At 67.2% G+C, this 113,664-nt stretch carries 100 protein-coding genes, 3 tRNA genes and 1 pseudogene; 58 read left to right on the top strand and 46 right to left on the bottom strand.

Annotated elements, in window-relative coordinates; genetic code table 11:
• Positions 1–146 precede the first annotated feature (146 nt).
• The 9 genes from FJU31_RS03795 (at position 147) to truD (ending at position 7,418) form a co-directional block, all read left to right on the top strand.
• The gene (locus tag FJU31_RS03795; protein ID WP_150453547.1) at positions 147–1,811 is read left to right on the top strand and encodes a CTP synthase; all 1,665 of its coding nucleotides are present in this window, start codon (positions 147–149) and stop codon (positions 1,809–1,811) included.
• Between the two features lie 88 nt (positions 1,812–1,899).
• A complete protein-coding gene (gene kdsA / locus FJU31_RS03790; protein WP_079221430.1) occupies positions 1,900–2,730 on the top strand; it encodes a 3-deoxy-8-phosphooctulonate synthase in 831 nt (276 codons plus the stop codon).
• Positions 2,727–3,071, top strand: a complete 345-nt coding sequence (locus FJU31_RS03785; protein WP_150453546.1) for a hypothetical protein — start codon at positions 2,727–2,729, stop codon at positions 3,069–3,071. The genes kdsA and FJU31_RS03785 overlap by 4 nt, the downstream gene beginning before the upstream one ends.
• Complete coding sequence (locus FJU31_RS03780; protein ID WP_150453545.1) at positions 3,071–3,457, top strand: hypothetical protein; 387 nt, start codon at positions 3,071–3,073, stop codon at positions 3,455–3,457. The genes FJU31_RS03785 and FJU31_RS03780 overlap by 1 nt, the downstream gene beginning before the upstream one ends.
• Positions 3,458–3,515: 58 nt before the next feature.
• Entirely contained in the window at positions 3,516–4,808 is a 1,293-nt protein-coding gene (gene eno / locus FJU31_RS03775) for a phosphopyruvate hydratase (protein WP_079221433.1), read from the top strand.
• Positions 4,809–4,812: 4 nt separating this feature from the next.
• Positions 4,813–5,163: a cell division protein FtsB gene (gene ftsB / locus FJU31_RS03770; protein WP_079221434.1), complete on the top strand. Its 351-nt coding sequence runs from the start codon at positions 4,813–4,815 to the stop codon at positions 5,161–5,163.
• Positions 5,160–5,858 carry a 2-C-methyl-D-erythritol 4-phosphate cytidylyltransferase gene (ispD, locus tag FJU31_RS03765; RefSeq protein WP_150453544.1) on the top strand — a complete coding sequence of 233 codons (699 nt, stop codon included), beginning with the start codon at positions 5,160–5,162 and terminating at the stop codon, positions 5,856–5,858. Before ftsB ends, ispD begins: the two co-directional genes overlap by 4 nt.
• A gap of 34 nt (positions 5,859–5,892) precedes the next feature.
• On the top strand, positions 5,893–6,390 hold the full coding sequence (gene ispF, locus FJU31_RS03760; RefSeq protein ID WP_079221436.1) for a 2-C-methyl-D-erythritol 2,4-cyclodiphosphate synthase: 498 nt from the start codon (positions 5,893–5,895) through the stop codon (positions 6,388–6,390).
• Complete coding sequence (truD, locus tag FJU31_RS03755) at positions 6,387–7,418, top strand: tRNA pseudouridine(13) synthase TruD (RefSeq protein ID WP_150453543.1); 1,032 nt, start codon at positions 6,387–6,389, stop codon at positions 7,416–7,418. The genes ispF and truD overlap by 4 nt, the downstream gene beginning before the upstream one ends.
• A gap of 166 nt (positions 7,419–7,584) precedes the next feature.
• Here the strand turns inward: truD and FJU31_RS03750 are convergent, their stop codons facing one another.
• A complete protein-coding gene (locus FJU31_RS03750) occupies positions 7,585–8,124 on the bottom strand; it encodes a Smr/MutS family protein (RefSeq protein ID WP_108768465.1) in 540 nt (179 codons plus the stop codon).
• A gap of 209 nt (positions 8,125–8,333) precedes the next feature.
• Here FJU31_RS03750 and surE point away from each other — a divergent pair, with 209 nt between their 5' ends.
• The 4 genes from surE to FJU31_RS03730 are packed head-to-tail and all read left to right on the top strand — an operon-like array spanning position 8,334 to position 11,209.
• Positions 8,334–9,113, top strand: a complete 780-nt coding sequence (gene surE / locus FJU31_RS03745; RefSeq protein WP_150453542.1) for a 5'/3'-nucleotidase SurE — start codon at positions 8,334–8,336, stop codon at positions 9,111–9,113.
• On the top strand, positions 9,110–9,787 hold the full coding sequence (locus FJU31_RS03740; RefSeq protein ID WP_150453541.1) for a protein-L-isoaspartate(D-aspartate) O-methyltransferase: 678 nt from the start codon (positions 9,110–9,112) through the stop codon (positions 9,785–9,787). The genes surE and FJU31_RS03740 overlap by 4 nt, the downstream gene beginning before the upstream one ends.
• Positions 9,788–9,806: 19 nt before the next feature.
• Positions 9,807–10,421 carry a YqaA family protein gene (locus FJU31_RS03735; RefSeq protein ID WP_108768468.1) on the top strand — a complete coding sequence of 205 codons (615 nt, stop codon included), beginning with the start codon at positions 9,807–9,809 and terminating at the stop codon, positions 10,419–10,421.
• Positions 10,418–11,209, top strand: a complete 792-nt coding sequence (locus FJU31_RS03730) for a peptidoglycan DD-metalloendopeptidase family protein (protein ID WP_150453540.1) — start codon at positions 10,418–10,420, stop codon at positions 11,207–11,209. The genes FJU31_RS03735 and FJU31_RS03730 overlap by 4 nt, the downstream gene beginning before the upstream one ends.
• A gap of 237 nt (positions 11,210–11,446) precedes the next feature.
• Here FJU31_RS03730 and FJU31_RS03725 read toward each other — a convergent pair whose 3' ends face one another.
• Together FJU31_RS03725 and yhbY are read right to left on the bottom strand one after the other, a co-directional pair.
• Entirely contained in the window at positions 11,447–11,821 is a 375-nt protein-coding gene (locus tag FJU31_RS03725) for an Mth938-like domain-containing protein (protein ID WP_108768470.1), read from the bottom strand.
• A 13-nt stretch (positions 11,822–11,834) separates the two neighbouring features.
• Positions 11,835–12,140 carry a ribosome assembly RNA-binding protein YhbY gene (yhbY, locus tag FJU31_RS03720; protein ID WP_150453539.1) on the bottom strand — a complete coding sequence of 102 codons (306 nt, stop codon included), beginning with the start codon at positions 12,138–12,140 and terminating at the stop codon, positions 11,835–11,837.
• A gap of 65 nt (positions 12,141–12,205) precedes the next feature.
• Between yhbY and rlmE the strand changes: the two genes are divergently transcribed.
• From rlmE to FJU31_RS03630, 17 genes are all read left to right on the top strand, one after another.
• On the top strand, positions 12,206–12,838 hold the full coding sequence (gene rlmE, locus FJU31_RS03715; RefSeq protein WP_150453538.1) for a 23S rRNA (uridine(2552)-2'-O)-methyltransferase RlmE: 633 nt from the start codon (positions 12,206–12,208) through the stop codon (positions 12,836–12,838).
• A 65-nt stretch (positions 12,839–12,903) separates the two neighbouring features.
• The gene (gene ftsH / locus FJU31_RS03710) at positions 12,904–14,841 is read left to right on the top strand and encodes an ATP-dependent zinc metalloprotease FtsH (protein WP_174213498.1); all 1,938 of its coding nucleotides are present in this window, start codon (positions 12,904–12,906) and stop codon (positions 14,839–14,841) included.
• A gap of 102 nt (positions 14,842–14,943) precedes the next feature.
• Positions 14,944–15,132: a hypothetical protein gene (locus tag FJU31_RS03705; RefSeq protein ID WP_150453537.1), complete on the top strand. Its 189-nt coding sequence runs from the start codon at positions 14,944–14,946 to the stop codon at positions 15,130–15,132.
• Between the two features lie 222 nt (positions 15,133–15,354).
• Positions 15,355–15,858 (top strand): hypothetical protein, encoded by a 504-nt coding sequence (locus FJU31_RS03700; protein ID WP_150453536.1) that lies wholly within the window; start codon positions 15,355–15,357, stop codon positions 15,856–15,858.
• A gap of 115 nt (positions 15,859–15,973) precedes the next feature.
• A complete protein-coding gene (gene folP, locus FJU31_RS03695) occupies positions 15,974–16,870 on the top strand; it encodes a dihydropteroate synthase (protein WP_150453535.1) in 897 nt (298 codons plus the stop codon).
• Complete coding sequence (gene miaA, locus FJU31_RS03690) at positions 16,870–17,823, top strand: tRNA (adenosine(37)-N6)-dimethylallyltransferase MiaA (RefSeq protein WP_150453534.1); 954 nt, start codon at positions 16,870–16,872, stop codon at positions 17,821–17,823. Before folP ends, miaA begins: the two co-directional genes overlap by 1 nt.
• A gap of 96 nt (positions 17,824–17,919) precedes the next feature.
• Entirely contained in the window at positions 17,920–18,198 is a 279-nt protein-coding gene (gene hfq, locus FJU31_RS03685) for an RNA chaperone Hfq (protein ID WP_150453533.1), read from the top strand.
• Positions 18,199–18,212: 14 nt separating this feature from the next.
• Positions 18,213–19,523: a ribosome rescue GTPase HflX gene (gene hflX, locus FJU31_RS03680; protein ID WP_150453532.1), complete on the top strand. Its 1,311-nt coding sequence runs from the start codon at positions 18,213–18,215 to the stop codon at positions 19,521–19,523.
• 430 nt (positions 19,524–19,953) lie between these two features.
• The gene (locus tag FJU31_RS03670) at positions 19,954–21,261 is read left to right on the top strand and encodes an MFS family transporter (protein WP_108746439.1); all 1,308 of its coding nucleotides are present in this window, start codon (positions 19,954–19,956) and stop codon (positions 21,259–21,261) included.
• A gap of 67 nt (positions 21,262–21,328) precedes the next feature.
• A complete protein-coding gene (locus tag FJU31_RS03665) occupies positions 21,329–21,823 on the top strand; it encodes a CinA family protein (RefSeq protein WP_150453530.1) in 495 nt (164 codons plus the stop codon).
• Between the two features lie 35 nt (positions 21,824–21,858).
• Positions 21,859–23,541: a 2-polyprenylphenol 6-hydroxylase gene (gene ubiB, locus FJU31_RS03660; RefSeq protein ID WP_150453529.1), complete on the top strand. Its 1,683-nt coding sequence runs from the start codon at positions 21,859–21,861 to the stop codon at positions 23,539–23,541.
• A 283-nt stretch (positions 23,542–23,824) separates the two neighbouring features.
• A complete protein-coding gene (lexA, locus tag FJU31_RS03655) occupies positions 23,825–24,460 on the top strand; it encodes a transcriptional repressor LexA (protein ID WP_079221455.1) in 636 nt (211 codons plus the stop codon).
• Between the two features lie 218 nt (positions 24,461–24,678).
• Positions 24,679–25,716 (top strand): recombinase RecA, encoded by a 1,038-nt coding sequence (gene recA, locus FJU31_RS03650; RefSeq protein ID WP_108768480.1) that lies wholly within the window; start codon positions 24,679–24,681, stop codon positions 25,714–25,716.
• Positions 25,717–25,827: 111 nt separating this feature from the next.
• Positions 25,828–26,316, top strand: a complete 489-nt coding sequence (recX, locus tag FJU31_RS03645) for a recombination regulator RecX (protein WP_150453528.1) — start codon at positions 25,828–25,830, stop codon at positions 26,314–26,316.
• A 112-nt stretch (positions 26,317–26,428) separates the two neighbouring features.
• The gene (alaS, locus tag FJU31_RS03640; protein WP_150453527.1) at positions 26,429–29,077 is read left to right on the top strand and encodes an alanine--tRNA ligase; all 2,649 of its coding nucleotides are present in this window, start codon (positions 26,429–26,431) and stop codon (positions 29,075–29,077) included.
• A gap of 151 nt (positions 29,078–29,228) precedes the next feature.
• Positions 29,229–29,432, top strand: a complete 204-nt coding sequence (gene csrA, locus FJU31_RS03635) for a carbon storage regulator CsrA (RefSeq protein WP_079221459.1) — start codon at positions 29,229–29,231, stop codon at positions 29,430–29,432.
• Between the two features lie 79 nt (positions 29,433–29,511).
• Positions 29,512–29,604, top strand: a tRNA-Ser gene (locus FJU31_RS03630).
• An 80-nt stretch (positions 29,605–29,684) separates the two neighbouring features.
• Here the strand turns inward: FJU31_RS03630 and FJU31_RS03625 are convergent.
• The 4 genes from FJU31_RS03625 to FJU31_RS03610 form a co-directional block, all read right to left on the bottom strand.
• Positions 29,685–30,653, bottom strand: a complete 969-nt coding sequence (locus FJU31_RS03625; protein ID WP_150453526.1) for a DUF1684 domain-containing protein — start codon at positions 30,651–30,653, stop codon at positions 29,685–29,687.
• A 5-nt stretch (positions 30,654–30,658) separates the two neighbouring features.
• Positions 30,659–33,673: a TonB-dependent receptor domain-containing protein gene (locus FJU31_RS03620; RefSeq protein WP_150453525.1), complete on the bottom strand. Its 3,015-nt coding sequence runs from the start codon at positions 33,671–33,673 to the stop codon at positions 30,659–30,661.
• Between the two features lie 108 nt (positions 33,674–33,781).
• Positions 33,782–34,972 (bottom strand): OsmC family protein, encoded by a 1,191-nt coding sequence (locus tag FJU31_RS03615; protein WP_188115443.1) that lies wholly within the window; start codon positions 34,970–34,972, stop codon positions 33,782–33,784.
• Between the two features lie 113 nt (positions 34,973–35,085).
• Positions 35,086–37,431, bottom strand: coding sequence for a TonB-dependent receptor (locus FJU31_RS03610; protein ID WP_150453523.1), 2,346 nt, complete (start codon positions 37,429–37,431; stop codon positions 35,086–35,088).
• A 91-nt stretch (positions 37,432–37,522) separates the two neighbouring features.
• On the opposite strand from FJU31_RS03610, the gene FJU31_RS03605 reads away from it, so the two are divergent.
• Complete coding sequence (locus tag FJU31_RS03605; RefSeq protein WP_150453522.1) at positions 37,523–42,208, top strand: ATP-dependent helicase; 4,686 nt, start codon at positions 37,523–37,525, stop codon at positions 42,206–42,208.
• A 342-nt stretch (positions 42,209–42,550) separates the two neighbouring features.
• Here FJU31_RS03605 and FJU31_RS19395 read toward each other — a convergent pair.
• Positions 42,551–42,865, bottom strand: a pseudogene (locus FJU31_RS19395) (alcohol dehydrogenase); the annotation flags it as partial.
• A 183-nt stretch (positions 42,866–43,048) separates the two neighbouring features.
• Here FJU31_RS19395 and FJU31_RS03590 point away from each other — a divergent pair.
• Positions 43,049–44,194, top strand: a complete 1,146-nt coding sequence (locus FJU31_RS03590; protein ID WP_150453521.1) for an alpha/beta fold hydrolase — start codon at positions 43,049–43,051, stop codon at positions 44,192–44,194.
• Positions 44,195–44,209: 15 nt separating this feature from the next.
• Here FJU31_RS03590 and FJU31_RS03585 read toward each other — a convergent pair whose 3' ends face one another.
• Positions 44,210–45,349: an MFS transporter gene (locus tag FJU31_RS03585; protein ID WP_150453520.1), complete on the bottom strand. Its 1,140-nt coding sequence runs from the start codon at positions 45,347–45,349 to the stop codon at positions 44,210–44,212.
• Between the two features lie 173 nt (positions 45,350–45,522).
• The gene (locus FJU31_RS03580) at positions 45,523–46,224 is read right to left on the bottom strand and encodes a pirin family protein (RefSeq protein ID WP_150453519.1); all 702 of its coding nucleotides are present in this window, start codon (positions 46,222–46,224) and stop codon (positions 45,523–45,525) included.
• Positions 46,225–46,363: 139 nt separating this feature from the next.
• Between FJU31_RS03580 and FJU31_RS03575 the strand changes: the two genes are divergently transcribed.
• A complete protein-coding gene (locus tag FJU31_RS03575; protein WP_150453518.1) occupies positions 46,364–47,278 on the top strand; it encodes a LysR substrate-binding domain-containing protein in 915 nt (304 codons plus the stop codon).
• Between the two features lie 536 nt (positions 47,279–47,814).
• Here the strand turns inward: FJU31_RS03575 and pgaD are convergent.
• The 10 genes from pgaD to FJU31_RS03525 form a co-directional block, all read right to left on the bottom strand.
• Positions 47,815–48,303 (bottom strand): poly-beta-1,6-N-acetyl-D-glucosamine biosynthesis protein PgaD, encoded by a 489-nt coding sequence (gene pgaD, locus FJU31_RS03570; protein ID WP_150453517.1) that lies wholly within the window; start codon positions 48,301–48,303, stop codon positions 47,815–47,817.
• Complete coding sequence (gene pgaC / locus FJU31_RS03565) at positions 48,300–49,553, bottom strand: poly-beta-1,6-N-acetyl-D-glucosamine synthase (protein ID WP_150453516.1); 1,254 nt, start codon at positions 49,551–49,553, stop codon at positions 48,300–48,302. The genes pgaD and pgaC overlap by 4 nt, the downstream gene beginning before the upstream one ends.
• A 1-nt stretch (position 49,554) precedes the next feature.
• Entirely contained in the window at positions 49,555–51,441 is a 1,887-nt protein-coding gene (gene pgaB / locus FJU31_RS03560; RefSeq protein WP_425473624.1) for a poly-beta-1,6-N-acetyl-D-glucosamine N-deacetylase PgaB, read from the bottom strand.
• Between the two features lie 10 nt (positions 51,442–51,451).
• Entirely contained in the window at positions 51,452–53,491 is a 2,040-nt protein-coding gene (gene pgaA / locus FJU31_RS03555) for a poly-beta-1,6 N-acetyl-D-glucosamine export porin PgaA (protein ID WP_150453514.1), read from the bottom strand.
• Positions 53,492–53,863: 372 nt separating this feature from the next.
• Positions 53,864–55,069: an MFS transporter gene (locus FJU31_RS03550; protein WP_150453513.1), complete on the bottom strand. Its 1,206-nt coding sequence runs from the start codon at positions 55,067–55,069 to the stop codon at positions 53,864–53,866.
• Positions 55,070–55,260: 191 nt separating this feature from the next.
• Positions 55,261–55,337 (bottom strand) — tRNA-Pro (locus FJU31_RS03545).
• A 141-nt stretch (positions 55,338–55,478) separates the two neighbouring features.
• Positions 55,479–55,555: transfer RNA gene (locus tag FJU31_RS03540), tRNA-Pro, on the bottom strand.
• 56 nt (positions 55,556–55,611) lie between these two features.
• A complete protein-coding gene (gene cydX / locus FJU31_RS03535) occupies positions 55,612–55,728 on the bottom strand; it encodes a cytochrome bd-I oxidase subunit CydX (protein WP_150453512.1) in 117 nt (38 codons plus the stop codon).
• 96 nt (positions 55,729–55,824) lie between these two features.
• Positions 55,825–56,979 (bottom strand): cytochrome d ubiquinol oxidase subunit II, encoded by a 1,155-nt coding sequence (gene cydB, locus FJU31_RS03530; RefSeq protein WP_150453511.1) that lies wholly within the window; start codon positions 56,977–56,979, stop codon positions 55,825–55,827.
• 15 nt (positions 56,980–56,994) lie between these two features.
• Entirely contained in the window at positions 56,995–58,578 is a 1,584-nt protein-coding gene (locus FJU31_RS03525; protein WP_150453510.1) for a cytochrome ubiquinol oxidase subunit I, read from the bottom strand.
• Between the two features lie 223 nt (positions 58,579–58,801).
• Between FJU31_RS03525 and cydD the strand changes: the two genes are divergently transcribed.
• Entirely contained in the window at positions 58,802–60,550 is a 1,749-nt protein-coding gene (cydD, locus tag FJU31_RS03520) for a thiol reductant ABC exporter subunit CydD (protein WP_150453509.1), read from the top strand.
• Positions 60,547–62,220 (top strand): thiol reductant ABC exporter subunit CydC, encoded by a 1,674-nt coding sequence (gene cydC / locus FJU31_RS03515; RefSeq protein WP_150453508.1) that lies wholly within the window; start codon positions 60,547–60,549, stop codon positions 62,218–62,220. The genes cydD and cydC overlap by 4 nt, the downstream gene beginning before the upstream one ends.
• A gap of 139 nt (positions 62,221–62,359) precedes the next feature.
• On the opposite strand, the gene FJU31_RS03510 is transcribed toward cydC, so the two are convergent.
• The 11 genes from FJU31_RS03510 to ccmA form a co-directional block, all read right to left on the bottom strand.
• The gene (locus FJU31_RS03510) at positions 62,360–62,704 is read right to left on the bottom strand and encodes a DUF1294 domain-containing protein (protein WP_150453507.1); all 345 of its coding nucleotides are present in this window, start codon (positions 62,702–62,704) and stop codon (positions 62,360–62,362) included.
• On the bottom strand, positions 62,705–63,817 hold the full coding sequence (gene metX / locus FJU31_RS03505; protein ID WP_150453506.1) for a homoserine O-acetyltransferase MetX: 1,113 nt from the start codon (positions 63,815–63,817) through the stop codon (positions 62,705–62,707).
• A 115-nt stretch (positions 63,818–63,932) separates the two neighbouring features.
• Positions 63,933–64,925, bottom strand: a complete 993-nt coding sequence (locus FJU31_RS03500) for a tetratricopeptide repeat protein (protein ID WP_150453505.1) — start codon at positions 64,923–64,925, stop codon at positions 63,933–63,935.
• Positions 64,919–65,404 carry a cytochrome c-type biogenesis protein gene (locus FJU31_RS03495; RefSeq protein ID WP_425473617.1) on the bottom strand — a complete coding sequence of 162 codons (486 nt, stop codon included), beginning with the start codon at positions 65,402–65,404 and terminating at the stop codon, positions 64,919–64,921. The genes FJU31_RS03500 and FJU31_RS03495 overlap by 7 nt, the downstream gene beginning before the upstream one ends.
• A complete protein-coding gene (locus FJU31_RS03490; RefSeq protein WP_079222496.1) occupies positions 65,373–65,990 on the bottom strand; it encodes a DsbE family thiol:disulfide interchange protein in 618 nt (205 codons plus the stop codon). Before FJU31_RS03490 ends, FJU31_RS03495 begins: the two co-directional genes overlap by 32 nt.
• Positions 65,991–65,998: 8 nt before the next feature.
• Complete coding sequence (locus tag FJU31_RS03485) at positions 65,999–67,918, bottom strand: heme lyase CcmF/NrfE family subunit (protein ID WP_150453503.1); 1,920 nt, start codon at positions 67,916–67,918, stop codon at positions 65,999–66,001.
• Positions 67,919–68,380, bottom strand: a complete 462-nt coding sequence (gene ccmE, locus FJU31_RS03480) for a cytochrome c maturation protein CcmE (RefSeq protein ID WP_150453502.1) — start codon at positions 68,378–68,380, stop codon at positions 67,919–67,921.
• Positions 68,377–68,565 carry a heme exporter protein CcmD gene (gene ccmD, locus FJU31_RS03475; RefSeq protein WP_108758223.1) on the bottom strand — a complete coding sequence of 63 codons (189 nt, stop codon included), beginning with the start codon at positions 68,563–68,565 and terminating at the stop codon, positions 68,377–68,379. Before ccmD ends, ccmE begins: the two co-directional genes overlap by 4 nt.
• Positions 68,562–69,314, bottom strand: coding sequence for a heme ABC transporter permease CcmC (gene ccmC, locus FJU31_RS03470; RefSeq protein ID WP_150453501.1), 753 nt, complete (start codon positions 69,312–69,314; stop codon positions 68,562–68,564). Before ccmC ends, ccmD begins: the two co-directional genes overlap by 4 nt.
• Positions 69,315–69,357: 43 nt before the next feature.
• A complete protein-coding gene (gene ccmB, locus FJU31_RS03465) occupies positions 69,358–70,053 on the bottom strand; it encodes a heme exporter protein CcmB (protein WP_079222491.1) in 696 nt (231 codons plus the stop codon).
• Positions 70,050–70,697 carry a heme ABC exporter ATP-binding protein CcmA gene (gene ccmA, locus FJU31_RS03460; RefSeq protein ID WP_425473623.1) on the bottom strand — a complete coding sequence of 216 codons (648 nt, stop codon included), beginning with the start codon at positions 70,695–70,697 and terminating at the stop codon, positions 70,050–70,052. The genes ccmB and ccmA overlap by 4 nt, the downstream gene beginning before the upstream one ends.
• Positions 70,698–70,908: 211 nt before the next feature.
• Here ccmA and FJU31_RS03455 point away from each other — a divergent pair, with 211 nt between their 5' ends.
• The 3 genes from FJU31_RS03455 to FJU31_RS03445 all read left to right on the top strand — a co-directional run bounded on the left by FJU31_RS03455 (position 70,909) and on the right by FJU31_RS03445 (position 73,430).
• Positions 70,909–72,057: a pyridoxal phosphate-dependent aminotransferase gene (locus tag FJU31_RS03455; RefSeq protein ID WP_150453499.1), complete on the top strand. Its 1,149-nt coding sequence runs from the start codon at positions 70,909–70,911 to the stop codon at positions 72,055–72,057.
• A gap of 13 nt (positions 72,058–72,070) precedes the next feature.
• Positions 72,071–72,877, top strand: coding sequence for an amidohydrolase (locus tag FJU31_RS03450; protein WP_150453498.1), 807 nt, complete (start codon positions 72,071–72,073; stop codon positions 72,875–72,877).
• Between the two features lie 118 nt (positions 72,878–72,995).
• Positions 72,996–73,430: a hypothetical protein gene (locus FJU31_RS03445; RefSeq protein ID WP_150453497.1), complete on the top strand. Its 435-nt coding sequence runs from the start codon at positions 72,996–72,998 to the stop codon at positions 73,428–73,430.
• 77 nt (positions 73,431–73,507) lie between these two features.
• Here the strand turns inward: FJU31_RS03445 and FJU31_RS03440 are convergent, their stop codons facing one another.
• The 6 genes from FJU31_RS03440 to FJU31_RS03415 form a co-directional block, all read right to left on the bottom strand.
• Positions 73,508–73,753, bottom strand: coding sequence for a protein L (locus FJU31_RS03440; RefSeq protein ID WP_150453496.1), 246 nt, complete (start codon positions 73,751–73,753; stop codon positions 73,508–73,510).
• Positions 73,754–74,047: 294 nt separating this feature from the next.
• Positions 74,048–74,329 carry a hypothetical protein gene (locus FJU31_RS03435; RefSeq protein ID WP_150453495.1) on the bottom strand — a complete coding sequence of 94 codons (282 nt, stop codon included), beginning with the start codon at positions 74,327–74,329 and terminating at the stop codon, positions 74,048–74,050.
• A 1-nt stretch (position 74,330) separates the two neighbouring features.
• Positions 74,331–74,696, bottom strand: coding sequence for a hypothetical protein (locus tag FJU31_RS03430; RefSeq protein WP_188115441.1), 366 nt, complete (start codon positions 74,694–74,696; stop codon positions 74,331–74,333).
• Positions 74,697–75,074: 378 nt separating this feature from the next.
• Entirely contained in the window at positions 75,075–76,727 is a 1,653-nt protein-coding gene (locus FJU31_RS03425; protein WP_150453493.1) for a pseudouridine synthase, read from the bottom strand.
• The gene (gene scpB / locus FJU31_RS03420; protein WP_150453492.1) at positions 76,720–77,601 is read right to left on the bottom strand and encodes an SMC-Scp complex subunit ScpB; all 882 of its coding nucleotides are present in this window, start codon (positions 77,599–77,601) and stop codon (positions 76,720–76,722) included. The genes FJU31_RS03425 and scpB overlap by 8 nt, the downstream gene beginning before the upstream one ends.
• Positions 77,602–77,614: 13 nt before the next feature.
• Positions 77,615–78,520, bottom strand: coding sequence for a segregation and condensation protein A (locus FJU31_RS03415; RefSeq protein ID WP_079222484.1), 906 nt, complete (start codon positions 78,518–78,520; stop codon positions 77,615–77,617).
• 372 nt (positions 78,521–78,892) lie between these two features.
• Between FJU31_RS03415 and FJU31_RS03410 the strand changes: the two genes are divergently transcribed.
• From FJU31_RS03410 to FJU31_RS03365, 10 genes are all read left to right on the top strand, one after another.
• A complete protein-coding gene (locus FJU31_RS03410) occupies positions 78,893–79,192 on the top strand; it encodes a YciI family protein (protein WP_150453660.1) in 300 nt (99 codons plus the stop codon).
• Entirely contained in the window at positions 79,189–79,464 is a 276-nt protein-coding gene (locus tag FJU31_RS03405) for a BolA family protein (protein ID WP_150453491.1), read from the top strand. The genes FJU31_RS03410 and FJU31_RS03405 overlap by 4 nt, the downstream gene beginning before the upstream one ends.
• A 148-nt stretch (positions 79,465–79,612) precedes the next feature.
• Positions 79,613–80,650: a LacI family DNA-binding transcriptional regulator gene (locus FJU31_RS03400; protein ID WP_150453490.1), complete on the top strand. Its 1,038-nt coding sequence runs from the start codon at positions 79,613–79,615 to the stop codon at positions 80,648–80,650.
• Positions 80,651–80,724: 74 nt separating this feature from the next.
• A complete protein-coding gene (locus tag FJU31_RS03395; protein ID WP_150453489.1) occupies positions 80,725–83,784 on the top strand; it encodes a TonB-dependent receptor in 3,060 nt (1,019 codons plus the stop codon).
• Positions 83,785–84,032: 248 nt separating this feature from the next.
• The gene (locus FJU31_RS03390; RefSeq protein WP_150453488.1) at positions 84,033–85,637 is read left to right on the top strand and encodes a glucoamylase family protein; all 1,605 of its coding nucleotides are present in this window, start codon (positions 84,033–84,035) and stop codon (positions 85,635–85,637) included.
• Positions 85,638–85,686: 49 nt separating this feature from the next.
• On the top strand, positions 85,687–86,982 hold the full coding sequence (locus FJU31_RS03385; RefSeq protein ID WP_484378221.1) for a sugar ABC transporter substrate-binding protein: 1,296 nt from the start codon (positions 85,687–85,689) through the stop codon (positions 86,980–86,982).
• Positions 86,979–87,860, top strand: a complete 882-nt coding sequence (locus FJU31_RS03380) for a carbohydrate ABC transporter permease (protein WP_108769339.1) — start codon at positions 86,979–86,981, stop codon at positions 87,858–87,860. The genes FJU31_RS03385 and FJU31_RS03380 overlap by 4 nt, the downstream gene beginning before the upstream one ends.
• Positions 87,857–88,693 (top strand): carbohydrate ABC transporter permease, encoded by an 837-nt coding sequence (locus FJU31_RS03375; protein WP_079222477.1) that lies wholly within the window; start codon positions 87,857–87,859, stop codon positions 88,691–88,693. Before FJU31_RS03380 ends, FJU31_RS03375 begins: the two co-directional genes overlap by 4 nt.
• Positions 88,690–91,857 carry a discoidin domain-containing protein gene (locus FJU31_RS03370; protein ID WP_150453486.1) on the top strand — a complete coding sequence of 1,056 codons (3,168 nt, stop codon included), beginning with the start codon at positions 88,690–88,692 and terminating at the stop codon, positions 91,855–91,857. Before FJU31_RS03375 ends, FJU31_RS03370 begins: the two co-directional genes overlap by 4 nt.
• Positions 91,858–91,859: 2 nt before the next feature.
• Positions 91,860–92,750 (top strand): endonuclease/exonuclease/phosphatase family protein, encoded by an 891-nt coding sequence (locus FJU31_RS03365; protein WP_150453485.1) that lies wholly within the window; start codon positions 91,860–91,862, stop codon positions 92,748–92,750.
• Between the two features lie 779 nt (positions 92,751–93,529).
• Here the strand turns inward: FJU31_RS03365 and FJU31_RS03360 are convergent.
• Positions 93,530–96,700, bottom strand: a complete 3,171-nt coding sequence (locus tag FJU31_RS03360; RefSeq protein WP_150453484.1) for an Rne/Rng family ribonuclease — start codon at positions 96,698–96,700, stop codon at positions 93,530–93,532.
• Positions 96,701–97,108: 408 nt separating this feature from the next.
• Here FJU31_RS03360 and FJU31_RS03355 point away from each other — a divergent pair, with 408 nt between their 5' ends.
• Positions 97,109–98,083, top strand: a complete 975-nt coding sequence (locus tag FJU31_RS03355; protein ID WP_150453483.1) for an RluA family pseudouridine synthase — start codon at positions 97,109–97,111, stop codon at positions 98,081–98,083.
• Positions 98,084–98,230: 147 nt separating this feature from the next.
• On the opposite strand, the gene zupT is transcribed toward FJU31_RS03355, so the two are convergent.
• The 3 genes from zupT to FJU31_RS03340 all read right to left on the bottom strand — a co-directional run bounded on the left by zupT (position 98,231) and on the right by FJU31_RS03340 (position 99,903).
• Positions 98,231–99,040 carry a zinc transporter ZupT gene (zupT, locus tag FJU31_RS03350; RefSeq protein WP_150453482.1) on the bottom strand — a complete coding sequence of 270 codons (810 nt, stop codon included), beginning with the start codon at positions 99,038–99,040 and terminating at the stop codon, positions 98,231–98,233.
• A 99-nt stretch (positions 99,041–99,139) separates the two neighbouring features.
• A complete protein-coding gene (locus FJU31_RS03345) occupies positions 99,140–99,556 on the bottom strand; it encodes an energy transducer TonB (protein ID WP_150453481.1) in 417 nt (138 codons plus the stop codon).
• Positions 99,553–99,903 (bottom strand): 4a-hydroxytetrahydrobiopterin dehydratase, encoded by a 351-nt coding sequence (locus tag FJU31_RS03340; RefSeq protein ID WP_150453480.1) that lies wholly within the window; start codon positions 99,901–99,903, stop codon positions 99,553–99,555. Before FJU31_RS03340 ends, FJU31_RS03345 begins: the two co-directional genes overlap by 4 nt.
• Positions 99,904–99,993: 90 nt before the next feature.
• On the opposite strand from FJU31_RS03340, the gene FJU31_RS03335 reads away from it, so the two are divergent.
• The gene (locus FJU31_RS03335; protein WP_116864319.1) at positions 99,994–100,593 is read left to right on the top strand and encodes an NfuA family Fe-S biogenesis protein; all 600 of its coding nucleotides are present in this window, start codon (positions 99,994–99,996) and stop codon (positions 100,591–100,593) included.
• Between the two features lie 10 nt (positions 100,594–100,603).
• A complete protein-coding gene (locus FJU31_RS03330; RefSeq protein WP_150453479.1) occupies positions 100,604–102,364 on the top strand; it encodes a hypothetical protein in 1,761 nt (586 codons plus the stop codon).
• 122 nt (positions 102,365–102,486) lie between these two features.
• Here FJU31_RS03330 and FJU31_RS03325 read toward each other — a convergent pair whose 3' ends face one another.
• Positions 102,487–102,900 (bottom strand): barstar family protein, encoded by a 414-nt coding sequence (locus FJU31_RS03325; protein WP_150453478.1) that lies wholly within the window; start codon positions 102,898–102,900, stop codon positions 102,487–102,489.
• Positions 102,897–103,358, bottom strand: a complete 462-nt coding sequence (locus tag FJU31_RS03320) for a guanyl-specific ribonuclease (protein WP_150453477.1) — start codon at positions 103,356–103,358, stop codon at positions 102,897–102,899. Before FJU31_RS03320 ends, FJU31_RS03325 begins: the two co-directional genes overlap by 4 nt.
• A gap of 224 nt (positions 103,359–103,582) precedes the next feature.
• On the opposite strand from FJU31_RS03320, the gene FJU31_RS03315 reads away from it, so the two are divergent.
• Positions 103,583–104,194, top strand: coding sequence for a superoxide dismutase (locus FJU31_RS03315; protein ID WP_079222465.1), 612 nt, complete (start codon positions 103,583–103,585; stop codon positions 104,192–104,194).
• Between the two features lie 159 nt (positions 104,195–104,353).
• Here FJU31_RS03315 and FJU31_RS03310 read toward each other — a convergent pair whose 3' ends face one another.
• Positions 104,354–105,205 (bottom strand): endonuclease/exonuclease/phosphatase family protein, encoded by an 852-nt coding sequence (locus FJU31_RS03310; RefSeq protein ID WP_150453476.1) that lies wholly within the window; start codon positions 105,203–105,205, stop codon positions 104,354–104,356.
• A 160-nt stretch (positions 105,206–105,365) separates the two neighbouring features.
• On the opposite strand from FJU31_RS03310, the gene FJU31_RS03305 reads away from it, so the two are divergent.
• Positions 105,366–106,931, top strand: a complete 1,566-nt coding sequence (locus FJU31_RS03305) for a POT-type proton-dependent oligopeptide transporter (protein WP_150453475.1) — start codon at positions 105,366–105,368, stop codon at positions 106,929–106,931.
• Positions 106,932–106,943: 12 nt separating this feature from the next.
• A complete protein-coding gene (locus FJU31_RS03300; RefSeq protein ID WP_150453474.1) occupies positions 106,944–107,567 on the top strand; it encodes a rhomboid family intramembrane serine protease in 624 nt (207 codons plus the stop codon).
• Between the two features lie 43 nt (positions 107,568–107,610).
• On the opposite strand, the gene FJU31_RS19235 is transcribed toward FJU31_RS03300, so the two are convergent.
• On the bottom strand, positions 107,611–107,775 hold the full coding sequence (locus tag FJU31_RS19235; protein ID WP_188115440.1) for a hypothetical protein: 165 nt from the start codon (positions 107,773–107,775) through the stop codon (positions 107,611–107,613).
• A 210-nt stretch (positions 107,776–107,985) separates the two neighbouring features.
• On the opposite strand from FJU31_RS19235, the gene FJU31_RS03295 reads away from it, so the two are divergent.
• The 3 genes from FJU31_RS03295 to cfa are packed head-to-tail and all read left to right on the top strand — an operon-like array spanning position 107,986 to position 110,339.
• Positions 107,986–108,288: a GNAT family N-acetyltransferase gene (locus FJU31_RS03295; protein WP_079222461.1), complete on the top strand. Its 303-nt coding sequence runs from the start codon at positions 107,986–107,988 to the stop codon at positions 108,286–108,288.
• Positions 108,289–108,324: 36 nt separating this feature from the next.
• Positions 108,325–109,206: a DUF3298 and DUF4163 domain-containing protein gene (locus FJU31_RS03290; protein ID WP_108760620.1), complete on the top strand. Its 882-nt coding sequence runs from the start codon at positions 108,325–108,327 to the stop codon at positions 109,204–109,206.
• Between the two features lie 17 nt (positions 109,207–109,223).
• Complete coding sequence (gene cfa / locus FJU31_RS03285; RefSeq protein WP_150453473.1) at positions 109,224–110,339, top strand: cyclopropane fatty acyl phospholipid synthase; 1,116 nt, start codon at positions 109,224–109,226, stop codon at positions 110,337–110,339.
• Positions 110,340–110,447: 108 nt separating this feature from the next.
• Here cfa and FJU31_RS03280 read toward each other — a convergent pair whose 3' ends face one another.
• Positions 110,448–112,616 (bottom strand): M3 family metallopeptidase, encoded by a 2,169-nt coding sequence (locus tag FJU31_RS03280; RefSeq protein WP_150453472.1) that lies wholly within the window; start codon positions 112,614–112,616, stop codon positions 110,448–110,450.
• Positions 112,617–112,756: 140 nt separating this feature from the next.
• On the opposite strand from FJU31_RS03280, the gene FJU31_RS03275 reads away from it, so the two are divergent.
• Positions 112,757–113,236, top strand: coding sequence for a glutathione peroxidase (locus tag FJU31_RS03275; RefSeq protein ID WP_150453471.1), 480 nt, complete (start codon positions 112,757–112,759; stop codon positions 113,234–113,236).
• Positions 113,237–113,664: the final 428 nt, after the last annotated feature.

Below are 113,664 nucleotides of genomic sequence, written 5' to 3'. Positions count from 1 at the left end.
GGTCCCCGTCCGGCGCCTGCCGCCGACCGGTCCCGCGCCTCCCTCGCTGCCCCAGCGAACCGGAAAACCCCCTTTCTGCTCCACGCCCGCCCCTCGGGCAGGCGTGGCGCTGCCGTTTTCCATTTCCAGACAGGATGCTTGCAGCCATGACTCCCTTGATTTTCGTAACCGGCGGCGTGGTGTCCTCGCTCGGCAAAGGTATTGCCGCTGCGTCACTGGCCGCCATCCTCGAAGCGCGTGGCCTGAAGGTCACGATGATGAAGCTCGACCCGTACATCAACGTCGACCCGGGCACCATGAGCCCGTTCCAGCACGGTGAGGTCTACGTCACCGACGACGGCGCCGAGACCGACCTCGACCTGGGCCACTACGAGCGCTTCGTGCGTACCCGGCTGAGCCGCAAGAACTCGGTCACCACCGGCCGCATCTACGAGAACGTCATCCGCAAGGAGCGCCGCGGCGACTACCTGGGCGCGACCGTGCAGGTCATCCCGCACATCACCGACGAGATCCGCCGCTGCATCGACGAAGCCACCGAAGGCTACGACGTGGCCCTGGTCGAGATCGGCGGCACCGTGGGTGACATCGAGTCGCTGCCGTTCCTGGAAGCGATCCGCCAGGTGCGCACCGAGCGCGGCCCGGAGAAGGCGCTGTTCATGCACCTTACCTTGGTGCCATACATCGGCGCCGCCGGTGAGCTGAAGACCAAGCCGACCCAGCACTCGGTGAAGGAACTGCGCTCGATCGGCATCCAGCCGGACGTGCTGCTGTGCCGTTCCGAGCAGGCCGTGCCGGATTCGGAGCGCCGCAAGATCGCCCAGTTCACCAACGTCTCCGAGCGCGCCGTCATCAGCGTGCCGGACGTGGACGTGCTGTACCGCATTCCGTCGGGCCTGCATGCGCAGGGCCTGGACGAGATCGTGGTCAACCAGCTGAAGCTGGCCGACAAGGTCGGTCCGGTCGACCTGTCGATGTGGGAGGACGCGGTCGACGCGACCCTGCACCCGCTGGATGAAGTGACCATCGCCGTGGTCGGCAAGTACGTCGACCACCAGGACGCCTACAAGTCGGTCGGCGAAGCCCTCAAGCACGGCGGCCTGCGCCAGCGCACCAAGGTCAACCTGAAGTGGCTGGAAGCGCAGGACCTGGAAGGCACCGACATGGCCGCGCTGGCCGATGTCGACGGCATCCTGGTGCCGGGCGGCTTCGGTGACCGTGGTTTCGAAGGCAAGGTGCTGACCTCGCAGTTCGCCCGCCAGACCAGCGTGCCGTACTTCGGCATCTGCTACGGCATGCAGGCGGCCGTGGTCGACTACGCGCGCCACGTGCTGGGCCTGGAAAACGCCAACAGCACCGAGAACGACCGCCAGTCGCCGGACCCGGTGATCGGCCTGATCACCGAATGGCGCACCTCCACCGGCGATGTCGAGAAGCGTGACGACAAGAGCGACCTCGGCGGCACCATGCGCCTGGGCCTGCAGGAACAGCGCCTGAAGCCGGGCACCCTGGCCCGCGAGCTGTACGGCAAGGACGTGGTTTCCGAGCGTCACCGCCACCGCTACGAGTTCAACAACCGCTACCGCACCCAGCTGGAAGATGCCGGCCTGGTGATCTCGGGCAAGTCGATGGACGACACCCTGGTGGAAGTGGTCGAGCTGCCGCGTGACGCGCACCCGTGGTTCCTGGCCTGCCAGGCGCATCCGGAGTTCCTGTCCACGCCGCGCGATGGACACCCGCTGTTCATTGGTTTCATCCGTGCCGCGCGCGAGCGCAAGGCCGGCGGCGCGCTGCTGGCCGAAGCCCGCGCCTGACTTGTGAAGGGGGGCTTCGGCCCCCATCCTGGATGCTTCAACCCCAGCACGCCGGTCCTGCCGGCGTAGCGGACAACAAGGAAACGCCATGAAACTGTGTGGATTCGAGGTCGGGCTGGACCAGCCCCTGTTCCTGATCGCCGGCCCCTGCGTGATCGAGTCGATGCAGCTGCAGCTCGATACCGCCGGCAAGCTGAAGGAGATCACCGATCGCCTCGGCGTCAACTTCATCTTCAAGTCGAGCTTCGACAAGGCCAACCGTACTTCGGGCACCGCCTTCCGCGGCCCGGGCATGGAAGAAGGCCTCAAGGTGCTGGCCGAAGTGAAGAAGCAGATCGGCGTGCCGGTGCTGACCGACGTGCACGAATACACCCCGATGGACGAAGTGGCCTCGGTGGTGGACGTGCTGCAGACCCCGGCGTTCCTGGTCCGCCAGACCGACTTCATCCGCAAGGTGTGTGCGGCCGGCAAGCCGGTCAACATCAAGAAGGGCCAGTTCCTGGCGCCGTGGGACATGAAGCCGGTCGTCGAGAAGGCCAAGTCCACCGGCAACGAGCAGATCATGGTCTGCGAGCGTGGTGCCAGCTTCGGCTACAACAACCTGGTCAGCGACATGCGTTCGCTGGCGGTGATGCGTGACACCGGCTGCCCGGTAGTGTTCGACGCCACCCATTCGGTGCAGCTGCCGGGCGGGCAGGGCACCAGTTCCGGCGGCCAGCGCGAACACGTGCCGGTGCTGGCGCGTGCCGCAGTGGCGGTGGGCATCTCCGGCCTGTTCGCCGAGACCCACCCGGATCCGTCCAAGGCGCTGTCCGATGGCCCCAACGCGTGGCCGCTGGACCAGATGGAAGCCCTGCTCGAGACCCTGATGGAGCTCGACGCGGTGACCAAGAAGCACGGTTTCTCGCGCTTCGCGTGAGTCTTGACCCGTGGGCGGCGCTGGAAGCCCAGCGTCGCCGGCGCTCCTGGCGGCAGTGGCCGTGGGGGCCGATCGCGCTCGGCATGGCGTTGCTGTCGCTGTCCGGCGCCTTCTTCATCTTCATGCTGGTGGGTGCAGCCATGCGTCCGCCCGGCGATGGTGAGCACCTCGATCTGAAGCCCTATGTGATCGCGCTGGCGCTTGCCGAACTGGTCACGGTCAGTGCGGGTGTCATCGCATCGGTACTGGCCTGGCGCTTGAACCGTGGCAAGGTCACCGCTGCGCTGGCACTGGTGCTGCTGTCGCTGTGGGTCGGCACGCTGTTGCACGACCTGTTCTGATGGATACGGGCGAAGCGCGCCCCGGTGGCTGGCCCTGGGGGCTGATCGCACTGTTGCTGGCGCTGCTCGTCTGGGCCGGGCTGCTCGGGGCTGGACTGGCGTTCTCCGCCAGCATGGGCTCGCCCGGTGATGGCAACCACGGCATGCAGGCCATGCAGTACTGGATTCTGGCCGCTCTGCTTGTGCTCGGTGGCTCCCTGATCGGTTCAGTCGCTGCCATCGTGCTGGCCTGGCGTCTACGGCGCGGACCGGTCTGCGCGACCGTCGCAATGGTGCTGCTGACACTGCTGGTCTCGCTGCTGCTGATCGTGGCGGGGGCTACCCAGGGGCCAGCGCTGGCCGCTGCCGAACACACCATTTGGCAAGCGGCGGGCAGCCGGGGATAATCACGCGGCATTTCACATTTGTCGCATTCCCTCCTCCAGACAGGTTACCGGTCCGCTCATGAGTACGATCCGCAGCATCCACGCCCGTGAAATCCTCGACAGCCGTGGCAACCCCACGCTGGAAGCCGAAGTCATCCTGGAGGACGGTTCGTTCGGTCGCGCCGCGGTTCCCTCCGGCGCCTCGACCGGCACCAAGGAAGCGGTCGAGCTGCGTGACGGCGACAAGACCCGTTACCTGGGCAAGGGCGTGCGCAAGGCCGTCGAGAACGTCAATGGCGCCATCGCCAATGCGCTGAAGGGCTTCGAAGCCGTCGACCAGGCTGGCCTGGACCGTCGCCTGATCGACCTGGACGGCACCGAGAACAAGGGCCGCCTGGGCGCCAACGCGCTGCTGGCCGTGTCGATGGCGGCCGCGCATGCCGCCGCTGCGTCCAGCAAGCAGGCCTTGTGGCAGTACCTGGCCACCAAGACCGGTGCGACCCCGTCGCTGCCGGTGCCGATGATGAACATCATCAACGGCGGCGCACACGCCGACAACAACGTCGACTTCCAGGAATTCATGGTGCTGCCGGTGGGCTTCACCTCGTTCTCCGAAGCGCTGCGCGCCGGTACCGAAATCTTCCATTCGCTGAAGTCCGTGCTGAAGAGCCACGGCCTGAGCACCGCCGTGGGCGACGAAGGCGGCTTCGCGCCGGACTTCCGCAGCAACGTCGAAGCGCTGGACACCATCCTCGAAGCCATCGGCAAGGCCGGCTACACCGCCGGTGAAGACGTGCTGCTGGGCCTGGACGTGGCCTCCAGCGAGTTCTTCGAGAACGGCAAGTACAACCTGGTGGGCGAGAACAAGCGCCTGACCTCCGAGCAGTTCGTCGACTTTCTGGCCGACTGGGCCGCGCAGTACCCGATCATCACGATCGAAGACGGCCTGGCCGAGAACGACTGGGCCGGCTGGAAGCTGCTGACCGACCGCATCGGCAAGAAGGTGCAGCTGGTGGGCGACGACCTGTTCGTCACCAACCCGAAGATCTTCCAGGAAGGGATCGACTCGGGCACCGCCAACGCGATCCTGATCAAGGTCAACCAGATCGGCACCCTGAGCGAAACCCTGGAAGCGATCGCCATGGCCGACCGTGCCGGCTACGCCGCCGTGGTCTCGCACCGGTCGGGCGAAACCGAAGACACCACCATCGCCGACATCTCGGTGGCCACCACCGCCACCCAGATCAAGACCGGCTCGCTGTGCCGCAGCGATCGCGTGGCCAAGTACAACCAGCTGCTGCGCATCGAGGAAGCCCTCGGTGCCAGCGCGCGTTACGCCGGTCGTGACGCGTTCGTGTCGCTGAAGCGCTGAGCCCATGCGCGACTGGCGCTGGCTGCTGTTGCTGCTGGCCCTGCTGCTGGCATGGCTGCAGTACCGTTTCTGGTTCGGCCCGGGCAATTCGGGTGAAGTGATGATGCTCGAAGCCCAGGTCGCCAACCAGGAGCGGGACAATGAAGGTCTGCAGCAGCGCAACGATGCGCTGGCTGCTGAAGTGAAGGACCTGAAGGAAGGCCAGGCCGCCATCGAAGAACGCGCGCGCAGCGAGCTGGGCATGATCAAGCCCGGCGAGAAGTTCTACCGCGTGGTGGAGGATGCGCCGGTCCGTCCGGCGCAGGCTGCACCGGTCGCGGCGCAGGTTGGCGACCACCCGGCGGACGTGCCGTGAGCGCGGCCATCTGGGCGGTCGTCCCGGCTGCTGGGCGCGGCACCCGTTTCGGCGCGCCGCTGCCCAAGCAGTACCTGCAGGCGGGCGGGCAGATCCTGCTTGCCCACGCCCTGGATGCGCTGCTGGCGCACCCGACGGTGGCCGGGGCGATGGTGGTCATCGGCGAGGACGATGCGGATTGGCCGGGCTGGACCGAGTGGTCCGGCAAGCCGGTGCTGACCTGCATCGGCGGTGCGACCCGCGCCGCCTCGGTGCTGGCCGGTCTGCAGGCCCTGCCGGACAGCGTGCGTGCCGACGAGTTCGTGCTGGTGCACGATGCCGCGCGGCCCAACCTGTCGCTGGCCGATCTGGGCCGCCTGCTGGAAGTGGGGCGTGCCGACCCGGTCGGCGCGATTCTCGCTGCGCCCGTGCGCGACACCCTCAAGCGAGCCGGTGACGATGGTGGCATTGATGGCACCGAGCCGCGCGAGCGCCTCTGGCGTGCGTTGACCCCTCAGCTGTTCCGCCGCCACCAGCTGGTCCGCGCGCTGGCCGCTGCGGCCGCCAGCGGTGTCGAGGTCACCGACGAAGCCATGGCCATGGAGCGCCAGGGCCAGCGACCGCTGCTGGTGGAAGGCAGCGAGGACAATTTCAAGGTCACCACCCCGGCCGACCTCGACCGTTTCGAATTCGTACTTTCCCGCCGCGCCGGCTGATCGCCCGCGCGGCCCTGCTGCAAGGGTTGCATCCATGAGCACAGCTCCGTTCCCGCCCGTCCGTATCGGCCAGGGCTACGACGTCCATGCCTTCGGTGAAGGCGACCACATCATGCTCGGCGGCATCCGCGTGGCGCACAGCTGCGGCGTGCTTGCGCACAGCGATGGCGACGTCATACTGCACGCACTGTGCGATGCCATGCTCGGTGCGATCGCACTGGGCGACATCGGCCAGCATTTCCCGCCCAGCGACGACCGCTGGAAGGGCGCGGACAGCAGTGATTTCGTCCGCCATTGCGACAGCCTGCTGCGCGAGCGTGGCTGGCGCGTCGGCAATACCGACATCACGGTCATCTGCGAGCGGCCCAAGGTCGGCCCACATGCACTGGCGATGCGCGAGCGCATCGGCGGCCTGCTGCAGCTGCCGCTGGACGCGGTCAGCGTCAAGGCTACCACCTCGGAGAAGCTCGGCTTCACCGGCCGTGGCGAAGGCATTGCCGCGCAGGCCGTGGTCCTGCTGGTGGCGGCATGATTCCGTTGCCGCTGGCCTTTGGTGCGCCGCTGCTGAGCGCGCGCATCCGCGCCACCCCGGAGGATTTCCAGGTCGACGAACTGCCGTCCTTCGAAGCTACTGGTGAAGGCGAGCACCTGCTGCTGCACATCCGCAAGCGCGGCGCCAATACGGTGCACGTGGCCAAGGTGCTGGCGAAGTGGGCCGGCCTGCCGGAAATGGGCGTCAGCTACGCCGGCATGAAGGACCGCAACGCGGTCACCACCCAGCGTTTCAGCGTGCACCTGCCCAAGCGCATCGCCCCGGACCTGGCCACGCTGGCCAGCGACGAGATCGAAGTGCTCGAGGCCACCTGGCACAACCGCAAGCTGCAGCGCGGTGCGCTGGCCGGCAACCGCTTCAAGCTGGTGCTGCGCGACGTGCAGGGCGATGCCGCGGCCATCGATGAGCGCCTGCAGCAGATCGCCACGCGCGGCCTGCCGAACTGGTTCGGCGAACAGCGTTTCGGTCGCGACGGTGGCAACGTGCCGGCGGCGTTGGCGATGTTCGGTGGCCGGCGCATGCGCCAGGACCAGCGTTCGCTGCTGCTGTCGGCTGCCCGCTCGGAGCTGTTCAACCGCGTGCTGGCCGCGCGGGTGGAGCAGGGCAGCTGGGACCAGCCGCTGGACGGCGAGGTGTGGATGCTCGATGGCAGCCGCAGCGTGTTCGGTCCCGAGCCGTACACCGATGTTCTGGCCGAGCGCCTGGCCCGCTTCGACATCCACCCCAGCGCGCCGCTGTGGGGCGAGGGCGAGCTGCGCAGCACCGACGCCGCCCGCGCGCTGGAACTGGCCGCGCTGGACGATGAGGAATCGCACGCGCTGCGCACCGGCCTGGAGGGCGCGCGCCTGAAGCAGGAACGCCGCGCCCTGCGCCTGCGTCCGGCCCTGCTGCAGCACCAGTGGCTGGCCACGGACGTGCTGGAGCTGTCGTTCGCTCTGCCACCGGGCTGCTACGCCACCGCCGTGCTGCACGAACTCGGCCCTGTCGAAGACGCCTCGCAGGCCTGACGGGACAGGTTCGGGGCGGGGGGGGGTAGAGTCGACTGTCAGTCGACTATCGCGCGCAACGCGGGCTTTTCGCGCGCTGCCGCTAGAAGCAGTCGACTAACAGTCGACTCTACCGGGCCGGTCGCCGCCGGGTTGGTCAACGCCGGGTTGGTCGCCGCCGGGTTCGTCAACGCCGTGCCAGCAGCACCAGCACTGCGCCGGTGCCGCCCTGGCCGGTCGGTGCCGAGTGGAACGCGAGCACGTCGTTACGCAGCCGCAGCAGTCGGTCGACCAGGTTCTTCAACACCGGTGCGCCGCCATCGGACTGCAGGCCCTTGCCGTGGATGATGCGCACGCAGCCGTACTCGTGCGCGTGTGCTTCCAGCAGGAACTGGCGCAGCAGCGTTTCGGCCTGCGCGGCGGTGGCGCCGTGCAGGTCCAGCTCGTCCTGTACCGAATACTGGCCGCGCTTCAGGCGCTGGAACATCCGCGGCGGCAGGTTGTCGCGGCGGTAGCTGGCGGTGTCGCCGGCCTCCAGCGGGCTGCTGTCGCGCAGCAGGCGGGCGAACTCGCCCGCGGCCTCGGCTTCGTCGCGTTCGGCCATGCGCGCGCGCGGCTTCGGTTTCGGCGCGGACGGTGCCGGCTCGACCTCCTTGCGCAGCGGCTTCACTTCGCCGATGGCCGAGCGGAACAGGGCGGCCGGATCTTCATCTTCAGGGTGCGACATGCGCACAGGGTAAACCGCCCGCGCGGGTCTGCCTATGTCGATTCGATGACGCGCATCACCACGGGCAGGGTAGGACCGGCGGCCCGCTTGCGGCACAATACCCGACGCACTTGCGCGATCGCCGGTTCCCGAGAGGGGCGCGGCCGGTCCCGCCCACGCGACAAGGTGACGGAATCGAATTCTTGGAAAATCAAGCGGTTAAATCGAAGATGCGCATCCTGGTCAGTAACGATGATGGCGTCGACGCCGCAGGCATCCGGATGCTTGCCGCTGTGCTGCGCGAGGCCGGCCATGAAGTGACGGTGGTCGCCCCCGACCGCGATCGTTCCGGTGCCAGCAATTCATTGACGCTGGACCTGCCGATCCGGCTCAAGCGCATCGACCACTACACCGTCTCGGTGGCCGGTACACCGACCGACTGCGTGCACCTGGCACTGACCGGCCTGCTCGAATTCGAGCCCGACATTGTCGTTTCCGGCATCAACAACGCCGCCAACCTTGGCGATGACGTCATCTATTCGGGCACCGTCTCGGCGGCGATGGAAGGTCGCTTCCTTGGCCTGCCGGCGGTGGCCGTGTCGCTGGTCACCCGCAACCACGACCCGAAGCACTTTGAGACCGCCGCGCGTGCCGCGGTGGAGATCGTCGCCCGGCTGAAGGCCGATCCGCTGCCGGCCGACACCATCCTCAACGTCAACGTGCCCGACCTGCCGTGGAGTGAGGTCAAGGGCTTCGAAGTGACCCGCCTGGGCAACCGCCATCGCGCCGAAGGCTGCATCGCGCAGAAGGACCCGCGCGGCAACGAGGTGTACTGGATCGGCCCGGCTGGCCGCGAGCAGGATTCCGGCCCCGGCACCGATTTCCATGCGGTCCGCACCGGCCATATCTCGATCACCCCCATCCAGGTCGACCTTACCCGCTACCAGGCCCTGGAGAAGGTGGCCAGCTGGGTCGGTGGCCTCAGCGCCGCGCTGGACCAGCCGGCATGAGCCCGCGCCTGCGCCTGCAACCGGAAGCCGTCGGCATCGGCATGACTTCGCAGCGCGTGCGCGACCGCCTGGTCGACCGCCTGCGCGAAGCCGGCATCGTCGACGAGTCCACGCTGAACGCGATCCGGGTGGTGCCGCGCCATCTGTTCATCGACGAGGCCCTGGCCTCGCGCGCCTACGAAGACACCGCGCTGCCGATCGGCCATGGCCAGACCATCTCCCAGCCGTGGGTGGTGGCGCGGATGACCGAAGCGGTGCTGCAGGTCGCGCCGAAGAAGGTGCTGGAAGTAGGCACCGGTTCGGGCTACCAGGCCGCCGTGCTCGGCGCCGTGGGCCTGGAGGTCTACACCGTCGAGCGCATCGGCGATCTGCTGCGGCAGGCGCGCAAGCGCTTCCGTGCGCTGGGCATGAACATCCGCACCAAGCATGACGACGGCCGGGTCGGCTGGGCCGAACACGGTCCCTTCGATGCGCTGGTGGTCACTGCCGCGGCACCGGCCCTGGTCGATGCCCTGGTCGAGCAGCTGGCGGTCGGCGGGCGCCTGGTGGCGCCGGTGGGTGGCCCGGGCGGCCAGTCGCTGGTGCAGCTGGACCGCAGGGAAGACGGCAGCATCGAACAACGCGTGCTGGCACCGGTCACGTTCGTGCCGCTGCTGTCTGGCATGCTCGATTGAATCCACGGAGCAGGGTTGCATGAAGATTTTCGGGCCGCTGTACGAGCGGGCGATGAAGTGGGCGGCGCACGAACGCGCGCCGACCTACCTCACGGTATTGAGTTTCTTCGAAGCCATCATCTTCCCGGTCATGCCGGAAGTGATGCTGGCGCCGATGTGCGTGGCCCAGCCCAAGCGCGGCTGGTGGTTCGCCACGCTCAGCCTGGCCGGCTCCATGGTCGGTGCGGTGGTCGGCTATGCGCTGGGTCATTTCGCGTTCGAAGCGATCAAGCCGCTGTTCGAGGCGCTGGGGATGCTGCCGGCCATCGAGCAGGGCATCGCCACGGTGCAGGCCAAGATGGCCGAGTCGCCGTGGGCGGTGTTCACCTTCCTGGTGCTGGGCGGCTTCATGCCCATCCCGATGAAGGTCTTCACGTGGGCTTCGGGTATCGTCGGCGTGCCGATGCCACAGTACCTGCTGAGCATGTTGATCGGCCGCGGCAAGCGCGTGTACGTGCTGGCCGCGGTCATCCGCATCGGCGGTGCGCGTGCCGAAGCGGCGCTGCGTCGCTGGATTGAACCGCTGGGCTGGATCGCCACCGTGCTGGTGGTGGGGCTGGTTGCCTGGCTTGTATGGAGGTCGAAGTTCGCATGAGTGCAGATCGTCTGAGCAAGGGAGTGCGCATCGGCGCGCTGGCGTTGCTGGTATCCACCCTGGCCGCCTGTGGCACCGCCACCGTCGTCCGCCCCGGCGGCAGCAGCGGTGGCAGCACTGTCAGAACGCCGAAGGCCTCGGTGCCCAAGCCCGGGCAGACCGTGGTCGTGCGCAAGGGCGACACGATCTATGCGCTGGCCCGCATCCATGACATCACTCCGGCCGACCTGATCGCCTGGAACCGCCTGGACAACCCGTCGCAGATCTATCCGGGCCAGGTGATCCGCCTGTACCCGGCCGGTGCCACCGGCGGCCGCGCGCCGACCACGGTAGTGACCCCGCCGCGCGGCACCGCAGGCACGGCAACCCCGGCACCTGCGCCGGTGGCGACCGCCCCGGTCGGCCCGGTGAAGAGCAACATCGACTGGCGCTGGCCGGTCGATGGCGCGATCATCGGCCGCTACGTGGCCGGTGACGCGACCAAGCAGGGCGTGGACATCGCCGGCACCAGCGGCGCGGCCGTGCGCGCCACCGCCAACGGCGTGGTGGTGTATTCCGGTGCCGGCCTGGTCGGCTACGGCGAGCTGATCATCATCAAGCACAGCGACCAGTGGCTGTCGGCCTATGGCCACAACCGCAAGCGCCTGGTCAATGAAGGGCAGAACGTCAAGGCGGGCGAGCAGATCGCCGAGATGGGTCGTACCGGCGCCGACCGCGACATGCTGCACTTCGAGATCCGCTACAACGGCAAGCCGGTCGACCCGCAGCAGTATCTGCCTGCGCGCTAGCGCAGGCAGATACGGGTAGCGCCGGGCCACGCCCGGCGGGATGGATTTGCGCCGCGATGCGGCGCCGCCCGAGCATCGGCTCGGGCGCTACAGACAGACTGCAATCCTTCACCTGTAGAGCCGAGCCGATGCTCGGCTGCGCTTCGCGGGCAAACAAAAACGCCCGAGCATCGGCTCGGGCGCTACAGGCAACCTGCAAACCACGGTAGCACCGGGCCACGCCCGGCGGCTATTGTCTCAACCTTCCAGAATGAAGGCGGCGGCGACCTTGCGGCCTTCGCCGGCAAGGATGTTGAACGTGCGCGCGGCGGCCGGGTTGTTCATCACTTCCAGGCCGATGCCACGCGACAGGCAGGCGGCCATCACAGCGGCCGGCGGAAACACCTGGCGGTCGCCGGTGCCCAGTACGATCAGCGCCGGATTCAGCGCAAGAATCGCTTCGATGTCGGCCAGCTGCAGGTCGGCGGCCTGGCGCACCGGCCACTGCGCGACCAGCTGGTCGGGGGTCAGGAAGAAGCTCTGCCCCAGCACCTGGTCGTTGACCTTGGCCGAGCGGCCGTCGGCTGCGCGCAGGCTGTAGGCGTAATCGGGCGGTTCGTGGTTCAGCTGCATGGGGGCAGGGCGATCAGCCGCGCGGCAGCACGATCTGGCGCTGTTCCCTGCTCGGGCGGTACAGCACGGCAACGTGGCCGATGCGCTGCACCAGCGCCGCCTCGGTGGCTTCGACGATCTCGGCGATCATCGCGTCACGGGCGTCGCGGTCCTCGGCGGCAACCTTCACCTTGACCAGTTCGTGGCGTTCCAGGACTTCGTTCAGCTCGGCGATGAAGGCCGGCGTGATGCCCTTGCCGCCGGTCTGCAGCAGGGCCTTGAGGTCGTGGGCGTGGCCGCGCAGGAAACGGGTCTGGGAGGCGGTCAGTGCGATGGACATGCAGTAAAAGGCGGTTGAATGGGGCGATCAGGGTATCATGACGACCCCATCAGCCCCTATTTCCAATGGCCACCCGTAGCAAAAGCAGCCAGCGCTGGCTCAAGGAACACTTCTCCGACCCCTTCGTGAAGAAGGCGCAGGCCGAAGGCATGCGCTCGCGCGCGGCCTACAAGCTCGAGGAGCTGCTCGAACGTGACCGTCTGCTGAAGCCGCACATGGCGGTCGTCGACCTCGGCGCGGCCCCAGGTGGTTGGTCTCAGCAGGTCCGGAGACAGATGGGCGACACCGGCCGCGTGCTCGCGCTGGATATCCTGGACATGCCGCCGTTGGCCGGCGTGGAGTTCCTTCACGGTGACTTCAGGGAAGAAACCGTCCTATCGCAGTTTGAAGCCATGCTCGGGGATCAGCCGGTAGACCTTGTGCTGTCGGACATGGCCCCCAATAAGAGTGGTGTGGGCGCGGTCGACCAGCCGCGGATGATGCACCTGGCCGAGCTTGCGCTGGACTTCGCCGACAACCACCTCAAGACCGGTGGGGCGTTCCTGATCAAGCTGTTCCAGGGTGAAGGCTTTGACGACTACGTGCGCGAGATGCGCCGCCGGTACGACAAGGTTTCCATCCGCAAGCCGGAAGCATCGCGCAAGCGCTCGCCCGAGGTGTATGCCTTGGGACAGGGAAAACGCGCCCACATGAAGTAAGCTCGCCGAGCACGCTCGACCCCAACGCAAGACCCGCACTGAGAGGAACGCCGGAGCCAATGAGGATGAACGACTTGACCAAGAACCTCCTGCTATGGGTGGTCGTCGCCGTCGTGCTGATGGTGGTCTTCCAGAGCTTCTCGCCCAAGTCCTCCGGGGCCGGGGCGCAGGGCGCGACCTATTCGCAGTTCCTGGACCAGGTGGACAGCGGCAACGTGCAGAAGGTCACCTTCGGTGGCGATTCGCGCGGCCTGACCAACCAGCTCACCTACACCACCCGTGGCGGCCAGACGGCCACCATCGCCGCGCCGGCTGATCGCGACCTGATCAACGTGCTGCGCACCAAGAACGTGGACATCGTGCAGGAAGAGCCGTCCAGCGGCATTTCCTTCGCGGCCATCCTGATGAACTTCCTGCCGGTCATCCTGATCATCGGCTTCTGGCTGTTCATCATGCGCCAGATGCAGGGCGGTGGCGGCGGTGCCAAGGGCGCGATGTCCTTCGGCAAGTCGCGCGCCAAGCTGCAGGGCGAGGACCAGATCAAGGTCACCTTCGCCGACGTCGCCGGCTGCGACGAGGCCAAGGAAGAAGTGGGCGAACTGGTCGACTTCCTGCGCGACCCGTCCAAGTTCACCAAGCTGGGTGGCAAGATTCCGCGCGGCGTGCTGATGGTGGGCCCGCCGGGTACCGGCAAGACGCTGCTGGCCAAGGCCATCGCCGGCGAAGCCAAGGTGCCGTTCTTCTCGATCTCCGGTTCGGACTTCGTGGAGATGTTCGTCGGCGTCGGCGCCAGCCGCGTCCGCGACATGTTCGAGCAGGCCAAGAAGCACGCGCCGTGCATCATCTTCATCGACGAAATCGACGCCGTCGGTCGCCACCGTGGCGCCGGCCTGGGCGGCGGTCATGACGAACGCGAGCAGACCCTGAACCAGCTGCTGGTTGAAATGGACGGCTTCGAGGGTGGTGAGGGCGTGATCGTCATCGCCGCGACCAACCGTCCGGACGTGCTGGACCCGGCGCTGCTGCGCCCGGGCCGTTTCGACCGCCAGGTCGTGGTCGGCCTGCCGGACGTGAAGGGCCGCGAGCACATCCTGAAGGTGCACATGCGCAAGCTGCCGCTGGCCGACGACGTCGAGCCGATGGTGATCGCGCGTGGTACGCCGGGCTTCTCCGGCGCCGACCTGGCCAACCTCTGCAACGAGGCGGCCCTGTTCGCCGCGCGTGGCAACGAGAAGGAAGTCCGCATGGACCACTTCGACCGTGCGCGCGACAAGATCCTGATGGGGGCCGAGCGCCGCTCGATGGCCATGAGCGAGGAAGAGAAGACCCTGACCGCTTACCACGAGGCAGGCCACGCCATCGTTGGCCGTCTGGTGCCCGAGCACGACCCGGTTTACAAAGTGACGATCATTCCGCGCGGTCGTGCGCTGGGTGTGACCATGTATCTGCCGGAAGGTGACAAATACTCGATGAACCGCGTGGCGATCAAGTCGCAGCTGTGCTCGCTGTACGGCGGTCGGGTCGCCGAGGAGCTGATCTTCGGCGCTGACAAGGTCACCACCGGTGCGTCCAACGACATCGAGCGTGCCACCAAGATGGCCCGCAACATGGTCACCAAGTGGGGTCTGTCGGATCAGCTCGGCCCGATCGCCTATGGCGAAGAGGATGACGAGGTGTTCCTGGGCCGTTCGGTCACCCAGCACAAGAGCGTGTCCAACGACACCGCGCGCCGCATCGACGAGGAAGTGCGCAACATCCTCGACGAGGCCTACGCACGCACCACCGAGCTGATGACCGCCAACCTGGACAAGCTGCACGCGATGTCGCAGCTGCTGCTGCAGTACGAGACCATCGACGCGCCGCAGATCGACGCCATCATGGAAGGCCGCGATCCGCCGCCGCCGGCGGGCTGGAACAAGTCCAACAAAGACGGTGGTGGCAACGACAAGGGCGGCGACGCCCGCCCGCTGCCGCCCATCGCCGGCCCGGCCGAGTCGCACTGACGGCCCGCCATTGCTGATCGCAGACGAGGCCGGGGAAACCCGGCCTCGTTGTTTGCGGGCCGCGAGGCCCCACTGAATTCACCGCCTTACGCTGGAGCCCGCATGTCCGTTCCCCCGCCGCAACCGATCTCCCATACCGTTGAAATGGTCATCGCGACCATCGTCGGTGTCGCCGTGGGCCTGAGCGTGGACAACCTGCTGCTGGGCTGTGGCGTCGGCATCGCCGTCGGCATCCTGCTGAGCATCATCAAGACGCTGTACGTGGACCGGAAGCGCCGCCGGCTGCGTTGAGGGTTTTCTCTCGGCAAGGCTGCGCCCTGCCTCTGACAGATTCCTGCAACTGTTGGTGGGTGCCGACCGTTGGTCGGCACGGCTTTCGGTAGGTGTCGATCTTGGTCGACACGGTAGATCCACGCCATGCGTGGATGAGGCCTTGCGCGATGCCTCTGTTGCGCGTCAGGATGCGCCACCACGGCCGCCATAGGGGGAGGCCGGGTTTACAGGGGGAACGCCATGAAACTGCTGCTTCCGCTTGCCCTCGCAGGGCTGGCGACCGTTGTCCTGCCCGCTGCCGCCGCTGAGATCCGCGTCGTGCAGCCGGTGCCTTTCGCTGAATCAGCGATCATCGCCGACGCCATCAAGAGCGAATGCACCATCGGTGCCACATTGGCGCAGTCGCTCGCCAGCAATGCCGCCCGCCACGGCAGCACCCTGGTGTCCGGGCCGGTGGGCGCCGACAGCGGCAATGGGCGCTCGTTGAGGCTGGAGCTGGTCGAAGCGCAGAGCGCAGGCAACGCCTTTGTCGGGCACTTCAAGTCTGCCGCGGTGCGTGGTGTCCTGTTCGAGGATGGCCACCAGGTTGCGACGGTCACCGCAAGGCGGATCTCCCGCGGGGGCGCCTTTGCTGGCTTCAAGGGCTCGTGCACGGTGCTCGACCGCACCGTCAATGCGATCGGCGAAGATCTGGCCGCCTGGCTGGCTGCACCGACGGACAACGCGCGCCTGGGCGACTTCTGATCGGGGCGGAACTGCCGTATCCGGTTTCGGTGCCGGCGCCCAGCCGGCACCACCCCTGGATGCAGCGTGCGGCCCTGCGGACTTAAACTAACCGCCGTTGCCCGCAGGATCACCCATGTTCGATATCTCCCCCCAGCTCGACTGCGCCGGCCGCATCCTGCGCCTGGACCGTGCCCGGGTCATGGGCATCCTCAATGTCACCCCGGATTCGTTCTCCGATGGTGGCGCCCATGACAGCACCGACGCGGCCGTGGCCCATGGCCTGAAGCTGGTGGAGGAGGGCGCCGACCTGCTCGACATCGGTGGCGAGTCCACCCGCCCGGGCGCCGCGCCGGTGTCGGTGGAAGAAGAACTGCAGCGCGTGCTGCCGGTGATCGAACAGCTCGCTGCCCGCACCACCGTGCCGATCAGCATCGACACCTTCAAGCCGGAGGTGATGCGCGCGGCCGTGGCGGCCGGCGCCGGCATGATCAACGACATCTTCGGCCTGCGCCAGGACGGCGCGCTCGCCGCGGCTGCCGACACCGGCGTGCCGGTGGTGCTGATGCACATGCAGGGCGAACCGGGACACATGCAGGCCGACCCGCATTACGACGACGTGGTGGCCGAGGTCCATGGCTTCCTCGTGCAGCGCCTGTTCGCCGCCGAAATGGCCGGCATCGCCAGGAAGAATCTGCTGATCGACCTGGGCTTCGGTTTCGGCAAGACAACGGCCCACAACATGACCCTGCTGGCCCGGTCCGAGCGTTTCTTGGAACTGGGCGTGCCGATGCTGGCCGGCCTGTCGCGCAAGCGCAGCTTGGGCGAGCTCACTGGCCGTGCGGTGGCGACCGAGCGCGTGGCGTCGTCGGTGGCTGCGCACCTGATCGCCGTCCAGCGCGGCGCCCGCATCGTGCGCGTGCACGACGTGGCCGCCACAGTCGATGCATTGAAGATCTGGGAGGCCGTGGATGCGGTCCCCGCGCTCCACGCCGATGCCGGCCCGTCGATCCGCTGGCCGGACGAAGACTGATGGCTGTCGACCAGCGTCCGCTGGCGATCGCGGTGATGGGCCCGACCGCCAGTGGCAAGACCGCCACGGCGATCCGCCTGGCCCAGGCGTTGGACGGCGAGATCGTCAGCGTCGATTCGGCGCTGGTCTACCGCGGCCTGGACATCGGTTCGGCCAAGCCCGACGCCGCTGAGCGCGCGCAGGCGCCGCACCATCTGCTGGATCTGCGCGATCCCTGGCAGACCTATTCGGCGGCCGAGTTCGCCGCCGATGCCGGCCGCGTGGTGGCCGACATCGTCGCCCGCGGCAAGACCCCGATCCTGGCTGGCGGCACCGGGCTGTATTTCCGCGCCCTGTTGCAGGGGCTCTCGCCGATGCCTGAGGCCGACCCGGCAATGCGCGAGGTGCTCAGTGCCGAGGCCGCCGAGCGAGGCTGGGCTGCCCTGCACGCCGAGCTGGCCCAGGTCGACCCTGCCGCCGCCGCACGCATCCACGCCACCGACCCGCAGCGGATCCAGCGGGCGCTGGAGGTCTACCGGCTGACCGGCACCCCGATCACCGAATGGCAGCGCCGCCCCGGGGTGGCGCGGTTGCCGGTGCGGACCCTGAAGCTGATCCTGGCGCCGCGCGACCGGGCGGTGCTGCACCAGCGTATCGAGGCCCGCTTCGACGCCATGCTGGGGCAGGGCTTCTTGGACGAGGTGCGCGCCCTGCGGGCGCTGCCGCAGATGGCGGCCGTGCCCGCGCCGTTGGACCTGCCGGCGGTGCGCGCGGTCGGCTACCGCCAGGCCTGGGAATTCCTGGACGCGCAGGGCGACGCCGCCCGCTTCCGTGACAAGGCCATTTTCGCCACCCGGCAGCTGGCCAAGCGCCAGCTGACCTGGCTGCGTGGCGAGCTTGATGCCCGCTGGTTCGACCCCCATATCGACCACGAGCGCCTGGCCAGCGCGGTGTCGACCTTCGTCGCACGCTGAACCACCGCCGGCCGTGTACCATCATGGGTCGGCGGGCGGCTCGGGGGCCGTGGCATCCGTCGGCAACCCAATAAGAACAATAATCAGGAGTTAGCAATGTCCAAGGGGCAATCGCTGCAGGATCCTTTCTTGAACGCACTGCGGCGCGAACGCGTGCCGGTTTCGGTGTACCTGGTCAACGGCATCAAGCTGCAGGGCACGATCGAATCGTTCGATCAGTTCGTGGTCCTGCTGCGCAACACCGTGAGCCAGATGGTCTACAAGCACGCCATTTCCACCGTCGTGCCGGCGCGTAACGTGAAGGTCGGGCCGGGTGGTGGCTACGTGCAGTCAGGTGACAATGATGGTCAGGCGGGTGATGAAGCAGACGAATGATTCCGGAGCGGTGAATGTTTGACCGCTCGAAAAAGGGCGAAAACGCCCTGTTGATCCAGCCCCATTTCGGCAAGCTGGAAGAAGACGTGCTGGAAGAGTTCGGTGATCTGGCCCGCTCGGCAGGGGCCAGCATCGCCGCCACCATCACCGCGCGCCTGGACCGTCCCAACCCGTCGACCCTGATCGGCAGCGGCAAGCTGGACGAGATCAAGGCTGCGGCTGACGCAACCGGCGCGGACCTGATCCTGGTCAACCATTCGCTGAGCCCGGGCCAGGAACGCAACCTGGAACGGTTCCTGGAGCGCCGGGTGATCGACCGTACCGGCCTGATCCTGGACATCTTTGCCCAGCGTGCGCACAGCCACGAAGGCAAGCTGCAGGTCGAGCTGGCGCAGCTGCGCCACCTGGCCACGCGGCTGGTGCGCGGCTGGACCCACCTTGAGCGTCAGCGCGGCGGTTCGATCGGCCTGCGCGGCCCGGGTGAAACCCAGCTGGAAACCGATCGCCGCCTGCTGCAGAAGCGGGTGGAGCAGTTGCAGAAGCGGCTGGAAAAGGTTGAAACGCAGCGCACCCAGATGCGCCGCGCGCGCCTGCGCAGCGAGCTGCCGCGCGTGGCCCTGGTCGGCTATACCAATGCCGGCAAGTCGACCCTGTTCAATGCCCTGACCGGTGCCGAGGCGTACGCTGCCGACCAGCTGTTTGCCACCCTGGACCCGACGGTGCGCCGCATCGCCGTGCCCGGTGGCAGCGTCGTGTTGGCCGATACCGTGGGCTTCGTGCGCGATCTGCCGCATGACCTGGTCGCCGCGTTCCGCTCGACCCTCTCCGAAGCGCGCGAGGCCGACTTCCTGCTGCACCTGGTCGACGCTGCCGATTCGCACCGCGAGGAGCGCATCGCCCAGGTCGACGAAGTCCTGACCGCCGTCGGTGCCGGTGACCTGCCGCAGCTGCTGGTGTTCAACAAGATCGACCGCATCGAGGGTGCTGAAGTGCGCCACGACGGCCAGGACGGCATCCCCGATCCGTCGCGCCGCGAGCGGGTCTGGATCTCCGCCCGTGACGGCGAAGGTCTGGAACTGCTGCAGAGCGTGCTGGGCAAGCGCCTGGGCCTGCAGCACGTCAGCGGCGAACTGCGCCTGCCGCCCAGCGCCGGCCGCCTGCGCGCGCGCCTGCACCAGCTGGAGGTGATCCGCAGCGAAGCGGCCGACGAAGACGGCTGGCTGCTGCAGGTCGACATCCCGATCGCCGAGGCGGAGAAGCTGGCCGCCAGCCCCGACGGCGGCCCGATCCGCGCCCTGCTGCCGGAAAAACTGCCCGAGTGGTAAACCACGACGGGCGGGGCCAGAGCCCTTTGCTGCGCAAAGGGATCTGACCCCGTGCCGACCCCGTGCCGACCAACGGTCGGCACCTACCAAAGCAGAGCGCCTTTCCGACAGCCCGCAGAAATGTGTCGAAGGCGGGGTGGGTCCGGTTGAGGGGGGGTGAGCCGCATGGATGCGGCGACCAAGCCCCCAAGGACGGGTTTACGGCGTCCCCCTCATCCGGGCCCACCCCGCCTCTCGTCAGGAAACCAGCTTCTGCTGTTGCTCTGGCGTCGGCTTCTGCGGGTGCAGGGCTGCAAGCCCTGCTGGAACACTCCATCCCGCACTACCGGCCGATTACCGCACTCCAGCCGCCCGATAGTGCACATCCGCTCACGCCCGCCGGGCGGATGATCCGAGGGTCTGCCCCCACGGCACCCCCGGAGTCCCTTCCATGTCCCACGTCAGCACCGACGCACTCCCCCAGTACACCGCGGCGGAGAAGCGCCACCGCGTGTTCGCCATCATGTCGGCCTCGTCCGGCAACCTGGTGGAGTGGTTCGACTTCTACGTCTACGCGTTCTGCGCCATCTACTTCGCCGGCGCCTTCTTCCCGGCGTCCAACCCGACCGTGCAGCTGCTCAACACCGCCGGCGTGTTCGCCGCCGGCTTCCTGATGCGGCCCATCGGTGGCTGGCTGTTCGGTCGCATCGCTGATCGTCTTGGCCGCAAGAAGTCGCTGCTGATCTCGGTCAGCATGATGTGCGGCGGCTCGCTGATGGTCGCCTGCCTGCCGACCTACGCCAGCATCGGTGCGATGGCGCCGGTCCTGCTGCTGGTCGCGCGCCTGATCCAGGGCCTGTCGGTCGGCGGCGAGTACGGCACCACGGCCACCTACATGAGCGAGGTTGCCCTGCGCGGCCAGCGCGGCTTCTTCTCCTCGTTCCAGTACGTCACCCTCATTGGCGGCCAGCTGCTGGCGGTGCTGGTCATCGTCATCATGGAAGCCCTGCTGAGCGAAGCGGAGATCCGCGCCTGGGGCTGGCGCATCCCGTTCGTGCTTGGTGCCGTCGCCGCCGTGGTCGCGCTGCTGCTGCGCCGTACCCTGCATGAAACGCAGAGCGAGGCCGACCGTGGCGACAAGGATGCCGGCAGCCTGTCGGCGCTGTTCCGTGACCACAAGGCCGCCTTCTTCACCGTGCTCGGCTATACCGCCGGCGGCTCGCTGATCTTCTACACCTTCACCACCTACATGCAGAAGTTCCTGGTCAACACGGTGCACCTGCCCATCAAGACCGCCAGTTACGTGATGACCGGCGCGCTGTTCCTGTACATGTGCATGCAGCCGCTGTTCGGCATGCTGTCCGACCGCATCGGCCGCCGCACCAGCATGATGCTGTTCGGCGCGCTGGGCGCGCTCACCACCGTGCCGATCCTTATCACCCTGCAGCACGTCACCAGCCCGTGGGCGGCCTTCGGGCTGATCGTGCTGGCGCTGGCCATCGTCAGCTTCTACACGTCGATTTCCGGCATCGTGAAGGCCGAGATGTTCCCGCCGCAGGTGCGCGCGCTCGGCGTGGGCCTGGCCTACGCCATCGGCAACGCGATCTTCGGCGGCAGCGCCGAATACGCCGCGCTGGGCCTGAAGAGCCTGGGCCATGAGCAGCTGTTCTTCTGGTACGTCACGGTGATGATGGTGGTGGCGTTCCTGGTCAGCCTGCGCCTGCCGCGCCAGGCCCGTTACCTGCACCACGACCACTGAGGGGCAGGGGAGGACAGCGCCGCTGTTCTGCGGTACAAGATGACCGTTGCTACCTCGATCCATGCCGATGTCCTTCCCCTCCGACGCCGATCTCCATGCCCACGCCGCCGCGCTTGGGCAGCGCCTGCAGCAGGCCTCGCTGCAACTGGTCACCGCTGAAAGCTGCAGCGGTGGCTGGATCGCCAAGTGCATGACCGATATCGCCGGTTCCTCGGCGTTCTTCGACTGCGGCATGGTGGTCTACAGCTATGAAGCCAAGCAGCGCCTGCTGGGCGTGCGCGCGCAGACCCTGGAGCAGTTCGGTGCGGTCAGCCGCGAGGCCGTGCTGGAAATGGTGTCCGGCGCGCTGATCAATTCCGGCGCCGGTATCGCCGTGGCCGTGACCGGCATCGCCGGCCCGGGCGGCGGCAGCCCGGACAAGCCGGTCGGCAGCGTCTGGATTGGCTGGAAGCGCCGCGGCGGCTACGCACGTGCCGAGCTGTTCCAGTTCGACGGCGACCGCGAAGCCATACGGCGGCAGACCGTCGCAGCCGCCCTGCACGGTATCGACGCCCAGCTGTGACATGCTGGCCCGGTACCAAACCGGAGTAGGTAACGATGTGGGAGACGCTGGGTACCGTCCGTGACCTGGGCCGGCTGCAGGAGATCGCCGCCGTCCTGATCCGTTACGGCTTCGGCGACGTGGTCCGGCGCATCGGCCTGGCCACCGTGCTCGAGCGCGCGGGCCGCCTGCTGCACTGGAATGAGGAAAGCCAGCAGATGCTGCGCATGACCGCGCCGGTGCGCGTGCGCAGTGCTCTGCAGGATCTCGGCCCGACCTTCGTGAAGCTGGGCCAGGTGCTGGCCACCCGCGTCGACCTGCTGCCGCCTGAGTGGATTTCCGAGCTGTCCGAGCTGCAGAACGCGGTGCCTGCGCTGCCGTATGCAGCCATCCGCGAGCAGCTGGAATCCGACCTCGGTGCATCGCCATCGCAGGTGTTCGCCTTCCTTGATGAAACCCCGATGGCCGCCGCCTCGCTGGCGCAGGCCCATCGCGCGCGCCTGCATGACGGCCGCGAGGTGGTGCTGAAAGTGCGTCGGCCCGGCATCCGCGACGTGGTGGAAGCCGACCTTCGCCTGCTCGCGCGGCTGGCCGAGATCGTCGAGGCGCGGCTGCCGGACCTGCGCCGCTACCGGCCGGCCGAAGTGGTCCAGCAGTTCACCGTGTCACTGCGCCGCGAGCTGGATTTCGCCGCCGAATGCCGCAACGCCGAGCGCATCAGCCGTAATTTCCAGGCCCGCGACGACATCCTGATTCCCGGAGTGCACTGGCAGTGGACCTGCGAGAGCCTGAACGTCCAGGATTTCGTCGAAGGCATTCCAGGTCGCGATCTGGCGGGGGTGGATGCGGCTGGGCTGGACCGCCGTGAGCTGGCCCGGCGCGGTGCCGACATCGTGCTGAAGATGGTGCTGGAGGACGGCAGCTTCCACGCCGATCCGCACCCCGGCAACATCATCTACCTGCGCGACGGCCGCATCGGCGTCATCGATTTCGGCATGGTCGGCGCGCTGTCCGAAGTGCGCCGCTTCCAGGTCGCACAGCTGCTGCATGGCCTGGTCGAACAGGACCCGCAGGGCGTGGCCGACGTGCTGCTGGACTGGGCCGGTGGCGTGGAGGTCGATGAGAACCGGCTGCAGCACGACATCAGCCAGTTCGTGGACCAGTACCGCGGCGTGCCGCTGAAGGACCTGCGCATCGGCCTGATGCTGGGCGACATCACCCAGCTGCTGCGCAGCTACAGCCTGACCCTGCCTGCCGACCTGGCGCTGATGATCAAGGCGTTCCTGACCCTGGAGGGCATGGGCCGACAACTCGACCCCGATTTCGACATGGCCAGCGTCGCCCGCCCGTTCCTGGAGCGGGTGGTGCTGCAGCGCTACGCCCCACGTGCGCTGCTCAAGCGCGGTCGGCGCAGCCTGTTGGGGATGATCGACTTCGCCGGTGAACTTCCGCGCGACCTGCGCAAGCTGGTCCAGGCCGCGCGCCGCGGACGCCTGCAGCTGAAGGTGGAAACCAGCGCGCTGCAGGGCTTTGGCGACCAGGTGAACCGCGCCGCCAACCGGCTGGTGATGGGCATCGTCACCGCCGCGCTGATCATCGGCTCGTCCATCGTGATGCACAGCGTGGGCGGCATCTCCAGCCGCTGGCTGCTGGCCCTGGGCGTATGCGGCTTCGTCGGCGCCGGCTTCTGCGGCGTGTGGATCCTGTTCTCGATATGGAGAAGCGGTAAGCACGCGTAGGCAGGTGCACGAAGTGCACCTGTCGCGGTTCCGAAGGAAGCGCAGAATTGCGAAGCGATTCTGGTAGCGCCGGGCCATGCCCGGCGACGATTGCCGAGTGCCGAGCATGGGCTCGGCACTACAGCCGGTAGCGCCGGGCCATGCCCGGCGACGATTGCCGAGTGCCGAGCATGGGCTCGGCACTACAGCCGGTAGCGCCGGGCCATGCCCGGCGGCGGTTCCCCGTTCCCCGTGCCGCCCGGGGCACTTGCACACCCACTCGTTAGTAGTAATACTACTAAGCATGGACCTGACCGACACCCAGCAGGCGATCCTGCAGTTGATCGCCGAGCGTATCGAGAGCGAAGGCGCACCGCCGTCGCAGACTGAAATCGCCCGCGCGTTTGGCTTCAAGGGCGTGCGCGCGGCCCAATACCATCTGGAGGCCCTCGAGCAGGCCGGTGCGATCCGTCGCATCCCCGGTCAGGCCCGCGGCATCCGCCTGGTGCAGGCGCCGCCGATCGAGAAGCTGGCCGAGCCGGGCCTGCCCGACAGCGTCCTGCGGCTGCCGGTGCTGGGCCGTGTCGCCGCCGGCCTGCCGATCGGCGCCGACATCGGGTCGGACGATTTCGTGGTGCTGGACCGGGTGTTCTTCTCGCCGGCGCCGGATTACCTGCTGAAGGTGCAGGGCGATTCGATGATCGACGAGGGCATTTTCGACGGTGATCTGATCGGCGTGCACCGCACCCGCGACGCCCACTCCGGGCAGATCGTGGTGGCCCGCATCGACGACGAGATCACCGTCAAGCTGCTGAAGATCGCCAAGGACCGCATCCGCCTGTTGCCGCGCAACCCCGACTACAAGCCGATCGAGGTCCTGCCCGACCAGGATTTCGCGATCGAGGGCCTGTATTGCGGCCTGCTGCGGCCCAACCGCTGAGCCACTGGCAGCAGCCCTGTTCCACCAGCATTACCCCGCGGTCTTTTGTGGCGATTCTCTGGTTCCACTGAGGTTGGTACGGATGTCCGATAATTCTTTTCTGAGCGCCGGGCAGAATCTCAGCCTGTGCGATACATCCGACTTAAAGTGAACCCATGGCAAAGAAGACCCCCAAAGACAGCACCCCCAACGACATGACCTCTGCTAGGAGCAACACGATGGACGAGAACAAAAAGCGCGCATTGGCTGCTGCTCTGGGCCAGATCGAGAAGCAGTTCGGCAAGGGCTCGGTGATGCGGATGGGCGACCGTGTGGTCGAACCCGTCGAAGCCATCCCGACCGGCTCGCTGATGCTCGACATCGCACTGGGCATCGGTGGCCTGCCGAAGGGTCGTGTCGTTGAAATCTACGGTCCGGAGTCGTCGGGCAAGACCACCCTGACCCTGCAGGCCATCGCCGAATGCCAGAAGATGGGCGGCACCGCTGCCTTCATCGACGCCGAGCACGCGCTGGATCCGATCTACGCCGCCAAGCTGGGCGTGAACGTGGACGACCTGCTCCTGTCGCAGCCGGATACCGGTGAGCAGGCGCTGGAAATCGCCGACATGCTGGTTCGTTCGGGTTCGGTGGACATCCTGGTGGTCGACTCGGTCGCCGCACTGACCCCCAAGGCCGAAATCGAAGGCGAAATGGGTGACCAGCTGCCGGGCCTGCAGGCCCGCCTGATGAGCCAGGCCCTGCGCAAGCTGACCGGCAACATCAAGCGCTCCAACACCCTGGTGGTCTTCATCAACCAGCTGCGCATGAAGATCGGCGTGATGATGCCGGGCCAGAGCCCGGAAGTGACCACCGGCGGCAACGCGCTGAAGTTCTACGCCTCGGTGCGCCTGGACATCCGCCGTATCGGCGCGATCAAGAAGGGCGACGAGATCATCGGCAACCAGACCAAGATCAAGGTCGTCAAGAACAAGCTGGCACCGCCGTTCAAGCAGGTCATCACCGAGATCCTGTACGGCGAAGGCATCAGCCGCGAAGGCGAGCTGATCGACATGGGTGTGGAAGCCAAGCTGGTCGAGAAGGCCGGTGCCTGGTACAGCTACGGTGAAGAGCGCATCGGCCAGGGCAAGGACAACGCCCGAGGCTACCTGCGCGACAACCCGACCGTCGCCGCCAAGCTCGAAGCCGAGCTGCGCGAGAAGTTCCAGCCGTCCGAAGCCGCCCGTGAGGAAGGCGACGACGACGGCGACGACGAGTAAGACTTGCTGTGGGGCAGGGCGGCGCCGTCAGTGACGTCGCCCTGTCCCGCAGGTTCGAACCGCCCACGGACGGGCAGGGTGCCAGGGACGGCGCCACCCTTGGAGTAAGCAATGTCCGATGCCGACGCCCCCACCGGCCGCAAGCGCCGGCCGCGCGAACAGACCCCCGTACAGCGTGCCCTGGGCCTGCTGGTGCGGCGTGAGCATTCGCGCAAGGAGCTGACCCGCAAGCTGACCGCCCGTGGCATCGAGGGCGAGGCGGCCGAGGCCGCCGTGGCCAAGCTGACCGAGGCCGGCTGGCAGGACGACACCCGTTTTGCGGAGAATCTCGTCCGGATGCGTGCCAACACCGGCTATGGGCCCATCCACGTCCGTGCCGAGCTCGGCACCCATGGGCTGGACAGCGTGGCGATCGCCGCCGCAATGGACACCTACGAAGGCGACTGGCAGGAAAACGCCCGCGATCTGGTCCGCCGCCGTTTCGGAGAGGACGGCCCGCAGGACCTGGCACAGCGGCGCAAGGCCGCCGATCTGCTGGCCCGGCGGGGCTTCGACGGGGACACCATCCGTCGCGCGACCCGCTTCGACCCGGATGACTGAGACTGACGGCGCCGGGCCTGATACCCTTTAGGTTTTCGGCGGTCCGTTACGACCCTGGCCAGTGAGGCCGGCGGTTCGGGGGCTGCCGGCCCGCACACTGCCAGCCCCCTCAATGAACGCACCCGCCAAATTCACGACCTCCCAGATCCGTAGCGATTTCCTTGAGTTCTTCAAGGGCAAAGGCCACACCATCGTGCCGTCGGCGCCGCTGGTGCCGGGCAATGATCCGACCCTGCTGTTCACCAACTCGGGCATGGTCCAGTTCAAGGACGTGTTCCTGGGCGCGGAAAAGCGCAGCTACGTGCGCGCGGCCGACGTCCAGCGCTGCCTGCGCGCCGGTGGCAAGCACAACGATCTCGACCAGGTCGGCTACACCGCGCGTCACCACACCTTCTTCGAAATGCTGGGCAACTGGTCCTTCGGTGACTACTTCAAGAAGGACGCCATCGCCTGGGCATGGGAACTGCTGACCCAGGTCTGGAAACTGCCGGCCGAGCGCCTGCTGGTCACCGTCTACCAGACCGATGACGAGGCCTACGCGCTGTGGCGCGACATGGTCGGCATCCCGGAAGAGCGCATCGTGCGCATCGGCGACAACAAGGGCGCCCCGTACGCCTCAGACAACTTCTGGCAGATGGCCGACACCGGTCCCTGCGGCCCGTGCACCGAGATCTTCTACGACCACGGCGACCACATCGCAGGCGGCCCCCCTGGTTCGCCGGATGAAGACGGTGACCGCTTCATCGAGATCTGGAACCTGGTGTTCATGCAGTTCGACCGCCAGACCGACGGCACCCTGGTGCCGCTGCCGGCACCGTGCGTGGATACCGGCATGGGCCTGGAGCGCCTGGCGGCGATCCTGCAGCACGTGCACACCAACTACGAGATCGACCTGTTCCAGGCGTTGATCCGCAAGGCGTCCGAGCTGACCGGCATGGCCGATCTGGAGAACAAGTCGCTGCGCGTGATCGCCGATCACATCCGCGCCTGCTCCTTCCTGATCGTCGACGGCGTGCTGCCGTCCAACGAAGGTCGCGGCTACGTGCTGCGCCGTATCATCCGCCGCGCCCTGCGCCACGGCTGGATGCTGGGCGTGCGCCAGCCGTTCTTCAGCAAGCTGGTGCCGACCCTGGTCGAGCTGATGGGCGAGGCCTATCCGGAACTGCCGGCCCAGGCCGATACCGTGGTCCGTGCGCTGCAGGCCGAAGAGGAGCGTTTCGCTGAAACCCTCGACGCCGGCATGAAGATCTTCGAGGACGTGGCAGCCAAGGCCAGCAATGGCGTGATCCCCGGCGTCGACGCGTTCCGCCTGTACGACACCTACGGCTTCCCGCTGGACCTGACCCAGGACATCGCCCGCGAGCGCGAGCTGACCGTTGATACCGACGGTTTCGATGCGGCGATGGAGCAGCAGCGCGAGACCGCGCGTGCCGCCGGCAAGTTCGGTGGCGGCGTGACCCTGCCCGCCGAACTGGTGGCGACCCTGACCCCGACCCTGTTCCTGGGCTACGACCGCCTGCAAGCCGATGGCCTGACCGTACTGGCCCTGCTCAAGGACGGCCGTCCGGTGCAGTCGGCCGAGGCCGGCGACGCCGTGATCGTCATCACCAACCAGACCCCGTTCTACGCCGAATCCGGCGGCCAGGTCGGTGACACCGGCGTGCTTACCGGCAACGGCGTGCGCCTGCCGGTCAGCGATACCCAGAAGTTCGCGGGCCAGTTCCATGGCCACGTCGGCACCCTGTCCGAAGGCGGCCTGAAGGTCGGCGACGTGCTGTCCGGCCAGGTCGATGGCGAGCGCCGCGGCGCCACCATCCTCAACCACTCGGCCACCCACCTGCTGCATGCCGCCCTGCGCGAAGTGCTCGGCACCCACGTGCAGCAGAAGGGTTCGCTGGTCGCACCGGACCGCCTGCGTTTCGACTTCTCGCACTTCCAGTCGATCAGCGCCGAAGAACTGGCCGTGATCGAGCGCAAGGTCAACCAGCAGGTGCGCGCCAACAACGCCGCCGAAGTGCACACCATGGGCATGCAGGAAGCGCTGGATTTCGGCGCGATGGCCCTGTTCGGCGAGAAGTACGGCGAGAACGTGCGCGTGCTGAAGATGGGTGACTACTCCACCGAACTGTGTGGCGGTACCCACGTCAGCCGCACCGGCGACATCGGTCTGTTCAAGATCACCTCCGAAGGCGGTGTCTCGGCCGGCGTGCGCCGCATCGAGGCGGTCACCGGCCAGGGCGCCCTGGACTATGTGGCGGCCGAAGAGGCCCGCCTGGCCGAAGCGGCGGAACTGCTGGGTGGCAGCGCCGCTGACGTGGTCGAGAAGATCCGCGCCCTGGGCCTGCGCCAGAAACAGCTGGAGCGTGAGCTGGAGGCCGTGAAGGCCAAGGTCGCCGCCGGCGCCACCGCCGATCTTTCCGGCCAGGCCGTCGAGGTCGCCGGTGTGAAGGTGCTGGCCGCCCGCCTGGAAGGCTTCGACGCCAAGGCCCTGCGTGATGCCATGGACCGCCTGAAGCAGCAGCTGGGCAACGCCGTGATCCTGCTGGCCGGCACCCAGGACGGCAAGGCCGCCCTGGTCGCGGGCGTGAACGGCAGTGCAATGGGCAAGGTCAAGGCCGGGGAACTGTTGTCCCATATCGCCAGTCAGATCGGGGGCAAGGGCGGCGGACGCCCGGACCTCGCCCAGGGTGGTGGCGAGGACGGGCCCGCCCTTGCTACCGCTCTTGCCGCGGTTGTCGAATGGGTCAGCCCCCGCCTGTGATGTGAACCCCTGCCGTCCCCCTCCTTGTAGGAGCGGGACGGCTGACGGTACCATTGCGAAATCTTTTCCCTTTGTCGTGGGGACGCTTCTTGACGGAGCGTCAAGCCGGTGGGGGATACCCTTCCACACGGTTCCATGGAGACTTACTAAAATGTTGATCTTGACTCGCCGCGTCGGCGAAACCCTGATGATCGGAGACTCGGTGAGCGTCACCGTGCTCGGCGTCAAGGGCAACCAGGTGCGCATCGGTATCACCGCGCCGAAGGACGTTGCTGTGCATCGCGAAGAGATCTACCAGCGCATCCAGCGTGGTGATGAAGCCGGCAGCACCGGAAGTGAAAATTCCGGCGAATAAAAGCTTTACCTTCGCGTCTGATTAACGTTATGATTCACGCCCCGCTGAGGTGCACCGCACCAGACGCGGAGAAAACCCCGGAGCGATGCCCGAGTGGCTGAAGGGGCTCCCCTGCTAAGGGAGTATAGGGTCAAAAGCTCTATCGAGGGTTCGAATCCCTCTCGCTCCGCCAGATACAAGAAAGCGCCCGCAGATCCTGGATTTGCGGGCGTTTTTCGTTGTGCGTGATCGATGCGGAACTGCAGGCGCCGATCAATCGTGGGACGCGGAATATTTCCGTTCGCCAGAAAGCACTGCCAGCCGAACGAGCGTGCGGTCTGCATCCTGCTGCGCGAGCCGGTTCTCCGGCGGTGGCAGAGGGCACGTCGCGAATTCGGTGTACGCGCACGGTGGGTTGTAGGCGCGATTGAAATCGAGCGTGACCGAACCATCCACGGCGACCGCATCGGTGCGCAGGTAGCGGCCCACACCATAGGTCTGCCGGCCCGTCGTCTGATCCTGGAACATCAGGTTCAACCCCTTGGCAGGATCGCCCAATGCTTCCAGCCTCCATTGTCGACCCTCTTTTTCAAAGAGGACGTACCCAGGATTGGGCGTGTCGGTGACCTCGCCGATGACACTGGCGATGGGCAGCGTCCTGCCGGCAGGGTGTGGCACGAAGCGCGCCTGCAGCCGCCAGCCCTCGTCTGCCGGGAAGAAGTGGAGACCGGAAAAGGCCAGGCGAGCGGGCGCATCGGCATGCCGGACCCGCAGCGCAAGGCGTTGGCCACGGCGGATCACACTGATTTTTCCCTTGCCGTCGTCATAGGTGAGCGTGGTGCCGCCGCCAGGGCCTTCCGGTGTCAGGCGAGTGCTGTCCAGCACCGGTGCACCTTCCGTGGTAACGGCCACGCCATCGGCAGGCTGGAAGAACACGGCGTCGCCACGTTGCTCGATCTGGCCCAGGCGAGCGGGTGCAATGGCCAGCCGGATGTCGTTGTCCTCGCTTCCTCCCACGCGTTTTGTCCCGGCTTCCAGCCAGTGCAGCCCGGTGAGGCTGGTCCAGCCATCCGGCTTGCCCAGGTCCGCGGCGCGCCGACGCACCCACTCGGCGTGCTGTGTCTCGAACGCCGACGCTGCCAGCGTTCCAGTCGCGGCCTGCGCATCCACGGGTTGCCGTGGGCTGCACGCGGCAACGCCCAGGGTCGCCGCAAGCAGGAACGCGAGGGGCAGTCTCTTCATGCGGTTCACCAGTTCTTTGAAATGCCGAGGTGGATGTAGCGCCCGTAGGCCTCGTGCAGCGCGCTCAGGTAATTGCCGGAGGCGTTGAGGGGCGGGTCTTTGTTGAACACGTTGCGCGCTCCCACTTCCACGGCAGTGCCCTGCAGCAGCCCCACGTGGAACTCTTTTTTCACCGACAATGCCCAGCGCTGCGTGGCAGCGACCACGTACGGCCGGCCATCGGCGTACGCCCCGGCCCTGACACTGTCGATGTAGTCGTCGCGCAGCCGCACGGTCCAGTCCTGCAGGTTCCAGATCAAGGTGGCGCTGGCCCGCCACTCCGGCTTTGCCCCGTTGATGCCGACTTCGTTGGCCGCACCAAGGTCGGGCGCGATGATGTTCAACGCGCCGCGGGCGATCGCCGCGGCGACCTCCTGCACTTCAGCAGGCTTCTGCTGGGTGTACTCCTTCAGCTGGCTGACGCTGACCAGCAGCGCGAAGCGACCCCATGCGGTGTCCGGCAACCGCCAGTTGAAGTTGTAATCCATGCCGGAGGCCGTCAGCGGACTGCGGTTCTGGTAGCGGTTGTAGATGTTGGTGACCACGCCGGCCGGTTCAAGCCCGGTGCCCGCGAACAGGGCGATGTCTTCGGCAGTTGCCTGCGCACGCACGACGTTGGGATTGCTGGTGCCTTCGACGACACGCAGATAGGCGTCGTAGAGCAGTTCCTCGCCCATGGTGCTGATCGGGTTCTCGACCTTCACCCGCCACGTGTCCACGCTCAAGCTGATCGAGCCGAAGCGTTCGGGCAGGAAGCGTGGCTCGAACACGGCGCCCCAGGAAGACTGTCGTGTCGTTTCCGGTTTGACGTCATCGCCGTAGGAGGTCACCGAGCTGACCGATGGCTTGACCGCCGAACCACTGCTGTTAGCGTTGAGGCAGGCGCTGTAGTTCGGCTGTGCACCCTTGGCGATGAGTGCATGGCAGCGGATGGCATCGTTGTTGAAGCCGAACCCGTAGGTGGGAGGTGAATTGACCAGCTCCAGCCCAGGCGCGCGGAAGCCTCCACTGACCGAGCCGCGCAGCAGCAGGCTGTCATTGACCTTCCAGGCAGCGGCCAGCTTCGGCTTGGCGACTTTGCCGGCATCGCTGTAGTCCTCCCAGCGCGCGGCCACCTGCAGGTCCAGCGATTGCACCAGCGGCACGCCCTGCGCGGCTGACACCAGTGGGATGGCCAGTTCGACCAGCGCGGAGGTGACGCTGCGACTGCCATGCACGTCAGGCCGCGGGCTGTGGGTGAAGAAATTGCTGGGCGCCACCGTTCCGGTGTACCAGTCGGTATAGGGGTGGCTGCCATCGATGTTCCCATCGCGGTCATCGCTGCGGCTTTCGTAACGGTACTCCACGCCCGCCGCCGCGCCGATGTCGCCGGCATACCACGTCAGCAGATCGGAACGGTCGATCTTGAAGTCCCACAACGCCAGCTCGCTGGTGCCTACGCGCGTCGCCTCGCCAATGAACGAGGAGGTGTCAGAGGGCGTGGCATCACCAACCCGGATGCTGGCGGGATCACCGCCGCTGAACGGATTGTAGGCACTGGCATCGGTGCGGTTCACCGCCTCGATGAAGGCATCGGTGAGTCCGCCCTGCTGCACATCGGTGCTGCGTGCGCGTGAGTACAGCAGTGCGCTTTCCCAGTTCCAGCCGCCTTCGGTCCAGCCACGCACGCCCAGCAGGACGCGCGACTGCTCGTTGTCGACCGTGACGCGGCGGATCCCCGAATCCGCGAACTGATAATTCAGCAGTCGAATCGCATCGGCACCACGCAGCGCTTCCGGCACCCAGTAGGCATCGGGACGGATATGCAGCAGGAAGCCCTCGCCGCCGAAGCCGGACTCACTGCTCACCCATGACTCGGACCTGGCCCGGTAGTAGGCCAGCTCGCTGAACAGCTGCAGCGAGTCGTTGATGTCGAACCGGCCGCTGGCGAACACATTGCCCTTGCGGATGGCCGGCGCCGAGGTGATGCCCGGCTCGGCGGCCGAGTCATAGTGGTAACGCGTCGGCACCGTACCGGAGACGAGTGCGCCGGTCGCAGGATCGATACTCCAACTGCCGGTGCGCCTGCCGTTGGCATAGGTATCGAAGTGGCCCCACGGCGTCCGCGTGCTGAAGCCGGTGCTGCCGTCCGGATCGGGCACGCTGGTGCCATTTCCCAGCGGCCGACGACCATCGGTCGCCGTGAACCAGGCGTCGGAGTTGCGCTGCGCCGTCCGCGTGGAGAATCCGTACAGCAGCGAGATGTTGCCGCGTCCATCGGCGAAGTCGCTGCCCAGGTAGCCATCCAGCGAGACGTCTTCACGATGGCCATCGGACACCTTGCCGTAGTCCAGGCGGACGCCGCCGCCGTTCTGCAGGTTGGCCGGCGTTACGAGGTCGACCACGCCCGCGACCGCGTCGGAGCCGTAGATGGAGGCTGCGCCGTCAAGCAGCAGGTTGATGCGCTCCAGGCCGAAGGTCGGGATGGCATTGGCGTTGTAGGTCGTATCGTCGCCGCTGTTGCTGATGGGGTGCTGGACGGTGCGCCGGCCGTTGACCAGCAGCAGCGTGTACTTCGCACCGAGGTTGCGCAGATTGATGGAGCCGACGTCGCCACGGGCGACATTCGAATTGCGCCCGGCGTTGGTGGTGCCTTTCTCGGTGACGGCGACGTCGCCAAACTGCGGCAGGCTGCGGAACAGCTCGTTGCCGTTGGTGGCGCCGGTCGATTCGATCTGTTCGCGGTCCACCGCCACCACCGGCAGCGCTGCCTGGGCGCCACCGCCGGCAATCTGCGAGCCGAGTACGGAGACCTTGTCGAGCAGGCGTGCATTGCCCTCATGCGCGTGCGCGGCCGATGTCTGCTTCTCCTCGGCGGCCTCTGCCGCGGGCGCAAGCAGGGTGCACAGCGCCAGTGCCAGGTGGCGGCGGCGCGCTCGCTGCGGGCGCAGGTTGTACCACGGGCGTTGCACGCTCGAATGCGAGCGCAGGGCGAGCTTCATCGAATATCCCCAGAGAGATGCTGACAACCGGAGTGAAGGGGCGTCTCCCGGGCCGCTTCGGGCCGGGGGGGATCGCCACTGCAAGGTCAACCCATGCAGCGTCTGCGGCTACTGCGCGGCGTCTGCATAGGAGCCACGAACGATGCGGCCTTCGAGCTTCTGCTCGTCTTTCACCAGGTTGTAGAGCGGGCAGGTGGCCTCGACCGACTGACGGAGCGCATCGATCTCCTGCGCTGATGCAGGCGATTCGATGCGCACGCGATAGCGGATGCCGCTGTAGCGTGCCGGTGTGGTGACGCCCTTGCCGAAGCGCGGGCTCAGTTGACCATCAACGGTCAGCTCCAGGGAGTCCAGCAACACGTTGCGGGAAGCTGCCTGCACTTCGAAGATGTGGGTCAGGCAGGTGCCGGTGACGCCCAGCAGGTGTTCCTCCACCGTGGGTGCCAGGCCGTAGCCAAGCAGCCCTGGCGCACTGTCATGCAGCTGCTGGTGGTAGCCATCCTTGCCCAGGAAAACGTGGCGCAGGCCGGTGCGGGGTTCGACGTGGGCGCGGGCGACCAGAGTCTCGGGTTCCCTCGGTGCATCCCTCGGATCGCGTGGGGCATGCCGGGCGAGTACCGCCGGGCGCTTTTCCTCGGCGATGAAATCGCGCAGGCCGGGGGGCAGCTTCGGATCGCGCGTGGATGAGCTGTGGACGTAGTCCACGTCGGCGTGGCTGACCTGCTGTGGTCGCGTCACCAGATCGATCGCCGAGGAATTCTCGTGCACCGCGCGCTTCAGCGCCTGCAGCTGTGCATCAGTTGCCGGCGAATCGATGTAGACGACATAGGAGAGGTTGTTGGGATAGGCAAGGCTTGCGCTCTTGCGCTCGGGAATGCTGGTGAACACCACATCCAGCGCATCCAGCGGAATGTCCTGCACCGCCGCCTGCACAACGTACTCGTCAGCCACCGAGCTGGCGAGCGTGCCGACCAGCGAGTCCCAGGAGCCGGCACCCAGGTTGTAGCCGGCGTAGTCCCGGCCGCTGTCACTGATGTACTGGAACTCGCCGGTTGGCCCGATGCGCAAACGCCTGACCCCTGAGCGGCTCTCGGCAGTCACCTTGGCATGGATGGTGGTCGGGACGGCAGGCTGCGCTGACTGCGCTTCGATGGCCGTGCGCTTGGCGGCGACATACGCGCGCAGCTGAGAGGTCGAATCTTCAGCGGCACGCGCGCCGGGCGCGGACAGCAACAGCAGGGAGGACAGCGCGGTGGCGCCAATGAACGTCAACGCGGTCCGGGGGCGGGCGATGGACATGGAAGGAATGGGCTCCAAGGGCAACATGAACGAGTGCCCACTGTTTCACGTCGCATCGCCACCACTAAATAACGCTTGGCCATTCCCATATGCGCGGGATGGCGGGCGCGCGTTTACAGCCGCACGGTCACACCCACCTGGAAGCCACGCCCCGGCAGCGGTGCGATGTACTTCAGCGGCGAGTTGTGCGGGCGCGCCTCTTCGTTGAGCAGGTTGCTGCCATTGATGAAGACTTCCATGCCGGCCACAGCGGTCGTGCGCAGGGGAATCTCCCGGCTCAGCTGCAGGTCGACCAGGGTGAACGCATCCAGCGGTATTTCTTCGCTGACGTTGCGGCCCAGGTACTTCTGCGTGTCGTAGTAGGTGCCCGACAGCTGCGCCTTCCAGCCCTCGCGCTTCCATTGCACGGTGGCGCCGTAGCGGTTGGTCGGCATGTTCGGCAGGTACTCGCCATCGTTGTGGGCGCGCAGCGCATCGGGATGGTCGGCCTTGTTCTTCACCAGGTCGGCAAAGGCGGACAGCTCCAGGCTGCCGAAGCGACCGAGCGTCAGTGACTGCGAGGCGTCGACCTCGAAGCCCTTCACCGTGGTGTCGGTCTGCTTCCAGTACTTCAGCGGCAGGCGGTTGGCGGTCTGCAGGCCGGAGTAGCCCAGGTAGAGGTAGTTTTCGTAACGCATGCGGTAGGCGGTGGCCGACAGCTGGAAGTTGCCCAGGTGGAACAGGCCGGTCAGCTCAAGGTTCTTCGCACGTTCCGGCTCCAGGTTCTGGTCGCCTTCTTCCTGGGTCATCACCGAGTAATGCGCGTTGCTGGCGTAGAGTTCATTGATCTCCGGTGCGCGCTGCGAGGAGGAGTAACGCAGCTTGGCAGCGAACAGGGGGCCGAGTTCAACGTAGGAGCCGATGCTGTAACTGTTGAGTCGGAAGTCGCGGTCCTGCAGCGTGGTGTTGGCCGAATTGCGCGCGGTCTTGAAGCTGCTCGGCCGCAACGTGTGGTCCACGCGTTCATGGCGCACGCCGGCATCGAAGGAGGCCCAGTCGAAGTCCAGTGTCTCCTTCAGGAACACCGCCTGGTTGCGCGTATCGACGTTGGGCAGGTAGCGCAGCGACCCGCTGCCGGTGACCTCGCGCGACTGCTGGCTGAGACCGAGCAGGCCGCTCAGCGGGCCCACGCGGCGGTGGGCCAGCAGCAGTTCGGCCTGGGTGCTTTCGAAGTCGTAATCGTTGGCCTTGCGGGCACCCAGGCGTTCGCCGGAGGTGTTGTCCAGCTGCGAGACGCGCAGCTCGGCGCGCTCGACGCCCGGCACCGGGTCGCGCAGCAGGGCTTCCAGCGCATAGCGCTCCTGCTTGATGACCACGCCCACCGGCAGGCCGTCGGCATAGTTGGAACCGAAGGACAGGTTCTGCATCGAGAAGCCCGGCACCCCGTACTCGCTGTCCTTGGCATCGATGCTGACGCCCACGTAGCCGCGATCAAAGAAGCGTGTGGAACCCAGCGCGACCTGCGAACTGCGTGAGTAGCTGTTGCCCAGGCGGTGGTGGTAGTCCGGGGTGACGTCGTTGTTGATCCGCTTCTGCACATAGGACGGCGTGCCGGCGACGTAATCCGGGTTGACCGGATTGACGTAGGTCTGGCGCTGCCAGACCGAGGTCGGGTTGTTGGTGTAGAAGGAGAACTCGCCATCGGCCCAGTCCGGGTTCTCGGTCATGAACTGGTCGATGTAGGGCTGCGAGGCCTTGTTGTAGACCTGCTGCACGCGGGCTTCCTTCTGGCAGGCATCGGCCAGCGCCGAGTTCACACCACCGGCGGCCGGGAACAGCTGCGTGTTGCAGGCGGCCGCCTTGCTGTGGCCGGGGATGTCGTAGTGCGAGGTGCGCTGCCGCGAGACCTGCAGGTTGGTGGAGACGTTGCGCTGGTTGTTGAAGTTCATGCGGAAGCCCTGCGCATCGGCCGCGTTGAAACCCTTGCGCAGCACCAGTTCCATCGACTGGTCCTGGTCTTCCATCGTGCGCGGGATCAACCCGGAATCGACCTCGACGCTGCCGCCGATGGCGTTGCCGCCGTAGCGCACCGTGTCTGAGGATTTGTTGACGGTAACGCTGCGCACGAACAGCGGGTCGAACGGAATGTTGATGTCGCCGCTGATCGCGTTCATGCCGAGGATGGACTGGCCGTCCTGCAGGATCTGCACGCGGTTGCCGCTGAGGCTGCGGATGACCGGCGCGCCGGCGTTGGGCCCGAAGGCGCTGTTCTGCACGCCGGAGACATGCTCGAGCAGGCCGCCGAGGGTGCGGTTCTGGGCCTGCGGGTTGTCGACGGTGACCCGGCTGTCGATGCGCGAGGGCTGGCTGGCTTCCACCTGCAGGGTGGGAAGGGTCGGCGTGTCCGACGCCCGGGCGGAATGGAGTGCAACGGATTGAAGGGCGAGGGGGATGGCTGCAGCTAGCAGGTGGCGACGCATGACACGCTCCGTAAAGGCAATGTGAAATGTTATAACGTAACTATTAGTAACGACAAACGATTTCTTCGCCGTATCATCGAAGCCATCATCGATGGCGACCGGCCCTGCCTTGGATTCCCTGCAGCACTTCCATCCCGCCACCCGTGACTGGTTCCGTTCCGCGTTCGCAGCATCGACGCCGGTGCAGGATGAGGCGTGGGCGTCGATCGCCGCAGGCCAACACACCCTGGTGGTGGCCCCAACCGGGTCGGGCAAGACGCTGGCCGCGTTCCTGCATGCAATCGACCAGGTGTTTGCCGAGCGCGATGGCGACGCCCGCCGCGACCCGGCGGCCAAGCCGGTGGCGCGCACGCGCGTGCTGTACCTGTCGCCGATCAAGGCGCTGGGCAGCGATGTGCAACGCAATCTGCAGGTACCCCTGCAGGGCATCAGTGCGCGGCGCAGCGAACGTGGGGATACGGCCGTCGCCCTGACCGTGGCCATGCGCACCGGCGATACCAGCAGCAGTGACCGCTCACGCCTGGTGCGGCGCCCGCCGGACATCCTGATCACCACGCCCGAGTCGCTGTACCTGATGCTGACCTCGCAGGCGCGGGAGATCCTGCGCGATGTGCACACGGTGATCCTCGATGAGATCCATGCGGTGGCGGGCGGCAAGCGTGGCTCGCACCTGGCGCTGAGCCTGGAACGGCTCGACGGGCTGCTGCAGGCGCCCGCACAGCGCATCGGCCTGTCGGCCACGGTCCGCCCGGTCGAGGGCGTTGCGGCCTTCCTCGGCGGTGATCGCCCGGTGCAGGTGGTGCAGCCGCCTTCGCAGCGGCAGCTGGAACTGAAGATCGTGGTGCCGGTGGAGGACATGACCGACCTGGCCGTGCACGGCCCAGCGGAAGAACGCGGCGCCGGCGCGCGCACCGGTTCGATCTGGCCGCATGTGGAGGCCAGCATTCTCGACAACGTGATGCGGCATCGCTCCACGATTGTGTTTGCCAATTCGCGCGGGGTGGCGGAACGGCTGACCGCACGACTCAACGAGCTGCATGCCGAGCGCACGGGCGTCGAGCCTGCGGGCGAAGCGGATACCGCGAGTACAGCCGCCTACGGATCGTTCACCGGCAGCACGGTGAACCGTGTCACCGCGCCGGCCTCGGTGATCGCCCGCTCGCACCACGGTTCGGTATCCAAGGAACAGCGCGCCGCCATCGAGCAGGCGCTGAAGTCCGGCGAGCTCCGCTGCGTTGTCGCCACCTCCAGTCTTGAGCTGGGCATCGACATGGGCCTGGTGGATCTGGTGATCCAGGTCGCGGCGCCGCCCTCGGTATCCAGTGCACTGCAGCGGGTGGGCCGTGCCGGCCACCAGGTGGGCGGCCTGTCGCGTGGCCTGCTGTATCCGCGTACGCGCCGTGACCTGGTCGATGCCGCGGTGGTCGTCGACAGCATGCTGGATGGACGCATCGAAGCGCTCGATCCGCCGCGCAATCCGCTCGATGTGCTGGCCCAGCAGACCGTGGCTGCGGTAGCGATGGAGCCACTCGATGTGGAGGCCTGGTTTGCACGCGTGCGCCGGGCTGCGCCGTACCGCACGCTGCCGCGCAGTGCATTCGACGCGGTGCTGGACATGCTGGCCGGCCGCTATCCATCCGATGAGTTCGCCGCTTTCCGCCCGCGCTTGGTGTGGGACAGAAAGGCCGGTACGTTGACTGCGCGTCCTGGTGCCCGCCAGCTGGCGGTGACCAGCGGCGGCACCATTCCCGACCGTGGCATGTATGCCGTTGTCCTGCCCGAGGGTGAAGAACAGGCGGGATCGCGCCGTGTCGGCGAACTGGATGAAGAGATGGTCCACGAGTCGCGCGTGAATGATGTGATCACCCTCGGCGCCACGTCCTGGCGCATCGACCAGATCACCCTTGACCAGGTCGTGGTCACGCCAGCGCCGGGGCGCTCGGCGCGGCTGCCGTTCTGGCGGGGCGAAGGTATCGGCCGCCCGGCCGAGCTGGGGCAGGCCACCGGCGCCTTCCTGGCGGAACTCGAAGCCGATCCGGGCGGCGCTGGCGAGCCGTCGCCGGCACTGCTCGCCCGGCTGCGCGATCGCGGCCTGGATGTAAGCGCGATCAGCAACATGCTGGCGCTTGTGGCCGAACAGCAGCTGGCCACCGGTGTGCTGCCGACCGACCTGCGCCTGGTCGTCGAGCGCTGCCGTGATGAACTCGGCGACTGGCGGGTGATGCTGCATTCGCCCTATGGGCGCCGCGTGCACGATCCCTGGGCGCTGGCAGTGGCCGCGCGCCTGCGCGAGCAGGCCGGCATCGATCCGGCCGTAGTGGCCAGCGACGACGGCATCATCGTCCGCATGCCCGACCGCACCGGCACGCCGCCGGGCGCGGAACTCTTCCTGTTCGATGCGTCCCACCTGCGCCAGGTCATCAACCGCTCGGTCGCCGGTTCTGCGTTGTTCGCCGCACGTTTCCGTGAATGTGCCTCGCGCGCGCTGCTGCTGCCGCGGCGCACGCCGGGCAAGCGCTCGCCGTTGTGGCAGCAGCGCCTGCGTGCGGGGCAGCTGCTGGAGATCGCCCGTGGCCACGATGAGTTCCCGATCCTGGTCGAGACCGCACGCGAGTGCCTCCAGGACGTCTACGACCTGGATGCACTGGATGCACTGATGCTGCGCGTGCAGGCAGGCCGGGTCCAGGTGGTCGAGGTGGATACGGCCGTGCCATCGCCGTTTGCGGCCAACCTGCTGTTCGGCTATGTCGCCGAGTTCATGTACGAAGCCGATGTACCGCTGGCCGAACGGCGCGCATCAGTGTTGTCGCTCGACAGTGGCCTGCTGGCGGAACTGCTCGGCGAGGTGGATCTGGGCGAACTGCTGGACGATGCCGTGGTGACCACCGTGGAGCGCGAGTTGCAACGCCTGGATCCGGCCCGCCACGCACGTGGCAGCGAAGGCGTGGCCGACCTGCTGCGTGAGCTGGGCCCGCTGCCGGCGGTGGAGGTCGCGCAGCGCATCACCGAGCCTGCGCAGGCGGATGCCTGGCTGCTGGCGCTGCGCGCGGCGGGTCGTGCGATCCGCGTCCCCGTTGCAGGGGCCCAGCAGTGGGCGGCGGTGGAGGATGCCGCGCGCCTGCGCGATGCTCTGGGCATCATCCCGCCTGCGGACGTGGCCGAGGTATTCCTGGCCCCGGTGCCGGATCCGTTGGGCGATCTGCTTGGCCGCCACGCGCGCACCCATGGGCCTTTCAGCAGTGGCAGCGTGGCCGCCCGTTTCGGCCTTGGCGTGGCGGTGGTGGATGCTGCGCTGCACGCGCTGCAGGAACAGGATCGGGTCGTACGCGGCCGGTTCGGCCTGGATCGTCGCGCCGCCGACGAGAACGCAGCGGCGGCGCCACCGCGTGCAGGGCATGAGTGGGTAAGCACGGAGGTGCTGCAGCGGCTGCGGTTGCGCTCCTTGCAGGCCGCCCGCGAGGCGACCCGCCCGGTTCCGGTGCAGGCCTATGTCGGTCTGCTGCTGCAGGGGCAGGGTGTGCTGCCTGGGGCCGCGCGCGCCAGCGACAGCGACGGCGTGCTGCAGGTGATCGAACAACTGGCGGGGCTGCCACTGCCGGCATCGCTGTGGGAACAGCAGGTACTGCCCGCGCGCGTGCCCGGCTACACGCCTGCGCTGCTGGATGAACTGCTGGCCACCGGCACGGTGATCTGGCTTGGCCATGGCCGGCTGGGCGACGACGATGGACTGGTGTCGCTGCACCTGCGCGAGCGTGCCGCTGAAACTTTGCCGGTCACACCGGCGCAGGGAGAAGACTCACCGATGCAGCAGGCCATCCTGCAGGTGCTGGCCGACGGTGGTGCGTTCTTCGCCCGGCAACTGGCGATGCAGGTACAGCCACGACTGGTTGGTGTGGACACGACGGGTGAGGATTTCCAGACGGCGCTGTGGCAGCTGGCTTGGCGCGGACAGATCAGCAGTGACCTGTGGGCGCCGCTGCGCGCGCTGGGTGGAGCGCGGCCCGCTCGGGCGCGGCCGACGCCGGTGTCGCGCCGCCGCCGCGGCTTTGCCTTCGTTCCATTGACGACGGGCACCGTCGGACTGGAGCTGGCCAGCAGCACGGGGCCGACGCTGGCGGGACGCTGGTCGCTGCTGCCGCGGGAGCGGGCCAGTGACACGCTGCGCGCGCTGGCGCAGACCGAGGCGCTGCTGGACCGCTACACGGTGGTCACCCGCAGCGCAGCGATGAGCGAAGGCGTGGCCGGTGGATTCCCGGCACTTCGCCCGGTGCTGCGCAGCATGGAAGATGCAGGCCAGCTACTGCGTGGTCGCTTCGTGGAAGGCATGGGCGGCGCCCAGTTCGCCCAGCGCGACGACATCGACCGCCTGCGTGCCAGCGCCGAGCGGGATGGCGGAGATGGCGTCCGGGTTGCGCTGTCGGCGCTGGATCCCGCCAATCCCTTCGGCAGCCTGCTGCCGTGGCCCCAGCCGATCGCCGGGCCGCGTCCGGTGCGCCGGGCCGGTGCGATGGTGGTGATCGGCGAAGGCCGCCTGCAGCTGTATCTGCCGCAGGGCGGCCGCCAGCTGACCAGTTGGATCGACGGCACGGCAGGCGACGCGGCAACGCGCTGGGCAGCGGCGGCGCAGGCGCTAGCCGTGGGCCTGCGGCGTGGCCGGCGGCTGTCCTTCACCTTGGAGCGGATCAACGACGAGCCCGTCCATCGCGGGCCCGCCGTCGATGCGCTGCGCGCGGCGGGATTCAGCAATGAGCCGCGCGGGCTGGGCTGGAACGGCTGACGTCGATTCACGCGCGACCGCCTTTGTAGAGCCGAGCCCACGCTCGGCTGCATGCGTAGAGTCGAGCTTGCTCGACTTAGCCGAGCGTGGGCTCGGCTCTACAGGACCGCGCAGCCGAGCGTGGGCTCGGCTCTACGGGACCGCGCAGCCGAGCGTGGGCTCGGCTCTACAGAATCCCTCAGCCATGCTCGAAGCGCTCGGTAACGTGCGTCCTTCGGCTTCGGGTCGCGCGGCCAGTCTTTGCCCTTGCCGGCGGAATCCGGTCGAGGCTGGTGGATGAAGTAGTCGGCGATGTCCACCGCATCCTGCTCGGGCATCACCTGGTGGGCCAGTGGTGGTTCGCGGCTGGCCGTCATGGCGGGTGCCGCGGCGGACTGCGCGCTCCGGGTCCGGGGTGATGTTGCTGGAATGGATCGTGCCCATCGGCGTCTGCATTCCCAGCCCGCCGGCAAAGGCTTTGCCGACGGGAGCCGTGTGGCAGGCGGCGCAGTCGGCCGCACGCGACAGGTACTGGCCGCGCGCGATCAAGGCTGGATCGTGGATGTCGACCACGGCATGCTGGCGCGGCGCGAACCAGTACGGCGTGCTGTGGGCAATGGCCCAGGCCGCACCGGTCGCGGCGGCCAGGACAAGGATGAACCTGAGCGCGGTGCGCATGGCCGCACTGTCGGCAAACGCGCCGGCGTGTTCCTCGATCCGGATCAATGCTTTGTCCATAGGCGACATCGAACGAAGCTGAATCGATCCCGGCGTGTCATCAACCCGTCATCGATCTGCGATAGATGGCGCCGGTCGCGGCCGCTAACCTGCCACGCTGTCGCACTTTTTCCCCGATTGCCCATGAAGCGCCCGCTAGTGCTGTTGCTGGCGTGCGCCGGCCTGTGGCTGGCTGCATGCTCATCTTCGATCACCGCCTCGTCCACCTCGCTCAGCGACCAGCTGATCGCGCCCGGTGGCGTGTCCACGTTGCTGGACCAGCCGCGCATCGCCGCGGCCATCGCCGAGCTTCCCAACCGCCACGGTTTCCTGCCGGGCCGCGATGGCGTGCCGATCTTCTGGCGTGCGTTCGACCCGGGCGACTACGGCGCCCGCTACCACTACCTGCCGCAGCGCCATGAAAACGGCCAGCCGCTGGATACCGGGCTGAGCCTCACCGTGCCGCAGCCGTTCCGTGCACAGGCGCCGCGCGGCACCGTGGTGCTGCTGCACGGCTGGATGATGAATGGTGATTCGATGCTGCCGTGGTCGCTGCAGCTGGCCGAATCGGGCTACCGCGTGGTCACCCTGGACCTGCGCAACCATGGCCAGTCCGGGCATGGCCCGTCCGGCTACGGCACCTACGAATCGGACGACGTGGTCGATGTGATCGGCGAACTGCGCGCGAGTGGCGAAGTGACCGGGCCGCTGTATCTGTTCGGCGTCTCCTACGGCGCGGCCACCGCAGTGTTCACCGCCGACAAGCTGGGCGACCAGGTGGCCGGCGTGGTGGCGATGGAATCTTTCGCCAATGCCGGCGTGGCGATCCGCACGATGATCCCGCACCTGATGGCGCTGCAGCCGCAAGGCCTGAAGGCGCAGGCGGTCGCGTCCTACGCGCGCTGGCGCTACGGCGGTCAGGACATCAACCAGGTGATCGCCGCGGCCAGCCGCCGCATCGATGTCGACCTGGACCAGGTGGACGTGGCCCGCGCGCTGGCCGACACCCGCGCCTGCGTGCTGCTGCTGCACGGCCAGGGCGACCAGCACATTCCGGTCAGCCAGGGCCGCGAACTGGCCCAGGCCAATCCGCGCGCGCACTACATCGAGATGCGCGGCGAAGACCACATCACCCTGCCGCTGCGCCTGGATCTGCTGGCCGGGGTGGTCGATGACTGGATGGCGCAGGACGAACACCACCCGCGCGCGACCTGCCCGGCACCGCAGCTGCCCGCCCAGGCCGAGTGGCTGGTGCGCGACACCGCTGCGGCTGCGCCCAGCCGCAGCTGACCGTATTCTTCCTGTTTACGGCAGGCGGCGGGCGAGGGCGCGGGCCGAGGCGGCGACGCCGAGCAGCAGCGCGGCCACGCACAGGAACGCGATGCCCAGAGTGGTGAGATGGGCCAGCCCCCCGATGGCCGCCGGGCCGGCGAGGATGCCGGCGTAGCCCAGCGTGGTGACCGCGGTGATGGCGATGCTCTCCGGCATCGCGCGCTGCTGGCCGGCCATCGAGAACAGCGCCGGTACGATGTTGGCGCAGCCTAGGCCGACCATCACGTAGCCGACCAGTGCCACCGCGAAGGAGGGCACCAGCGTGGCCAGCACGAAGCCCGTCGCCGCGGTGATGCCGCCGATGACGATCGTCGGCGTGCGGCCGAGGCGCTCGACGATGCCATCGCCGAACAAGCGCATGGCGGTCATCGCCAGCGTGAATACCGCGAAGCCGGCACCGGCCTGGTCGCGCGGCACCTGCCGCACGTCGGCCAGGAACACCGCGCTCCAGTCGAGCATCGAGCCTTCGGCCAGGAACACGATGAAGGCCAGCACGCTGATGAACAGCACCACGCCATGCGGAATGGCCAGCATCGGGCCGTCATGGGCAATGCGCTGCGCACGCCAGTGCGGTGCCGCCAGAAGCGTCACCACCAGCAGTGCGGCCACCGAGAGCAGGGCCGCCATCCACAGCGGCGTGCCCAGCAACAGCAGGCCGGTCATGCAGCCGGCACCGATGAAGCCGCCGATGCTGTAGAACGCGTGGAAGCCGGACATCATCGCGCGGCCGGCATCGCGTTCGACCGCGACTGCCTGCATGTTCATCGTGCAGTCCATCGCGCCCACACCGGCGCCGAACAGGAACAGCGCCGCGCCCAGTGCCAACGGTGTGGGCGCGAGCGACAGCAGCGGCAGCGCCAGCAGGATCAGCGCGGTGGTGATGACCATCAGGCGGCGGCAGCCCAGGCGTCCGCTCAATGCGCCGGCCAGCGGCATGGCCAGCAGCGAGCCCAGGCCCAGGCACAGCAGCACAGCGCCCAGACTGGCATCGGACAGGCCGGCCTTGGCCTTGGCATAGGGCACCATCGGTGCCCAGGCGGCGGTGGCAAAACCGGGAATGAGGAAGGCGGCGCGGGTGGCGTGCTGCTGGGCACGCGGGGAAGAGGGCGTCATGCGCGGGGGAGGCTCCGGAGAATCCATGCTATGGAAACGTTTTCAGTTGGCTTGGGCAAGTGCCATTCGTGTGATCCCGCAGCGAATACGAATGCAGGCCCGCCCGCCAAACATGCAGAGGCCCGCGATACCGGTGGGCATCGCGGGCCTCGCTGCATGCTACGGCGCAGCGCTTACAGCGGCAGGTCGAACACCAGCACTTCCGCGTCGTTGCCGTTCTCCAGGGTCAGCTGTGCTTCGGCGCTGACCTGCAGTGCATCGCCGGCATCGAGGGTGATGCCGTTGACCTGCAGCTGGCCACGGGCGACCTGCACGTAGGCGCCACGACCGTTGCCGAGGGCGTGGTGCAGCTTCTGGCTGCCATCGAGGATGGTGGCGTAGATGCGGGCATCCTGCTGGATGCGCAGCGAACCGTCGGCACCGTCCGGCGAGGCGATCAGGCGCAGCTGGCCGCGCTTGGTCTCCGGCGCGAAGTGGGTCTCGCGGTAGGAGGGTTCGATGTTCTCGCTGTCCGGGAAGACCCAGATCTGCAGGAAGTGCACCGGATCGGCGGCCGAGTGGTTGAACTCGCTGTGGCTGACGCCGCTGCCGGCGCTCATCACCTGCACGTCGCCGTAGCGCAGCACCGAACCGGTGCCCATCGAGTCCTTGTGCTCCAGCGCACCGCCCAGCACGTAGGAAATGATTTCCATGTTGCTGTGGCTGTGGGTGCCGAAGCCCTGGCCGCCGATGACCTTGTCTTCGTTGATGACGCGCAGCGGGCCGAAGCTGACGTAGCGCGGATCGTAGTAGCCGGCGAAGGAGAAGGTGTGGCGGGAAGACAGCCAGCCATGCTCGGCCAGGCCACGGGTAGCGCTCTTGCGGATCTGCAGCATGATGATTTCTCCTTGTTCGATGGTTTCGATGGGCGGGGTGGGCCGGTGGCAGCTGTGTTTCCGCGTTGGAGAGAAGTATCCGCTTGCCCCCCGGGTTTGAAAAACGGATAGTTCTGAAAGTCATCATCGAAAATTTCGAATGCTCAAGCTCAGCCTCGATGCCCTGCAGATCCTGGATGCCATCGACCGCCGCGGCTCGTTTGCCGCCGCCGGCAAGGCCCTGCACAAGGTGCCCTCGACCATCTCCTACACCGTGGCCAAGCTGGAAGAGGACCTGGGCGTGCAGCTGTTCGACCGGGTCGGCCCCCGCGCCGAGCTGACCGAGGCCGGTCGCGCCCTGTTGGACGAAGGTCGCCACCTGCTGCGCGCCGCCCGCGATCTGGAGCTGCGGGTGCGCCGGGTGGCCTCCGGCTGGGAGGCCGAGCTGAGCCTGGCGGTGGATTCGATGTTCCCGACCTGGCTGCTTGGTCCGGACATTGCTGCGTTCCGTGGCATCGAAGCGCCGACGCGCCTGCGTCTGTTCGGCGAAGCGCTGTCGGGCACCTGGGAGGCGCTGCTGGACCGTCGCGCCGACCTGTTGGTGGCGGCAGCGGGCGAGGGGCCCAGTGGTGGCGGCTATGTGGTGGAGCCGCTGGGCAGCGTCGATTTCGTGTTCGCGGTGGCACCGGATCATCCGCTGGCGCAGGTGCCGGGCGCACTGGGCCGCGAGCAGCTGGCTGAGCACTGCGCCATCGCCGTGTCCGATTCCGCGCGCCGCTTGCTGCCACGCACGGTGGGCCTGTTGATGGGCCAGGAAATGCTGACGGTGCCGGACATGGCCAGCAAGCTGAAGCTGCAGTGCGAGGGTGTTGGATTCGGTTTCCTGCCCGGGCCCTGCGCGCGCGCAGCGGTGGCGCGCGGCCAGCTGGTCATCCGCGAGGTGGAGGAGCCGAAGCCGGAGGAGACGTTCTGGCTGGCGTGGCGCACGGGTGAGGATGGTGCGGCATTGCGCTGGTGGCGCGAGCGGTTGCGCAGGCCGGAGCTGCTGGCGCAGTGGTGGCAGGCGATGGGGTAGATCAACGCCATGCGTGGATGAGGGTCTTGTTTGCAGGGCTTGCAGCCCTGCACCTGCCGGTAGTGCCGGCCGCTGGCCGGCAAAAGCAACAGCAACAGCTGGCATTCCGTGGGATGGCGGGGTGGGTCCAGTTGAGGGGGACGCTGCAAGTCCCCCTCCGGGGCCCGGCCCAGCCGCTGGCGGCTGTGCGTTCGGGCGCTTGCGAAGCAGTGCTTCGCAAGCAAAGCGCCCTCACCCATGTAAGCTCGGTCGCCGCATCCATGCGGCTCACGCCGCCTCAACCGGACCCACCCCGCCTTCGACAGTTTCCTGCGAGTTGTCGGAACGGCGTTCTGCTTTGGTAGGTGTCGACCTTGGTCGACACGTATGAATTCATTCGATATCTGACAGATGTGCCGACCAACGGTCGGCACCCACCGGCAGCCACCGCCCCGCCATCCCAAGGAATGCTGCTCTTGATCGTGAGGTTGCCGGCCAGCGGCCGGCACTACCGCAGGTGCAGGGCTGCAAGCCCTGCAAAAAATACCTGGCCCTTACTACAGCGGCTGCCGCGTCATCCCCACCGGCCGTGCGTTGTCATCCATGTGCAGTGTCACTGCCTTCGCATGCATCAGCTGCTCGGCCAGCGCATCGCTCGCACCCAGTGCGCGGGCGATGTCCTCGCGGCTGGAATCCTCGCGCGGTGCGCGCCGTTCCTTGCCGCCAAACCGGTAGCGGTTGTATTCCGCCCAGGCGATCAGCAGCAGCGAGCAGCAGACCAGGATGACCGGCAGCGCGATCATCACGAACGGATCCACGTGCTGGCTGTGCTGGTATAGCTGCACGTAGGCCAGGTGCCCGCCCAGCAGCCAGGACACCAGGGTCACCAGCGGTGCCCACAGGTAGAAGTAGAAACCCCAGAACGCCAGGGTCACGAAGCCCCAGGCCGTGCGCTGCAGGCGCGGCTGCTGGCGCGACTTCTGGATCAACCGCGAATCAAAGCGGCTGGACGACTTCTTCCCGGTCGTGTCACGTACGGCGTTCATCGGATCCCCCTGTCAGGGCTGACCCAGGTGGCACGCTTGCCGCGGTGCTTGAACAGCGTCTTCGGCAGCGCCACCAGGGTGGTGAACAGGCTGATCAACCAGTACGCCATCGGGTACCAGATGACCCAGAAGTAGTTGCGTCCAATGTGGGTTTCGTAACGGCGGTCGATGATCAGGCTGCTGGCGAACTGCAGCAGGCAGACCAGCGCCAGGATCACGCCGTGCCATTGCGGCAGCAGCGTCTCGATGTACAGCGGGGCCGGCAGCGGCATGAACTTGCCCAGCGCCCACAGCACCACGATCAGCAGCATGGTGTACGCCCAGAACACGCTGAGGATGTACTCCAGCAGCACGCCCCACATGCGTCGCTTGCGCCAGCTGAACAACGATGCGCCGTGCCGCAGCAGCACTTCCACGCCGCCCTGCGCCCAGCGCAGGCGCTGCCGCCACAGTCCCTTCAGCGTTTCCGGCATCAGGATGAAGCACAGCGCGTTGGGTTCGTAGCGGATGTCCCAGTGGTCCAGCTGCAGGCGCCAGCTGATGTCGATGTCCTCGGTCACCATGTCGTCGGCCCAGTAGCCGATGCGGTGCAGGGCCGTGCGGCGGAATGCGGCGATCACCCCGGACACGGTGAAGATGCGCCCGTACACGCGCTGCGCGCGCTTGATCATGCCGATGATCGAGGAGAACTCGGCCACCTGCAGGCGGCCGAGCAGGGTGGAGCGGTTGCGGATGCGCGGGTTGCCGGTCACCGCGCCCACGCGCGGGCCGCTGGTCAGGTGCCAGACCATCCAGTGCATGGCGAACTCTTCCAGCATCGCATCGCCGTCGATGCACACCAGGTACTCCGAGCGAGAGGCGAGGGCGCCCATGCGCAGCGCGTTGGCCTTGCCCAGGTTGCGGTCCAGGTGCACCACGCGCAGGCGCGGGTGCAGGGCGGCCAGCGCGTCCAGGCGGGCGCCGGTGTCGTCGCTGCTGCCATCATTGATGGCGATCACTTCGAAATCCGGATAGCGCTGCGCCAGTGCCGCGCCGATAGTGTCGTCCAGGTTGTCCGTTTCGTTGTGACAGGGAATCAGCAGCGTGGCGAACGGGTAGCTGTCCATCGGCGGCGGATCGTTGCGCGGTCGCGACTTCCGCTCGCGACGGAAGAAGTAGTACAGGCCGCCTGACATCCAGAAGAACGCCATCACCATCGGGTAGAAGAAGGCGAACTGGAACAGGGCATACAGCCAGGGGCTCATGTCCATGTCACTTCTCCGGGTACGGGAAGTTGCGCGCGGACATCGCGGCGCGCGCGTCCGTGGTCGATGGCTTGTCGGCGATGAAATCGTCCGGGTACCACGCGAAATGGCGCACGCCCTGTGCCTGCAGCCGGCGGACCTGCGCGCGCAGGCGCTGGCCGCTGATCGGCGTCTGCGTGCGCCAGTCCACGGTCTGCAGCTCGAACATCGTGTGCTTCAGGTCGGGATCGTGCGCGCGCACCGCCGTGACCAGCCGGTCCAGCCAACGCTCGGGGTGCTTGCTGCCTTCCATCCACGGCATCGCCATCAGCGCGGTGCGGTCATAGGCCTGGTTGAACAGGTCCAGGCGCTGGGCGAACCAGCTGGCGCTCTGCGGCTCCAGTACCGGCTGCGCGTACAGGTTGCGCACGGTGCCCAGCTTCGGCCGCCAGCGCTGGGCGGTGTCGCGCAGCTCCAGGGTGAAGTCGATCAGCGCCTGGGTACGGCCGCCATCGGCGCCTTCCTGCGGCAGCTGGGCCAGTTCGGTGTCGCGCACGTAGGCGTCGTCATGGAACAGCAGGCCTTCGAAGTACGAATTGATCGCCAGGTCTTCGTAGATATCCTTGATGATCTGCCGCGCCTGCGGCTTGGTGAAGTCCAGCCGGTACATGCCGTCGCGTTCCGGGCTGGCGATGCCCAGCGCGGTGCGCTGCGCCGCATCCGGCAGCTCATAGCCGAGCACCGGCAGCCAGGCATAGACCTTCACCCCGGCACGGGTCTTCAGCTGCCAGGCCACGCGGTTGAACAGGTCCGCGCGCATCGGCATGTGCCGGTTGGGGAAGTACAGCGCGTCGGCCGTGTTGTTGCCATCGGGGTCGGCGAAGGCCTGCAGATAGACGTGGGTCGGGCCCACCTTCTTGACGCGGTCGATCAGCCTGTCGAGGTTGCGGGCCAGCTGTGCCGGGTCCGGGTCGTAGACCGCATCCATGTCGATCTGCAGCGCACGCGTGCCATCCAGGCTGACATTGCGGCGCAGTTCGAAGGCCAACGAGCTGACGTTCGGATTGTTCGTCACCAGCAGGCGGGCCAGGCCGTGCAGGTCCGAGGTGACCGGCGTGCTGCGGCCTTCCAGGTCGAACGACACCGGCATGCCCAGTTGTTCGGCGATGTCGTTGCTCAGCTTGTTGTAGGCCGCATACGGCCAAACGATTGCCTTCGGGGTGACGCCGAGTTCCTTCTGGATGCGCTTGACGCTCAGCGCGAGATCGTCGCGCAGGCGCTTTTCGTATTGTTGCGCGGTCTCATAGTGCTGGGTCTGCGGATCGTAGGCGCGGGTGATCACCGCCGGGGTCTGGTTGCCCTGCGGGTTGGACTGCACGCCATGGTGCTGGTTGTCGGTATGGCTGGCCAGTTCGATCAGGCCGCTGGACTGCATCTCCCGCAGCTGGTGCCAGGTCAGGAAATCATCGTGGCCGAACGGGCGGTAGCCGTAGTCGATGGTGCGGCCCGGGGCCATGTCGACGTAGTCGGTGATCACCGCCACCAGCGCCGGGTAGTTGTAGGCGCGCAGCAGCGGGTAGACGCGGCTGTAGACGCTGCGCAGGCCATCATCGAAGGTCAGCAGGACCGGCCGCGGCGGCAGCTGGGCTTCGCCGCGCGAGGCCTTGATCAGCTGCGACAGCGCGATCGGGTGGTAGCCGTGCGCGCTGAGCCAGTCCAGGTGCGCAGCGAAGTTCTGCGTGCTGACCGCGTAGGCATCGGCATCGCCCTTCTCACGCACATCGTCGCGGATGTCGTGGTAGCTCAGCACCAGCAGGCCGTTGTCGGCCGAATCCAGGTCGCGCTCCTGGGCAGCGGCCGGCAGGGCCAGCAGCACCAGCCCCAGCAGCAGCACGGTCATCAGGTTTCGAAGCATCCGTTCCATCTCACTCTCCCCAGCGCAGCGCGGCATCGAAGCCGATGTGACGTTCACGTTGGCCGTCGTAGACCGGCCGCGACCAGCTCACGCCGTATTCGAAGATCCTGCCCTGGCCGAACTGCCACTCGTGGCGATAGGCCACCGTGGGGATGAGCGAACTGCCGAACCCTTCCTGCCAGTAGTCGCCCAGCGACACCGTCAGGCGGTGCCGGAAGTGGCGCTCGTAGTGGCGCCACAGCTGCTGGTCGATGCGCAGGCCGATTTCCACCGAGCGGTCGCGCGAGGGATTGAAGTAGGGCGCATCGTCGAGCGAGCCGCGGCTGGTGTAGAGGCTGCCAAGGCCGTCGACCACCACGCGCGGGCGGGTCAGCAGGCGCTGTTCGATCGCGGTGTTCAGGGTGTCGCGGCGGTTGCCGTCGTCGTAGCGGAACTGGCTGCCACCCAGGCTCCAGTGCGTGCGCTCGTTGCGGGTGTAGTCAACCGCCACCGCCACGCTGTCGGCGGTGATGCCCGACACGCGCGCCTGCATCGAGGCTTCCGGATCGTTGCGCGCGGCGGTCACGCCAGCGTGCCACTGGTCGTTGAACTGCCAGCCGAAGCCGCCGCGCAGGCCGGTGTCGCCGATGCTGTCGTTGGGGCGCAGCACGGCGGCCTCGGCATCGACGCGGCCGAAGCGGTAGCGTGCACCCGCGCCCATCCACAGCGGGTTGATCTTCTGGTCCTGGAAGGTCACCGAACGACGGTCGGCGAAGGCGAACAGGCGCCAGCGGTCGTCGAGGATGGGTGAGGCTACTTCGGTGCCGTAATGCAGGTCGTCGTTGCCCAGCGGCGAACTGCCGCCGCCGCCGGAACTGCGGCCGCCTTCCATCGTGGCCTGCAGTTGCCAGCCGCGGTGCGCGCGCCAGTCGCGGTCCATGCGCTGCACCGAGGGCTGGTTGGGGTAGCGCTCGAGCAGATCGTCGTGCAGCGGCCGCGCGAGGTCGTCGCGCTGCAGCTGCACATAGGATTCGTACATGCCGATCCGCGGCGAGACATCGCGCGGGTCCAGGGTGTAGGCCATCCGGTGGCGCTCCAGCGCCCGTCGCGGCCAGCCGCGCATCTGGTAGACGCTGCCCAGTGCGGTCTGCAGCCCGCCATTGCCGGGTCCGACCTCGACCATCGCTTCCAGCTCGCGCTGCGCGGTGGATAAATCGCCGCTGTAGGCGCGGATCATCGACAGGTTGAGGTCGGCCTCATAGCGCGCCCAGTTCGCGTAGGGGCTCTTGCCGCCGCCCCAGCGCCATGCCGGTTCGTCCTTCTGCCACGTTTCCAGGTAGCCGATGGCCTTCTCGGCCTGCTCGGTCTCGAGGTAGGCGTAGGCCAGTTCGGAACGCGACTGGAACCGCGAAGGATCGTTCTTCACTGCCGCTTCCAGCAGTGGAATCGCCTCGTCCGGGTGCTGGGTGGCCATCATCGAATCGCCCACTGCCGGCAGCACGTAGTCCGGCAGGGCATGGCCCGCCTGCTGCAGGGCGCGCGCTTCATCGCGCACCTGGGCATGGCGGGACAGGCGGTTGAGCAGGATCAGGCGGTCCATGCGGATGCGCAACGGCGCCTGCGCCAGCGGCGTGCCATCGCGCTGCACGTACCGCTCCATTTCCGCCAGCGAGGCTTCGGCTTCGTCCAGGCGGCTGTCCTCGCTCTGGCCGTAGGCCAGGCTCCAGTTCACCCGCTTGGCGATGTAGTTCGCTTCCAGTCGTGCCTTCTGGTCGGCATCGAACAGGTCGGGCCGCGCCTGGTACAGGCGCCAGGCGCGGTCGGCGTTGCCGATATCACCCAGGGTCAGGACCTGCAGCTTGTACAGCAGCGGATCGTTGGGCTCCTGCAGCTGCGAGCGCTCGATGGCGGCCAGGGCATCGACCCAGCGGGCCTGGTCACGGTAGTGGCCGATTTCAGCCAGCCGGTCAGCGCGGCTGGCGGCGGGTGGCGGCGAAGCGGCATGGGCCCCGAACGCCAGCGCGGCGCAGGCCAGGCCGACGCAGAGCGCCAGCGGACGGTGGACAATCATGAAACCCCCTTAGCATCCTTTCATCAATGTGCTGAAAGTGTGACGCACATCACATGCCAACTGTATCCGACCCCACTCCAAGGCGGCCAGTGCCTGTCGTTACAGCCAAGACGCAATAGTCCCGCCAGACCGGTCAAACGAGTCGCAACTTCCTGAAAAAAAAGCACTTTTTGGCGCTTCCAGCAGCGCCTCGGGCGCCGGGCGGTCGCTGCCGCCCGATGGCCTACGGTCTGGCGCCACCAGGAAAGCCAGCCCCTCCGCGTCATGATTGGACACGCTACGTCAGCAGCTGCCGATGCGATGTGTAGAGTCGAGCTAGCTCGACTGGATTCGGTCGGAGCAGTCGAGCAAGCACGACTCTACCGGCAAGGGTCACCAGAGGTCTTCCAGCTTCCGCGGCTTGCATGCCACCCAGGACGCCCCCAGCATCAGCGCCGCGCAGCCAAACAGGAACCCGAACGGCAGCGTCCAGCCCTCGCTCACCGTATGCAGCCAGCCCACCAGGAACGGCCCCAGGCAGCTGAAGCTGTATCCCACGCCCTGCATGAAGCCGGACAACGCCGCCGACCCGGTCGGGGTGCGCGTGCGCAGGTTGATCAGCGTCAGGGCCAGCGGGAACGTCGACGGGCCTACGCCCAGCAGCGCCGCCCACAGCAGCGGCGCCTTCAGCGGTGCCAGCAGCAGGCCGGTGAAGGCGATGACGAAGGCGAAGAAACCGATCAGCACCAGCGGGAACGGATTCGGCAGGCGCACCGCCAGCGACGGAATGACCAGTGACGGCAGCAGGCCCAGCGCCGAGAACACCGCCACCATCACCCCGCCGAACGCCGGCGTGGCACCGGCCTCGACCACGATGCGCGGCAGCCAGGTGAACATCGAATAGGTCATCAGCGAGGTCATGCCGAACATCAGCGTCATGCTCCAGCCCAGCGACGTGCGCCAGACCCTGCCGTGCGGCTGCGCGGTCGGATCGCTGCCGTCCTGCACCGGCTTCGGCGCGCGGCGGGCCAGCATCAGCCAGGGCAGGGCGGCGGCCAGCGCCAGCAGTGCCCACATGCCCAGCGACACGCGCCAGCCCGCGGCATTGGCCACCGGCACCGCCAGCAGCGCCGGGGTCATCGTGCCCAGCTGCAGCACGCTGATGTACAGCGTGCTCATCGTGCCGACCTTGTTGGCGAAGTAGCGCTTCACCAGCGGCGGCACCACCACGTTGCCGATGCCCATGCCGGCCAGCGCGATCACCGAACCCAGCAGCAGCGTGCCGACGTTGCCGGCGCTGGAGCGCAGCAGCAGGCCGGCCATGGCCAACGTCATCGCCAGCAGGGTGGTGCGCTCCAGGCCCAGGTGCCGGGCCACGGCCGGGGTCGCCACCCCGAACAGCGCGAACGAGGCGGTGGGCAGCATGCCGAGCACGCCGGTCATGGTGGTGCCGAAGCCGAAATGGTGGCCGAGCACGTCCAGCAGCGGAGTGATGGAGGTGACCGCGGTACGCAGGTTGACCGCCGCCAGCAGGATGGCGGCGAACGCCAGCAGGCGGCCGTGCAGCAGCGAGGGTGAGGGCGAAGTCGGGGACGTCATGCGGCGGCTCCTTGCAGGTGGCGCACGCGGCGTCTTGGGCGTGCAGCGCCGGCACCGGGCCAGGCCGGTGCAGGGATGGGGGAAAGTGTGTCCATTGTAAGGGGCGGGGCCGAGCGGGATTGCCGCCGGGCGACAGGCATAAAAAAACCCGGAGGACTGTCGTCTTCCAGGCTTCTTGGTGACCACTGAAGTGGTCGGGGAGACAGGATTCGAACCTGCGACCTCTACGTCCCGAACGTAGCGCTCTACCAGACTGAGCTACACCCCGAAGGGAGCCGCCTATTCTATCCATTCACCCCGATGGCGGCAAGGGGTAAACGGTGTTTCTTCACACTGCCGAAGCAATGGAATCCTTCAGGGAACAAAAAAGCCTGGAAGACTTCACCAGGCTTCAATGCGACCACCGAAGTGGTCGGGGAGACAGGATTCGAACCTGCGACCTCTACGTCCCGAACGTAGCGCTCTACCAGACTGAGCTACACCCCGAAGGAGCCGCCTAAGATACCGTGTGAAGGCCAAGGCGGCAAGGTTTTTTTTACGGCTCAGCGACTGTTTTCTTTCTCGAGGCGGTTCCGCTCGCGCGATTCGAACCACATGCCGTTGAGGATGGCCACGGCGGAGGCCAGGCCGGTGCCGAGGATCCAGGCGAAATACCACATGCTCGTATCTCCTTCATTCGGGGCAGGTGCCGACCATTGCTCGGCACCTGTTGCTCGCGGTGGGCGCCGACCGTTGGTCGGCACGGATGCAATCCATCAATACGCGTTCGGGTTGTCACCCATTTCTTCGACCGTCGTCTTGCCTTTCAGCACGCGGTACACCCAGGTGGTGTAGGCGAGGATGATCGGCAGGAAGATGGCCGTGGCCAGCAGCATGATCCACAGCGTCAGGTGGCTGGACGAGCTGTCCCAGACGGTGAGACTGGAGGTGGGCTGGCTGGAGGACGGCAGCAGGAAGGGGAAGATGGCGAAGCCGACGGTCAGGATGATGCCGGCGATGGAGGCGCCCGAGGCGATGAAGGCCAGGCCGCCGCGGCGTGCACGCAGCAGCACCGCACTGGCCAGCGCACCGAGCAGGCCGAGCACCGGGAACACGATCGTGGCCGGCATGCTGCTGTAGTTGCGCAGCCAGCCACCGGCAGCCGTGCCGATCGCCGCCGTCTTCAGCAGCGGGTTGGTCGGGCCGTCGGTCACCACCTGCGAGGTGATCTGGTAGCCCGGCAGGCCGAAGGCCACCCAGGCGCCGGCGGCGGCGAACAGCAGGAAGCTGATGAACGCGGCGATGCTGCCGTAGCGTGCCGCACGTTCGGCCACCGGTCCGTCGGTCTTGATGACCAGCATGGCTGCACCGTGTGAGACCAGCATGGCCACGCTGACCAGTCCGGCGATGAGCGCGAACGGCGTGAGCAGGCCGAAGAACGAACCGGTGTAGGTCACGCGCAGGGTGTCATCGAAGTGGAACGGCACGCCCAGCAGCACGTTGCCCACCGCCACGCCGGCAATCAGGCCCGGCAGCAGGCCACCGACGAACAGCACGCGGTCCCAGTTGTCGCGCCAGCGCCTGGACGGCATCTTGCTGCGGTACTTGAAGCCGACCGGCCGCAGGATCAGGCCGAACAGCATCGCAAACACCGCCAGGTAGAAGCCGGAGAAGCTGACCGCATACAGCGGCGGCCAGGCGGCGAAGATCGCACCGCCGCCCAGCACCAGCCAGACCTGGTTGCCTTCCCAGACCGGGCCGACGGTGTTGATCACCCGCCGGCGTTCCTCATCGGTTTTCGCAACGAACGGCAGCAGCGTGCCGACGCCAAGATCGAAACCGTCCATCACCGCCCAGCCGATCAGCAGGATGCCGAGCAGCAGCCACCAGATCACGCGGAGCGTGGTGTAATCAAGTGCAATGAATTCCATCTGGGTTCTCCTGCCTCAGGCCTGTGCGGCGGCGGCTGCAGTGGGGGAAACAGGGCGGATGTCGGCCTGCAGCGTCGGCAGGATGTCGTCCGGGCCGGTGCGGACCGCCTTCAGCATCAGCTTGATCTCGATGACCAGCAGCACCGTATAGAGCGAGGTGAACACCGCCAGCGTGGTCAGGATTTCATGCAGGGCCAGGCCCGATGCCGCGTAGAAAGTGGGCAGCACGCCATCCACCGCCCACGGCTGGCGGCCGTACTCGGCCACGAACCAGCCGCACTCGATCGCGATCCACGGGGCCGGCAGGCTCCATACAGCTAGCTTCAGGAACCAGCGCTTGTCCTGGAAGTTGTTGCGGCAGGAGAAATAGAACGCCAGGGCGAAGAAGGCGATCAGGTAGAAGCCCAGGCCCGCCATGATGCGGAACGTCCAGAACAGCGGGGCCACGCGCGGCACAGTATCCATCGCGGCCTTGGAAATTTCTTCCGGCGTGGCGTTGAGGATGTCCTCGCGATAACGCTTCAGCAGCAGGCCATGGCCCAGGTCCTGCCAGTGGCGGTCGAACATCTCGCGCGCCTGCAGATCGGTCTTGTCCTTCTTGATGCGTTCCAGTGCGCCATAGGCGAGCTGGCCACCGCGGATGCGGTGCTCGGCGCGGTCCACCAGTTCCAGGATGCCGGGGATCGGCTGGTTCAACGAACGGGTAGCGATCAGGCCCATCAGATACGGGATCTTGATCGCGTAGTCGTTCTGCTGGGTGGTCTGGTTGGGAATGCCGAAAGCGGTGAAGTCGGCCGGCGCGCGTTCGGTTTCCCACATCGCTTCGATCGCGGCCAGCTTCATCTTCTGGTGCTCGCTGGCGGCGTAACCGCTCTCGTCACCCAGCACCACCACCGACAGCGACGACAGCAGGCCGAACGCCGCAGCCACCGCGAACGAGCGACGGGCCATGTCCTTGTGCTTGTTGCGCAGCAGGTACAGGGCGCTGATCGACATCACGAAGATGGCACCGGTTACGTAGCCAGCGCTGACGGTATGCACGAACTTGGCCTGCGCCACCGGATTGAACAGCACCGCGGCGAAGTCCACCACTTCCATGCGCATCGTGTCGGGATTGAACACCGCACCGGTCGGGTTCTGCATCCAGCCGTTGGCGATCAGGATCCACACCGCCGACAGGTTGGTGCCCAGCGCCATCAGCCAGGTGACGGTGAGATGCTTGACCGGGCTCAGGCGTTTCCAGCCGAAGAAGAACAGGCCGATAAAGGTCGCTTCGAGGAAGAAGGCCATCAGGCCCTCGATGGCCAGCGGCGCACCGAAGATATCGCCCACGTAGTGGCTGTAGTACGACCAGTTCATGCCGAACTGGAATTCCATCACCAGGCCGGTGGCCACGCCGATGGCGAAGTTGATGCCGAACAGCGTGCCCCAGAACAGGGTCATCTGCCGCCAGACCTGTCTGCGGGTCATTACGTACACGCTCTCCATGATGGCCACCAGGAAGGACAGGCCAAGCGTGAGCGGTACGAATAGGAAGTGATACATCGCGGTCAGAGCGAATTGCAGCCGCGACAGTTCTACGACTGTCTGATCAATCATGGCCTGGCTACCTCGTGGATAGTGCCGTTGCGGGTGGCGGGAAGGGTGGTCTACGGGTGAATGATGTGACCGACTACTTCAAACAGCCTTGATCCAGATCAATGTATGAATGGGAACCCAAGGGGATGGTATGCCTTTCCGGTGACCACTGCGACCGACCGCCGCAGGGGCTCGCTGTTGCCTGCGCCTACAATGACGAGCATCCCCGTTGCCTGTGAAGACCTTGAGCGCTGCCGAACCGACCGCCGCCGAGCCCCGTACCGCTGACGAAGAATCGACCCTGCAACGGCGTGCCCGCACAGCGTGGCTGGCCGGCCTGGCCCATGCCGCGCGCGGCCGCCAGCGGCTGGCGGCGCTGTGCATCAGCCTGTCCGGCGCCCTGCTGATCGGCCAGGCCGCCGCGATCGCCTGGCTGGTGCAGACGGTGCTGGTGGAGCGCGCGCCGCTGGCCAGCGGCCTGCCGGTGCTGGCAGCGCTGGCGGTCATCCTGGTGCTGCGCACGCTGCTGGGCAGCGCCACCCAGGCCGCCGCCGGGGACGTCGCCGATGCGGCCCGGCTGGCCCTGCGTGAACGCGTATTCGCGCGCCTGCTCGGCCACGGCCCCTTGTGGCTGCGCCAGCGCCGCACCGGCGAACTGGGCGAGCTGATGCTGCACCACGGCGATGCCATCGAAAGCTATTACAGCGGTTTCCTGCCGGTGCGCACCGAAGTGGTGGTGGTACCGCTGCTGATCCTGGCCGCGGTGGCCTGGGTCGACTGGGTGGTGGCGCTGATCCTGCTGTTCACCGCGCCGCTGGTGCCGTTCTTCATGATGCTGGTGGGCTGGGGCGCCGAGGCCGCCGGTCGCGCGCAGCTGGGTGAACTGGCACGCATGAGCGGCCACTTCGCCGACCGTATCAAGGGGCTGGGCCTGCTGCGCCTGTATGGGCGGGGTGAGGCCGAACTGGCCGGCATCGAAGCCGCTGCCGAAGGGGTGCGCGTGCGCACGATGAAGGTACTGCGCATCGCCTTCCTGTCCTCCACGGTGCTGGAATTCTTCGCCTCGGTGAGCGTGGCCATGGTCGCGCTGTACCTCGGCCTGAGCTACCTGGGGTTGATGTCCCTGCATGCGACGGTGCCGACGCTGGGTGCGGGCCTGTTCTGCCTGCTGTTGGCGCCGGAGTTCTATGCACCGCTGCGACGGCTGGCTGCGCATTACCACGACCGCGCCAATGCACTGGCCGCCGCTGCCGAAGTCGAGCGCCTGCTGCTGTCGCTGCCCGAGGAACCGATGATGGCCGAGGTGCCGCTGGCACCGCTGGCGGTGGAGCCGGCCGAGGCCGCCTTGCCGCCGCTGCAGGCGCAGGGTCTGGTGCTGCGTCCGCTTGGTGCCCCGCACGATGTACTGCAGGGCGTGGACCTGCGGCTGGAGCCCGGGCAGCGGCTTGCGCTTGTCGGCCCCAGTGGTTCGGGCAAGAGCACGCTGCTGGAAGCGCTGGCCGGGTGGCTGCCGCCGCGTGCGGGGCGGGTACAGCTGCGCCCTGGCGTGCAGGTGGCCTATGCCAGCCAGCGTCCCTACCTGTTCCATGGCTCGATTGCCGACAACCTGCGCCTGGCCGACCCCGCGGCCAGCGATGCACGCCTGCGCGCGGTGGCGGAGGCGGCGCAGGTGCTGCAGTTCGCCCAGCGCCTGCCCGATGGGCTGGACACCGTGATCGGTGAGCGCGGCTTCGGCCTGTCCGGCGGCGAAGCCCGGCGCATCGGCCTGGCCCGGCTGCTGCTGCGCGACCCGCAGGTGCTGCTGCTGGACGAGCCCACCGCCTTCCTCGATGCCGATACCGAAGCCGCGTTGCTGCGCAGCCTGGCCGCCTATGCGCGTGGCCGCAGCGTGGTGGTGGCCACCCACAGCCCGGTGGTGATCGCCTGGGCCGACCGTTGCCTGCTGCTGCCCGAAGGGCGCCTGGTCGACCCGGCACAGGCGGTGCGCGCATGAGCCGTTCGACCGATTCGCTGCGTGCGGTGTTCCTGCGCCACCGGCCGCGCCTGCTGCTGACGGTGCTGCTGCTGTGGATCACCATGCTGGCCGGCACCGCGCTGCTGGGCCTGTCCGGTGGTTTCCTCACCGCCGCCGCGTTGGCCGGTGCGGCAGGGCTGGCGCAGGGTTTCAACTTCTTCTCGCCTTCGGCCGGCATCCGCGGGCTGACCATGGCGCGCATCGTGTCGCGCTATTTCGAAAAGCTGGTCGGCCACGATGCCACCCTGCGCATCGCCCGCGACCTGCGCGTGTGGTTCTTCCGGCGCGCGCTGCCGCTGGCACCAGCGCGGCTGGGGGTCACGCGCACCGGCGACCTGCTGGCGCGTCTGCTGGGCGACATCGGTGAGGTCGACGGCCTGCTGGTGCGCGCCATCGGGCCGCTGGTGGCGCTGGGTGCGCTGTCGCTGGTGGCGATGGGCGCGGCGGCGATGATCCTGCCCTCGGCCGCCGTGTTGCTGGCCGTGCTGGCGCTGCTGATCGGCTTCGGCGTGCCGTGGCTGGGCGTGCGTGGGCATGACAATGAAGAAGCCGATCGTGCCGCGCATCGCGCTGCGCTGCGGACGGCTGCATTCGAAGGCTTGGAGGGTGCGGGCGACCTGGCCGCGCTGCATGCCGACGCCGCGTGGCAGCTGAAGGTGCGGGTGGCAGCCAAGCAGCTGGCCTCGCGCGACCGGCGTCGACGCTGGCGGCTGATCGCCGCCTCGACCCTGCACGGCCTGGTGGCCGGGCTGGGTCTGGTGGCGATGCTGGCGCTGGCCCTGCAGGCCGCCGAACAGCAGCGCATTCCCGCGGAAATGGCCGCCGGCCTGGTGTTCCTGACCGTGGCGATGATCGAGTTGTGGGCGGGCATGGGCCTGGCCTGGCAGTCGCTGCAGTCCGGCCGCATCGCCGCGGATCGCCTGCAGTCCATCGTCGAGCAGACGCCGACGGTGGAGGATCCGGCAGCGCCGCAGGCAGTGTCCAGCGCCGCGGCCGTGCAGTGGGAAAACGTGCATTTCCGTTGGCCGGGCGCAGCGCGGCCGGTACTGGCCGGCCTGCAGCTGAGCCTGGCGCCGGGTGAGCGCATCGCCATCCGCGGCGACAGCGGCAGTGGCAAGACCACGCTGTCGAGCCTGCTGCTGCGCCTGTGGGATCCGCAGCAGGGACGAGTGAGTTATGGTGGTCGTGACCTGCGCGACTTCGCCCAGGAAGACTGGCACCGGCAGCTGGCATGGCTGCCGCAGAACGCGCCGGTATTCGCCGGCACGGTGGCCGAGAACCTGCGGCTGGGTGATCCGGACGCCAGCGATGAAGCGCTGTGGGCAGTGCTGCGCCGCGTGCGCCTGGGTGAGTGGGCCGAGCGCAACGGCGGCCTGCAGACCTGGGTGGGCGAGAACGGCGCGACGATGTCGGCCGGCCAGGCAAGGCGGTTGGCCTTGGCGCGCGCGCTGCTTCGCAACGCACCGATCCTGCTGCTGGACGAACCGACCGAAGGCCTGGACGTGGATACCGCGCATGCGCTGCTGCAGGATCTGGCTGGGTTGCTGGAGGGACGCAGCCTGTTGATGATCACCCACGACGACCTGCCGGACGGCGTGGTCGATGCGCAGTACCGGTTGCGTGACGGCGTGTTGGAGCGGGAAACCTGATCGCGGTGGTGCCGGCCATTGGCCGGTCCATCCACGCATGACGTGGATCACCTGTAGCGCCGAGCCCATGCTCGGCTGCCTTTGTGCACGGAGCCGAGCATGGGCTCGGCTCTACAGGTGTCGTGCCCACGGCGGTTGGTTATCGCGAAAACTCGCGCAGCATCACCGCGATCGACGCCACGTTGGCCAGCACGCACAGCCAGAACACCCACTGGAATTCCGCCTTGCGGTGCTTGTGCCGGAACAGCGCCTGGCCCAGCAGCGCGCCCGGCCAGCCACCGGCAAAGGCCAGCAGCTGCAGCGTACGTTCGGGAATGCGCCACTGCCTGCGCTGTGCCGCCCGCTTGTCATGCCCGTACAGCCCGAACGACAGCGCACTGGCGAGCAGGCACCAGCCACCCAGCCACAGCGGCAGCACGCCGCTGACCGTCAGCGCGATGAGCGCGCCGAACGCGGCAAGCGCCAGGTTGCGCCGCCAGGACACTTAGAGCCCGTCGAGAAAGCCGCGCACGGCCGGGCCGAAGCGATCGAAATCGACGAGGAATGCGTCGTGGCCCTGCGGTGAGTCCAGGCCGATGAACTGCGCATCGGCACCGCCGGCACGCAGACCGTCGGCGACCTGTTGCTGCTGCTGCACCGGGAACAGGATGTCGGTGTTGGCGCCGATGGCCAGCGCCTTTTCAATACGGATCTTCGCCAGCCCGGCCAGCACGTCACCGTCGGCATACTCGGCCAGGTCGAACCAGTCCATCGAACGGCTCAGGTACAGGTAGCAGTTCGGATCGAAGAAGCGCACGAAGCGCCGTGCATGCCCTTCGAGGTAGCTTTCCACCTGGAATTCCAGCCCGAACGGATCATCATCGGTCTGGTCCGAATCCAGTCGCACACGTCCGAAGCGGCCATCCCATTCCAGCGCGGAGCGGTAGGTGATCACGCCCAGCTTGCGTGCCATGCGCATGCCCGATTCCGGATAGTCGGTTTCGGTGTAGCGCCCGCCATTCCACTTGGGGTCGAGGCGGATGGCTTCGCGCTGCAGCGAGCGGATGGCGATGGAGAACGGCAATGCCTGCGCGCTGCCGGAAATGTTGATGTGACTGCGGGCGATGCCCGGCTGCAGCATCAGCACTGCCAGCGCCGTCATGCCGCCCATCGAATTGCCGACCACGCAGGCCAGCTGTTCGATGCCCAGCGCATGCACGACCTCGATGGCCGCGCGTGCACCGTCTTCCACCGACAGTTCCGGGAAGTCGAGGCGATAGAGCTCGCCGGTGGCCGGGTTCAGCGAGGCCGGGCCGGTCGAGCCCTTGCAGCTGCCCAGCGAATTGACGCAGACCACGAACCAGCGGTCGGTGTCGATCGGCTTGCCCGCGCCGACCATCGCTTCCCACCAGCCCGGGGCCGGGTTGTCGGCGTTGGCGGCGGCATGTGCGTCCGGCGACAGGCCGGTGACGATCAGGATCGCGTTGCGGCCATCGGCGGCCAGCGTGCCCCAGGTCTCGTAGGCCACGCGTGCTCCGTGCAGGGCGCCACCGCGCTTGAACGGGAACGGCGAGGGCAGGGCATGGAAGCGGGTGCCGGGCGGGATGAATTCGGTCATGCGGGCATTCTAGCGGGGCCGCCTGTGCAGCAGGCGACACGCTGGTTTCCATTGGGGCCGGTATCCACGCATGGCGTGGATCTACTGTAGAGCCGAGCCCATGCTCGGCTGCAGGTCAAGGGAACCGCAGCTCCACCACGCCGTCATGCGGCAATGTCACCCGCACCACCTCGCTCTGCAGGTCGCCTTCGCTGCGGTTGGCGCTGCCACTGCGCGAAATGCGCGCCAGCACCTCCACGTCGGCATGCGCGGACAGCGGCGCAGTCGGCATCGGGCTGTCGCCGTCACCGAGGCCGACCCTCGCCGGGAAACCGGCCAGCGGCAGCCTGCGTGCGGCCACCGGCATCGGCGGGCCGCCGACGGCGCGCGCGAGTACAAAGACCTGGGTGGTCGCCGGCCAGTCGCCGTGCTTCACCGCGTTGGGCAGCTGCACGCGGACCTGCAGCAGGGCGGGCGATTCTACCGCAGGTGCGTCTGCTGCCCGGCCAGCGGCCTCGCGGGCGATGGCGATCTGCGCCTGCAGCGCCTGCGCGGCACCGGGCTCCACGCGCGGCAGCAGGCTGCTCCAGACATCGGCCGCCTCGGCATCGCGGCCGCGTTGGCGCAGGGCGATGCCGAGCAGCCAGCTGGCGCGTTCGGCATCGGGGGCCAGGCGACGGGCCTGCTGCAGCCAGTCCATCGCGGTGTCATCGAACTGTTTGCCGGCATCGGCCTGCGCGCGTGCCTGCGCGGCTTCCACCAGCACGCCGGCATCATCCGGGGCGAGGGCCACGGCGCGGGCGAAGGCCTCGGCCGCTGCAGCGGTGTTGCCCAGCTCACTCTGCGAACGGCCGAGCAGCGCCCAGCCATCGGCACGCTGCGGATCGCGCTCAAGTGCCTGCTGCAGGGCGCTCACGCCATCACGCAGGGTGGCCACCGACGGTGTTGGCTGCATGCGTGCGGCGCGCGGATCGCCCACCAGCACGTACAGGCAGGCGCCGACCACGCCCAGTGCCAGCACGCCCAGCATGAAACCGCGACGGCCCTGCTGGCGCAGCGGCCACAGCACCAGTGCGGCCATCAGCGCAGCCACCAGACCAGCCAACACCGGCAATGCGTTGCTCACCAGCCATCTCCTTCATCGGCGTTGCAGGCCGGTGCCGGCGCCACGTTGCGGCCACGGCGGCGGACGATGCCCAGCACCACCACGCCACCGGCGCCGAGCAGCAGCAGCGGGCCGCCCCACAGCAGCCAGGTACCCGGCTGCAGGGGCGGCTGGTACAGCACGAACTCGCCGTAGCGTGCCACCAGGAACTGCTTGATCTGCGCGTCGTCGTGGCCCTGCTGCATCAGCTGCAGCACCTCGCGGCGCAGGTCCTGGGCGATCTGTGCGTTGGAATCGGCCAGCGACTGGTTCTGGCACTGCACGCAGCGCAGCTGCGCGGCCAGGTCGTGGAATCGGGCTTCTTCAGCCGCGTCGCGGAACGCCAGAGGGCGCGGGTCGTGCAGCGGCTGCTGGGCCAGTGCCGGCAGCGCTGCGGCCATCAGCAGCGCAAGCAGCAGCCCGCGGCCGCGCTTATGGATTGCCGTGCAGGCCGGCATCGGCATTGCCCTGGGCCTTCTCGATCTTCTGCAGCGCCGGGATCAGCTTTTCGTCCACCACCTGCTGGGTCATCGCGCCGCTGTACTTCCAGCGCACGATGCCACTGCCGTCGACCAGGAAGGTTTCCGGCGCGGCGGTCACGCCCCAGTCGATGGCGGTGCGGCCTTCAACATCGCTCAGCACGACCATGAACGGGTTGCCCAGCGTTTCCAGCCAGTGCAGGGCGTCGGTCGGTTCATCCTTCCAGTTGTAGCCGATCACGCGCACGCGCTTGCTTTCGGCGAAGCGGGTCAGCACCGGGTGTTCCTCACGACAGGCCGCGCACCAGCTGCCCCACACGTTCAGCAGGTAGGGCGCGCCGCGCAGCTCTTCGCTGCGCACGGTCATGCTGGGGTCGTGCAGCACCGGCAGGGCGAAGGCCGGTGCCGGTTTGTCGATCAGCGCCGACGGCAGCACGTCGCGCTGCGGGTCGCCCGATTTCATCACTCCGTAGATCATCAGCCCCAGCAGGCCGAAGAAGAACAGCACGCCGATCACGATGGCTACCGGCGGCAGCGGGCGGGAAGGACGCGGGGCGGGGGACTCGGACATGGAAACTCCTACGGACGGCGGAAACGGCGGTCGGCGGCGGTGATGAATCCGCCCAGGGCCATCAGCAGCGCGCCCAGCCAGATCCAGCGCACGAACGGCTTGATGTGGACCCGTACCGCCCATGCATTGTTGCCCAGCGGCTCGCCCAATGCCACGTAGACATCACCGCTCAGGCGTGCATCGATGCCGGCTTCGGTCATCACCTGGCCACCGCTGGCGTACTGGCGTTTTTCCGGGTGCAGCAGGGCGAGCTCGCGGCCGTCGCGGAATACACGCAGATGGCCACGATCAGCGGTGAAGTTGGGCCCTTCGCGATGGTCGACGCCTTCGAAGCGCACTTCATGGCGGCCGACCACCACCTGCTGGCCCGGCGCCAGCGCGACTTCGCGCTGCACGTTCAGCGCTTCCACCAGCAGCGCGCCGGCCAGGAAGACCGCGATGCCGGCGTGGGCGACGATCATGCCGAGCATCTCGGCCGTGAAGCGGCCATTGCCGCGCAGGCGCTGCCAGACGAAGCGCGCGGTACCCAGCCCGACCCAGGCGGCGGCGGCCACGCCGAGACCGGCTTTCCAGCCGTTCTGCGGTGCCTGCCACCAGGCCAGCGCCCCCAGCAGCACGGCCAGCCCCAACCACGGGGCAAGCAGCGCGAATGCACGCGATGGCTGGTCGCGCTGCCACTTCACCAGCGGGCCGAACGGCAGCAGCAGCACCATCGGTGCCATCAGCAGCAGGAACAGGCTGCCGAAGTATGGCGGGCCGACCGAGATCTTGCCCAGCGACAGCGCGTCGGCCAGCAGCGGGTACAGCGTGCCCAGCAGCACCATCGCACAGGCCGTGGCCAGCAGCAGGTTGTTGGCCAGCAGCAGGGTTTCGCGCGAGGTGGCGGTGAAGCCGCGGCGCGGATCACCAGCGTCCACGCTGAGGCCGCTGGCTCGCAGCACGTACAGCAACAGGCTGCCGCCGACCAGCAGCGAGAGGAAGACGAGGATGAACAGGCCGCGCGAGGGATCGGCGGCGAACGAGTGCACGCTGGTCAGAACGCCCGAGCGCACCAGGAAGGTGCCAAGCAGGGACAGCGCGAAGGCGGCGATGGCCAGCAGCAGGGTCCAGCTGCCGAAAGTGCCGCGCTTTTCAGTGACGGCCTGCGAGTGGATCAGCGCGGCGCCGACCAGCCATGGCATGAAGCTGGCATTTTCCACCGGGTCCCAGAACCACCAGCCGCCCCAGCCCAGCTCGTAGTACGCCCACCAGCTGCCCAGCGCGATGCCCAGGGTCAGGAAGCCCCAGGCCACGTTGGTCCACGGCCGCGTCCAGCGCAGCCAGCGCGCATCCACGCGGCCTTCCAGCAGGGCGGCCACGGCGAAGGCGAACGGCACCGCAAAGCCCACGTAGCCCAGGTACAGCATCGGCGGGTGGATGATCAGCCCCGGGTCCTGCAGCAGCGGGTTGAGGTCGCGGCCCTCCAGCGGTGCCGGGTTCAGGCGCAGGAACGGGTTGGAGGTAAAGATGAGGAAGGCGAGGAAGCCGACGCTGACCACGCCCATCACCGCCAGCACGCGCGCCTGCACCGTGGCCGGCAGGTGCCGCGAGAACAACGCTACGGCACCGGTCCACAGTGCCAGCACCAGCGCCCACATCAGCAGCGAGCCTTCGTGCGCGCCCCAGACCGCCGAACAGCGGTAGATCATCGGCAACAGCGAATTGGAGTTCTCGGCCACGTAGCGCACCGAGAAGTCCTGCTGCACGAAGGCGGCGGTCAGCACCGCGAACGCGCCGGCCACCAGCAGCAGCTGGGCGAAGGCGGCCGGGCGGGCCACTGCCATCCACGCCGCATTGCCGCGCTGCGCGCCCACCAGCGGCAGGCCGGCCTGCAGCAACGACGCCAGCAACGCACACAGCAGCAGGATCTGTCCCAGCTCTGGCAGCACTCAGCGCACCTCGGTGGCCGGTACCGGCACGTCGTGCCTGCGATGGGCATCGCCCATCTTGTCGGCCACTTCCTTCGGCACGTACTTCTCATCGTGCTTGGCCAGCACTTCATCGGCCACGAACACGCCGTCCTGCAGGCGCCCGCTGGCGACCACGGCGGTGCCCTCGGCAAACATGTCCGGCAGGATGCGCGAGGTGAGCACGGCCAGCTGGGCGTCGCCGTCGGTGACCTCGAAACGCGCATCGAGCGAACCGACCGGGCGGTTGAACGAGCCCTTCACCACCATGCCGCCAAGACGGAAGCGGGTCTGCGCATCGACGTCGCCACGCAGCACTTCGGACGGGGTGTAGAGGTAGGCGATGTTGCGTTCCAGTGCCATCGCCACCAGTGCGGTGGCCAGGCCGGAGGCGAGCAGGGCCAGCAGCACCCAGGCCAGGCGGCGGCGTTGTACCGGGGTCATCGTTCCAGCTCCGCCGACAGGGTCGGCGCGGCCTGCTGGGCGGTCTGCCGCGCCTGCTGCCGCTGCTGGCGCGACTGCGCCTGGCGGCGGGCGGCGCGCAGGCGCAGCCACGAGCCGATGGCATCGGCCAGCAAAACCAGCACGAACACCGCATAGGCGCCGATCACGAAGGGCAGGTGGGTCATCGCCGGGTCTCCTCCACGCGCTGGCCGACCCAGGCCTTGCCGGCCTCGCGGTCGAGGTTGTCGGCGCGTGCCTTGGCCAGCGCAGAGCCGGCGAACCAGAATTTGGTGCCGATCACCATCCACCACAGCGGCGCGATCATCGCGCTGCTGATGGCCGAGTCACCGAAGACGCTGATCGACTGGCGCTGGTGCAGGCCGCCCCACCAGTCCACCGAATAGCGGATGACCGGCAGCAGGCTCACGCCGACGATCGCCAGCAGGCCGGCCGCGCGCGCGGCGCTGCGGCGGTCCTCAATGGCGTGGTACAGGCCGATGACGCCCAGGTAGAGGAACAGCAGGACCAGTTCGCTGGTCATGCGCGGGTCCCAGTCCCACCAGGTGCCCCAGGTGCCCTTGCCCCAGATGCTGCCGGTGAGCAGGGTGATGAGGGTGAAGCCGGCGCCCATCGGCGCGCAGGCCATCGCCAGGATCTCGCAGATCTTGATGCGCCAGATCAGCGCGATGGCGGCATACAGCGCCATCAGCGCGAACACGAACAGGCTCATCCAGGCACTGGGCACGTGGATGTAGAGGATGCGGAAGCTGTCCAGCTGGCGTGCCTCCGGCGGCACCACCAGCAGCGCCTGCCACAGGCCCACCAGCAGCACTGGCAGCGCGGCGATGTAGAACACACGCGACCAGCGGGCAGCGAAACGATCGAACGTGGGCGGCGAACCGAGTTGATGGAACCAGCGGACGATCGGATTCATGCGTGACGGCTATCCAGCAAGGGTGGATTGGCTCTCTGCCCGTTCAACTCAGGGAAATACGGATGGCCGCAGCCGTCGCCAGCGGTGCCAGCAGCAACGCGACCACCAGTCCTGCGCCCAGCATCAGCAGCGCACCCACCGGATCCTGCCCGCGACTGGCCGCCGCCAGGCTGCCCGCACCAAACACCAGCACCGGTACGTACAGCGGCAACGACAGCAACGCTACGAGAATACCAGAGCGCCGGATGCCTACGGTCAGCGCGGCGACCACGCCGCCGATCAGGCTCAGCACCGGCGTTCCCAGCAGCAACGATGCCAGCAACATCGGTAGTTGGTCATGTGGCAGATGCAGCATTTCCGCCAGCAGCGGGCTGACCACGATCAGCGGCAGCGCGGTGGTGGCCCAATGCAGCAGCACGCGCACCAGCACCAGCCAAGCCAGCGGCACGGGTGCCAGCAGCCATTGTTCCAGCGATCCATCCTCTGCATCGGAACGGAACAGCGAATCCAGCGCCAGCTGCCCGGCCAGCAGCACCGCCAGCCACAGCACCGCACCGGCAGTGGCGGCCAGTGGCTGCGGGTCGCGGCCCTGTGCCAGGGCGAACAGCACCACCACCAGCAGGGCGAACAGCACCGGCTGCAGCGCATCGCCACGACGGCGCCACAGCAGGCGCAGGTCGCGCGAAAGCAGGGCGCGGGCGGTCTGCCACAGGCCCGGTTCGGTACCCGGGGCGATCATGCCGCAGCTCCCTGCGTGGTGGCGGGAGGTTGCCCGGGCGCGCGCAGTTCCAGCAGGCGCGTGCGGACCGGCGGTGCGGCATAGGCGCCGTGGGTGGTGACCAGGGCGGCACCGCCGCCGCGCAGGTGGGCCGAAATCATCCGGTTGACCAGGTTGATGCCATCCAGATCGAGGTTGGCGTAGGGTTCGTCGAGCAGCCACAGCGGTGCCGGCGACAGCCAGATGCGGGCCAGCGCCAGGCGCCTTTTCTGCCCGGCCGACAGGTGCCGCACCAGCGTGTCTTCATAACCAGCCAGGCCGACGATGGCCAGCGCGCTGCCGGGCATCTGCTTGGCCCGGCGGCCGTGCAGGCCGCAGAGAAAGTGCAGGTTCTCCAGCGTGTCCAGGTCCGGCTTCAGCGCGGGCAGGTGGCTGAGGTAGGCGACATAGCGGGCGCGTTCGGTGTTGCTGGCCTGCTTGCCGTCGATGCGCACCTTGCCGGCGCCGGGGCGGGCCAGGCCGGCCAGCACGCGCAGCAGGGTGGTCTTGCCGGCACCATTGCCGCCCTGCACCAGCAGGGCCTCGCCGGCATCCACGTGGAAGTCCAGCGGGCCGAACACGGGTTCGTCATTGCGGGAGAAGCTCAGGCCGCTGGCGGCCAGCAATGCTGGGGTGTTCAAGGGGCAGGGGTCTTCGTGCCGGAGTGCGACGGCAATTGTAGCGATGAAACCTGCCCTGGTAGCGCCGGGCCATGCCCGGCGGCCGCAGGGAACATGCAAAGAGCCGCCGGGTATGACCCGGCGCTACCGGTTCAGTCCACGGGCAGGGCGTGGATTTCGTACACTTTCAGTCCTTGTCTCCCCATGCCCCAGGCCGATGCAACCCACCACCAAGCTGCCCAAGGTCGGTACCACGATCTTCACCGTGATGTCCCAGCTCGCCGCCGAACACGGCGCGGTCAACCTGGGCCAGGGTTTCCCGGATTTCTCCGCGCCTCAGCGCCTGATCGACGAAACCACCAAGGCGATGGCCGCCGGCCTCAACCAGTACCCGCCGATGACCGGCGTGGCCCCGCTGCGCCAGGCCATCGCGCAGAAGTCGCTGGACCTGTACGACGCCACCATCGACCCGGACACCGAGATCACCGTCACCAGCGGTGCCACCGAGGCGATCTTCAACGCCATCCACGCCGTGGTGCGTGCCGGCGAGGAAGTAATCGTGCTGGACCCGGCCTACGACTGCTATGAACCGGCCATCGAGCTGGCCGGCGCCATCGCCGTGCACGTGCCGCTGGACCCGCAGACCTTTGCCGTGGACTGGGACCGCGTGCGTGCGGCGATCACCCCGCGCACCCGCATGCTGATGGTCAACACCCCGCACAACCCGTCCGGTGCGATGCTGGACGAGGCCGACATGCAGGCGTTGGCCGACCTGCTGCGTGGCACGCAGATCTACCTGATTTCCGATGAGGTGTACGAACACATCATCTACGACGGCCGCCGCCACGAATCGGCGCTGCGCTACCCGGAACTGCGCGAGCGCACTTTCGTCATCTCGAGCTTCGGCAAGACCTACCACTGCACCGGCTGGAAGATCGGCTACGCAGTGGCGCCGCCGCTGCTGACCGCTGAATTCCGCAAGGTGCACCAGTACAACACCTTCACCAGCTTCGGCCCGGCGCAGTATGGTTTCGCCGCGATGATCCGCGACGAACCGGAGCACCACCTGGAGCTGGGTGCGTTCTACCAGGCCAAGCGCGATCGTTTCCGCGAGCAGCTGGCCAGCACGCGCCTGAAGCCGCTGCCGGTACCGGGTGGCTATTTCCAGCTGGTCGACTACTCGGCCATCAGCGATCTGCCCGACCATGAATTCGTGAAGTGGCTGACCATCGAGAAGGGCGTCACTGCCATCCCGCTGTCGCCGTTCTACGAAACCGCGCCGGTCGGCCAGCGCCTGGTGCGCCTGTGCTTCGCCAAGAACGAAGCGACCCTGGACGCGGCGATCGAACGCCTGCGCCTGCTCTGAGGACGTGACGACCATGCAGGACCTGCGCATTTCCCTCGCCCAGGGCGACACCCGCTGGCACGACCCGGCGGGCAACCGTGACTACTACGGCGCGCTGATGGCGGCGCTGGCCGGCAGCACCGACCTGGTGATCCTGCCGGAGACCTTCACCAGCGGCTTCTCCAACGAGGCCATCGCCCAGGCCGAAGGCATGGATGGCCCGACCGTCGCCTGGGTACGCGAGCAGGCCAAGGCCTTGAACGCCGCGGTGATCGGCAGCGTGCAGCTGCGCGACGGCGAGGGGGTCTACAACCGCCTGCTGTTCGCCACGCCGGACGGCGCGCTGCAGTACTACGACAAGCGCCACCTGTTCCGTTACGGCGGCGAGCACGAGCGCTACGCCGCTGGTCGCGACCGCCTGAGCGTGGAATGGAAGGGCTGGCGGATCAATCCGCAGGTCTGCTACGACCTGCGTTTCCCGGTCTTCTGCCGCAACCGTTACAACGTGGAGCGGGCAGGGCAGATGGATTTCGACCTGCAGATCTTCGTGGCCAACTGGCCGTCGGCGCGTGCCTACGCGTGGAAGACCCTGCTGCGCGCGCGGGCGATCGAGAACCTGTGCTTCGTGGCGGCGGTCAACCGCATCGGCGCGGACGGCAACCAGCTGCACTACGCCGGCGACAGCGCGGTGATCGACTTCCTCGGCCAGCCGCAGGTGGAGATCCGCGAACGCGAGCAGGTGGTCACCACCACCATCTCGGCCGAGGCCTTGGCCGCGCACCGCGCGCGCTTCCCGGCGATGCTCGACGCCGACGCGTTCCACCTGGACGAACGGGCCTGAGAACGGCCTCGGTGTGGCGGCTGAACGCTTGCCACACCGCCTCGCGCGCCTGCATCCACCGTGCACGCGCGCGCTGCTAGATTCGCGGCCAGTCCGACCTGAAGTGGAAGTCCTGCCGATGAACAAGCCCCTAGTCCTGCTGCTGGCGCTGGCCGCAGCCTCCCTGGCCCCGGCGGCACACGCAGGTGGCAACCTCGACTGCCAGCTGCGCTACACCCTGTCCGGCTGGTCGCTGATCTACAAGACCGCCTCGGGCAACGGCACCCTCCAGTGCAGCAACGGTGCGACCATGCCGGTACGCATCCAGCTCAAGGGCGGCGGCCTGACCGTGGGCAAGTCGAAGATCACCAACGGCCGCGGCAGCTTCACCGGCGCGGTGGGCATCGACGAACTGCTGGGCACCTATGCCTCGGTGGGCGCCCACGCAGGCGCGGTGAAATCCAGCAACGCCCAGGTGATGACCAAGGGCGACGTCTCGCTGGCCCTGTCCGGCACCGGCAAGGGTTGGGACCTGGGCGTGGACGGCACCGCCTTCACCATCAGCCGCCGTTGACCACAAAAAAGGGGGACGGAGGGGATCAAGTCGTTTGAGGCACAAACGACTTGATCCCCTCCGTCCCTTTTTCTGTATCAGCCGACCGGGGCGTTGGTACGCACGTTCAGTATCCAGCAGATGCGGCTTTGCCCCGGCAGGTGCGGGTGGTGCGATGGCGGTGGGAATGCCTCGCCCTGGTTGCGGGTGATCTCGCACTTGCAGCCCTTGCAGCGGTAGATGCCGCAGACCGGTGCTTTGGCACCGGGCTCGTAGATCGCCGTCCACCAGCTGTTGCTGGGGTCGACGACCGTCAGGACGGAAGTGCTCGTGTGCCAGGCCATCAACGGTGCCTCGGGTGGGGGGAGGCCTTACCTTAGATGGGTGAAAACGTCACTGAGTTGAACTGCGGCACGAACCGCCCGTTTTCGGACAATTCCTAATCGCGTTGCACCGCAGCGAAGGCACGCCGGGCAAGGTGGGCCTCGGGTGTCAGTCCGCAAGATGCGCGATCTACTGCTGCGCCAACATCCACGCTAGGGTACTGCGGTGCGGCCGGGCAGCGTGGCCACCGTGTCGAACATTGTGTTCGATGCCTTGTGCGCGGTTTAACTCCCTCTGTCCCCTTTTCACCTTATTCATTGTTTCCACTCAGTGGACTTGTGATCCACGGACGCGCGAGGTTGTTCTGCAGTGGACCGTACGAGATCGATGATCGCCTCGATCTCCATGCCCCGTTGATTGGGCTCATCGTCAGAGTCCAGGCCAGTCTCGGAAAGCTCTTGCAGCAATGCATCGATCAGCGATTCACAGTCTTGCTCTTCAAGATATTTGAAGCCATCTTCAGGCAGCCGAAAGCCGTGCTTTGTTGCTATCTCCGCCAAGAGCGGATGCAGGCGGGATGAGGTGGGGCCTTTCATCTCATTTCACCTTTGGGTTTCTCAACCCCTCGTTGTTCCTTGGAATGACTGTTATGACCTTCCCTTCGCTGTTTAGTACTACTTTTGCATTATTTCCGGTATACGCAGTCTTGCCTCCGGCCTGTTCGGCAACCTTCACGGGCTCTCTCACCGCCGAAAGTATTGCCTTTGCAGAGACTCCCCTCCCCCCATCGCGGGAGATCGCCTGATTCAAGCCATGCTTCGTGTATCCCGTGATCTTTCCGGCTACCGCGCCACCTGTACCCGTGACTCCGGTCGCTCCTGCGCCAATCTCGGCCACTGTGGCAACGGTGCCAGGATTCGCCAGTGCGGCCATCCCTATTTCTACCATCACCGGCGCAAGCATTACAAAATTGCAATGACGAGTCTGATGGCGTCAATCCATGCCGGAATCTGCGCAGAATGCGGAGAGGGAATGCAGCGATAGGAGGCCCGGCTACGTGGATCCATGATGCCGGGCTGAATACTGCGGGCTGGCGCCATCACAGGCCAGGGAACACAGCGATTCTCAAGGGTCCAACGCGGCTCGCCTGAGCTTCTCGGCATCAGCCGCCTGGCCTTAACCTGCCAGGACTTGGCCTACTACGGAGTCCGCTGGATGCGCTTCGTTGAGTTGGCGTCAACAAAGCAAAACGCCGCGATCCTGTTAGGATCGCGGCGTTTTTTCCCTAGATAGCAAGGATTACGGACTTTGCCGGGATACTTCTACAGGCACCGTCAGTAATCAACCGCCGCGCGGGCCGCTGCGGCGCGGGCCGCCCGGACCACGGTTGCCGCCGGGGCCGCCCGGGCCACGGTTGCCACCCGGGCCGCCGGGACCACGGTTGCCACCGGGACCACCCGGGCCACGGTTGCCGCCCGGACCGCGATTGCCGCCCGGACGACCGTTGCCTGCCGGACGCGTGCTGCCGTACGGGCTGAAGCCCGGATTGGCATGATCGGACGGGAAGCTCGGGGCGTTGCCCGGATGGCCGTAGGGGTGCTTGTTGCCCTGGCCCTGCGAGCGGTTGCCCGCACCGGCCGGACGACCCTGGCCACCACCGGCGCCACCACGGCCTTCACCGCCGAAGCCGCCGCGACCCTGGCCGCCACCTGCACCGGCACCCGGACCCTTCGGCTTGCCGTACGGACGGCCCTGGCCACCCGCGCCAGCGCCCGGACCACGGGCACCCGGGCCACGCGCGCCCGGACCGGCGTTGCGGTGGCCGCTCGGGCCGGTGCTGACACCGTCCGGCACGTACCAGGTACGGAACGCGGCCGGGTTGCCTTCCGGCAGCGAACGGTCATTCTTCGGCGCACGCTGCTTGAACGGCTTCTGCGACTGCTTGGCGGCTGCTTCGCCGCTGACGGTCAGGCCGCCCTTGAAGCCGCCACCCTTGCCGCCGCGACCACGGCCGCGGTCTTCGCGCACATTGTCGAAGCGACGCAGTTCGCGACCTTCATCGGCGGTGCTGTGGCCGTTGACGTAGGCATTGCCACGACCGCCTTCGCGCACGCGCACGGTGGTCTTGGCAGCGCGACGCTGGCCGATCACCGGCTGCAGGGTCAGTGCCGACGGCGCGCCTTCTTCCAGCTTCAGCTGCGCGCGCAGGGCTTCGACCTGGGCGGTGGGCAGTTCGACCGAATGGCCACGCACCAGTTCGCGCGGCAGGCTGACCTTGCCGTAGCGGGTGCGCTTCAGGCGGCTGACCTGGCAACCCTGCGATTCCCACAGGCGGCGCACTTCGCGGTTGCGGCCTTCCTTCACCACGACGCGGAACCAGTCGTGCGAATCGGTGCCGCCGATGCGTTCGATCTCGTCGAACTTGGCCGGGCCGTCTTCCAGTGCCACGCCACGGGCGAGGCGGTCGACGATGGCGTCGGAGACCTTCTCTTCGCCTTCCGGGGCACGCACGCGCACCACGTACTCGCGCTCGACCTCGAACGACGGGTGCATCATGGCGTTGGCCAGTTCACCGTCGGTGGTGGCCAGCAGCAGGCCGGTGGTGTTGATGTCCAGGCGGCCGATGGCGATCCAGCGCGCGCCCTTCAGCGGCGGCAGGGATTCGAACACGGTCGGGCGGCCTTCGGGATCTTCGCGGGTGGTCACTTCGCCTTCCGGCTTGTTGTAGACCAGCACCCGCGACGGCTCGGCCAGGGCGGTGGCGACGAAGCCACGGCCATCCAGCTCGATCTTGTCGCCGCTCTTGACCGACATGCCGGTCTGCGCGACTTCGCCGTTGACCTTGACCAGGCCTTCGGCGATGCGCTGTTCCAGCGCGCGGCGCGAGCCGAGGCCGGCCTGGGCCAGCACCTTGTGCAGGCGCTCTTCCAGCTTGAACTGTTCGGAGGTGGCTTCGCGCTTCAGCGAGAGCTTGTTACGGGGGGTGTCACTCATCAGTTTTGCTCCGGCCGACGGTTTGGAGGTCGGCCTCTGGTTCGGAATCGGCTTGGTCAACAGCCACGGTCGTCGTCGCGACGGCGTTGTCTTCGCGTTCGTTCACTGGCACCGCGCGCTCGCCCGGCGCGGAATCGGGGTGCCCATCATCGTGGGGCGAAGGTGCTTGCTCATCGGTGGCCGGCGCAGCAGCTGCCGCGTCGACGGAATTCTCGGTGTTGCCATCGCCGCCCTGCAGGCCGGCGTGATCCTTGCCGGCCGCATCGGGGTCGGCGCTGATGTCCGGGCCGGCGGCACCAGCAACGGCGGGACCATCACGGTCCAGCGCCAGCTGCGGTTCCAGCTCGCCCAGGTCTTTCAGTTCCGACAGCGGCGGCAGTTCGTCCAGGCGCTTCAGGCCGAAATAGTCCAGGAAGCCCTTGGTAGTGCCAAACAGCGCCGGCTTGCCGGGCACGTCGCGGTGGCCGACCACGCGGATCCACTCGCGCTCTTCCAGTGCCTGGATGATGTTGCTGCTGACCGCCACGCCGCGCACCTGCTCGATCTCGCCACGGGTGATCGGCTGCCGGTAGGCGATCAGCGCCAGGGTTTCCAGGGTGGCGCGGGTGTAGCGGGTCTTGCGTTCGGTCCACAACCGGCTGATCCAGCCGTGCACTTCGCCGGTCACCTGGTAGCGGAAGCCGGAGGCGACCTCGACCAGCTCCACGCCGCGGCCTTCGCAGCCCTCGCGCAGGCGCTCCAGCGCACGTTCGATGCTGCCCGGCGGTGCCGGTTCCTCTTCCGGGAACAGGTCTTTCAGCTGGGCCAGGGTGAGCGGCTGGCTGGAGGCCAGCAGGGCACCTTCGACAATGCGGTTGATCAGCGTCTGGTCCATCGGCAGTCAGCGCTCACTCGTTTTCATTGGCGGCGTCGTTGTCGTCGAACTCGCTGCTGAACTGCAGCGGGGCGTTGGTGTTGCCGGCGGCCAGGGACTTCACGTAGATCGGCGCCAGCGGTTCTTCCTGGACCAGGTCCAGCAGCTGCTCCTTGGCCAGTTCCAGCACGGCCAGGAACGTGACCAGCACGCCCAGCTTGCCTTCTTCGGCGGTGAACAGCCCTTCAAAGCGGTAGAACCTGCCGTCTTCAAGCCGGCCGAGCACTTCGCCCATGCGCTGCCGCACGCTCAGTGCCTCGCGCTTGATGGCGTGGCCGCTGAACAGCTCGGCGCGCTTGAGCACGTCGTGCAGGGCCAGCAGCATCTCCTTCAGGTCCACCGGCGGCGGCAGCTTCACCGTCGCCCGCTCGGGCATGAAGGCATGCGCCACCGTGGTGTCGCGGTCCTGGCGGGGCAGGGCGTCGATATCCTCGGCAGCCTGCTTGAAACGTTCGTACTCCTGCAGCCGGCGCACCAGCTCGGCACGCGGGTCGGCCTCGTCGCCTTCCTCGCTGACCGGGCGCGGCAGCAGCATGCGCGACTTCACCTCGGCCAGGATGGCGGCCATCACCAGGTACTCGGCGGCCAGCTCGAAACGCAGCTCGCGCATCACGGTGATGTATTCCACGTACTGCCGGGTGATCTCGGCCACGGGGATGTCCAGCACGTCCAGGTTCTGCCGGCGGATCAGATACAGCAGCAGGTCCAGCGGACCTTCAAAGGCATCCAGGATGACTTCCAGCGCATCCGGCGGGATGTACAGGTCCTGCGGAATCTGCAGGACCGGTTGCCCATGCACCACGGCCAGCGGCATTTCCTGCTGCTGGGGGGCGGGCGGCCGGGTTGGCGGGTTCGCGTCGAGCGCGAGTTCGGAAGTCATCTAATGGACAATAGGATTGCAACGGACCAGTCGCGGTGCCGGTTCTGCCGGGCCTTCGCCACGGCGCCGCAGGCACCAGACACGCCGGGATCGGCGCGATTCCACACATATCAAACAGCAGGACGCGCCGCAGGAAAACGGCGGCGACGGAACTACGGGGAGGTCGTCTACGTGGCCCGGCCGGTTGGCCCGGTTCGAAGCAGCGGTACGGTCGTCGGGGGCTGCGGTAGCCGCAAAAACCGACGGGCTGCTGCATCACGCCACGTGCAATGGTGTCTAGGGTACGGCTTTGCCTGGCCAGTGTCCAGCCGGGCCGGTATCGGCGGCCCATTGGCTAGAATCGACGCACCGCAACATGAACGAGGAATGCCCGTGTTCTATGTGATTGAAGGTTACGACGACCAGGATGTGCTGGCGCAGCGGCTGCAGGCCCGGCCCGAGCACCTGGCGCGGCTGCACGCGCTGCGCGACGAGGGACGCCTGCTGCTGGCCGGGCCGTGCCCGGCGATCGACAGCGAGGATCCGGGTCCGGCTGGCTTCAGTGGCTCGGTGGTGATTGCCGCGTTCGACTCGCTGGCGCAGGCCCGCGAGTGGGCCGATGCCGATCCGTATGTGGCCGCGGGCGTCTACACCCGCGTCGAGGTCCGGCCCTTCCGCAAGGTGCTGCCATGAGCGCGCAGCGCATCGATCTAATACGTGTTGCATTGCAGCAAGCGCTGGCGCCGAGCACACTGGAGATCGAAGACGACAGCCATCGCCATGCCGGCCATGCCGGAGCGCGCGACGGACGCGGTCATTTCAACGTGCTGGTGGTGAGCGAGCAGTTCGCCGGCATGGGCCAATTGGCGCGCCATCGCGCCGTGTATGCCGCGCTGGGCGGGCTGATGGAGTCCGATATCCATGCGCTGTCCATCCGCGCCTACACCCTGTCTGAGCAGGGCTGATGGCCTGTCCTGCAAAGTCCTGCCAAGTCCAGGGACAGACCTGTCCACGTCAGATTTCTGTGTCCATCCGGGGACATTCGTCTAACGGAGTGTTTACAAGCGCAGATGGAAACGCTTACATTCCGCGCCAAGCTGGTAGGTCCAAGCCGTGGAGGGCGGCTTCGTGAACAAGGCAGCCATAACAATCAAAGACGTCGCACGAGAAGCCCGGGTCTCCGTGGCCACGGTTTCCCGCGCGCTGAACGGGCATGAGAATGTCGCCGAACCGGTCCGCCAGCTTGTGCTGGAGGTCGCCGCGAGGCTGCGTTACACCCCGCACGCCGCCGCACGCAGCCTGAGCAGCCGCCGTACCAATACGGTGGGCGTGGTGCTGCCTGACCTGTACGGCGAATTCTTCTCCGAGCTGATGCGCGGCATCGACAACGTTGCCCGCAACCGTCGCCAGCACCTGCTGGTGTCCAGCTACCACGGCGATCAGGTACAGCAGGGCGCCGCCCTGCGTGCCATGCGCGGCCGCGTCGATGGCCTGCTGGTGCTCTCGCCCTATGCCGAGAGCCCTGGCTTCCTCACCGACAACCTGCCGCAGTCGCTGCCCACGGTCCTGATCAACACCTATCTGCCGGGGCAGGATCACCCGGTCCTGAGCATCGACGATCACGCCGGTGCGATGGCCATGACCCGCCACCTGCTCGATGCCGGCCACCGCCGCATCGCGTTCATTTCTGGCCCGGACCTCAACTTCGACGCGCGCGAGCGCCTGCGTGGCTTCCGCGACGCGCTGGCGGCTTTTGGCAAGGGCGCCGAAGGCATCGAGTTGCCCGGTGATTTCGACGAAGCTTCCGGCCATCGCGCCGGTCAGGAGATGCTGGCAGCCGGCGCGCTGCCCGATGCCGTATTCGCCGCCAACGACATGATGGCCCTGGGTTGCCTGTATGCCTTCGCGCAGGCAGGCATCCACGTGCCCACCGATGTCGCCCTGGCGGGTTTCGATGACATTCCACTGGCGCGGTTTGTACACCCCTCGTTGACCACCATGCAGGTCAGTATCGCCGAGTTGGGCGATAGGGCGATGACGCGTCTGATGCAGTTGATGGACGGCAACACCCCCGATTCGGCAGGTGACAAGCAGACGCTTGTTCCCCGCCTCATCGTTCGCGATTCCACTACTCCGCCATCGGGCCATTGAAGCCAGAGGCGTTCCTTCTTTTGATTGATCGCAGGTACCGCATCCGCGGATACCGCCACCCGGAGATTGAGTTGATGATGCATTCCACGATCCGCATGCCGGCCCGCCGGCTGCTGAGCACCGCCCTGGTCAGCTGCCTGATGCTGGCCGCCGCCCCGAACGTCATGGCGCAGTCGGCCAACGCCAGCCTGCGCGGCCAGGTGGCCGGCGCCCAGGCCGGTTCGGAAGTCACCGCGACCAACGTTGCCACCGGTACCGTCCGTCGCGGCACCGTGCGCGCCGATGGCACCTATTCGCTGATGGGCCTGGATCCGGGCACCTATGACGTGGCTGCCAACGGCCAGACCCAGAAGGTCACCGTCACCGTCGCCTCGACCTCCACGCTGAACTTCAGCGAGGCCGCTGCCGGCGGTACGTCGGGTGGCAGCGCCGCGACCAACCTGGATACCGTCAACGTCGTTGCGCCGACCCTGCTGCAGGAAGTGCGCACCTCCGAAGTCGGCAAGACCGTCAGCCTGCAGCAGATCCAGACCACCCCGCAGGTGTCGCGCAACTTCCTGGAGTTCGCCGATGCGGTGCCGGGCCTGATCTTCACCCGTGATGCCAAGGGCAACACCTCGCTGCGCGGCGGCGCCACCAACTCCGATGGCACCAACGTCTACATCGACGGCGTGGGCCAGAAGAGCTACGTCAAGGGTGGCGGCGTGGCCGGACAGTCCGGCAGCGCCGGCAACCCGTTCCCGCAGCTGGCGATCGGCGAATACAAGGTCATCAGCGGCAACTACAAGGCCGAGTACGGCCAGGTGTCGAGCGCCGCAGTGACCGCTGCAACCAAGTCCGGTACCAATGAATTCAAGGGTGAGGCGTTCTACCGCTACACCGACGAAGACATGCGCGCCAAGACCCCGGCCGAGCGCCAGGGCGGCAAGGACAAGATGGTCTCGGCCGAGAAGGAATACGGCTTCGCCCTGGGCGGCCCGATCATCCAGGACAAGGCGCACTTCTTCGTGACCTACGAAGCCAAGCGCTTCGACCTGCCGGTCACCATCGCGCCGGACGGTGCCGTCACCGGCGCCGCCAGCCTGCTGCCGCCGGCCGGCGCCGCCGGCCTCGGCCCGGCCAGCCAGCCGTTCCAGCAGGACCTGATCTTCGGCAAGATCGACTTCGAGCCGACCGACAACGACCGCATCGAGCTGACCTTCCAGGACCGCGACGAAACCCAGTCGCAGTTCAGTGGCCAGACCTCGCCGGAAGCCGGCCGTGAAGTGGTCAACACCGACCGTCGTTACGCCCTGCGCTGGAACCACAGCGGCGAGCGTTTCTACAACGAAATGATGGTCACCCACGAGGACTCGTTCAACAACCCGACCCCGCTGACCCTGGCCAACGGCATCACCTACACCGCACCGGACGGCACTGAAGACCGCACCATCGTCAAGATCGGTGGCGCCTCTGCGCTGGATTCGCAGGTGAAGGGCCAGAAGGGCTGGTCGATCGAAGACAACCTGACCCTGGACGGCATCCAGTGGGCCGGCGACCACACCATCAAGATGGGCGTGAAGTACAAGGCGATCGACCTGTACGCCTCCGATGCGGCGCAGATCAACCCGACCTTCACCTACAGCCTGGGCGATCCGGACTTCCCGGATTCCATCCCGTACAAGGCGCAGTTCGTCAAGCCGGTGACCGGCGTGTCGGGCGTGTCCGGTGAAGTGCGTTCGAAGTCCAAGCAGTACGGCGTGTTCATCCAGGACGACTGGCAGGTCAACGACCACCTGCAGGTCAACCTCGGCCTGCGCTGGGATTACGAGAAGACCCCGTCCTACCTCGATTTCGTGACCCCGCAGCAGGTGGTCGACGCGATCTACTCGCAGGATCCGCGCGCCCCCGCCGGCCAGACCTACGCCGATTCGCTGGCACTGGGCGGCCTGGACATCAGCGATTACATCAGCAACGGCCACAACCGCAAGGCGTTCAAGGACGCCTGGCAGCCGCGCCTGGGCTTCTCGTATGACATCAACGCCGACGAGCAGCACGTGATCCACGGTGGTGCCGGCCGTTCGTACGACCGCGATCTGTTCGACAATCTGCAGCTGGAAACCACCAAGCTGGCCCTGCCGCAGCCGACCATCTACTTCCGCAACCCGGCCACCGGCACCTGCATCAACGGCCAGGCCGCCTGCTATGACTGGAACCCGAACCTGCTCAACGGCATCGGCAACCTGCAGGCCCTGGTCGGTTCGACCAGCAATGCCGGCCTGGAAGTCGACCTGCTCAACAACAAGCTGAAGGCGCCGTACTCGGACCAGTTCAGCCTGGGCATGAGCAACCAGATCGGTGACTGGCTGACCGACGCCACCATCGCCCGCACCCTGAGCTACGACGGCTTCGCCTTCACCCTGGGCAACCGTTACCCGACCGGCCAGTTCTTCGATGACCCGCGCCTGTGCGGTGGCACCGAGCCGGGCCTGAGCCAGGCCTGGAGCTGCAACGTGCCGGGCTTCGGCAGCCTGATCATCGGCCAGCAGGGCATCAAGACCCGTGCGACCCAGGTCCTGCTGTCGGCGCAGAAGCCGTTCACCAAGGAAAGCGGCTGGGGCACCTCGATCGCCTACACCTGGACGACCGCGCGCCACAACCGCGACATCAACGAGAAGTACGCCTTCGATCGCGGCCTGATCGAGGATTACCCGACCATCCGTTCCAACGGTGCACCGCGCCACCGCCTGGTGGTGACCGGTTCGTACGCTGGCTTCTGGGGCATCACCTTCGGTGGCAAGATCACCCTGGCCACCCCGACCGCCGTCAACGACTGGTACCCGGTGCCGCAGGCCAGTGGCTACGACCTGCCGACCCCGCAGGCCGCCGTGCCGAACGCCAACGGCAAGTTCCTGCTGGGTGGCAAGATCTTCGGCTACCGTTCGGTCGACCTGCAGGCGACCAAGACGTTCAAGATGCCGGGTGACACCGAGATGTACGCGCGTATCGACATCATCAACGTGTTCAACTTCGACAACTTCTCCACCTACAACTACGTCAAGACCAACGGCAAGCTGCAGGCCAGCTACAACGAGACCGGCGACATCATCGGTACTCCGCGCCAGGTCAAGGCCGAAGTGGGCTTCCGCTTCTAAGCCGTGATGTAGGCAACACCCCGATGCCAGTGGTCCGCCGCTGGCATCGGGGCCTGGCAATGGCCGGTCCCTGCGGCCGGTCCATTGTCCAGCCCCCTGCGCCGTAACGATGACGGGGCAGGGGACTGGGCAATGGCAGCAGTTCCGCGACCACGCTGCGTGGTTTTTTTTGAGTTCGGTTTGTAAACGATTTCAGGCTATTGGACGTTATGCTTTCCGATCGATCAGTTTTCCGGAGGACCCGCGCCATGCAGGCACGCCACCTGTTGACCGCCGCTGCGATGACCCTGGCCATTGCCGCCTGCAAACCGGCCCAGCAGGAGCCTGCCAAGCCGAAGCCGCCGGTGATCCTGCTGGAAGCCGATGCGCCGCCGCGGCCGATGAAGCCGGAACTGCCGCCGCTGTTCGATGACATCGAGCGCCGCACGTTCCAGTTCTTCTGGGACACCACCAACGAACTCAACGGCTTGACCCCGGACCGCTTCCCGTCGCGTCCCTTCGCCAGCATCGCCTCGGTCGGCTTCGCCCTGACCGCGTACCCGATCGGCATCGAGAACGGCTGGGTCAGCCGCAACCAGGCGATCGACCGCACCCTGACCACGCTGAAGTTCTTCCGCGACGTGCCGATGGGCCCGCAGCGCACCGGCAAGGCCGGCTACAAGGGCTTCTATTACCACTTCCTGGACATGCAGGAAGGCCGTCGCTACGACAGCTGGGTCGAGCTGTCCTCGGTCGACACCGCGCTGCTGATGATGGGCGTGCTGTTCGCCCAGTCGTACTACGACGGCGATGACCCGCGCGAGAAGGAAATCCGGCAGATCGCCGACCAGCTGTACAAGCAGGTCGACTGGCCGTGGCTGCAGCAGCGTGCGCCGCTGGTCTCGATGGGCTGGTTCCCCGAGAGCGGCTTCATCGACCACGACTGGATGGGCTACAACGAGGCGATGATGGTCTACATCCTCGCCCTGGGCTCGCCCAGCCATCCGGTCAGCCCGGATGCGTGGACGGTGTGGACGCGTACCTACGACAACGACTGGGGCGTCTACCAGGGCCAGGAATACCTGTCCTTCGGGCCGCTGTTCGGCCACCAGTACAGCCACGTCTGGATCGATTTCCGCGACATCCAGGATGCCTACATGCGCGAGCGTGGCAGCACTTACTTCCTCAACAGCCGCTCGGCCGCGCTGGCACACCGCGAGTACGCCATCGCCAACCCGATGCAGTGGAAGGACTACGGCGAGAACGTGTGGGGCCTGACCGCCAGCGACGGCCCGCAGAACACCACCCAGGAGTACCGCGGCGAGCAGCGCCAGTTCCGCCATTACTCCTCGCGCGGCGCCGGCCTGCGCGAGAACTTCGATGACGGCACCATCGCCCCGACCGCGGCGATCTCCTCGATCGTGTTCGCGCCCGAGGAAGTGATCCCGGCCACGCTGGAGATGCACAAGCGCTACGGCGACTACATCTATTCCAGCTACGGTTTCCTGGATTCGTTCAACCCGAGCTTCAACTACGACATCCCGATCAAGACCGGCCGCATGGTGCCGGACCGCGGCTGGGTGGCCAGCGATTACATCGCCATCGACCAGGGCCCGATCCTGACGATGATCGCCAACTACCGCAACGACTTCGTCTGGGAAGTGATGAAGAAGAACCCGTACATCCGCAAGGGCCTGGAACGGGCCGGTTTCAGCGGTGGCTGGCTGGCCCCGGAAGGGTCGTTCCAGCCGCTGGTGCTGGAGAAGGATGAGAAGGCCGCGGCGGCACGTGCGGTCGGTATCGCAGAATCACGCGCGGCTGCCGCGCAGGAACAGAAGAACAATGCCAACCGCAACTCGGGCCAGGGGAAGTAACAAGGTGCACGATTGGATTGACCGCCTGCGACGCTGGGCCCTGCCTGCGATGGCCGCACTGGCCATGGTCGGCTGCGCGCGCACCGAGCAGGGCACCACCACGGTCCGCTTCTGGGCGATGGGCCGCGAAGCCGAAGTGGTCAGCGAACTCATCCATGAATTCGAGGCCGAGAACCCCGGCATCAAGGTGGATGTGCAGAACATCCCCTGGACGGCCGCGCACGAGAAGCTGCTGACCGCGTTCGCCGCCGACGGCCTGCCCGATGTCTGCCAGCTCGGCAACACCTGGGTGCCCGAGTTCGCCGAGCTCAACGCGCTGACCCCGCTGCAGCCTTTCGTGCAGCATTCGTCCGTCGTCGATCCGCAGGACTATTTCCAGGGCATCTGGGATACCAACGTGATCCATGGCGAGCTGGTGGGCGTGCCGTGGTACGTCGATACCCGCCTGATCTACTACCGCAAGGACCTGCTGGCGCAGGCCGGCTTCGACCATCCGCCGCGTACCTGGGCGGAGTGGGACGCGCAGATGGCCGCGATCAAGAAGATGCAGGGGCCGAACCGCTATGCGGTGCTGATGCCGATCAACGAGTTCGAGCAGCAGCTGTCGCTGGCCCTGCAGCAGCCCGATCCGCTGCTGCGCGACGACGACACCCGCGGCAACTTCTCCAGCCCCGGCTTCCGTCGCACCCTGGCCTTCTACGGCAACATGTTCGAGCAGGGCTGGGCGCCGAAGATGTCCGAGACGCAGATCTCCAACGTGTGGGATGAGTTCTTCCGCGGCTTCAACGTGTTCTACATCTCCGGTCCCTGGAACATCCGCGAGTTCAAGAAGCTGCAGCCCAGGGAACTGGAAGGGAAGTGGGGCACGGCCGCCCTGCCGGGCCCGGACGGTCCGGGCGCTGGCATCGCCGGTGGCACCAGCCTGGTGATCTTCCGCAAGTCGCAGCAGAAGGAAGCCTCGTGGAAGCTGATCGAGTTCCTGTCGCGCCCGGAAATCCAGGCCCGCTTCCATTCCATCATCGGTGACCTGCCGCCGCGTCGCAGCACCTGGAACGCCCCGTCGCTGGCCAACGATCCGCTGGCCGCTGCGTTCCGTGACCAGCTGGAGCGCGTCAAGCCGACGCCGAAGGTGCTCGAATGGGAGCGCATCGTGCAGGAAATGCGCATCGTCACCGAAAAGGTGGTGCGTGGCGGCATGCCGCAGGACAAGGCCGTGGAAGAGCTGGACCAGCGCGTGGACAAGGTGCTGGCCAAGCGCCGCTGGATGCATGAACAACAACGCCTGCAGCGCAGCGATGCCCCTTCGGCCTCGACCAGTGCAGTCGCGGCCGGGAGCCCGCAATGAAACGTTCGTCCCTCGCCGGCTGGATCTTCGCCGGCCCCTCGCTGCTCGTGCTGGGCGTGTTCTTCGGCCTGCCGGTCGCCTCGGCGCTCGCCCTGAGCGTGACCGACTTCGACCTGTATGCGCTGGCTGACGGCGCCAACCTGCGCTTCGTCGGGCTGGGCAACTACATCGACCTGCTGCAGACGCCGATGTTCTGGAAGTCGCTGTGGAACACCACGTACTTCGTGGTGATCGGCGTCCCGCTGTCGATCAGCGTGTCGCTGGGCGCGGCGATGCTGCTCAATGCGCCGGCCGCCCGCTTCAAGGCGCTGTTCCGCACCGCGCTGTTCGCCCCGGTGGTGACCACCCTGGTGGCGGTGGCGGTGATCTGGCGCTACCTGTTCCACACCAGCTATGGCCTGGTGAACTACGGCCTGGGCCACATCGGCATCAGCCCGATCGACTGGCTGGGCGACCCGAACTGGGCGATGCCCACCATCATGCTGTTCGCCGTGTGGAAGAACTTCGGCTACAACATGGTGATCTTCCTGGCCGGCCTGCAGGCCATCCCGCATGACCTGTACGAGGCCGCGCGCATCGACGGCGCCTCGCGCTGGAAGCAGTTCCTGCACATCACCCTGCCGATGCTCGGCCCGGTGCTGCTGGTGGTCGGCGTCATTACCGTGTCCGGCTACTTCCAGCTGTTCGCCGAGCCGTACGTCATGACCCGCGGCGACCCACTGCAGAGCACCGTCAGCGTGCTGTATTTCATGTTCGAGGAAGGCTTCAAGTGGTGGAACCTTGGACGCGCCTCTGCCGTGGCGTTCCTGCTGTTCCTGATCATCCTGGCGGTGACCACCGTGATGCTGCGTTTCGGCCGCAAGAGGCAGTTGGTATGAGTCGTGAGATCGGCCAGTCGCGCTGGCACCCGTGGATGATCAATGGCGCGTTGCTGGTGCTGGCCCTGGTCAGCCTGGCACCGCTGTTGTGGATGCTCTCGGTGTCGTTCATGCCGCAGGGTGAGGCGACCCATTTCCCGCCTCCGCTGCTGCCTTCGCACGTCACCACCCACAACTACACCGAGCTGTTCGCACGCACCGGCATGGGCGGCAACTTCGCCAACAGCCTGCTGGTGTCGGTGGCGATCACCTTCGGTTCGCTGCTGCTCAACACCATGGCCGGCTATGCCTTCGCCAAGCTGAACTTCGTCGGCCGTGAACGCCTGTTCCAGGTGCTGATGGCCGCGCTGGTGATCCCGGCGCAGGTGGCGATGCTGCCGCTGTTCCTGCTGATGAAGCAGCTGGGCCTGGTCAACAGCTTCGGCGGCGTGATCGTGCCGGCGCTGGCCAGCGTGTTCGGCATCTTCCTGGTCCGCCAGTACGCCCGTTCCATCCCTGACGAGCTGCTGGAAGCAGCCCGCATCGACGGGGCAGGGGAGCTGCGCATCTTCTTCCAGATCGTGCTGCCGATGCTCAAGCCGGTGCTGGTGACCCTGGCGATCTTTACTTTCATGGGCGCGTGGAACGATTTCATGTGGCCGTTGATCGTCCTGACCGACCAGGAGCACTACACTTTGCCGGTGGCGCTGGCCACCCTCTCGCGCGAACACATCATGGACGTGGAAATGATGATGGCCGGCGCGGTGGTCACCGTGGTCCCGGTGCTGGCCCTGTTCCTGGTCCTGCAGCGGTACTACATCCAAGGTCTGTTGCTGGGGAGTGTCAAGGGATGAAGCGTGCGATCGCCGTTGGATTGGGCCTGTTGTGGACCTCCCTGGCGATTGCCGCACCACCGGCGCTGCCGGCGCCCAAGGTGCTGGATGACTTCGATGACATCAATGCATGGAAGCTTGTGCTGTCCGACCAGGTCAGCGGTTCGCTGCGGTCGGTCAGCGGCGCCGGCGGCGGCCGCGCGCTGTGCCTGGATTACGACTTCCACAAGGTCTCAGGCTATGTGGGCATCCGTCGTGCGCTGAACATCGAGTACCCGGCCAATTACCGCTTCGGATTCCAGCTGCGCGGTGATTCCCCGCGTAACGACCTGCAGTTCAAGCTGATCGATGCCAGCGGCGACAACGTCTGGTGGGTCAACCGCCCCGGCTACAGCTTCAACAAGCCCTGGACGCCGGTGGAATACCGCCGCCGGCAGATCGACAAGGCCTGGGGCCCCTCGGCCGAAAAGGAGATGGCGCGCAGCGCGGCGGTCGAGTTCACGATCTACAGCAAGGTCGGTGGCCGCGGCACCGTGTGCTTCGACAAGCTGACCCTGCAGGGCCTGCCGCCGCAGGACGACTCGGCGCTGATGCCGTCGGTGATCGCCGATACGGCCACCGCGCTGCAGGACCGCATGATCGACGGCAAGAGCGATACGTTCTGGGTCAGCGGCGGGGTCAAGCAGCAGACCATCAGCCTGGACCTGCACAAGAGCCGCGAGATCGGCGGCGCGGTGATCGACTGGCTGCCCAACCTGGAGGCGACCCGCTATACGGTGCGTACCTCCGAGGACGGCCGCGACTGGCGTACGGTGCGTGAAGTCACCGGCGGCGCGGGCGGCCGCGACTGGCTGGCGCTGCCCGATACCGATGCGCGCTACGTGCGCTTCGACCTGGAAGACGGGCCGAACTGGCGCTATGCGATCCGCGATATCGCGCTGAAGCCGCTGGCGTTCGCGGCCACGCCCAATGCCTTCCTGTCCTCGGTCGCCGCCGACCTGCCGCGCGGTGCGCTGCCGCGGGCCTACGTGGGCGAGCAGCCGTACTGGACCCTGCTTGGCCTCGATGGCGGCCAGGAACAGGCCCTCATCAGCGAGGATGGTGCGCTGGAGCCGGCCAAGGGCAGCTTCAGCATCGAGCCGTTCATCCGCCTGGACGGCAAGCTGCTGGACTGGTCCAGCGTGGCCACCACGCAGTCGCTGCAGGACCGTTACCTGCCCATCGCCACGGTCGACTGGGTGCATGAGAAGGCCGGCCTGTCGGTGACCAGTTTCGTGCAGGGCACGCCCGAGCGCGCCCAGCTGATCGGCCGCTACCGCCTGAGCAACCCGGACAAGGTCGCCCACGAATACACCCTGGCGCTGGCGATCCGGCCCTGGCAGGTCAACCCACCGACCCAGTTCCTCAACACCACTGGTGGCTTCAGCCGCATCGAAGCGCTGGACGTGGGCGAGCAGCTGGTGCGCGTCAACGGCGAACCGCGCATCTACCCGTTGCAGGCTCCGGACGCACGCTTCGCCACCACGTTCGACGGCAAGCTGGATGCGATGCACCTGGCCTCGGGCAAGTTCCCGGCGACCACGGCGGTGAAGGATTCCACGGGCCTGGCCTCCGGCGCCCTGCTGTACACGATCAAGCTCGAACCCGGGCAGAGCCGCGAGGTGGCCGTGGTGCTGCCGCAGACCGGCGGCTGGAAGCCGCAGGCGCTGGACGTGGCCAAGGCACAGCAGCAGGTCGCGGCGATGTGGCGCGACAAGCTGGGCGTGGTCAGCCTGCAGGTGCCTGCGGCGGGCCAGCCGCTGGTGGAAACCCTGCGGACCGCGGTCGCGCACATGCTGATGTCGCGCGTCGGCCCGCGCCTGCAGCCGGGTACGCGTTCATATGCACGCAGCTGGATCCGCGATGGCGCGATGATTTCCGAAGGCCTGTTGCGCATGGGCCGCAGCGATGCCGTACGCGATTACGTGACCTGGTATGCGCCGTTCCAGTTCGACAACGGCAAGGTGCCATGCTGCGTCGATGCTCGCGGCAGCGACCCGGTGCCGGAGAACGACAGTCATGGCGAGCTGATCTACAACATCGCCGAGTACTGGCGGTACACCGGCGACGGCACCTTCCTGGAGCTGATGTGGCCGCACGTGCAGGGTGCCTACAACTACATGGAGCAGCTGCGCGCCAGCGAGCGCACCGAAGAGAACCGCGCGCGCAATCCCGCCTTCTACGGGATGATGCCGGCCTCGATCAGCCACGAAGGCTATTCGGCCAAGCCGATGCACTCGTACTGGGACAACTTCTGGGCGCTGCGCGGCTACAAGGATGCCGCGCAGGTGGCTGCCCAGCTGGGCAAGCTTGAAGCCATGCAGATCAGCGGGTCGCGCGACCAGTTCCGCGACGACCTGCAGGCTTCGCTGCTGTCGGCCATGCAGCAGCACAGGATCGACTACCTGCCGGGCTCGGCCGAGCTGGGTGATTTCGATGCCACCTCCACCACCATCGCGCTGGCGCCGGGCGGCGAACAGGGCCGGTTGCCGCAGGAAGCGCTTGAGGCGACCTTCGAGCGCTACTGGACCGAGTTCGTCGCGCGCCGTGATGGCAAGCGCGAATGGAAGGATTACACGCCCTACGAGTGGCGCAACGTGGCGGCCTTCGTGCGCCTGGGCTGGCGCGACCGTGCCTGGCAGGCCACCCAGTTCTTCTTCAAGGACCGCGCGCCGCAGGCCTGGAACCAATGGGCCGAAGTGGTCTCGCGCACGCCGCGCAAGCCGTTCTTCGTCGGTGACCTTCCGCATGCCTGGGTGGCGTCCGACTTCGTTCGCTCGGCACTGGACATGTTCGCCTACAACCGCGACGCCGATGAGGCGCTGGTGCTGGCTGCGGGTATTCCCACCGCCTGGTTCCAGGGGGATGGCATCGCGGTACAGGGCCTGCGCACGCCGCAGGGCCAACTTAATTACCGCCTGCAGCGCAGTGACAAGCAGCTGGTGCTGGACCTGCAGCCGGGCCTGGTGCCGCCGCCGGGTGGCGTCGTGCTGCCGTGGCCGTACAGCGGCGAACCGGGTGCGGCCACCATCAATGGCGAGCCGGCCGAGTGGAGCAACCGCGAGCTGCGCGTGCACCAGCTGCCGGCGCGGATCGAGATCGACGTGCCAAGCGCGGTGCGTCGCGCAGAACGCAAGGGGCAGTAAGCATGGCGTTGAAGCAGGGGAGGGCGCGCGTGGCAGTGCGCGCCCTGGGGCTGGCCATCGCGTTGGCGTTGCCGGGGTTGGCCATGGCGCAGCCATCGGGTGAACCCGCCGTTGCGGAGGTATCGACCGAGCCCGGCATGGGCATGGTGACCTTCAACCTCCACCATGACCGCGAGGACTGGCCGACCCGGCGGCGCACGATCGTCGCTGAGCTCAAGCGCCTGCAGCCCGATGCCATCGCCCTGCAGGAAGTGATCCAGCGCCGCGACGTGCGCAACCAGGCACAGTGGCTGGCCAGCCAGCTCGGCTACAAGTACGTCTTCGTTTCCACCGATCCGGTGGGTGCGCCAAAGCGCTACGGCAACGCGCTGCTGACCCGGCGCCCGATCCTGGCCCACGGCGAGCACCTGCTGCAGCCGCTGGATGACTACCGCACCGTGGCCCATCTGCGCATCGACGTGGACGGGCAGCCGGTGAACGTCTATGCCACGCATCTGAACGAGCGCAGCGACGAGCAAGGCCAGGGAATCCGCCGCAGCCAGGTGGAAGACCTGCTGCGCTACATCACCGAAACCTCGGCCGGTGCGCCGGTGGTGATCGCCGGTGACTTCAACGCACTGGTGGATGCAGGCGACCTCAGCGAGCTGCGCAGCCATTACGGCGACAGCTACGGCAGCGTGCACGTGAACACCGACCTCGCCGGCGTCAGCACCTTGAACCGGCACTATTACCAGGCGCCCTCGCGCATCGACCACATCTTCTTCCAGCAGGACCGGATGGTCGCGCGCGAAGCGAAGATCCTGTTCGACCAGCCCGACGACAGCGGTCGCTGGGCGTCCGATCATTACGGGGTTTGGACCCGCCTGCAGTTCGCCCCGGCCGAGCGCCGTTAGCCGCCAACCTTGGTTGGCGCGGGCGCGTCCGCGTGCGTTGAATCAACGGCGCTCTGGTAGGTGCCAACCTTGGTTGGCACGGCGTGTCCGCGCGCGTTGATTCGACGGCGCCAACCAAGGTTGGCATCTACCGGGGCGGTGCCCGTGCTCCGGCCAGGCCTGCGTGCATTGAATCGACGGTGTTATGGTAGGTGCCAACCTTGGTTGGCACGGGCGTGTCCGCGTGCGTTGAATCAACGGCGCCAACCAAGGTTGGCATCTACCGGGGCGGTGCCCGTGCTCCGGCCAGGCCTGCGTGCATTGAATCAACGGTGGTATGGTAGGTGCCAACCTTGGTTGGCACGGGCGTGTCCGCGTGCGTTGATTCGACGGCGCCAACCAAGGTTGGCATCTACCGGGGCGGTGCCCGTGCTCCGGCCAGGCCTGCGTGCATTGAATCGACGGTGTTATGGTAGGTGCTAACCTTGGTTGGCACGGGCGTGTCCGCGTGCGTTGAATCAACGGCGCCAACCAAGGTTGGCATCTACCGGGGCGGTGCCCGTGCTCCGGCCAGGCCTGCGTGCATTGAATCAACGGTGTTATGGTAGGTGCCAACCTTGGTTGGCACGGGCGTGTCCGCGTGCGTTGAATCAACGGCGCCAACCAAGGTTGGCATCTACCGGGGCGTGTCCGCGTGCGCTGAGTCAACGTGGCAATTACCAACGCGGCGGCAGACGCATAAACAAAAACGGCGGGGATCATCGATCCCCGCCGTTTCGTTCTACGCGATCAAAGAACGATCAGTTCGCCGACGGCGTGCGCTTGGCGGCTTCTTCGTCTTCGTCCGATGCCTGGGCATCAGCGGCCTGGCTCGCCGAATCGGCATGGCCATCGGCCACCGGGTCGATCGACGGCGTCACCACGGCTTCAGCCACCGGTGCGGCGGCTTCGACCGGCGCGGCTTCGACGGCCACCGGCGCTGCCGGCTGCTCGACGACCGCTGCGGTTTCGACCACCGGAGCCACGTCCACCACCGGAGCGGCTTCGACGACCCGCGGTGCCGGCGCGGCCACCGGGGCAGTTTCCTCGACAAACGGCTTGGCGTCAGCCACCGGAGCGACCGGTGCTTCCGGCTGGGCCGGGGTTGCAGCGTCGATCTGATCCAGCATGCTGGTCTGCACCGGCTGCGGGGCCGGCTCGGCCTTGACCACCGGTGCCGGGGCTGCCGCTTCCTGCGGAGCGACGGCTTCGACCACGGCGCTGCTCACGGCAACGACCGGGGCGGCAGCGGCAACGGCAACCGGGGCACGGGCGGGCTTTTCAGTTTCCACGGCCAGCGGCTCGACTTCGTCATCGAAATCGAATTCCGGCTGCGAGCGCGACGGCTGCGCGGCGGCGACCGGCGCGGCCTCGGCGGCAGTGTCGGCAGCCTGGTCAGCGCTGTCGTTGTCATCGGCTTCGTCACCGTCGTCCTGGTCATCGCCCAGGGCATCGGTACCGGCGGCATTCTCGGCGCCACCACGGCGGCGACGACGGCCACCGCGACGGCCACGACGGCGGCGGGTCGCGCCTTCGCCGGCCTGTTCGCCTGCGGCGTCGGTCGCGGCATCTTCGCCGGACACGGCAACCGCGTCGGCGTCAGTGCCTGCGTCAACGCTGGCATCGGCCACCGGTGCAGCATCAGTCGCCACCACGGCGGCGACCGGTGCAGCCGGTGCCACCGGAGCGGCCGGTGCAGTGCCTTCCTGCGCGGTCACTGCGTTGGCCGCGACGACGGTCGCGGCCACGGCGGCAGCCGCGGTTGCGGTGTCGACCGGTGCTTCGGCGGCGGCGCGCTGCGGCTTCTCGGCCGGCTTCTCGCCGTCCTGCTGCGGACGCGGCTGCTTCGGCTGCTTCAGCTTCGGCTGCTGCTGCGGGTTCTGGCCCTGCTGCTCGTTGCGCGGCTGCTTCTGCTGCTGCGGCTGCTGCTGGCCGTCCTTCTGCTGGGCGTCCTTCTGCTTGCCCTGCTGCGGCTGCTGCTGGGCATTGCCGTTGTTGTTGCCGCCCTGGCGGCCGTCCTTGCGCTGCTCGCCGCGGTCCTTGCGGTTGCCGCCGTCCTTCTGCTGCTGCGCATTGCCGTTGCCGCCGTTGCTACGGCTGTCGTCGCGACGGTCCTTGCGGTCCTTGTTGCGATCCCTGTTGCGGTCCTTGCGGCCGCCATCCTGCTGCGGCTGGCGGGCAGCCGGGGCCGGAGCGGGGGCCGGAGCGGACTCGCCACCGAAGATGCGCTTCAGCCAGCCGACCACGCCGCCACTGGCGGCCGGTGCCGGGGCAGCGGCCACCGGTGCCGGGGCCGGAGCGGCCACCGGTTCGGCTTCGGCACGCACCGGGGCCGGTGCGGTGTGCTTGACCTGGGTCACGGCCGGCGGCGGGATGTTCAGCTGGCCCTTGGTCAGGGCGTGCACCGGCAGCTTGCGCGGGGTGCCACGCTGGTAGCTCGGCTTGTTGCTGTCTTCACCCAGCTCGTTCTCGCGCAGGCGGGTCACATTGTAGTGCGGGGTGTGCAGCTGCTCGTCGGCGACGATCACGATCGGCGCTTCGTGGCGCTGCTCGATCTCGCGCAGGGCGCTGCGCTTCTCGTTCAGCAGGTAATTGGCGATCTCCACCGGCGCCTGGACCAGCACCTGCCCGGTGTTCTCCTTCATCGCATGCTCTTCGGCGACGCGGATGATCGACAGTGACAGCGACTCGACGCTGCGCATGCGGCCGTGGCCGTCACAACGCGGGCAGACGATCTGGCTGGACTCACCCAGGCTCGGGCGCAGGCGCTGGCGGCTCATTTCGAGCAGGCCGAAGCGCGAGATGCGGCCGACCTGGACGCGCGCGCGGTCGTACTTCAGCGCGTTGGCCAGGCGGTTCTCGACTTCACGCTGGTGCTTGTTGGAGGCCATGTCGATGAAATCGATGACCACCAGGCCGCCCAGGTCGCGCAGGCGCAGCTGGCGGGCCACTTCCTCGGCCGCTTCCAGATTGGTCTGGAAGGCGGTGTCCTCGATGTCGCTGCCCTTGGTGGCGCGCGAGGAGTTGACGTCGACGGCGGTCAGCGCTTCGGTCTGGTCGACCACGATCGATCCGCCCGACGGCAGGCGCACGTTGCGCTCGTAGGCGCCTTCGATCTGCGATTCGATCTGGAAGCGGTTGAACAGCGGGATGTCGTCCTTGTAATGCTTGAGCTTGCGCAGGGTCTGCGGCATCACCTGCTGCATGAACTCGCGGGCGTGCTCGTACATCTCCTCGGTGTCCACCAGGATCTCGCCGATGTCGGCGCGCAGGTAGTCACGCAGGGCGCGCACGATCAGGCGCGATTCCTGGTAGATCAGGAACGGGGCCGGCTTGCTCAAGGCAGCTTCGGCGATGGCGCGCCAGACGTTCAGCAGGTAATCCAGATCCCACTGCAGCTCTTCGGCATCGCGGCCGACGCCGGCGGTGCGGATGATCACGCCCATGTCGTCGGGGATGTTCAGCTTGTCCAGGGCGTCCTTCAGGGCGGCCCGGTCTTCGCCTTCGATGCGACGGGAGACACCGCCCGCGCTCGGCGAGTTCGGCATCAGCACCATGTAACGGCCGGCCAGGGAGATGAACGTGGTCAGGGCGGCGCCCTTGTTGCCGCGCTCTTCCTTGTCCACCTGGACGACGATTTCCTGGCCTTCCTTCAGCAGCTCGCGGATGCCGGCCTTGTTGTGGTCGACGCCGGCCTGGAAGTAGTCGCGGGAAATTTCCTTCAGTGGCAGGAAGCCATGGCGGCCACCACCGTATTCGACGAAGGCCGCTTCCAGCGAGGGCTCGATGCGGAAGATCCGGCCCTTGTAGATGTTGGACTTCTTCTGTTCCTTCGCCGGCTGCTCGATATCGATGTCATACAACGACTGGCCATCGACGATGGCAACACGCAGCTCTTCGGCCTGCGTGGCGTTGATCAGCATTCGCTTCATTGTTGCGTTCCTCGCAAGCGGCTACCGCGCGGAACGCCATGGGGTTTCGCCTCTGGACACGGTTCACCGCCCATTCGCGCATGCGCGGGGAGGACGGCTTGGGTTTCCAGCGCTACGACACCACGGCAGGCCGCGGGAGCGCTTCACTTTTCTGGTTTTTGGGGTGTTGCAGGGCCGGCGGCAGCTGTCAGCCAGGCTGGAGCGCCGCGCGGGACATGTTCAGCACGGTTGCGTGTCAGGCATCCGGCGATGGCCGGGAAGGCCGGTGAGCCGCTAACATGGCCGCCCCGCGGGCGGTGGTCGCGCACTGTGCCGGATTCGTCGGAAGCTGGGCTTCTGGCCCTGAGTAACTTCCAGCAAAATCAATCCCTTATCTCGCCCCCCGAGTGTAACAGAATAAACAGCCAGATGACTGCCCCAGACCCCACCAAGCCCGCCGGCGACAAGCCTTCCGTGCGCATGATCACCGTTCCCGAGGACCGTGCAGGCCAGCGCCTGGACAATTTCCTGCTGGGCCAGCTCAAGGGCGCCCCGCGCAGCCTGGTCTACAAGCTGGTGCGCAGCGGCCAGGTCCGCGTGAATGGCGGCCGCGCCAAGGCCGAACGCAAGCTGGAGGCGGGCGACGAGGTGCGTGTGCCACCGGTTCGTCTCACCGACGAAGGAGACAAGGCCGGTCCGCCCGAGTCCTTCATGCGCCGCCTGGAACAGGCCATCGTCTTCGAAGATGCACGTTTGCTGGCCCTGAACAAGCCGACCGGCGTGGCGAGCCACGGTGGTAGCGGCATCAGCTTCGGCGCCATCGAGACCCTGCGTGCCCTGCGCCCGGGGCAGACCCTGGAGCTGGTCCACCGGTTGGATCGCGACACCTCGGGCCTGCTGATCGTGGCCAAGAAGCGTTCGGCGCTGAGCGAGCTGCAGGCGCTGCTGCGTGAAGACCACGGTGCCGGCATCCGCAAGCGCTACCTGACCCTGCTGGCCGGGCGCATGCCCGACGGCGTGATGACGGTCGACGCGCCGCTGCACGTGGGCCTGCGCCAGGGTGGCGAGCGCCACGTGCAGGTCAACGCGATCGGCAAGGAATCGATCAGCCACTTCCGGGTGCTGGAGCGCAAGGGCGGCCATTCGTACTGCGAAGTGCGCATCGAGACCGGCCGTACCCACCAGATCCGCGTGCATGCCCAGCATCTGGGTCATCCGGTGGCCGGTGATGACAAATACGGCGATCCGGCAGTCAACAAGCGGCTTCGTGAGCAGATCGGGCTGAAGCGCCTGTTCCTGCACGCGGCCTCGCTGGAGTTCGCGCTGGACGCCGGCAAGACCCCGTACGTGCTGAACGCACCGCTGGCCGACGAGCTGGTGGAAGCGCTGGACCGGCTGAAGTAAGCGAGCCTTGTAGAGTCGAGCCGTGCTCGACTGCTCTTCGGCCGGGCGCGGCTGAAAGCCAGTCGAGCAAGCTCGACTCTACGGGGCGGGATGGCGCGGAAAGCCAGTCGAGCACGGCTCGACTCTACAGGGCGGCGCGCAAACCGATCACCACTTGAACAGCACCAGGCTGATCGCCAGCGTGCCCATGCCCGCCACCAGTCCGTACACGGTCTCGTGGCCCTTGGCATAGCGCTTGGCTGCCGGCAGCAGCTCATCCAGCGCCAGGAACACCATCACCCCGGCAATCAGCCCGAACACCCAGCCGAACGTGGCGTGCGACAGCGAGCCCTTCAGCAGGAGGTAGCCGAGCACCGCGCCCACCGGCTCGGCCAAGCCTGACAGCAGGCTGGCCATGAAGGCGTGCAGCTTGCTCTGGGTGGCGAAGTACACCGGCACCGCGATGGCGATGCCTTCGGGAATGTTGTGGATTGCAATGGCGAAGGCCAGCGGCATGCCCACCGACGGGCTTTCCACCGTCGCGAAGAAGGTAGCCAGGCCTTCCGGGAAGTTATGCGCGGTGATCGCCACGGCCGTCAGCAGGCCGACGCGCTTGATGTAGGCCTTGTTGTTGTCGCGGAAGGCCGGTTCCTTCGAATCCAGCGTCTCGTGCGGGTTCGGGATCAGGTGGTCGATGGCCACGATCGCCAGCACGCCCAGCAGGAAGGCGATGGTGCCCCAAGTGAAACCGCCGCGTGCGCCGTAGGCCAGGGCGAACGATTCGATCGACTTGTTCAGGATTTCCGACAGCGAGACATACACCATCGCGCCGCCGGCAAACGCCAGACCGAACGCCAGCAGGCGGGGGCTGGGCCGGCGCGAGAACAGGACCAGCAGGCTGCCGATGGCGGTCGCCAGGCCAGCGGCGAGGGTAACCGCGAGTGCGATCCAGAAGTTTTCCGGGGAGATCTGCAGCATTTACCGACGCGTTCCTGATCGTTCAGCAGCCGCCCCGGGTCAGGCCGGGACGGCGGGGGGCAAGGCGGGCGTCGGCTGGCCTGGTCGCTACGGCGGCCTTCAGCCGCCGCGGCGCATCCGCTCTTCAATGGCGAAGCACTGGTCCGGCTTCGGCTGCGGCGGGTTGAAGCTGACCGGCACCTGGATGGTGGCGGGCACGGCCTGGCCGTTGCGGGTGGCGGCCTTGAATTCCCACGCCTGGACTGCGGTTTTGGCCAGGTCATCCAACTGCGCGTTGCCGGCGCCGGTCAGCAGCAGGACCTCGCTGGGGCGGCCATCGGTGCCGATGGTGACCTTGAAAGTACTGGTACCGCCCACGCCGGTGCAGGCCAGCTCCATCGGGTACTGCGGCGGCGGGGTCTTCACCGCGGCCACCTCGGTCGGCGGCGCGGCCGGCGGCGCCGGCGGCTCGGACGAACCACAGCCGGCCAGGCCGGTGGCGGCGAGCAGGGACAGGCTCAGCAGTCGAACATTCATTTCACGTGCTCCGTCAGGGCCGAGGTCTTGGTCGCGCAGATGAAGTCGTTCTCGCTCAGCCCGCCCACGTCGTGGGTGGAGTAGCGCACGACGGCGCGGTCGTAGTGCACGCCCAGGTCCGGGTGGTGGTCCTCGTGGTGGGCGATCCAGGCCAGCGCGTTCACGAAGGCCATGGTGGCGTAGTAATCCTTGAAGCGGAACGTGCGCACCAGCGCCTGGCCGGCCTCGGCCAGTTCCCAGCCCGGCACCTGCGGCAGCAGTTCGGCCAGGCGCGCTTCGCCCAGCTTGTGGTCGCTGCCCTTGCGCGGCACGCAACGCGCCTGTGCCAGCGGAATCAGGTCGGACATGGGTTCCTCCACCTCGAATTGACTGAACAATGCGCCGGCCGGTGTATAAACCGAATGAGCGACCGGCGCTGACTTGGCTAGAATAGCCTGATGATCCAGATCTCCGACACTGCCCAGACCCACTTCCGCAAGCTGATCGAACGCGAGGGCGTGCCCGGCATGGGCGTGCGCCTGAGCGCCGTCGATCCCGGCACGCCGCGCGCAGACGCCCGCCTGGAGTTCGCCGAACCCAGCGACCTGCTCGGTGACGAATGGGCCGTGGACTGCGATGGCTTCACCCTGTATGTCGACGCGCTCAGCGTGGGCTGGCTAGACGGTGCCGAGATCGACATCGTTCCCGGCACCGCCGGCACCCAGCAGCTGACCATCAAGGCCCCGCGCATCAAGGGCGAAGCGCCCGGCGAGGCCGCCTCGCTGGTCGAGCGCGTGCATTGGGTGGTGGAAAACGAAGTCAACCCGCAGCTTGCCTCGCATGGCGGCAAGGTCGCCGTGCAGGAAGTCTCGGCCGATGGCGTGGTGCTGCTGCGCTTCGGCGGCGGCTGCCAGGGCTGTGGCATGGCCGACGTCACGCTCAAGCAGGGCATCGAAAAGACCCTGATGGGCCGCGTGCCGGGCGTGACCGCCGTGCGCGACGCGACCGACCATGACAGCGGCCACGCGCCGTACATCCCCCGCGGCAACGCCGCCTGATCGCCAACGCGTGCCTCTGCCCAGAGCCGAGCAACTGATCGATCTGCTGCTGGCGCGCCAGCAGCACCCCCTCATCCTCGAAAAGCGCACGCGCCTGCCGTATGGCTGGGCGATCTGGCTGCGCTCGCTGAAACCGATCGCGCGGCCGTTCCACGCCAGCGACGTGATCGCGGTGCTGCTGCCACGACCGCTGCCCGGTCGTCCCGGCGTGGTGCCGGCGCTAGGCCCATGGGGCGCCGCGCGGCGCCTGCTGTGGCAGGACTGGGAGCCGGCCCCGCGCGACCAGCGCTGGATGCGCTGGACCTCGGCCGTTGCCAGTGCGCTGCTGCACCTGCTGTTCTTCCTGTTGCTGCTGTGGGTGGCGGTGATCCGCACCACCGCGCCGGACGATGCCGGTGCCGAAGGCGAGCGCGTGCAGATTGAATTTGTCGGCCGCGGCGCGCAGGAAGGCGGCGGCGACCAGCCCGGCGCCGAGGCGGCGGCTGCCGAAGCCGCTGCGGTGGCCAGTGGCCAGCCGGCCGGCGAGGCCAGCGCGCCGCGTCCGCAACCGCCTGCGCCTGCTGCCACCGCGCCTGCCGAGGCGGGGAGCGCCGCAGTGACGCCGCCACCGCCGGTGCAGAGCGAACCCGCGCCGCAGGCTGCGCCTCCGCCGACACCGGTGCAGGCCACCGCAGTGGCCGAGGCGACCACTGATTTCGTGGTGCCGCCGGTCAGTGTGCCGCGCACCGAAGTGAACATTGTGCCGCGTGACAGCACGCCCGCCGTGCGCGAGCGCAGCGTGCAGACGGTGCAGGCGCCAGCCGTATCGATGCGGGTGCGGCAGGTGCCGCTGGCCGTGCCTGCCCCTGCGGTTCGCGAGGTGCAGGTGCAGGAGCGCGAGGTCGCCACGGTGGAAGCGCCGGTAGTGCCGCAACCGCTGCGCAGCGCTGAGGTGCAGGTGCGCCCGCCGCAGCAGCGCGAGGTTCAGGTGCGCGAGCGCGAAGTGCAGGCGGTGGTCGACCCGCAGGTGCGGATGGCGGCCGTGCCTGGGCGCGAACCCAGCGTGCGTGCACCGACCGGTCGTGACGTGCAGGTGCGCGAACGCAGCGTGGCCAACGCGCCGGTCGCTGCGCCGTCTCCCGCCAGTGGTGCCAGCAGTACACCTGCGTCGGCACCGGCGGGGAGCGCGGCCAGTCCGTCCACCGCGAGTGCATCACGCCCGGCCGCCAGCGCGGGGACGCCGGCACAGGCCGGTGCGCGTCCCGCGCCGACGCCGGGCAACTGGGCCACACCGGCCAAGGGCGACGACTGGGGTGCCTCGGACCGCAACCGTGATGGTGCGCGCAGCGGTGCAGCGCAGGCCAGCTCGCAGGGTGCGGGGCAGGGGCTGTTCAATGCCGACGGCAGCGTCAAGGTGCCCGGCCAGGATGCCAAGGGTGCTGCCGAGCGCGGCGCGCCGGGCGGGGCCAACGATGGCTGGACGAAGGAACGCATCGCCGAATCGGGCCGCTGGCTGAAGCGACCGCCCTACGACTACACGCCGACCTCGTTCGACAAATACTGGGTGCCGCAGGAATCGCTGCTGGCCGAATGGGTGCGCAAGGGCGTCAAGGCAATGGAGATTCCGTTGCCGGGTACCAGCACGAAGATCTCCTGCGTGATCTCGATCCTGCAGGCCGGTGGCGGCTGCGGCCTGAGCGACCCGAACATGCAGGACCAGCCCGCCGTGGCAAGGCCGCCCCCGGACATCCCGTTCAAGAAAGAGCTGCAGGAAGATAACGGCAGCCGGTAACGGGTGGTGTTTTGGTGGATGCCAGCCTTGGCTGGCAGAAGCGTGCTTTGGTAGATGCCAACCTTGGTTGGCAAGAGCGCCGACCAAGGTCGGCCTCTACCAGGGCAGTAGCGCCGCCCCGTTTACTCGCTCTGCGAGAGGAACACCCAGAACGGCACGTCGCGGCCGACCCAGTCGCGGCTGGCTTCGTCCATCACATCCAGCAGCGTGTCGAAGTCCTTTGCCGCGCCCGCGCGCAGCGCATCCACATCGGCCAGGAACAGGGCATAGCCCGGTGCCGGCAGCCACTGCAGGTCGCGCAGGTTGTCGGTAAGTGCATCCCAGTTGCCGCCGAAGCCAGCCGGGAAATCGAGCTGTGCGGCCAGCCGCGCCAGCAGGGTGCGCTTGTCGGCCACACCGTGCAGGTCGATGCGGATCACCTTCAGCGAAGCATCGCGCATGGCCGCCGCCAGGTCACTGATGTCGCCGGTATCGATGGCATAGACGCCAGCGTTGTTGATGTCATGCAGGCCGAGGCCGAAATCGTCGTGGCTCATGGGCGTTCTCCCGGGGCCGGTACGGTGAAGCTGCGGAACGAATCGTAGTGATCGTCGGTGTAATACCACGCCTGCGGCGGGTCGCCGCCGGTGATGATGCGGCGCGCGCCGCGGTTGGAGGCACCGGGGGTATCGACCGTGTACTCACGGTAGTAACCGCGCGGCCGCTGCGGCAGGCGCTGCTCGCGGTTGCCGAAGGTGGTGCCGTCCTGGCGGTGCGGGAAGGGGCCGCCGCGCTGGATGAGGGCGATGGTCCGACGCGCCTCGGCAGGCAGGAAGCCGGGCAGGCCATCACCGCGGTCGCTGCCGGCGGCGCGCACGGCCGGCGCGTTGCGGTTGCTGGCGCCCTGCAGGTCCGGCGCGAACTGCGGTGCCGGCGGCCGCTGCAGGAAATGGTTGGCAACCAGCCCAAGCAGCAGCAGGGCGATGGCGGTGATCAACAGCCGGGGATTGCGCATGGGCCGTGGTGGGCGAGGGAAGTGCGTGCACTGTAGCGCCTGTGCGCTGCATCGTGCATGAGGAGCGGTGGCCGCGTCACTGCTGCGTAACAATTGCCAATGCAATCACCTGCAGGACGCAATTTCCTTTACATCCCTCTTGGTAATGTGGCGGTCTGTCCCCATCATTCAACGCGCACCGCCCGACGACGCCGTCGGGTGCCCTCGCTATCAGGAGATGCATCATGGCCTACACCCTGCCCAAGCTGTCCTACGCCTACGACGCTCTGGAACCGAACATCGATGCGGCAACGATGGAAATCCATCACACCAAGCATCACCAGACCTACATCAACAACGTCAACGCGGCGCTGGAAGGCACCGAGTACGCTGACCTGCCGGTCGAAGAGCTGGTGAAGAAGCTGAAGTCGCTGCCGGAGAACCTGCAGGGTCCGGTGCGCAACAACGGTGGTGGTCACGCCAACCACTCGCTGTTCTGGACCGTGATGGCCCCCAACGCCGGCGGCAACCCGGTCGGTGACGTGGCCAAGGCCATCGACAAGGACCTGGGCGGTTTCGACAAGTTCAAGGACGCCTTCACCAAGGCTGCGCTGACCCGCTTCGGCAGCGGCTGGGCCTGGCTGAGCGTGACCCCGGACAAGAAGGTCGTCGTCGAGAGCACCGGCAACCAGGACAGCCCGCTGATGGAAGGCAACACGCCGATCCTCGGCCTGGACGTGTGGGAACACGCCTACTACCTGAAGTACCAGAACCGTCGACCGGAATACATCGGCGCGTTCTTCAACGTCATCGACTGGAACGAAGTCGAGCGTCGTTACCAGGAAGCCATTGCCTGAGTGCGGTGACTGCATGAAACGAAGAGGCCGGGGCAAACCCCGGCCTTTTTGTTTTCGCACGACCGCATCCGCCGGGCGTGGCCCGGCGCTACCGGAAACGGCGCGCGGTGCCGGAAACGGGGTAGTGCCGGGCCATGCCCGGCGAGCGCAGCGGTACGTCTATTCGGTGGTAGCCGGCACACCCTGCAGCCGCAGCGTGGCCATCACGCCCAGGCGCAGCCCGGGCAGGTCGCCGTCGGCGGGCAGCAGGATCGCCTGCTGGCGGATGCCGCCGAAATGCTTGACCTGGAACAGCACGTCCAGGCCGTGGCCGCTGGCCCCACCACCGCTGGCGGCAGGGGCGTCCGGCCTGCCCCCGGGGTTGCGCCGCGCCGGCTGGAAGCCGGGCGTGCTGCGTACCAGTTCGGGGGTCGCTGCGGCGAAATCACCGGCGATCAGGCTGGGCATGCCATCGGACGTGGCGCCGATCCAGGTCATCAGGTCGCTGGTCTGGTGCTGGCGTGCCGTGGCCTCGTCCGGGTCCGGGCGCAGGCGGGCCACATAGACGTTGAGCAGGGCCTCGCCCATCCGCAGGCGCATCATGCCGGCCGCGCTGAAGGTGCCGGGCGGATGCAGCAGGGTCACTCCGTCCTCGCTCACCGGCAGCCGGGTCAGCATCGCATTGCCGTGCCGCAGCGGCTGGCTCGGCGGGTCGGCGGTGACGAAATCGCAGCTGTAGCGCAGCCGGCTGGCCAGCCAGCAGGCGGGATTGCGGCCCTGCTGCTGCAGTACCTGCTGCACGGAGATCACATCCGGCTGCAGTTCGGTCAGCAGCTGCAGCACCTGTTCGCGGCGCTGCTTCCACTGCGCGTCATCGCGGCTGGGCAGTTCCAGCGCGGCCACGGTCAGCTGCCGGCCCTCGTCAGCGACGGCGCCCGCCAGCGGCGTGGCCTGCGGTCGCGCCCAGGCGGGCGCAGCCAGCAGCAGCACGAGGCAACCAAGCAGGAGGCGGGCAGGGGGGCGGTGGCGCATAACGATAAGTTTACGCTTTTGCCGTGCAGGTGCCGTGACTTCCGGCAGGGTCGCGACCACCTGCCATGGATCGGCGCCGCTGTCATGCAGCCGTGCAGCGTGCTTAGCAGCCACTGCTTCCGTAAACTGCGACTCTCGCTTTGCAGGAATGCCTTACAGGATGAGCCACGACGCAGTCGCCCCCATTGCCGGCCAGGGAAAGATGCCGCGCCAGATCCCCTACATCATCGGCAATGAGGCCTGCGAACGGTTCAGCTTCTACGGGATGCGCAACATCCTGGTGCAGTTCCTGATCACCTCGCTGCTGCTGCAGGAAATCACTGCAGAAGGCCGCGCCGGTGAAGCCAAGGACATCATGCACAGCTTCATGATCGGCGTGTACTTCTTCCCGCTGCTCGGCGGCTGGCTGGCCGACAGGTTCTTCGGCAAGTACCACACCATCCTCTGGTTCAGCCTGGTCTACTGCGCCGGCCATCTCTGCCTGGCGCTGTTCGAGAACAGCCGCGAAGGCTTCTTCCTCGGCCTGGGTCTGATCGCGCTGGGTGCCGGTGGCATCAAGCCGCTGGTGGCCTCGTTCATGGGTGACCAGTTCGACCAGAGCAACAAGCACCTGGCCAAGTTCGTCTTCGATGCCTTCTACTGGATCATCAACTTCGGCTCGCTGTTCGCCTCGCTGCTGATCCCGCTGGTGCTGAAGAACTGGGGCCCGCAGTGGGCGTTCGGCATCCCGGGCATCCTGATGTTCATCGCCACCTTCGTGTTCTGGCTGGGCCGCAGGCGCTACGTGCTGGTGCCGCTGCCGCCGAAGGATCCGCATTCGTTCGCCAACGTGGTGCGCACCGCGCTGACCACGCGCGTGGCCGGGCAGGGCCGTCCGGGCCTGGCCATCGCCGTGGCCGGCGTAGTGCTGGCGGTGGCCTCGCTGGGCCTGGTCGGCAGCCTGGGCATCGTCATCTGCCTGTGCATCGCGCTGGTGCTGGTCCTGGCCGGCATCGGCGGCGGCACCTGGATGCAGCTGGACCGCGCCCGTGGCCAGCACCCGGCCGAAGCCGTGGAAGGCGTGCGCTCGGTGCTGCGCGTGCTGGTCATCTTCGCCCTGACCACCCCGTTCTTCTCGCTGTTCGACCAGAAGGCGTCGACCTGGGTCTTGCAGGGCCAGCAGATGCAGATGCCGAGCTGGTTCACTGCCTCGCAGATGCAGGCACTGAACCCGCTGCTGGTGATGATCCTGATTCCGTTCAACAACCTGGTGCTGTACCCGGCCCTGCGCCGCTTCGGCTTCGAGCCGACCGCGCTGCGCCGGATGACCGCCGGCATCGCCTTCAGCGGCCTGGCCTGGATCGTGGTCGGTGGCATCCAGGTGGTGATGGACGGCGGCAACGCCATGTCCATCTTCTGGCAGATGCTGCCGTACGCGCTGCTGACCTTCGGTGAGGTGCTGGTCTCGGCCACCGGCCTGGAGTTCGCCTACAGCCAGGCGCCGCAGGCCATGAAGGGCGTGGTGATGAGCTTCTGGAACCTGACCACCACCATCGGCAACCTGTGGGTGCTGCTGTCCAATGCAGCGGTGCGCAACCATACGGTGACCGAGAAGATCGCCGGGACCGGGCTCAGCGAGGCGGCGTTCCTGATGTTCTTCTTCGCCGGTTTCGCGTTCGTTGCGGCGTTGGCCTTCGGTTGGTATGCAAAACGCTATCGTATGGTCGACAACTACCGCACTGCCTGAGCCTGAGCCGACATGACCCCCGTCAACCTGCTGTTGATCGCCATCACCGCCCTCCTGTCGTGGATGGCGTTCAACAACCGCAAGCTGGCCGACCGCCTGATCCTGTGGCCGCCGGCGGTGGACCGCCACCGCCAGTACGACCGCCTGATCACCTACGGCTTCGTCCATGCCGACTGGTCGCACCTGATCTTCAACATGATCACGCTGTTCTTCTTCGGCGGGCAGATCGAGAAGGTGATGCTGTTGTTGACCGGCAGCTGGCTGACCTACCCGGCGTTCTACCTGGGCGCGCTGCTGGTCTCGATCCTGCCGAGCTACCTGAAGAACCAGAAGAACCCGAACTACCTGAGCCTGGGCGCGTCAGGCGCGGTGTCGGCGGTGCTGTTCGCCTTCATCCTGCTCAGCCCGTGGACGATCATCCTGGTGTTCTTCATTCCGGCGCCGGCGATCATCTACGCCGTGTTCTACGTTGGCTACAGCATCTGGATGGACAAGCGCGGCGGCGACCGCATCAACCACAGCGCGCACCTGGCCGGTGCCGCGTTCGGCGTGATCTTCATGCTGGCCATGCAGCCGGCCATCTTCGGCCACTTCCTGGCCCAGCTGTCGAACCCGACCTTCGGATTCGGCCGCTGAGGGGCGAGGGTCGGATCCCCCGGGATCCGACCCGCAGGGCGGCTCAGGCCGCCCGGATGTTCTGGCCGTAGGTGTCGAGCAGGCGCGAGAACACTTCCTCGCCGATCCGCTGGAAATCCTGGTCGTCGGTCTGACCTTCCACTGCCAGCTGCAGCAGGCCCTCCAGCAGGGCGTGGTCGGTATCGGTATGGGAATCGCTGGGGTGCATGGCGGGCCTCCAAAGGCATGACACAGGGGCAACATTCGCAAGGGGCGTGCCAATCGGGCCGTATCCCTCCAGAGGGGTTAGCGGCCGCCATTGCTGCAGCTTGAGGGCGGGATATGACGCAAACCGTCCAGACCTGCCCCTGTTCAGGCTTCACGCGGTCATGGCGCCCCGCTGCGCACCATGCGCGCAGTCGTCGCAGGAGACAGTCCCATGGCTTCGGTCACGCCCCCCGGTCTGGCCTACGAGGTCGAGCACGACCAGGCCAACCACCGTTTCATCGCCCATGTGCGTGGACAGCGGGCGCTGCTGGACTACCAGATCAAGCGGCGACGCATGGTCATCACCCATACCGAGGTGCCCGAGCCGATCGCCGGCCGCGGCATCGCCGGTGAGCTGACCCGCGTCGCGCTGCGCTTCGCCCGTGAGCACAAGTACAAGGTGGTGCCGGCCTGCGCCTACGCCGAGGCCTTCCTGCAGCGCCACGAGGAGTTTCACGACCTGCTGGTAGGCTGAATGCAGCGGGCCACGCTTCAGCCATCGCAGGCGATGATGTACGAACATGAACAGGGGATCCCGATGAAGACTGGAAACAACCGGCCACTGCGTGCGAGCGCGCTGGCCGGCGCAATGGGCGTGCTGCTGCTGGCCGGTTGCCAGCGTGGCGAAGAGGCGGCTCCGGCCCCCGAGGCGGCGCCGGCGGCAGAAGCCACAGCGGCCGAACCCACGCCTGCCACTGAAGCACCGCTGGATCTGCGCGATGTGGTGGAGAACAACGAACGCGAAGTCGTCGGCATCAGCTACCCGGCCGGCATCGACCGCTACCCGGGCCTGGCGCGCGCGCTGCAGGAATACGCCACCTCCGCCCGCGGCGATCTGCAGCAGGCGCTGGACGGCCTGGGCAACGACAAGCCGACCATGCCCTACGAGCTGTCGCTGAGCTTCGAAAAGGTGCTGGAGACCCCGCAGCTAGTGGTGGTCAGTGCCGATGGCAGCCGCTATACCGGTGGCGCCCACGGCGAGCCGCTGGTGGCGCGCTTCGTGTGGCTGCCGCAGCAGCAGCAGATGCTGAGCGCCAGCACGCTGGTGGCCGATGACAAGGGCTGGAAGGCGATCAGCGATTTCGTTGCCGACCAGTTGCGCGAGCGCGTGGCCACCCGCCTCAGCGGCGAGGACATGGAGCCGGCGGACCTGCAGGAATCGCTGCGCAACGCTTCGCGGATGATTGCCGAGGGCACCGGCCCGCAGGCCGAGAACTTCAGCCAGTTCCAGCCGCTGACCGACGACAAGGGCCAGATCACGGCACTGCGTTTTGTGTTCCCGCCCTACCAGGTCGGCCCGTATTCGGATGGCACGCAGACGGCCGATGTGCCGGCCGCAGTGCTGCTGCCGCACGTGGCCAAGGATTACGTGGCGCTGTTCGCACGCGGGTAACCGCAGACGGAGGATGCGTGGATACAGGGTTGCAGGAGCGGGTTGCCGACCTGCTCCAGGAAGCCGGGGTCCGCATCGGCGGCACCCAGCCACAGGATATCCAGGTGCATGACCCGCGCTTCTTCGCGCGGGTCATGGGCCACGGCTCGCTCGGCCTGGGCGAGAGCTACATGGACGGCTGGTGGGATGCCAACGTCCTGGATGACTTCCTGGTCCACCTGATATCGGCGCACCTGGACGAGCGCGTGCATGGCTGGCGCGAGGTGGCCGATGCGCTGAAGGCGCGGCTGTTCAACCTGCAGGCCGGGCAGGGCAGCTATGAAGTCGGCCGCCGCCATTACGACCTCGGCAACGACCTGTACCAGGCCATGCTGGGCCAGCGCCTGGTCTACAGCTGCGGCTACTGGCGCAACGCCGTCGACCTGGATGCCGCGCAGGAGGCCAAGCTCGACCTGGTCTGCCGCAAGCTGGGCCTGCGGCCGGGCCAGCGCGTGCTCGACATCGGCTGTGGCTGGGGCGAGGCGTTGAAATTTGCCGCCGAGCGCCATGGCGTCAGTGGCGTGGGCGTGACCATTTCGCAGGAGCAGGCGGCCTACGCGCGCGAGCTGTGCGCTGGCCTGCCGATCGAGATCCGCCTGCAGGATTACCGCGAACTGGACGAGCCGTTCGACGCGGTGTTTTCCATCGGCATGTTCGAGCATGTGGGCGACAAGAACTACGACCGCTTCTTCGAGGTGGCGCGGCGCTGCCTGTCACCGCGCGGGCTGCTGCTGTTGCAAAGCATCGGCAGCAACGTGTCCCGGCACCGCACCGATCCGTGGATCGCACGTTACATCTTCCCCAATTCGATGCTGCCCTCGGCCGCGCAGATCACCCGCGCCTTCGAGGGGCGCTTCGTGCTGGAGGACTGGCACAACTTCGGCACCGATTACGACCTGACCCTGCAGGCGTGGCGGCGCAACGTGGAGGCGGCGTGGCCGCAGCTGGACGCGCGCTACGACGAGCATTTCCGCCGCATGTGGCGGTTCTACCTGGCCGGGTCAATGGCCACGTTCCGCTACCGGCATGCGCAGCTGTGGCAGCTGGTGCTGTCGCCGGAAGGCGTGCGCGGCGGGTACGTGGCACCGCGTTAGTCGGAACGGACGATTTCCGTAGTGGATCCACGCCATGCGTGGATGGCCCCAACAAAAAAACCGCCCGGTTTCCCGGGCGGTTTTCATTTCACGCTACCGGGCGGGCGATCAGTCGCCGGCGCCGGTCAGGCCACGCTTTTCCAGCAGCGGTTCGATCTGCGGCTCGTGGCCGGCGAAATCGCGGAACAGCTGCATGGCATCCACGCTGCCGCCCTTGGACAGCAGGGTGGCGCGGAAGTGGTCGCCGTTCTTGCGGCTCAGGCCACCGTTGTCCTTGAACCACTTCTGGGTGTTGGCGTCCAGTACTTCCGACCAGATGTAGGCGTAGTAGCCAGCCGAGTAGCCGCCCATGATGTGGCTGAAGTACGGGGTACGGTAGCGCGGCGGAACCGGCGCGTAGTAGATGCCGTCCTTCTCCAGCGCGGCGCGCTCGAAGGCCATCACGTCCTTGGCCGCCGGCACCTTGTCGGCCGCCAGCTGGTGCCAGTTCTGGTCCAGCATCGCTGCACCCAGGTACTCGGTGGTGGCGAAGCCCTGGTTGAACTTGGCCGCGGCCTGCACCTTGTCCAGCAGCGCCTGCGGCATCGCCGAACCGTTCTGGTAGTGCTTGGCGTAGTTCTTCAGGATGGCCGGGTTGTCGGCCCACATTTCGTTGACCTGCGAGGGGAACTCGACGAAGTCGCGCGGCACGGCGGTGCCCGAGAAGTACGGGTACTTCACGTTGGAGAACATGCCGTGCAGGGCATGGCCGAATTCGTGGAAGGTGGTGCTCACCTCATCCCAGGTCAGCAGGGTCGGCTGGCCGGCCGGCGGCTTGGGGATGTTGAGGTGGTTGGCGACCACCGGCTTGAAGCCGGTCAGCTTGGACTGCGACACGTAGGAGTTCATCCAGGCGCCACCGCGCTTGGACGCACGCGCGTACGGGTCGAAGATGAAGATCGCCAGCTGGCTGCCGTCGGCATCGAACACGTCATAGACGGTGACGTCATCGTGGTACACCGGCAGATCGGTGCGCTGCTTGAAGGTCAGGCCGAATTCCTGGTTGGCGGCGAAGAACACGCCGTTCTCCAGCACGTTCTTCATTTCGAAGTACGGCTTGAGCTGGGATTCGTCGAAGTTGTACTTGGCCTGGCGCACCTTCTCGCTGTAGAACGCCCAGTCCCAGGGCTCCAAGGCGAAGGTCTTTTTGCCGGCGGCCTTCTGTTCCTTGTCGATCATTGCCTGCAGGTCGGCGGCTTCGCGCTTGGCGTTGGCCACGGCGGCCGGGGCCAGCTTGCCCAGCATCGCGTTGACGGCTTCGGGGTTCTTCGCGGTCTGGTTGGTCAGGTTGTAGGCGGCGAAGTTCGGGAAGCCCATCAGCTTCGCCTTGTCGGCACGCAGCTGCATGATGCGCGAGACCAGGGCGGTGTTGTCGAACTCACCACCGCGGCTGCCACGGGTGATCGAGGCTTCGTAGATCTTCTGGCGCAGGTCGCGGTTGGCCAGGTTGGTCAGCGGCGGCTGGCCGGTCGTGTTGAGCAGGGTGATCACATACTTGCCGTCCAGGCCGCGGGCCTTGGCGGCTTCGGCGGCGGCGGCGATCTGTTCCTGGGACAGGCCGTCGAGCTGCTTGACGTCGTCGACGGTGATCGCCGAGGCGTTCACTTCCGACTGCACGTTCTGGCTGAACTTGGTGCCCAGGTTGGCCAGCTCGGCGTTCATGGTCTTCAGCGTGGCCTTGTCGGCCTCGGACAGCTTGGCGCCGGAGCGAACGTAGTTGTCGTAGTACTTCTCGACCAGGCGCACGCCTTCGGCGTCCAGGCCCAGCTGGCTGCGGGTGTCATACAGCGCCTGGATGCGGGCGAACAGCTTGCCGTTCAGCGCGATCGCATCGCTGTGCGCGGCGAACTTCGCCGAGTAGTCGGCCTGCAGCTTCTTGCGCGCATCGTTGGTATCGGCGCCGACCAGGCTGAAGAACACGGTAGTCGCACGGTCCAGCACGTCACCGCTCTTCTCCAGGGCGATGATGGTGTTGTCGAAGGTCGGCTTGGCCTTGGTGTTGGCGATCGCCTCCACTTCCTTCAGCTGCTGCGCCATGCCGGCGTCGAAGGCCGGGGCGAAGTCGCTGTCCTTGATCTTGTCGAACTGCGGAAAGTGCAGCGGCAGCGGGCTGTCGGCGAAGAACGGGTTGGCCTGCTGGGCATTGGCGGCAGCGGCCGGGGTGGCAGCGCTGGCCGAATAGGCGGGCAGGGCAAGGCCGAGGGTCATGGCCACGGCAAGGGCAAGGCGGGTGGTCAAGGCGGTACTCCGGTAAGACAGACAAGTGCCCGAGGTTAACCCGCCCGGCCCGGGCGCCACTTGTGTCAAAAGGCATGCCCGACGGCGCAAACCGGCGCAGCCTGCGATTACCATGGGGCTCTCCCCCTGGACGGTACGCCATGCCCAACGCCTTCGACTTCGGTTTCGTGGACCTGGATGGCCAGCCGCAGGCATTGGCGCAGTACCAGGGCCGTCCGCTGCTGCTGGTCAACGTCGCCAGTCGCTGCGGCTTCACCCCGCAGTACGCCGGCCTGGAGCAGCTGTGGCAGGACTACCGCGACCGTGGCCTGGTGGTGGTCGGCTTCCCCTGCAACCAGTTCGGTGGGCAGGAGCCTGGCGACGCGGCGCAGATCCGCCAGTTCTGTTCGCTGGATTACCCGGTCAGCTTCCCGCTCTCGCAGAAGATCGAGGTCAACGGCGAGGGCGCCGACCCGCTGTGGCACTGGCTGTCGCACGAGAAGCGCGGCCTGCTGGGCATCGCCCGCATCAAATGGAACTTCAGCAAGTTCCTGCTCGACCGGCAGGGCCAGGTGGTGGCGCGCTATGCACCGACCACCGCACCGGAGCAGCTGCGCAGCGCGATCGAAACGCTGCTCTGACCGTCATCCGCCGGGCATGGCCCGGCGCTACCAAAAGAAGCGCTCTTGTAGAGCCGAGTCCACGCTCGGCTGCTGTTTGGCGAGCGATGCAGGCGCGCTGCGCGCGCAAGCCGAGCGTAGGCTCGGCTCTACCCAGCTCTCCGCCGGGCATGGCCCGGCGCTGCCGATGAAGCGCTCTTGTAGAGCCGAGCCCATGCTCGGCTGTTCTTCGGCGAGCGATGCAGGCGCGCCGCGCGCGCAAGCCGAGCGTAGGCTCGGCTCTACCCAGCCCTCCGCCGGGCATGGCCCGGCGCTACCGATGAAGCGCTCTTGTAGAGCCGAGATCCTATGTTCGTGGTCAAGCCTGTTGGAAGCAGGCTTGGCCTACCTTCAGCATGGCTGGGTCGAATTCCTTGCCACTCTTGAATACGCCCCACGCAATCCTGGCC

Origin of the sequence: Stenotrophomonas cyclobalanopsidis, assembly GCF_008710035.1 — a bacterium.
Taxonomy (GTDB): domain Bacteria; phylum Pseudomonadota; class Gammaproteobacteria; order Xanthomonadales; family Xanthomonadaceae; genus Stenotrophomonas; species Stenotrophomonas cyclobalanopsidis.
The sequence above is the reverse complement of the archived record's forward strand: the minus strand, read 5'-3'. Positions and strand labels throughout refer to the sequence as shown.

What these genes read in the sequence shown, in the direction of transcription:
- FJU31_RS03795 (WP_150453547.1), top strand. Translation starts at nt 147, where the DNA reads ATGACTCCCTTGATTTTCGTAACCGGCGGCGTGGTGTCCTCGCTCGGC.
- kdsA (WP_079221430.1), top strand. Translation starts at nt 1,900, where the DNA reads ATGAAACTGTGTGGATTCGAGGTCGGGCTGGACCAGCCCCTGTTCCTG.
- FJU31_RS03780 (WP_150453545.1), top strand. Translation starts at nt 3,071, where the DNA reads ATGGATACGGGCGAAGCGCGCCCCGGTGGCTGGCCCTGGGGGCTGATC.
- eno (WP_079221433.1), top strand. Translation starts at nt 3,516, where the DNA reads ATGAGTACGATCCGCAGCATCCACGCCCGTGAAATCCTCGACAGCCGT.
- ftsB (WP_079221434.1), top strand. Translation starts at nt 4,813, where the DNA reads ATGCGCGACTGGCGCTGGCTGCTGTTGCTGCTGGCCCTGCTGCTGGCA.
- ispF (WP_079221436.1), top strand. Translation starts at nt 5,893, where the DNA reads ATGAGCACAGCTCCGTTCCCGCCCGTCCGTATCGGCCAGGGCTACGAC.
- truD (WP_150453543.1), top strand. Translation starts at nt 6,387, where the DNA reads ATGATTCCGTTGCCGCTGGCCTTTGGTGCGCCGCTGCTGAGCGCGCGC.
- FJU31_RS03750 (WP_108768465.1), bottom strand. Translation starts at nt 8,124, where the DNA reads ATGTCGCACCCTGAAGATGAAGATCCGGCCGCCCTGTTCCGCTCGGCC.
- surE (WP_150453542.1), top strand. Translation starts at nt 8,334, where the DNA reads ATGCGCATCCTGGTCAGTAACGATGATGGCGTCGACGCCGCAGGCATC.
- FJU31_RS03740 (WP_150453541.1), top strand. Translation starts at nt 9,110, where the DNA reads ATGAGCCCGCGCCTGCGCCTGCAACCGGAAGCCGTCGGCATCGGCATG.
- FJU31_RS03735 (WP_108768468.1), top strand. Translation starts at nt 9,807, where the DNA reads ATGAAGATTTTCGGGCCGCTGTACGAGCGGGCGATGAAGTGGGCGGCG.
- FJU31_RS03730 (WP_150453540.1), top strand. Translation starts at nt 10,418, where the DNA reads ATGAGTGCAGATCGTCTGAGCAAGGGAGTGCGCATCGGCGCGCTGGCG.
- FJU31_RS03725 (WP_108768470.1), bottom strand. Translation starts at nt 11,821, where the DNA reads ATGCAGCTGAACCACGAACCGCCCGATTACGCCTACAGCCTGCGCGCA.
- yhbY (WP_150453539.1), bottom strand. Translation starts at nt 12,140, where the DNA reads ATGTCCATCGCACTGACCGCCTCCCAGACCCGTTTCCTGCGCGGCCAC.
- rlmE (WP_150453538.1), top strand. Translation starts at nt 12,206, where the DNA reads ATGGCCACCCGTAGCAAAAGCAGCCAGCGCTGGCTCAAGGAACACTTC.
- ftsH (WP_174213498.1), top strand. Translation starts at nt 12,904, where the DNA reads ATGAACGACTTGACCAAGAACCTCCTGCTATGGGTGGTCGTCGCCGTC.
- FJU31_RS03705 (WP_150453537.1), top strand. Translation starts at nt 14,944, where the DNA reads ATGTCCGTTCCCCCGCCGCAACCGATCTCCCATACCGTTGAAATGGTC.
- FJU31_RS03700 (WP_150453536.1), top strand. Translation starts at nt 15,355, where the DNA reads ATGAAACTGCTGCTTCCGCTTGCCCTCGCAGGGCTGGCGACCGTTGTC.
- folP (WP_150453535.1), top strand. Translation starts at nt 15,974, where the DNA reads ATGTTCGATATCTCCCCCCAGCTCGACTGCGCCGGCCGCATCCTGCGC.
- miaA (WP_150453534.1), top strand. Translation starts at nt 16,870, where the DNA reads ATGGCTGTCGACCAGCGTCCGCTGGCGATCGCGGTGATGGGCCCGACC.
- hfq (WP_150453533.1), top strand. Translation starts at nt 17,920, where the DNA reads ATGTCCAAGGGGCAATCGCTGCAGGATCCTTTCTTGAACGCACTGCGG.
- hflX (WP_150453532.1), top strand. Translation starts at nt 18,213, where the DNA reads ATGTTTGACCGCTCGAAAAAGGGCGAAAACGCCCTGTTGATCCAGCCC.
- FJU31_RS03670 (WP_108746439.1), top strand. Translation starts at nt 19,954, where the DNA reads ATGTCCCACGTCAGCACCGACGCACTCCCCCAGTACACCGCGGCGGAG.
- FJU31_RS03665 (WP_150453530.1), top strand. Translation starts at nt 21,329, where the DNA reads ATGTCCTTCCCCTCCGACGCCGATCTCCATGCCCACGCCGCCGCGCTT.
- ubiB (WP_150453529.1), top strand. Translation starts at nt 21,859, where the DNA reads ATGTGGGAGACGCTGGGTACCGTCCGTGACCTGGGCCGGCTGCAGGAG.
- lexA (WP_079221455.1), top strand. Translation starts at nt 23,825, where the DNA reads ATGGACCTGACCGACACCCAGCAGGCGATCCTGCAGTTGATCGCCGAG.
- recA (WP_108768480.1), top strand. Translation starts at nt 24,679, where the DNA reads ATGGACGAGAACAAAAAGCGCGCATTGGCTGCTGCTCTGGGCCAGATC.
- recX (WP_150453528.1), top strand. Translation starts at nt 25,828, where the DNA reads ATGTCCGATGCCGACGCCCCCACCGGCCGCAAGCGCCGGCCGCGCGAA.
- alaS (WP_150453527.1), top strand. Translation starts at nt 26,429, where the DNA reads ATGAACGCACCCGCCAAATTCACGACCTCCCAGATCCGTAGCGATTTC.
- csrA (WP_079221459.1), top strand. Translation starts at nt 29,229, where the DNA reads ATGTTGATCTTGACTCGCCGCGTCGGCGAAACCCTGATGATCGGAGAC.
- FJU31_RS03625 (WP_150453526.1), bottom strand. Translation starts at nt 30,653, where the DNA reads ATGAAGAGACTGCCCCTCGCGTTCCTGCTTGCGGCGACCCTGGGCGTT.
- FJU31_RS03620 (WP_150453525.1), bottom strand. Translation starts at nt 33,673, where the DNA reads ATGAAGCTCGCCCTGCGCTCGCATTCGAGCGTGCAACGCCCGTGGTAC.
- FJU31_RS03615 (WP_188115443.1), bottom strand. Translation starts at nt 34,972, where the DNA reads ATGTCCATCGCCCGCCCCCGGACCGCGTTGACGTTCATTGGCGCCACC.
- FJU31_RS03610 (WP_150453523.1), bottom strand. Translation starts at nt 37,431, where the DNA reads ATGCGTCGCCACCTGCTAGCTGCAGCCATCCCCCTCGCCCTTCAATCC.
- FJU31_RS03605 (WP_150453522.1), top strand. Translation starts at nt 37,523, where the DNA reads ATGGCGACCGGCCCTGCCTTGGATTCCCTGCAGCACTTCCATCCCGCC.
- FJU31_RS03590 (WP_150453521.1), top strand. Translation starts at nt 43,049, where the DNA reads ATGAAGCGCCCGCTAGTGCTGTTGCTGGCGTGCGCCGGCCTGTGGCTG.
- FJU31_RS03585 (WP_150453520.1), bottom strand. Translation starts at nt 45,349, where the DNA reads ATGACGCCCTCTTCCCCGCGTGCCCAGCAGCACGCCACCCGCGCCGCC.
- FJU31_RS03580 (WP_150453519.1), bottom strand. Translation starts at nt 46,224, where the DNA reads ATGCTGCAGATCCGCAAGAGCGCTACCCGTGGCCTGGCCGAGCATGGC.
- FJU31_RS03575 (WP_150453518.1), top strand. Translation starts at nt 46,364, where the DNA reads ATGCTCAAGCTCAGCCTCGATGCCCTGCAGATCCTGGATGCCATCGAC.
- pgaD (WP_150453517.1), bottom strand. Translation starts at nt 48,303, where the DNA reads ATGAACGCCGTACGTGACACGACCGGGAAGAAGTCGTCCAGCCGCTTT.
- pgaC (WP_150453516.1), bottom strand. Translation starts at nt 49,553, where the DNA reads ATGGACATGAGCCCCTGGCTGTATGCCCTGTTCCAGTTCGCCTTCTTC.
- pgaB (WP_425473624.1), bottom strand. Translation starts at nt 51,441, where the DNA reads ATGCTTCGAAACCTGATGACCGTGCTGCTGCTGGGGCTGGTGCTGCTG.
- pgaA (WP_150453514.1), bottom strand. Translation starts at nt 53,491, where the DNA reads ATGATTGTCCACCGTCCGCTGGCGCTCTGCGTCGGCCTGGCCTGCGCC.
- FJU31_RS03550 (WP_150453513.1), bottom strand. Translation starts at nt 55,069, where the DNA reads ATGACGTCCCCGACTTCGCCCTCACCCTCGCTGCTGCACGGCCGCCTG.
- cydX (WP_150453512.1), bottom strand. Translation starts at nt 55,728, where the DNA reads ATGTGGTATTTCGCCTGGATCCTCGGCACCGGCCTGGCCTCCGCCGTG.
- cydB (WP_150453511.1), bottom strand. Translation starts at nt 56,979, where the DNA reads ATGGAATTCATTGCACTTGATTACACCACGCTCCGCGTGATCTGGTGG.
- FJU31_RS03525 (WP_150453510.1), bottom strand. Translation starts at nt 58,578, where the DNA reads ATGATTGATCAGACAGTCGTAGAACTGTCGCGGCTGCAATTCGCTCTG.
- cydC (WP_150453508.1), top strand. Translation starts at nt 60,547, where the DNA reads ATGAGCCGTTCGACCGATTCGCTGCGTGCGGTGTTCCTGCGCCACCGG.
- metX (WP_150453506.1), bottom strand. Translation starts at nt 63,817, where the DNA reads ATGACCGAATTCATCCCGCCCGGCACCCGCTTCCATGCCCTGCCCTCG.
- FJU31_RS03495 (WP_425473617.1), bottom strand. Translation starts at nt 65,404, where the DNA reads ATGCCGATGCCGGCCTGCACGGCAATCCATAAGCGCGGCCGCGGGCTG.
- FJU31_RS03490 (WP_079222496.1), bottom strand. Translation starts at nt 65,990, where the DNA reads ATGTCCGAGTCCCCCGCCCCGCGTCCTTCCCGCCCGCTGCCGCCGGTA.
- ccmE (WP_150453502.1), bottom strand. Translation starts at nt 68,380, where the DNA reads ATGACCCCGGTACAACGCCGCCGCCTGGCCTGGGTGCTGCTGGCCCTG.
- ccmD (WP_108758223.1), bottom strand. Translation starts at nt 68,565, where the DNA reads ATGACCCACCTGCCCTTCGTGATCGGCGCCTATGCGGTGTTCGTGCTG.
- ccmC (WP_150453501.1), bottom strand. Translation starts at nt 69,314, where the DNA reads ATGAATCCGATCGTCCGCTGGTTCCATCAACTCGGTTCGCCGCCCACG.
- ccmB (WP_079222491.1), bottom strand. Translation starts at nt 70,053, where the DNA reads ATGATCGCCCCGGGTACCGAACCGGGCCTGTGGCAGACCGCCCGCGCC.
- FJU31_RS03455 (WP_150453499.1), top strand. Translation starts at nt 70,909, where the DNA reads ATGCAACCCACCACCAAGCTGCCCAAGGTCGGTACCACGATCTTCACC.
- FJU31_RS03450 (WP_150453498.1), top strand. Translation starts at nt 72,071, where the DNA reads ATGCAGGACCTGCGCATTTCCCTCGCCCAGGGCGACACCCGCTGGCAC.
- FJU31_RS03445 (WP_150453497.1), top strand. Translation starts at nt 72,996, where the DNA reads ATGAACAAGCCCCTAGTCCTGCTGCTGGCGCTGGCCGCAGCCTCCCTG.
- FJU31_RS03440 (WP_150453496.1), bottom strand. Translation starts at nt 73,753, where the DNA reads ATGGCCTGGCACACGAGCACTTCCGTCCTGACGGTCGTCGACCCCAGC.
- FJU31_RS03435 (WP_150453495.1), bottom strand. Translation starts at nt 74,329, where the DNA reads ATGAAAGGCCCCACCTCATCCCGCCTGCATCCGCTCTTGGCGGAGATA.
- FJU31_RS03430 (WP_188115441.1), bottom strand. Translation starts at nt 74,696, where the DNA reads ATGCTTGCGCCGGTGATGGTAGAAATAGGGATGGCCGCACTGGCGAAT.
- FJU31_RS03425 (WP_150453493.1), bottom strand. Translation starts at nt 76,727, where the DNA reads ATGAGTGACACCCCCCGTAACAAGCTCTCGCTGAAGCGCGAAGCCACC.
- scpB (WP_150453492.1), bottom strand. Translation starts at nt 77,601, where the DNA reads ATGGACCAGACGCTGATCAACCGCATTGTCGAAGGTGCCCTGCTGGCC.
- FJU31_RS03415 (WP_079222484.1), bottom strand. Translation starts at nt 78,520, where the DNA reads ATGACTTCCGAACTCGCGCTCGACGCGAACCCGCCAACCCGGCCGCCC.
- FJU31_RS03405 (WP_150453491.1), top strand. Translation starts at nt 79,189, where the DNA reads ATGAGCGCGCAGCGCATCGATCTAATACGTGTTGCATTGCAGCAAGCG.
- FJU31_RS03395 (WP_150453489.1), top strand. Translation starts at nt 80,725, where the DNA reads ATGATGCATTCCACGATCCGCATGCCGGCCCGCCGGCTGCTGAGCACC.
- FJU31_RS03390 (WP_150453488.1), top strand. Translation starts at nt 84,033, where the DNA reads ATGCAGGCACGCCACCTGTTGACCGCCGCTGCGATGACCCTGGCCATT.
- FJU31_RS03385 (WP_484378221.1), top strand. Translation starts at nt 85,687, where the DNA reads ATGGCCGCACTGGCCATGGTCGGCTGCGCGCGCACCGAGCAGGGCACC.
- FJU31_RS03380 (WP_108769339.1), top strand. Translation starts at nt 86,979, where the DNA reads ATGAAACGTTCGTCCCTCGCCGGCTGGATCTTCGCCGGCCCCTCGCTG.
- FJU31_RS03375 (WP_079222477.1), top strand. Translation starts at nt 87,857, where the DNA reads ATGAGTCGTGAGATCGGCCAGTCGCGCTGGCACCCGTGGATGATCAAT.
- FJU31_RS03370 (WP_150453486.1), top strand. Translation starts at nt 88,690, where the DNA reads ATGAAGCGTGCGATCGCCGTTGGATTGGGCCTGTTGTGGACCTCCCTG.
- FJU31_RS03365 (WP_150453485.1), top strand. Translation starts at nt 91,860, where the DNA reads ATGGCGTTGAAGCAGGGGAGGGCGCGCGTGGCAGTGCGCGCCCTGGGG.
- FJU31_RS03360 (WP_150453484.1), bottom strand. Translation starts at nt 96,700, where the DNA reads ATGAAGCGAATGCTGATCAACGCCACGCAGGCCGAAGAGCTGCGTGTT.
- FJU31_RS03355 (WP_150453483.1), top strand. Translation starts at nt 97,109, where the DNA reads ATGACTGCCCCAGACCCCACCAAGCCCGCCGGCGACAAGCCTTCCGTG.
- zupT (WP_150453482.1), bottom strand. Translation starts at nt 99,040, where the DNA reads ATGCTGCAGATCTCCCCGGAAAACTTCTGGATCGCACTCGCGGTTACC.
- FJU31_RS03345 (WP_150453481.1), bottom strand. Translation starts at nt 99,556, where the DNA reads ATGAATGTTCGACTGCTGAGCCTGTCCCTGCTCGCCGCCACCGGCCTG.
- FJU31_RS03340 (WP_150453480.1), bottom strand. Translation starts at nt 99,903, where the DNA reads ATGTCCGACCTGATTCCGCTGGCACAGGCGCGTTGCGTGCCGCGCAAG.
- FJU31_RS03335 (WP_116864319.1), top strand. Translation starts at nt 99,994, where the DNA reads ATGATCCAGATCTCCGACACTGCCCAGACCCACTTCCGCAAGCTGATC.
- FJU31_RS03325 (WP_150453478.1), bottom strand. Translation starts at nt 102,900, where the DNA reads ATGAGCCACGACGATTTCGGCCTCGGCCTGCATGACATCAACAACGCT.
- FJU31_RS03320 (WP_150453477.1), bottom strand. Translation starts at nt 103,358, where the DNA reads ATGCGCAATCCCCGGCTGTTGATCACCGCCATCGCCCTGCTGCTGCTT.
- FJU31_RS03315 (WP_079222465.1), top strand. Translation starts at nt 103,583, where the DNA reads ATGGCCTACACCCTGCCCAAGCTGTCCTACGCCTACGACGCTCTGGAA.
- FJU31_RS03310 (WP_150453476.1), bottom strand. Translation starts at nt 105,205, where the DNA reads ATGCGCCACCGCCCCCCTGCCCGCCTCCTGCTTGGTTGCCTCGTGCTG.
- FJU31_RS03305 (WP_150453475.1), top strand. Translation starts at nt 105,366, where the DNA reads ATGAGCCACGACGCAGTCGCCCCCATTGCCGGCCAGGGAAAGATGCCG.
- FJU31_RS03300 (WP_150453474.1), top strand. Translation starts at nt 106,944, where the DNA reads ATGACCCCCGTCAACCTGCTGTTGATCGCCATCACCGCCCTCCTGTCG.
- FJU31_RS19235 (WP_188115440.1), bottom strand. Translation starts at nt 107,775, where the DNA reads ATGCACCCCAGCGATTCCCATACCGATACCGACCACGCCCTGCTGGAG.
- FJU31_RS03295 (WP_079222461.1), top strand. Translation starts at nt 107,986, where the DNA reads ATGGCTTCGGTCACGCCCCCCGGTCTGGCCTACGAGGTCGAGCACGAC.
- FJU31_RS03290 (WP_108760620.1), top strand. Translation starts at nt 108,325, where the DNA reads ATGTACGAACATGAACAGGGGATCCCGATGAAGACTGGAAACAACCGG.
- FJU31_RS03275 (WP_150453471.1), top strand. Translation starts at nt 112,757, where the DNA reads ATGCCCAACGCCTTCGACTTCGGTTTCGTGGACCTGGATGGCCAGCCG.